We start from the raw sequence: 115,343 nt of genomic DNA on the forward strand, positions 1-115,343 counted from the left end.
AAAGGAGTTTGCATGTATGTGTTATGTTATTGAACAGATGAAGCCGGCAGATTGGGAACAGGTTTTGGAAATCTATTATCACGGCATGGAAACACAAAACGCGACCTTTGAAATAAATGAACCGGATTGGAAGACTTGGGAGGATTGGAATCGCGCTCATTTATCGGAATGCAGGTTAGTTGTCCGGGAGGATGAGCATATGCTCGGCTGGGCAGCGTTATTGCCTATCTCTGCCAGAGAAGCTTATCAGGGAGTGGCTGAGATAAGTATTTATCTGCATAAAGACAGCATGGGAAAAGGTATTGGTACAAAGTTGATGCAGGCACTGATGGAAGCAAGTGAAGAAGCAGGGGTATGGACACTGCAATCCGAAATCTTTCCAGAAAATATAGGGAGCCTGAAATTGCACGAAAAGATGGGTTTTCGACGGGTTGGTATTCGTGAAAAGATTGGACAGATGGAAGACGGCAGGTGGCGAGACGTTGTACTTGTGGAGCGCCGCAGTCCGCATGTAGGATTAGACTAAGGAGGAATGTATACATGGAAATTCAAATCAACGAAGAAGTATTGGATGGAAGAAATGTGGAAGTATCAGAAGTGAATCATAAGAAACAGGTTGCCTTTTCATTTGATGTAACCAGTGAAACATATCATGATGTGACATCACTTCTGTATAAAAATGATTTTGACGTATCTATTCCTGAAAAATCTTTGTCTTTTTCTGCAACCATCTTGGAGTACGCTACATCCACAACAAATTTATATGAAAAAGGCAATACAAGCGAATTTTACTTAAAGTTGCGTGAAAAATAAATAGGCAGGCACGGAGAGGATGTGCACAATAGTGGAGGAACCATTGCTTTTAACGTTTCCGGATCAATTTGAAACAGAACGATTAACCATTCGTTCTCCAAAGCCAGAAGATTGGAAGCAGATTTATACGGCAATGCAGGCATCTATCAATGAGTTGAGACCATGGCTGCCGTTTGCGCGAAAAGAACAGACAGAGATAGATGTACAAAAGACAACAAAAGAAGCTTATCTGAACTTTCTTTCTCGGGAAGATTTACGATTTCACGCCTTTGACAAAGAAACGGGAGAATTTGTGATTTCTACAGGGCTTCACCGTATCAATTGGGATGTACGGAAATTTGAGATTGGTTATTGGGTTGATACAAAACATCGTGGAAATGGCTACGTCACAGAAGTAGTAACAGGATTGACTACTTTTGCATTCCGGGAGTTGCAAGCAAATCGTGTGGAAATCCGGTGTGACCCCCGAAATATGAAAAGCAAAGCAGTGGCTGAACGAGCCGGATTTGAGTTGGAAGGAATCTTAAGAAATGACGTTATAGAAGAAAATGGGGAACTGAGAGATACCTGTATTTTTGCAGTGATTGAAGATCCTATAATAGATGAGAAATAAGGGTGAAGGAATGAAGCGAGTAAAAGTAAAACAAGCCTATGTAAAAAATATGAAGCAGCAAAACCCATTGATTTTAGAAGAAGCGATTGAAGGGGCTCAGAAACTACAGGAAGGAGAAATCATTGCGCTGTACACACAGCAAGGAGAATTTCTCGCGCAGGCGTATACAGGACGCCAAAATAAAGGGATGGGCTGGGTGCTGACATGGAAGCAGACAGACACGATTAATCAGGCTTTCTTTAAACAGAAACTTCTCACTGCAATGAATAAACGCCGTTCCTATTATCAAGATGAAGAAACAACCGCCTTTCGCATGTTCAATGGGGAAGGAGACGGAATTGGCGGCTTAATCATTGACTATTTTGATGGGTACTATGTGATGCAATGGTACAGTGAAGGGATTTATGCGTTTAAAAACTGGGTCATCCAGGTTTTTGACGAACTGGGTGATTATCAGGGAATTTATGAAAAAAAACGTTTTGATACAAAAGGGCAATATGTCGAAGATGATGACTTTGTTAAAGGTGTAAGAGGAGCGTTCCCGCTGATTGTGAAGGAAAATGGCATGAACTATGCTGTTTATCTGAATGATGGAGCGATGGTCGGTATTTTCTTAGATCAGCGTGATGTCCGAAAAGCGTTGCGGGACAAATATGCGAAGGAAAAACATGTATTAAATACCTTTTCCTATACTGGTGCTTTTTCCGTTGCAGCTGCATTAGGCGGTGCAGACAAAACGACCAGTGTTGATTTAGCCAAACGCAGCAAACACAAAACCATTGAACAATTCAGTATCAATGACATTGATTTTGAACAGCAGGATATTATCGTGATGGATGTATTTGATTATTTTAAATATGCAAAACGGAAGCAATTACGATTTGATGTGGTGGTTCTTGATCCACCGAGCTTTGCGCGTTCTAAGAAAAGAACGTTCCGGACGGCGAAAGATTATCCAGAACTGATTGAAAATGCGATTGACTTGCTGGAAAAAAACGGTGTCATTATTGCTTCCACGAACACGGCTTCGTTCGGCATGAAGAAGTTCAAAGATATGATTCTGCGCGGTTTCCAGGCAAAACAAAAGCAATATACTATCTTGGAAGAGTTCTCGCTTCCCGGCGATTTTGCAGTGGATAAACATTTTAAGCAAGGAGATTATTTGAAAGTGGCAGTGCTTCAGGTGAAGGATTAAGTTGCTCGATCTACAATCCACCCTATTCGCAAAACGAAATCAAAACAGTCAATTCGCATGAGCATTCGCGTTTTGGCTGTTTTTTAATATGTTGGTAGCAAAAAAGAAATAGAACGTATGCCTGCTCTTTTTCTACATTAGTGAAATTTAAATGTAGAAAAAATCTAAAAAAATACTTGTATAATTATTCTTTTTATTGCATAATAATACGTAACTACTTTTTGGAAAGGGTGTTCGTGTATGACAGTAAATCAAATCCAATTTCAGCAGGAGTTAAAGAACCGCGACTTTTTAACACTTGCAGACTATACAAAAGACGAAATTGAATATTTAATCGACTTGGCAGATTATCAAAAAAAGCAAAGTAAAGAAGGTATCATTTTTGAACCGTTAAAAGGGAAAACATTAGGCATGATTTTTGAAAAATCATCCACTAGAACGCGTGTATCTTTTGAAGCGGGAATATATCAGCTTGGAGGATTAGGGATTTTCTTAAATTCGAGTGATATTCAAATCGGCAGAGGAGAAACCATTGCAGATACGGCACAGGTGTTATCCGGGTATTTAGATGGCATTATGATTCGTACTTATAACCAGGATGATGTAGAGGAGCTGGCGAAACATGCAAGTATCCCTGTCATCAATGGCTTGACGGATCTTTATCATCCATGCCAGGTATTAGCTGATTTACAGACGATAAAAGAAGTAAAAGGGTCGCTGAAAGGGCAAAAAATCGTTTATATCGGTGACGGGAATAACATGGCGCATTCGTTAATGATTGGCGCTGCAAAAATGGGGATGCATATTGTCATCGCAACACCGGATAAATATAAGACGGAAGAACAGATTACCGAAACAGCGAAACAATTTGCATCGGAACATGGTGCAACGATTGAATGGAATAATGACCCGGTTGATGCTGTGAAGGATGCGGATGTGGTTTATACAGATGTATGGGCAAGTATGGGACAAGAATCAGAACAAAACCAACGTGAACAAGAATTTCAGAAATTTCAAGTGAATGAAGCGCTGCTCGCTCATGCAAAATCGGATGTTACCTTTATGCATTGTCTGCCAGCGCATCGCGAAGAAGAGGTGACAGCGGAAGTTATTGACGGAGAACATTCGGTTGTGTTCCAGCAGGCTGAAAACCGTCTGCATGCACAAAAAGCTTTGATGACAGCATTGATGGGATAATGTCATGTCCATAAAAGAAGCAGGGAAATCCATTATTTGGCTTTTCCTGCTTTTTTTATTGTTTTATATGTATGAGTATGAAAAGCTCTGGTTCCAGGATAATGACAATACAGACCTGTTTTCTTAAAAGAAGCGGTTAAACAATATATCATCTTGATACGTTTTAATCCGGTTAAAAAAGGAAATGAATCAGAGGAGGAGGCGATTAACATGAAAAAATCACTGCAGCTCATCGGATTATTACTTCTATTAACTATCATCAGCGCTTGTCAATCTGATACAGAGCAAGAAGTAAATAATCAAAATGACGAGAGCGGAGAAACAACGCAAGAAAATGAATCAGACATAGCCGGCGACGTTTCTGAGGAACCGGATAATGAAACTGCTGCGAACGAAAATGCAGACTCCGCTTATGAATATGAAGAGCAGGAAGTAATTGAAGGACAGATTGAAGAGGGCACGTATGACGTTATAGTCGAAACAGATAACCCAGGATCCCGCGTTATGTTTTATGAAATAAATGGAGAAAAATATTATAAAACTGTCTTTGTTAAAGAGGATAATCGTTTGAAAATCATTGATATTCAAAATGATGAAGAGCAGGGGCTCATTTACAATGACATCATATAAAAATGTGCAAGCGTCTCCCATCTCCGCTTGCACATTTTTTGCTCCGTATATCATATAACTTTACAACTTTATGAAATAGAAACCCCTTTTGTATCAATCTTCAAAAGCTTTACTTGATAACCTTCAAGTTGTTTTGCCATTTCCTGTTTCACTGCTTCTCCGTTTCCTTTTGGCACAAAGGAAAGCATGGTTGGCCCGGCTCCGCTTAAGGCTGTACCATAGGCCCCAAGCATTTTTGCATTTTCCCGAATCAAATCAAAATGCGAAATCAGCACCTTGCGAAAAGGTTCATGAAATAAATCATTTTCCAGCATTTTTCCAAATAATGCATAATCCTTGGAGTAAAGTGCTGCTACAACGATATTACTCATTGCACTGGCTCTGGCTGCATAATTGCGTTCATATGTATCTGGCAGGCAATCCCTGGCAACTTCCGTTTTCAGTTCTACTTCCGGAATGTATGCAATGATATCTAAATCAATATCATGTAAACGCACAGAAGGAATGTCATCTTCCAGCATCGTAGAAATCGTTAAACCGCCAAATATAGCCGGAGCAATATTATCAGGATGCCCTTCCAGCTCTGTTCCGAATGCAAGTTTCTGCTCATCGGTTAACTGTAGATTTCCAAGCTGATTAGCCAGCTCAATTCCCGCAACAATAGCTGAAGCACTGCTTCCTAAGCCTCTGGCCAGCGGAATTTCACTTGTTTCCTGCACGCTGCAAGAAGGTAGCGTTACCCCGTATCTTTCTGCCACCTGTTTGGAGATATTCCAAATAAAATGATTTTCCTCAGATTCCGAAGAACCATGAGCGAAAAAAGCTTGTTTATCCGAATCCGCTACATCTAAATGAATATACAGACCTAATGCCAGACCCATGGAGTCAAATCCAGGGCCTAGATTAGCGCTGCTTGCTGGTACAGAAATGCGAAAAGGGATCATGATGTAATCATCTTTCCTAAATAGTCAAGGATAGCTGTTTCATCATTTGGCAGTGTAACAGGATCAATAGTTAATTGGTCAATAGCTGTTTGCGGGTCTTTTAATCCATTCCCAGTCAATACAGCTACAACTTTACTGCCTTGTGGAATGGTACCAGCTTTCACCTGCTGGATGATACCGGCAATGGAAGCTGCAGAACCTGGCTCTGCAAAAACACCTTCCTTACTTGGAAGCAGCTTAAATGCAGAAACAATTTCATCATCGGTGACAGAACCAATCATGCCATCAGACTCCTGTCTGGCCTGGACAGCGAGTTCCCAGCTAGCCGGATTTCCAATACGGATTGCTGTAGCTACTGTTTCTGGCTCTTTCACCACTTCATTACTGACAATGGCAGCTGCACCTTCTGCTTCAAATCCGAACATTTTTGGAAGCGCAGTTCCTTTTGAGGTGCTGTATTCTTTAAAACCTTTCCAGTAGGCGCTGATATTGCCTGCGTTACCAACCGGAATTGCCAGAATATCCGGTGCTTCTCTCAGCTGCTCACAAACTTCAAACGCCGCTGTCTTTTGACCTTCTAAACGGTACGGATTGACGGAGTTTACCAACGTAATCGCTGATTCTTCACTAATCTTGCGGACAAGCTGCAATGCCTGGTCAAAATTGCCTTCTATTTCCACAATCTCAGCGCCGTACATCACAGCCTGAGCGAGTTTGCCAAGCGCAATTTTTCCTTTCGGGATTACGATAATCGCACGCAAGCCTGCACGCGCTGCATAAGCAGCTGCAGAAGCAGAGGTATTTCCGGTAGATGCACAAATAACAGCGTTTGAGCCTTCTTCTATTGCTTTGGCAACAGCCATAACCATTCCCCGATCTTTAAAGGATCCGGTCGGATTTAACCCTTCAAATTTTCCATATAGTTCAATTCCCAATTCCTCTGACAGATTTGGAAAATGAAAAAGAGGAGTATTCCCTTCAAATAATGTTAAAGCAGGTGTTTTATCTGTGACGGGAAGTAAATCACGATATCCTTCAATCAGACCTTTCCAAACCATCTTATGCATCTCCTTCTACTCTATAGTAGCTTTTTATCTCGTTAACTGCATCAAACGATTCCAATTGTTGCAGTACTTGTTCAAATTGGTAGTATGGTGTATCATGTGTCACTAAAACAATTTCAGCAGATTCTTTTTCATCTACAGGTGTCTGCAATATGCGTTGAAAGCTGATATCTTGAGCGTGAAAAATTGATGAAATTTCTGAGAAAACGCCAGTCTTATCTGCTACACATAAGCGGACATAATACTGACCATGCTGTTTCTCTTTTGGACGGAGTGTTTTTGGAAATTGCATATCGTTGGACTGATTTCCGGATACACCCAAGCGCATTGCTTTGATTGCGGCAACAACGTCGGATAAAATCGCTGTCGCTGTCGGCAGGCTTCCTGCTCCCGGTCCATAAAACATCGTTTCTCCGACTGCTTCTCCATAAACATACACCGCATTATATTCATTTTTAACACTTGCCAGCGGGTGATTTTTGGCCAACAGGGTAGGCTCTACACTCACTTCTAATTCATGGTCGAAAAAGTTGGCAAAACCGATAAGTTTCATTGTATATCCCAGCTGGGAAGCATAGCGGAGATCTGTTAAATCAATACCATGAATACCTTCGATAACAACGTCTTGTAAATCGACAGGTGTAGAGAACGCTAGACGGCCAAGGATAGCCATTTTCCGGGCGGCATCTAATCCTTCCACATCTGATGTTGGATCTGCTTCAGCAAAACCCAGGCGCTGCGCCTCGGCAAGGGCATCTTCATAGCTAACGCCTTCTTCGTCCATTTTCGTTAAAATAAAGTTGGTTGTCCCATTAACAATCCCCATAATTTTTTGAATATGATCGGAGGACAGCCCCTCGTTAATTCCGCGGAGAATAGGTATACCGCCGGCAACACTTGCTTCATAATAAAAATCACAATTATTTTTTACTGCTGTCTTCTGCAGTTCAGGACCATGAACAGCGACTAAGTCTTTGTTAGCAGAAACAACGTGTTTTTTATTGGAGAAAGCTTTTAAAATATATTCTTTCGTATGATCAATTCCGCCCATAACCTCAATGACGAGATCAATATCTGGATTTTCCAGTACCTCGTCGGAATTTGTTGTTAAAATGCTTTCATCTACATCAATATCCCGTGCCTTTTCCATATTACGCACGAGCGCTTTAACCACTTCGACTTTACAGCCAAGTTGGTGGGCTAGTTTTTCCTGATGATCTTCAATCAGGTGGATAACGCCCGAACCAACAACGCCAAGACCTAATAATCCTACTGAAACCTTATCTTCCATCTTATCACCTCTATGCTTCTATTGTATATTTAATTTATTTAAACATGAAACAGGAAGTAAGGCAATAGCGAATTTTTAGAATAGACAAGCGCCGATATGCGAAATCGCTTTCTTTTGCATTAGAATAAGCAAGCGAAAAATCATCCTATTTAAAAAATGTCGTAAACTCGGCTCAACAATTTCGGACGTTTCCCTGTCTTTTTCATATAATAGAAAAAAAGGGGATGAAACGATGCGAATCTATCATCTCGGAGCATTATTTATGGTTTGTTTAAGCTTAGGTGCCGGGATAGGGTACAGTTTTGCCAGAATAGAAACAGGAGCGCTTGCCGGTCTTATTTTGGGGCTGATTCCCATTGTGATGTACAGAAGAGCTGTTATCAAAAGAGAGAAAAATGTACGTAGTGAGAAAGAAAACATATCCTGACCAGGGGTACTTTTTTGTTCCAAACAACAGCATAAAAAAACCGCCGGAAGGTTAGCAGGAGAAACCTTCCGGCGGTGATCACAAAATGTATAAGGAAGTCGCCCGGTTCTGCTCAGGGGACCTATTTAATCTGCAGTAACCGGCGGCCGCTTATATCCTTTAAGCGCGATGCATGCTGTAATCAATCCTAAAAAGACAATTGCTCCGCCGACGTACGCATTCTTATCCACACTTGCCATTTCAATAACAACACTGCCTGCGAATGATCCGACGGCAATTCCTAAATGCAGGGCAGAATTATTTAAGCTGACCAGAATGCTTGAATTTTGCGGAGACGTTTCAATCAAATAACTTTGGACAGGCGGGGAAACAGCCCAGCTGAGCATTCCCCATAAAATCAGCACAACGAGGAATAAGACAACGTGGAATGACGAAACAGGTATGATTAAAATCGTAGCCACAAATAAAATAACCGCGCTGAGAATCGTTCGTTTCGGTCCGAATAAATCGGATAATGTTCCCCCGGCACCGCCGCCGCTGACAGCTGATATACCGAAAATCAGATAAACAGCACTTAACCAAATGCCATCCAGCTCCATAAAGTCTTTTACGAATGGATTCAAATAGCCGTATAACGTGGTATGTCCGGCTAAAACAAAAAATGTCGTCAACAAAATGAAAAGAATCTTTGGATTTCGGATCAATTTCAACTGTGTTGTTATCGGTAAAGGTTTTTCTACAGAAGGAATGCGCTGCATAAAGAAATGCACACATATAATAGAAGCAACCGTTAAGAAAGCAATGAGTACAAATGGTGCACGCCAGCCGAACGACTCGCCGAGGATTAAACCAAATGGGATTCCAAAAACCAGTGATCCGCTCACTCCCATGCTTACGATGCCAATAGCACGTCCGCGGTAGGCAGGTTTAACAATGGAGGAAGCCATCATTGTGCAGAGTACGATTAATAAAGAAGCACTCGCTGCAGAAATAATTCTGCTAATAAAAATCATTGTATAGTTCAAACTAAATATAGCAATTATATTTCCCAGTAAAAAGATGAATAAAGAAATAATCGTCAGCTTTTTACGTTCTACTGAGGCGGTTAAATAAAGCAGAATAGGGGAGGCAATCGCAAAAACGAGCGAGAAAATCGTAATTAATAAACCTGCTTTTCCTAAAGATACATTTAAATCAGCTGCTACTAAATCAAGAATACCGCCAATAATTAATTCAACCATTCCAACAACAAAGGAAATGGTCATCAGTAAATACACACCTTTATTCATAACACACACGCCTTATCTATAATTATCTTGTCATCTATCATTTTCAAACACTAAGTATTATCATAGCTCAAAGTAAAGAGCTTGCACAAGTAGTTTTAGTGAATTTTTAATGTGAATTCAGCATTTTTAAAGGAAAAAAAGACACTTATTTGTTATACTTATATGTATCGCATGAAAAATAAGGAGGCGTTTTGGGTGAGTAATAAAGCAACACTGGAAAAAGATGCAATGAAGGTTTTGAAACAGACGAGCAGAACATTTTATATCCCCATCAAACTGTTGAACAAAACGTTGCGGAAAACGGTTGGTTCGGCTTACCTCTGCATGCGTGCTGTTGATGAAATAGAAGATCATGAGGAAATGGATGCGGAAATAAAGCAGCATTTATTAATGGAGACAAGCCAATTATTAAAGGAATCAGTATTTAATCGAAACGCTTATGATCAATTGGTGGCTCCTTATGAAAAAGAATTGCCGGAAGTCACATTACGCTTAGCAGATTGGGTTGCATTCTGCCCGGATGATATTGAACGAAGAGTCAAAGATTCCACAAGTGAAATGGCAGAAGGAATGGCGAAATGGGTGGAAAAGGACTGGCATGTGCAAACAAAAGAAGACTTAGACGAGTATACATATTATGTAGCAGGCCTTGTAGGCGTGATGTTATCTGATATTTGGAATTGGTATGACGGCACGGAGACAGACCGTGATTTAGCTATTGGTTATGGCCGGGGATTGCAGGCTGTGAATATATTACGCAATGTGGACGAAGATGCAGAACGTGGAGTAGGGTTCTTCCCAGATGACTGGTCTAAAAAAGAGATGTTTGCTTATGCCGAAGCAAACTTGCAAAAAGCAGATCAGTATATGACACAAATCTCCACGAAGAATATCCTGCTGTTCTGTCAGATTCCGCTGGCACTTGCCCATAAAACATTAAATGCCTTAAAAAGCGGTAAAGAAAAAATGTCCAGGGATGAAGTGGAAGAGACGGTGGATAGAATCATTAATTCCTAAAAGGATAGCAAAAACGTAATGTGATTTAAATATTCCCCGTGATGGAAGAAAAGGTTCCTTTTTTCTGGTGATAAAAAAGGAACCTGATATCCCCGATGTATTACGGTTTATAATCGCCGGGAGATTTTTCTCCAAGCTTGATATAGGAAAACATCTGCGCCGGCTGCATTAAAACGTTTCGCCATGGTTTTTTCTTTTTATTTGTGTGCGCATACATGCAGTGTAGTTTATGGTATACTAATAACCGAACCATGAGTTTAGAAAGGGTTATCATCATGAATAATAATGAGTTGTTTTATGCATGGATTCATTTGTCCAAATACTACGATCGTATACTGAAGGCTATGGATTTCACACTTCAAGACCAATACCAATTAGGAATAAAAGAATTTTATCTTATGTATTATTTAGCACAATCAGAACAAAAGAAGATGCGCTTATCCGAATTAGTCCCCAAAGTAGGTTTAAGTCACAGCGCTTTATCGCGTTTAGTTACAAGATTGGAACAATACCGGGGAGAGCCGTTGGTGGAGCGTCAAAAAGATGGCAAAGATAAACGATCTGTGGATATTCTTCTTCTTCCAAAAGGAGAACAATATACGGAAGAGATGCAGTCGCTGATTAGTGCCAGTTTGCAGAAACAAATGAGCGAGAAAGACATGCAAAATATAAAAAGGCTTGTTGAATAAGAAGGAGATAATTGATTACAAATACGTCAGACGAACTGTTTGCATTTGAAATCTTTTATCGTTTGACTTTGAAATCACATGGATTTAATATGTATGCGCGTCAATAATGTAAGCTGATATACATGTTTGGATGCATGGAATGAAAGGAGCAATCATATCATGGTAAAGTTGACACGTGGTATTGACCATGTAGGAATTACAGTACCGGATATTGAAGAAGCTACAACATTTTTCAAAAAAGTGTTTCATGCAAAAATTGCTTATGATAATAAGAAATTAGGCGATGAACCGCAGCAGGGAGAAGCTGTCGAAAAAACATTAGGTCTAAAAAAAGGTGCGAAGGTGATTCACATACGTATTCTATTTTTTGATAATGGTTCTAATTTAGAACTTTTTCATTATAAAGATACGGAACAAAGAGAACCTGTTATTGCCTCTGATTTGGGCGTGCAGCACTTTGCATTCTATGTGGATGATATTTGGCAAACAGCTGCACATTTTGTTGAAGCTGGCGGAGAATTATTAACAGAGCCTGGCGAGCTATTAGGTGATGTGGAGAAAGGAACGGGGCATTTTGTTTATGGTCGTGCACCGTGGGGTATGCTAATTGAGTTGATAAGCTACGATCCGAATCAATTAGATTATCCTGAAGATAGTGAAACCAAAAGATTTACACCATAAAAATAAAGGTGCGACTTCATTTCTGTAATCTTTTGTGGATGCCTTTATATATGTAATAACTGCTACGAAAGCTAATTAATGAAGATGGGATATAACTAACTTCAATTCACTGGAAAATGGTTCTAATCATCCAAAAGAATGGTTGGAACCATTTTTTACTGTAAACACCTTATAGTGTGAAATTTTCTTATTTTTGGGGGTGAGAAGGGTTTGAGAAAATTTAATTAGGGTATACTTCTATATTCGCGATTATTCGTTGAATAGATGCTTCAATTGATAGTTGTGTTGTTCCATGCACGAAACTATAATATGAAAATATGTGTTAAAAAACAAGTAAGAGGATGAAAGTTTGTCAAGTATGTATAGTACTGACTTTTATTCTGGTCTATAATGCCATTTTAAGGTGTTGTAGACGCTTATACAAAACAGGAGGTAAAATGTGAAGTCAGAGAAGGGGAAAGGTTTAGATTGGCCGGTCTTTTATATCAGTGGAGGGTTTTTAGTTCTATTTATCATATTATCACTAATTAACAGTGATATGGTGGATAATGCAGTGAATACATTATTTACCTATTCTGCTGATTGGTTCGGCGCTTATTGGCAAATACTTTTATTCCTTAACTTCGCTATCGGCTTAGGATTAGCCGTATCAAAGTACGGAAAAGTAAAATTAGGAAAACAGGATAAACCGAAATACAGTTATTTTGGCTGGGTGGCTATGATATTAGTTACACTGCTGGCTGCCGGAGGGGTTTTCTGGGCTGCCGCAGAGCCGATGTATCATTATATGGACACACCGCCTTTATTCGGCGGAGGACAATTCAACTTTATAGAAGGCGGATTTGCGCAATCCTTTATGCATTGGGGCTTTCTCGCATGGGCGATTCTTGGCACCTTAGCTGTGATTGTCATGATGTATGTCCATTATCAGAAAGGGTACCCTTTAAAACCACGGGGATTGTTATACCCTATTTTTGGAAAAAAGATTTATGAAAAAAGTGTTATTGGAACAGCTGCAGATGTATTTTCAGTTATTGCAACCGCAGCAGGAACCTTGGGGCCATTAGGCTTTTTAGGATTGCAGATTTCGTATGGGCTAAATCATTTATTTGATGTTCCCAATACATTGACCGTCAGTATTATTGTCGTGATTGTTTTAGTTGCTATCGCGGCGATTTCAGCTGCGACTGGAGTCGACAGAGGCATCTATCATCTTAGTAACTGGAATGTAAAATTTACGATTTTTCTTGGCGTTATCGTACTGATTATAGGACCCACTCTATTTATAATCGACGGGTTTGTCGGCGGTACGGGAGTTCATATTCAAAATGTATTTGAGATGATGTTTTACCGAGGTGACGGCGAGTGGCTGGCAGGATGGACGCTTTTCTTCTGGGCATGGTTTATTGGTTATGCACCGATGCTTATCGTATTTATCAGCCGTATTTCCAGAGGAAGAACAATTCGTGAACTGGTTATAGCCGTATCTATTGTAGCGCCATTGGTGACAAATTTTTGGTTTTCCATTGTCGGCGGAACCGGAATCTTTTTTGAAATGCAAGATGGAGGATCTGTTTCTGGACCATTAGCAGAAGGCGGTATGCCGGCAGCAGTTATGGCAATTACAGATCAACTGCCAATGGGAGTTGTGATGGGTGTTGCATTCCTGTTGGTATCTATCGTATTTGTTGCCACAACAGCGGATACCATGTCTTATACAGTATCTGCAACATTATCCGGACATGATAATCCAAGTCGTTGGTTACGTGTTGTCTGGGCTGTTCTTTTTGGGGCTTTTACGGCTGCAATTATTTCTATTGGGGAAGATAGTATTACATCGATTCAGAACTCGATTGTTATTTCCGCAGTGCCGGTATCATTATTGATTTTGCCGCCACTTTGGAATGCACCGAAAATTGCCAAGAAAATGGCACTTGAACAGGGACTTGTCTGGCAGCGGGAAATGCGCAAAAAAGTAGATAAAACATATAAGTAAAACGTATAAAAATGGACAGCGAAGGCAAATGCCTTTTCAGCTGTCCATTTTTTAATGTGTGCAAGAAACATGTTACATGCATTGAAAGGATTCAATGCTATTTAAGTCCATTCCGAAGTAAACCCAACGGAACCCGTTCCAACGAAAACCGGCAATCGAGTTTCTTCCTAAAAACGTCGGGAAGGCCCAGAATCCACGGCCGTGATTTGGCCAGATATAAGTGAAACGGAACATACAATGCCTGATACCTCCTGGATCCACTGCGAATGTTTGCACCTGTTGTTTTTGCGGTACAAAGTTCGGTGGGGGACTCATAGGAGCCTGGCTGTTCATTCCGCCCATTGCTGCCGGGTCGGGTTGCTGTTCATAAGGTGATCCATTATTTCCATTGCCCTGCGCATTGGGGAAAGAAGGGGCAGGCGGCCAATTTTGGGGAGGCCCTCCATTTCCATTCCCGTTCCCATTATTGTTTGCAGGTTCGGGAAACAAATTATCTTGAAGTTGTTCTGTAATAAAATCCTGGAAAGGAAACCCGTTCCCGTTTCCTCCCCCATTTGGCGCTCCAGGGAAAAAGCTGTCAATTCGCTCTGGTGCAGGATGATATTGCTGGCCGTGTTGAGGGGGCAGGTTATGAGCGGGCTGCTGTTCCGGATAATAGCTGCCAGGTCCGCCTGTCTCCCCCTCTGGTCTTTCTGGAAAAAAGCCATTGGCAGCATTATATTGCGGCGCTGGCTGGAAATAGTTATTTAACATCTGTCCGGGCAGATTATTCTGTTTGTCTTCCGCTCCGTGTGGATGCTGTGGTCGAAAATGATTCATTATTCTCCTCCTCTGCCTTCATTCATGCTCTTGAGCATTATATGAGACATCTGCCTGGTTTGCGCCTCTTAATTAGCAGAATGGGCTGAATAACCAGAAGGAAAAAATGTTTTTTATAAAGTATCTACAGCATCTTGAATATCTTGCGCCTCTGTAATTGCCGTAATAAAGGAAACGCCGTCAGCGCCTGCTTCGATAGCAGAGCGGGCATTTTCTGTCTGAATGCCGCCAATCGCCACAATGGCGATATCCGAAAATTGCCTTCGGATAGTATGAATCCATTCCAGCCCGGCAACTTTCTTGGCATCTTCCTTGGTAGAGGTGGCAAAAATAGGACCGACTCCGATATAATCCACCAAATCAAGCGGACTTTGTTCCAATTCTTCTTGTGTAGATATGGATAAACCAATGATTTTATCAGGAAACTTGGCGCGGATTTCTTCTACAGGCATATCGTCCTGTCCGACATGTATGCCATCTGCTTCCAACTCTTCGGCAATCTCTATATCATCATTGACGAAAAAAGGGACTTCATATTCACGGCATTGTTCTCTTAAACGCTTGCCAAGCTGCAGTTTTTCTTCGCCTTGTAATGACCCGCTACCTTTTTCCCGAAATTGAAATGCGGTAATACCGGCGGCGAGTGCTTCTTGTAACACAGCTTCTGGATCTCTGTTACAATTTTGGCTGCCCATAATAAAATATTTTCTTAAGATATTACGGTTAAATGTCATCATTCGGGCCTCCATTTAGTTGTTTTGGTGCACAAGATAAAGCGTCGATAAAGTTTGGCAAAAACGTTCCTGAACCTTTTACATCCGGCTGTTCCGCTGCACGTTCTGCAGCAAGCCCGTAAAAACAGAGTGCTGCATGAAGCTGTTCGGAAACAGGATAAGAAGTAGTAAGGCACGCCGCAATAACGGATCCTAATAAACATCCAGAACCGGTAATATTTGCGAGAAGCGGATGTCCTGTCTGGTTGTAAATGAGTTGTTGATCTGTATAGATCACATCTGTTTTTCCGGTTATCACGATAGCGGTATTCCATTTCTTACCGGCTTGTTCTGCAATGTCATCAACGTTTCCCGCGCCGACAGAATCGACACCGCGCATTTGGATGTCTGTATCAACCAAGGATGCGATTTCTCCTGTATTTCCTTTAATAACAGTTGGGCGTACGTCTTTTAAAATTCTTTCGATTACTTCTTGTCGAAATGGGGTCGCAGCAACGCCAACAGGATCAAGGACAACCGGAATCCCTTTTTGGTTAGCTACTTTTCCCGCTGCAATCATTGCAGGAACTTCACTTTCTAAAACTGTACCTATATTTAAAACAACTGCATCCGAAGCTTTTGCCATATCTGCGACTTCTGTCATTTCTTTGGCCATCACCGGGCTGCCGCCAAAAGCAAGCAGACCATTTGCACTAAAGTTGACGACAACCTGATTGGTTAAATGATGAACAAGCGGGGTGTTGTTTCTGGCTTGCTGGATAATATCAGGATTCATGAATAATCTCCTTCCCTTCATTTTCCCGGATAGCCCAGTGGTTTGTCGGACCATTTCCTTCTCCGAGTTCAAATGATTTTGAAATGGCAGCAGTTACAAACGTTTTTGCCTGCTTCACTGCTTCTGGGAGCGGATAACCTTTTCCTAAATAAGCAGCAATAGCAGCAGAATAGGTACAGCCTGTTCCATGCGTGTTTTGCGTATCAATACGCTCAGAAGCATAACTGTGCATGTTATTTCCATCATAAAGAAAATCAATTGCTTGTCCTTTTAGATGGCCTCCTTTGATTAAAGCAGCATCCACTCCATATTCTTGAACAAGATATTTTGCTGCTCCTTTCATATCTTCTTCTGTTGTAATCGATAATCCGGTCAAGAATTCGGCTTCCGGAATATTTGGTGTTACAACGGTTGTTAACGGGAGGAGATATTGTCGTAAATAGTTTCGGCCCGCTTCATCTATCAGAGAATCTCCGCTGGTAGCGACCATTACTGGATCCATAACATATGGAGCATCGACTTGTTCTAACTTTTTAACGATTAATTCCATCATTGGCTTGCTTGCAATCATACCTGTTTTTATCGCATGAATCGGCATATCTTCTATAATGACGTCTAGCTGGTCTTCAATCATGGAAAGCGGCATATGCTCAACGGAGCGGACTCCTGTTGTATTTTGTGCTACAACGGAAGTAATCACAGACATTCCATAAGTTTTTAATTCTTGAAATGTTTTTAAATCGGCTTGTATACCAGCACCGCCGCTAGGATCAGTACCAGCAATGGTTAATGCACAACGAATCGGTTTCATGATAAAAACCTCCTTCATAGAATAAAAGATTTATTTTGTTAAAGAAAATTGGCGTGACGGGAGACGGCTGACTAACAACCACCCGATTAATGCACCGGAAACACTGCTTACAATAAATGGCGGAATAAAGGCAAAAGCTCCTGCAGAACTTCCCATAAGTAAGTTAGCGATAGGAACAGCGAAGAAAGAACCGATAATGCCAGTACCAATTATTTCTCCTAAGGCCGCCATCGGATATTTATACGTTTTCCTATACAATACCCCGGCAACAAAAGCGCCAATCATCGCTCCGGGAAATGCAACCAATGTTCCCAGTCCTAAAAGGTTTCTGAGCAAGCTGATCATGAATGCAACAATTACTCCGGGACCCGGCCCGAGCAAAATGGCGGCAATGACATTAACGGCATGCTGGACCGGGTAGGCTCTGGCGACACCTGCAGGAAACCAGAGCAATTGAGAGCCAATCGTTCCAATAGCTACGAGAACAGCCATCATCGTTAATAAACGTGTGCGATTTTTCAATTTCATCATCTCCTTTTATTTGGACAAATAAAAAAGGAACTACTTTATAAAATAAAAAAATCAGGCTTTGTCGGGAAGCCTGATTTGGTATACTGAGAGTAATCATACGTTGATTGACTACTTCCCTACGCTGGTATTAACCAGATCAGGTTTATAAGAGTCGGAAAGTGAGCATGCTTTCCTCTCAGCCCGCCATGTTGGGCTCCCCTAGTAGTTGCTTTTCATAATTTTCTTTGATTCTACTTTATCAAAGATGAAGCAGTTTGTCATGAATGAATAATTAAACTGCAAGTTCATAATGATATATTGACAGGAAGAGGTATGAAGGATGCTAAAAATAAATGGTATGGAATATCGTCAGGGAGACCAGACATTGTTCCCTAAGATAGATATAGAAGTAAAAGCTGGAGAAATAAAAGCAATTCAATCAACTGTTAATATTCGTTCCGTGTTGCTGCAGATGATTACCGGAAAAGAAAATGTACGAAATGGAACGATTCAGGTTCAGCATCAAACATTACAGGAGGATAAACAGAAATACTTTTCCTGTTTAGGTGTTTGCTGGTATGAAGAAGGGATTTACGAACGAATGCAAGTGCAGGAATATTTGAAATTTATTGGCTCTTTATATCAAAGAAAGGTTTCTGTAAAAGAAGTACTTTTGCAAATTCAATTAGAGGAAAAAGCGAGATGGAAGATGCATCAGCTTCATCGCTCTGAGAAGCGGCGTGTTCAGTTTGGAAGAATATTAATGCAGGAAGCGGAAGTGGTGATTTTTGAAGAGCCTGAAGTAAATATGGATTTAGAAACAAAGCGCGTCCTGCATCAATTTGTCGAATTTCTGCAGAATCAACAGAAGGCGGTGCTGATTTTAACAACAAGTACAGAGAGCGCCATCACGATTGCGGACACAGTCTATCGTTTAGATGAACAGGGGATAAAGCAAATGGAAGTCGAATCAGAGAAGAATGAACGTTTAACATCCTTAGAAATAGATACAGAGGAAACAGCGGAAGACACGGTCCAAATAAAGCAGGCTTTCCAGATAAATAAAATCTCCGCAAAAGTAGAAGATAAAATCATTTTATTTGATCCACAGGAAATTGATTATATCGAAAGCCAGGATGGACAATCCTATCTCTATACCCGCGGAGAAGGATTTCCGACAGGGCTTACCCTAAAAGAATTGGAACAGCGTCTGTCCCATCAAGGCTTCTTTCGTTGTCACCGCTCCTATATTGTGAATCTTCAAAAAATAAGAGAAGTGATTACCTGGACGAGAAACAGCTACAGTTTATCTCTTGTTGATAAAAAAAGCTCTGAAGTCCCGCTATCGAAATCAAAGTTGAACGAGCTGAAAGAATTATTGGGGGTAGAATAAACACAATTCAACGTCATATATACTCCATTCATCGGAAATATAGTGCGCTGTTGCTGAAAAGAGCTTATTCTGTAGTCACAGGCAACTTAACTGACACAGGAGGTTTTGGGAGTGGAGAATATGATTGAAGTAGCATCCTTAGAGAAGGTTTTTGGGGACAAACAAGCGTTACATGATGTGTCCTTCCAGGTTAAAAAAGGAGAAACATTTGGTTTTCTTGGCCCAAGCGGTTCAGGCAAAACAACAACGATTAAAATTTTAACTGGACAAATGAGACAGAGCGGAGGTACAGCGAGTATCTTTGGAGTACCTGTTTCAAAGTTAAATACACCTGAATATCGGAAACGTTTTGGCGTTGTAACAGATAATAGCGGTTTATATGCGAGGCTGACCATTTATGATAATTTAAAGCTTTATGCAGATTTATATGATACGTCTTATAAGCGGATTGATGAAGCGCTGGAATCAGTGAATTTAGGTGCGGAGAAAAAAACACAGGTTTCGAAACTTTCCAAAGGGATGACACAGCGTGTGTTGCTGGCAAGAACACTTTTGCATAAGCCTGAGTTATTATTTTTAGATGAGCCGACATCGGCATTGGACCCTGCGAATTCAAAACATATTCATAATGGTTTAAAAGAACTGAATCGACAGGGAACGACTATTTTTCTGACAACACATGACATGGAGGAAGCGGATCATCTCTGTAATCAGGTAGCCTTTTTAAATAAAGGGATTGTCCAGCTTTTAGATGAACCAAAACAACTAAAAAAACAGTATCGGGAAGAGATTATCGGCATCGAATTAAAGGATGGAACAGAATTAGAGTTTCCCTTGAAAGCATCAAGTGCTGAGGAAATTCAACAATATATTTCCCGGGAAATGGTGGAGCGTATTTATACAAAAGAGCCAACCTTAGGAGATATCTTTGTTGAAGTAACTGGGAGGGAATTAGTATGACATTTTCTGTAAAACGATTCATGGCTATTTTTCAGAAGGATTTAAAAGATTTATATCGAAATATGTATGTTTCATCCACAGCATTGATGCCGCTAGTCTTTGCTGTTATATATGGAAGAATGGATAATATAACGATAGAGATGTATGTATTTGTAATCAGCATATCGCTTGCACTGGTCGGCACTTTCCTGCAATGTGCGATGATCGCAGAAGAAAAAGAGAAAAATACGTTGCGTGGTCTGATGCTTTCCCCAGCCACATTGACAGAAATACTATCTGGAAAAAGTGCTGTGACAATTGTTATTACCGTGGTTGTAACCGGCGTTTGTATGCTTCTTATGAATTTTTCCTTTGCAGGCAGAGGTGTTTTGATTGCAGGGGTTATACTCTCTCTTATTTTCTTTATTGCATTAGGTACATGGATGGGCTTGATAACAAGAAGTGTTTTAGAAGCATCTGTCTATATTCTCCCGGTCATGTTTATATTTGGGATGGGGAATATGTTTATGGCATTTGCAGATCAGTATACCTTCTTGCAAGTATTAGAATATACACCTGGGATCCAATTGGAGGAAATTGTGAAATTAGAAGATACAGGAGCAGGTTTTAGTCAGCTATGGAAGCCATTTGCTATTATCGGAGCATGGGTTGTGGCATCATTGGTGTTGGCTGCTGTGACATTTAAGAAGCGGATGATGGACTAAGAGGATAATTGGTTTCTGTTTAGATAGATATTATGAAATTTGCAGCCATTTAAAGAGTGGAAGCGGCTCTTTAAATGGCTTTACGGATATTTAAACAATATTGAATTTATTAACGATCTTATTTAATATATAGGTTCCCTGTTAAAGAGTATACACTGACATTGCAATGGAAAAGGCGTATAAAAGAGCATAAAAAGCCTGATTATCTAGCTCAGGCTCATTTGCGGTGCTATTTTTGGTTTATACAATCATATAAGAAAAATAAAATGGTTGTGAAGGTTTTTTCAATGATATGTAGAATTACTATATAATAAGCTAATTCTTTGAAAAGCATTTTAAAGAAAGAAAAGAATCTGTGTATATTTTAAAAGTTATTGGGAGTGTGGAAATAATAATGATTCAAATCTTTGGCAGAAAATGTAGTTTAGAAAATATAGTATTTCCTGTCCTATTTCTTTTCGGAATTGTCATTATGGGTTTAAATGTTTTTTATTACTTAAACTTTGATGCGAATATATGGAACTGGAATATGGGGGTTGGCGTTACGCTGTTTGCTTATGCCTGGTATCAGATGTTTGATAAAAAGTAATTACGCCAATTCGCGATATGAAAAGCTATTTTTGGGCTCGTCTTGATAAGCTCATCAATAGCTTTTCATTTGGGGATTGAAATCCTATAGGGAGATTTATTGCTTTGCAGTTTTTAAAGTAACTCCAAGGGAATAACTGAAGAAATATAGAATCGGATAGTGCGTCTTGAATATTGTATTCTATATGCACGCATTTTGATAAGCAAAGCATCAATGAACTATCCGATACTTGTACAGATTTAGAAAATGGAATTTTCATATTAACTTTATCGCTTATTATTCTTATTTCTTAATTTCTTATATATTGTTTTAAGATAATGGGTGAATTTTAATTTTAGCGGTTAGCAATAATTAGATAGACAAAAAAAGCAGGTGACAACCATGAACATTGAAATAAGAACTGGAAATCACGATGATTTCCAAGAGATTATGCACATTATTAACCACGCCAGAAATAAACTGGCTGCATCTGGATCGCCGCAATGGTCCAATGAAGATGCTCCCAAAGAAGCAGATATCAAAAATAAGATAGAGAGTGGAAATAATTATGTTTTTACGATGAATCAAACAATCATTGGTACAGCAATTATAACGGATGAAGAAGAATCAGCTTATTCATCCATATGTTATGGTGATTGGGATACATCACAAGGAGATTATGCGACCATTCATAAATTTGCTATCAATCCAGAGATAAATGGAAAAGGTTATGGAAAAACGTTTCTAAAACTGCTGCTACTTGTATGTAAAGAAAAAGGGTTAGCTGAAATACGGATTGATACCCATCCTCAAAACCGAGCCATGCAGCAAGTTATCTTATCAGCAGGGTTTGCGTTTAAAGGAATTATTCATTTGCCGTTTGTGAATGGAGAGAGATATGCGTATCAATTATTTTTATCATAAGAGAGTTTTAATAAGCGGCATCATATGCATATTCTTCTAGTTAGAATATAGATATGATGCAGGCAAAAGGGAGATAAAATATGACCTTACAACAATTAAAATACGTCATTGAAGTAGCGAGAAGCCGCTCCATTTCCAAAGCAGCTCAAACCCTGTTTATCAGTCAGCCAAGCCTGTCCAACGCGTTAAAAGAATTGGAAAAAGAAATTGGTGTAAAAATCTTTTCCCGTACAAATAAAGGGATTCATGTAACGAAAGAGGGTTCTGAATTTTTAGGCTACGCCAGACAAGTTTTGGAGCAGGCTGAATTACTGGAAAATCGTTACTCCAACAATGCAGCACCTCAGCATCATTTTGCGGTGTCTGCTCAGCACTATGCGTTTGCAGTCAGCGCTTTTGTCCGTCTGCTAAAAGATTATGACAGGGATGAATATGATTTCACACTACGGGAAACAAGGACATATGAAATCATAGAAGATGTCAAAAATTTAAATAGCGAAATCGGTATTATGTATATGAATGATTTTAACGAGCAAATCATCTGCAAATTTTTAAAAGAAGGGAATTTAGTCTTCCACCGCCTATTTGAAGCAACACCGCATGTATTTATCAGCGGGGAGAATCCACTTGCAGAAAAAGATTATGTCACTTTGGAAGATTTAGAGCCATACCCTTATCTGCTGTATGAACAAGGAGATTACAATTCCTTTTATTTTTCGGAAGAGATATTAAGCACGCTGACCCGCCCCAAAAATATTCATGTCCGGGACCGGGCGACGATGTTTAACCTGCTGATTGGACTGAACGGCTATACGATATCTACTGGGGTTATCAGTCAAAAATTGAATGGCGATAATATTATTGCGGTGCCGTTGAAAGTTGATGAAATCATTCACGTAGGCTATATCGTTCATAAAGATATGGAGCTTAGCCCGATGGCGGAAACCTATATTGCGTACTTGCAGTCCAGTATTGAAGAAGAGAGACAACGTTTACCGTAATACTGGATATAGATAAAAGCTATACTGAACGATAGATTTTAGGTGTTATCTGATAATAGGATTTCTATGATAGACTAATCTCAACCAATGAAACGAAGGAGAGATTAGCAATGGCAGTGGCAAGTAAAGAAGGTATACGTACCGAAACACCCTTCCGTTTTGATAATGTGGGAAGCTTCCTGCGTCCGGAAAAATTAAAGGAAGCTCGTAAAGCATTTGCAAAAGGAAGTATTTCTGAGCAGGAGTTAAAAGCGGTTGAAGATGAAACGATTAAAGACTTAATCCAGAAACAGAAGGATGTCGGGTTAAAAGCAATTACAGATGGAGAGTTTCGACGTTCCTGGTGGCATCTCGATTTTATGTGGGGCCTGCAAGGGGTGAAAAAACAGGAGATCGACCAAGGCTACCAATTTAAAGGCGAAGAAACACGTGCAGAAACAGCTCGTTTAACTGGAAAAATCAGCGGCGAAAATCATCCTTTTGTCGAGCATTTTCAATTCGTTCAGCAATTTGCAGATGAGAAAGTAGTGGCGAGGCAGACGATTCCTGCTCCGGCACAGTTCTTAGCAGAGCTGCAACGCCCGGAAAACGTAGAAATAACCAATCAGCTTTATCCGAATCAGAAAGAATTGGCAGAAGATATTGCGGCGGCATATCGTACCGTTATTCAAGATTTGTATGAAGCAGGTTGCAGAAACTTGCAAATAGATGATTGCACATGGGGAATGCTTGTCGATGAAAACTATTGGGCAAACCGCCATGATGGAGCGAACGTAGAAGATATCGGAACGCTTTATGTGAATTTAAATAATAAAGCGATTGAAAACCATCCAAAGGATTTAATAATTACAACACATGTGTGCCGAGGAAACTATCATTCTACATGGGCTTCGTCAGGTGCTTATGACACCATTGCTAAAATATTATTTACGCAAGAAAAAGTGAAAGCATATTACTTAGAATTTGATACGGAGCGCGCAGGCGGATTTGAGTCACTCGTTAATGTTAATGACGATAAGCTTGTAGTATTGGGGTTATTCTCTTCCAAGCTCCCGGAACTGGAGGATAAAGGCCAAATCAAAAAACGTATCAAAGAAGCGTCGAAATATGTTCCGATTGAACGCTTATGTATCAGCCCGCAATGCGGCTTTGCATCTACAGAGGAAGGAAATATTCTGACGGAAGAGCAACAATGGGATAAGTTGCGTTTAGTTAGAGAAGTTGCTGAAGAAGTTTGGGGGAAATAAGCGTTTTGATTTCTTTTGAACAAGTAAAGGAAATAGAGAAGAGCGCTTGTTTAAGCTATTTTCAATAATGACATTTTTCTTAAAGATATACAGACAAGGAAGTGCTGGAGAAGCACTTCCTTGTCTGTATTATTTATTCAACTGGAATGTAACATTCTAGAATCGTTTTTCATCTTGGATGTTGTCATCCATATCTCTGATTTCCACCTTGCTTGGTGTGTTCTCTTTCGCCATTTGCTCTGCAGCAGCAAGCGCATCATCTTTTGAGGCATACGTTTCTTCCGGTGCGACATTTTCCAGTTTTACAAACCAGCTTGTTTCATCTGCATTCGGTGCGACACTAAATGTTTTCATTTTACTCAACTCCTTTATAACGCGGTTAGGGAAAGTTTTCCCTTAGTTGGAGTGAGTGAAACATGAATGAAAGTTAAAAGAAAAATTCCTCCGTACTGGTCAGTTTTAACACAGCAGGGAAAAGGCTAAAAATAGCAATACTTCCCAAAATCAGCCAACTGAAAATAAACCAGGGTGATATATTAAAAAAATTTAGAAGCATTCCTGCTAACGGGATAAGCATTAAAAGTGAAAATTGTATATTTGATTTTTTAGTTGCATATTGTTTTTCCCCGCAATATGGGCAGATATATGCGGTGTCTATGGTAGCGGTTCTTTTCATCGTTTGTTTCCAAGTCCATTTCTGATGGCAATGCTGACACGTCGGCATGCTTGTCACTCCTTACCGTAAATCATACTATGAAAAGAGTAACACAAGAAAAATACATTTTCATTTCACAGCTTGCGTGCATTTTTTCAAAAAAGCTGGCTTCTTTTCCGTTTTTCCCTTAATCTATAATAAGCTGTTTATTGTTTCGAGAACCGGATTACAAATTTAACTGTAAGAAGGGATATGGATAGATGAATCAAATACATCGACCGACCGTTGTGGCCTTGCTGCTGGCAGGGTCTTTTATTGCTATTTTAAATCAAACATTAATGATTACGGCGATACCGCCAATTATCAATGAAATGGGTGTAACACCGAACAGTGCCCAGTGGCTGACAACGGTATTTATGCTGGTAAATGGGATTATGATTCCTGTCAGCGCATTTTTAATCGACCGTTTTACCACCAGGCAGTTGTTTCTGACTGCGATGAGTGTATTTGCTGTTGGAACATTGATTGGCGGAATAGCTCCGAATTTTGAATTTCTCATTGCGTCCAGAGTGATTCAATCGCTGGGAGCCGGTGTGATGCTGCCGTTAATGACAACTGTATTCTTATTGATTTTTCCAATTAATAGAAGAGGTTCGGTAATGGGATTGATTGGACTGGTAATTTCCTTTGCCCCTGCCATTGGACCTGTTATTTCAGGCTGGGTGACAGAACATTACTCTTGGCGTGTGTTGTTCTATATTATTTTACCGATTGCTATTATTGATATGATTATTGCCTTCTTTGCGCTGCGTAATGTAACGGAAGTAAAAAAAACTAAGTTTGATATCCTTTCTGTTATTTTATCCTCATTTGGTTTTGGAGGCGTACTTTATGGCGTGACCAATGCAGGGAATTTTGGCTGGGGAGCGCCGATCACGCTGGTAACGCTCGCTATTGGTATTCTGGCGATGACGTTATTTATTTTGCGGCAGCTTCGGTTAAAGCACCCGATGTTGGAATTTAGGGTATTTAAGTATGCTATTTTCCCATTTAGTGTATTTATCGGTTCCATTACGTTTATGGGATTGATAGGCATAGAAACATTGATTCCGCTGTATATGCAGAATATGCGGGACTTTACAGCATTTGAAGCTGGACTGTCAATGCTTCCCGGCGCTTTAATTACAGGCATTATGGGGCCGGTTATTGGCAGGTTTTTTGACCGGGTTGGCGGGAAATGGATTGTGCTGCCGGGGCTTGTTATTATAACGTTAGCTACCGTTCCATTTATCTTTCTTCAAGTCCATACGACCTTTACTTTCGTGACAGTGATATATGCTGTACGTATGTTTGGGTTTGCGATGATTATGATGCCGATTCAGACAGCGGCATTGAACCAGCTGCCGAGAGAACTCATTCCACACGGAGCAGCATTAGACGGAACGATGCGTATGGTAGCAGCTTCTGTCGGGACAGCTATTCTTGTAACGGTTATGACTTCGGTGGCTGCGATTGCAGAAGGCGGTGAATCAATTGCTCGTCCGGATATTTTCGGAGTGAATGCAGCTTTTGGTGTTATTGCTGTATTAGCTTTATGTACATTGATCGCTTATTTCTTTATTAAATTCGACCCTTCACCTGCTGAACAGGCAAAGCTTGCGGAGGAAAATCGTGTATCATAAAAATGAAACGCCAGTCAGTTATACTGCGATAAAGGTTAAAAACCCGTTAGCTAGTGAAACGGGTTTTTTGATATTTATCATCCTGCAGCAAGAAGGAGCTTGACGATTATCTAATGGGAGGATACCATAACTTTAGATACTGCGTATGTGAGCTTGGCCGGGCTGATTGCCTTCCATGGCAACAACGGTGAAACGGCATTTTCACTCATGCGAACATAATCGTAAAGCGCATGAATCAACCGGACATATCAACATGTTTTAGTGAAAGATAAGTTCTTTTCTAAACAAGTCAAAAAAAGGAAATAATAATATAAAAAAATCTCGTGTAAATATGCACAATCTCATGTATCATGTTCTTATATCAATGTAAATGTAGAGGAGTGTTTTGAATGAGTGGAGAAATTATTGTTTTTTCTGGCTATGCAGGTGCAGGAAAAAACTCTATCATAAATGAGATATTAAAGAAATTTAAGGAATTAGAATATATCCCTTCCGTTACAACTAGAAAAATGCGGGAAGGAGAAAGTTCCGGAAATCCGTATTACTTTTTTAATTTGGACCAGTTTAATGAAGCAAGAATCAATGGGAAATTTATTGAAGCAGAAAATATCCACGGAAACTGGTATGGGACCATCAAAGACAAGTATGAAGAAAGCATGAACAAGGGACATAAGATTATTAAGGATATTGATGTGAATGGGGCAATCCGATTTAAAGAATTGTTTGGAGATAATGTGTACTTAGTATTTGTCAAACCTTCTAATGATAAGGATGTAATCGATCGAATGGTGAAAAGAGGGGATTCTAAAGACGATATCGAAAAAAGAATGGAAAGAATTGAATATGAAAAATCCCTCGAAAAGTTTTTCGATACGACGATTATAAACGATAATTTAGAAGAAGCAGTGAAACAAGCAGAAAAAGTGGTTGGCGACAGGGTTAACAAATAATTACAATGAATGCACTACAAAGCACCATTGATTTTAGTATGATCCCATCCTAAGTGTGATTCATTTTAGTGATTAAAATGAACGCTCTACATAATATAAGATAGCAATTTAAAATGGGCCATTCTTTAAAGTGTCTTACAAAGATGAAGAAGGAAAATAGTATAACAACATGAACGATCTCCGTTTTGTTTTGAAGAAACGGGGATTTTTCATAGCATAAAGGAGAAAAGATATGGTTTGTATTCCAGAAAAGCTGGAGCAATGGATTGTTTCTCATTTTCCTAAAGAGACAATTATTCATGAGGTTTATCCATTGAAAGGAAGCACCACAGCCACGATGCTTGCTATCGTTTTACAAATTACTGATTCGGAAACACTAGAGCTGGTATTACGCCGATATGAAAGGAAGTGTTTTACAGCGCAAGATATCAAACAAGAGGCGGATAGCTTAAAAGAAGCAGCATTCTTATCTGTTGAAACTCCGCAATGTATAGCTGCTGACCCGGATGGAGAAGTTATCGGCGATCCGCTCCTTCTCATGAGCAAAATAGCTGGAAAAGTAGATATATTACCTGTTGATCAAGATGCGTGGCTGTATGGGCTTGCGGAAACATTAGCGCAAATCCATGACCATTCGGCAGAGCCCTTTCCATGGAAGCATGAACGTTATCAAAAAGCGGAACAGATTGACATTCCGGCATGGTCAGGCAAACCAAAAGTATGGCAGGCATTAAAAGAGATAGCGTTGCTCCCGCAGCCAGCTTATATGCCGAAATTTATTCACCGGGATTTTCATCCGACGAATGTATTATGGCAGGATAATAAGGTTAGCGGTGTGGTGGATTGGGCTAACGGTTGTCTCGGCCCTGCTGGGATTGACGTGGGGCACTGTCGTTGGAATCTCGCTATGCTTTATGGCGTGGCAGCTGCAGATACTTTTTTATCTGCTTATCAAAGGAAGGCAAGGTGTCCTTTTTTCTATGATGTGTATTGGGATATTGTTTCCTTAATGGATGTTTTGGAAGGGCAGCCGGAAGTGTATCCTGGATGGGAAGTCTTTGGGAAAACGGATATAACGGTTGAATGGATGGTGGAGCGGATGGATGGTTATGCGGTATCGTTAAGGGATAAAATAAATATGTGCTGATGTGCTTTATCGAATATAGAAATAGATGCAGGATAGTGATATGAACATCGCTATCCTGTATGTTTGTATTTGCGAACCTTTTGACAACCTCTTCCATCAATCAAAACAAAATATAAGATAAATAAATCACAACAGTTACGGTGATGATACTGAAAAGGGTTGAAAATAAAACGATTTGTGCATGTAATTCCGGCTTGATTTGATACTCCATCGCAATCGTTGATGTGTTTCTGGAAGTCGGAAAAGAACTAGCGATAAATAGGGATTGTGCAACAACTCCATCAATGTTCAGCAGGTATATAACACCCAACGCTAATAACGGCCCCATCATCAGCCTGCCAATCAAAGACCATGTAATTACCCGGTGGAAAAAATGCAGATTAATATTAGCTAATTGTGCTCCGAGTAATAGGAGTGCGATGGCAACGAAACCATCCGCGAGCTGGTCAAGCGGTATCATAATAGCTTGTGGAATCGTTATGGAAAACAATTGAAATAGCAAACCTAATAGAAGTGCATGGAATACAGGCAATCTTAAAAATGATTGGATAATACCTCTGATTGTTTTGGTTGCTGATAATAAGTTATATATGCCGTAAGAATACGTTAAAAGATTTTGGAAAATCAAAATAAAAACTTGAACAGAGAAACCGATGGGATTTTGACTGAAAACCAATTGGCTTACTGGCAACCCATAATTGCCAGAGTTCATTAATGAAATACTGTTTTTTAGAGCTGCACTTTCTCCCCGATCTAACTTCAATAGTTTTGAAATAATATGACTCACAACAATCAGAATCAAACTATACAGCACGACGTAGTTTATGATTTGGACAACAATTTCTATTTCAATATTAATCTGATAAATATTCACAAATACAGCTGCGGGCATGAGGCAATATGTAATCAGCGTAGATAATTGTTTCAGATGAAATTGAAATTTCCGTTGCAAAACAGCACCGACCAGCGTCAATATCAATATGGGTACGATGACATCTAATAAAATAAAAATAAACATTGCCAACCTCAATCTGACTATTTCATCATAGGATAAATGCTCTTTGGTAAATATGAATTTATCCTATCATAGAAAGAAAAATAAGGAAAATACCAAAAAATTATCTTTTTGGATAAGTAATAGTTATATGAAAAGAAAATGATCGTATTCATTGGTTATCGTAAGGAATCAAAAGTTGAAGTGGAATGCATTTCAAAGAAAATGTGATTCAAAACGTTTATCTTTTTATTCATATCAACAGAAAGAATCTTTACCCTTTTCAAGATACGGAAAAGCTTTAATGTGTTATGATAAAGAAAATACGAAGTGGTGGTGATTTTGTGGGATACATTGAATCTTTAGAAGAGCTTATGAAGCGCATAGAAAATATGGATCGAGATAATTCCGTTTTTCAGTTTTCTATCGCCGGTAAGGGAAAATTCACCCTCGTATTACAGGAGGAAGATGAAGATTCCATTAAACTGGATACAGAAAAAAATCCTCAACTTAAACAGATGATTGAAGAAAGTAAAAATGAATATAAAGAGGGCAAAGGAATGTCAACTTCTGAGTTATTACATTCATTTTCTGTAAAGGATTTCGAATAGTGGGTGTCCCCAATATAATTTGGCTGCCAACTGTAAGGAAGAAACTGCTAGAATATAGAAGTACACATTTCACAGCAGAAGAGACACAGGAATTTATTGTGAAATTGATTATAGATATTGAGGAATTTCTAAAATATGAAATTGTTGGTCAAACATACGTTGAAGAATTTGGTGTTTATAAAGGTTTATCACGGTTCGTTATTAGGAAATTCCGAGTGTATTATGAAAAAGATAAAAATGATATCATCGTGCTTGCTGTGTTATTTCCTGGAGAAAAATAAATAGAATCATTTCCTTGTGAATATACTGTTGAAATTTACAAGGAGTGATTCTATTTTTTTAGAAGTAATCCAAAAACGAGATACGAATAGTCATTATAAATTAAAACGTAGCTTTTAAATTTACACTTATTCTTATGATATAAAACAGTCGTTCAAGAGTTTTAGTAACTTACTAAAGAAAAAAATATGAACACCGGGGTGCAAGACATTATATGATGAAATTACAGGTTACAACATTCGTTTTACTTGGAGGTATTATCGGCTTTTTTACAGATGGTATCATGACAGGTGCCGGGGCAGGGACGCTTATCTTTATTGCTTATCGAATGGAAAAGTTTTTAGGTGCTGTTCGTCAAGAATAGCTGGTAAAGTGTTAAATGATAAAGTAAGAAAGGTTATGCATAAAAACAGGGTTGCAGAAATTTTTCTTTTCGGAAGTTTTGCATAAAGGGGGGAGCAGTCATGAAACGAAAGCGGATTCTTTTGGTCACAATTGGTATGATTTTTGTGTTATTAGTGGGAACGATACTCTATTCTGCTTTGAGAGATGATGATCCGTATCGCTATTATACCGGACTGGGAGAAGAAATAAGTGTAGCTCCGGATGATTCGCAAATTGCTTTTTCTTATTATGTAGATGGTGAGGAAGCTATTTATACAGCCAATCCTGATGGTTCGGATGTGGAGCAAATAGCCGGTGCAGCTGATCGGCAGGATAGCGCCCCGAAGTATTCGTCAGATGGACAGAATATTGCTTATTTAAGTGAAGATTCAGAAGGTATGAACATACTCCAGGTGATGAACCAGGATGGAAGCGAAGAAAAACAGTTGACGGACAATTCCATTCACGTGATGGATAGTGTTTTTTCCAATGACGGGGAACCCCTTTTTTTCGTTGCAATCGACGCAGAGGGATTTAACCAGCGAGAAGGATCGGAATCAAGTGCAGGATTTGATTTATTTTCCGTAAAAACAGATGGGAGTGATATGGAAAACCTGACAGATGCCGATTATTCTTCTATGGATCATCCCTCCCTTTCTCCTGATGGGCAAATGATTTATTTTAGCGCATTTGATGGAGAGAAGGAACAAGTCTTTTCCTACTCTTTGGAAGACGGTGCGGTAAATGAAAATCCATCTATTGTTTCGGAAGAGATAGCAAACTCTCAATCATTTAATAAACCGCAATTTTCACCAAACGGGGAGCAGCTGGCATTCACAGATGTATCGGAAGAAACGCAAGACAGTTCTCTTTTTGAATATGAATTGTTCTTGTTAGACATAGATTCACAGGATGTAGAGCGATTAACAAATCTGGGCACAGCGGTAAACTCACCGGTATTTTTTCATGAGGAAAATACAATCGCGTTCTTGGAAAATACAAACTGGCCATCGGAACCAGCTGAACAGCAGTTGAGGGCCATTGATATGGCAACACATGATATAGAACCAATCGAATTGGACGCACCTCAACCAACAGATAATCACCTGTTCATGCAATTGCTTGATCGTGCGGTGAACAGTTTAACGCTTGCAATTCTGTATACCTTCATGATGAGTTTGTTGAGTGTGTACCTTCTTCATTATGCTGGCAGAGCGTATCTGGCCTCCATCATCAGTTTTTCGGTTGCCATTATCGTATTAGCAGTTAGTTTTGCAGTAGCTGCAATTGGAGATCCTTGGTTTGGTATCGGACTCGGAATGTTGGCTGTGGGAATCTTTGGCTGTTCGATAATCGTTTTATTATTTATACTGATTTATAAACGATTTGTTAAATAAATATTTTGGTAAGTTTATAGAACGGCTATTGGTAAGCGTATACCTTGATCTTGGAGGGAAACGAATGGATAATAGAATAAAAGAATTAACGGATATGACAAAAAAGAAATTTGGTTTGGGTGATTACTATTTAGAACGGTATACATTTAACCGGCATGTGACGCTTTCCGGTGAAACGGTATACACCTTAACAATGGAATGGTTTCCTAATCATGCAGAAAAGCCAGAGGATGATACCAATCCGGAGGGTACAGCGGTGATTGAAGTTAATGTCCATTCCCGGAAATTTGTCAGTGCTGTTTTTGTGATGGGTAAGACTTTTGCGGAAAATGGAATTTGTTTTGCGGGTCTTGGAAAAGACGCGATGATAAATTGGATGGAAAAAGAAACTGGATTAATGTATGGAAACCAGTTGGCGCTTCATAAAGAAGAGGAAGGCAGGCTACTGTTTAAAACCGTAATGGATGATGGAATGGAGCTTTCACCATCTGGCTCTGTGGAGATAAAATATAACGATGCAGGGGAGCTGACTTTTTTTGCTGTTCATGGGCAATTTCCTTCGAACGCATTGATCAGAAAAGAATCTTATACACTCTCTTTTGATAAGGTAGAAGATATAGCAAAGGAACAATTAAAGCTGATTGAATTTCCTTCATATGAGCAAGAAAAAAGAGTTCCTGTATATGCCGTAGAGGAAGTGTTTATTACCAATTCCCAAATGGCGACGCTGGCATTTGAAGTTGGTGATGGAAGCCGTTATCTGAACATGGATCAGACGGTGTATTTCGATAAAACAGTTAAAAATCCAATTGAAATACAAGAAATAGACTGGACGGAAGAGGTAACGGCAGAACAAGCATTTTCGCGAGAGCCAAGTCCGGATGCCTATCCAATTACCAAAAATGAGCAAGAGCAGTGTATACAGGCGGTGAAAGACTTGTTACTGCAGGAATATCCCGATGATTCAGGAAGTTGGATACTTAAAACATTGCATCGTGATAAAGGATATATTTATGCGACATTACGGACAAATCAACAGGACAATCACGTATTTCAAAGAAAACTCACTGTTATCATTGATGCAGCCAGCTGCCGAGCTGTCAATTATGTAGATAATAAATCCATGCTTGATATGTTCGACCAATTTCAAGCGGCGGATAGGGCTGTGATTGGCAAGGAAGAAGCATATGAAAAATTGAAAGAATTATATGAGTTAAAGCCTTATTATGTCTATGATTTCGAACAAAAACAATATATATTATGCGGCAAATTAGATTGCCAGTATGGCGTGCATGCAAGTGACGGGGAAATCATTGCGTTAAATGATTTATAATCTGAGAGATTCCATGTAATATGAGGGGGAATAAGGTGCAGATTAGAAAAGCAAAGGAAGAAGATATAAAATCCATAGCCAAAGTCTACGTGGATGGGTGGAAAACGACTTATGATGGTTTAGTACCAAATCATTATTTGGAAAGCTTAACATATGAAGAAGCTGAACAAAACTGGCTCTTATTTTTAAGTGATACAAATCAACCCTTTATTTACATTGCAGTTAATGATAAAGGGGAGAAGATAGGTTTTGCAGCAGGAAGTAGTACGGACGACGACAAATTTGGCGGGGAGTTATACGCACTCTACCTATTGCCGGAATCGAGAGGATTAGGTACTGGAAAACAATTGATTTCAGCGGTTGCGAATCATTTCCAGGAAAAAGGCATTTATTCCATGATGGTATGGGTGATGGAACAAAATAAATCCGGCCTCGGTTTTTATGAGTGGCTGGGCGGGAAAGAATACCTCCGCAGAAAAAGTGAATTTGGTGGAATGACAGTAGAGGATGTAGCTTTTTGCTGGGAAGATGTCTCGATATTATGCCAGGAAGATTGATACTATACCTTACTGGTGAAAAATATTGGAAAGCATATTTACATAAAAGGCTCTTTAGCGTAAAACGCAGCATACAAAATGATGAAAAGGGTGTGTCAGGATGAAAGCAGTTATTTTTGATTTTGACGGGACACTTGCTGATACGTTACCTGTTTGTTTTTATGCGTTTCAAGCTGTATTTAAGGAATTTGACAACAAGATACTTACATCCGATGAAATAAAAGCAATGTTCGGTCCATCTGAAACGGGAATTATCAGAGAAAACCTGGCAGACGCTAATCATGAAAAAGCAATTGAATTATATTATGGAAAATACAATGAAAAGCATCGGGAGCTCGTTGGGCAGAACGAGGAGATGAACGATTTGCTTCGATTTTTAAAAAGTGAAGGATATACATTAGGGATTGTAACTGGAAAAGCACGCAGAAGTCTGCATATATCGTTAGATTGTCTGAATATGCATGCTGTATTTGATGTGATGATAACCGGAGATGATGTGACAATACCCAAACCGCATCCAGAAGGTTTGAATGAGGCTTTGGCACAGCTGAACGTAACAAACACGGATGCTGTATTTTTAGGCGACAGTGATGCGGATATTCAGGCTGGGAAAGAAGCTGGCGTATATACGATCGGCGTACATTGGCTGCCGAATTATCAGGCATTGGAGTTTAGTGTTCAGCCAGACCACATGTTATATAGTGTAAATGAATTCGTGCAATCATTAAAAAAAGGAAGTTTCTAAATGAAAAATAATAAGATATTTCTAATGGGCATGTTAGCATTCGTATTCGTTATATTGACTGCTTGTGGAAATGTAACGGAAGATTCGGATGTTGAGTCCAATCACATGTCATCAGATAATGATGGGATGCAAAACGAAAATGACAATGTACCTGGACAAGAAAGTACACAAGATTCATCACTTACCAGCCCAGAAACAGAAACGAATTTCTTTGAAGATTGGGAAGGAAAAAAACAAGGTGAATCAGCGGAGGAACAGAACCAAGAAGAGCCTTTGGAAGAATATGTTCCCAATGAAGATGATGTTGTATATAAGAATAATGAATTGAAAAATAAAGATATGCTTGAAGCGTTTATGGAGACTGCAGGAGAAAATGGACAAGATAATGAAAGTGAAATTAGAGTGGTGAAGGACGAAGGGGATCAAGGTGTACTTATATATGATTTGAAATCAGGGTATGAAAAAAGTGTTGATCAGGCATGGATTATGGTTAATACAGATTTGAGCTACTATAGAGCTGCAGAAGATGAAGTGCAAGATGTTTTTAATACGAACCAGCAATGCGGATATATGTCAAAAGATGAAATAGAAGGAAATTATAAATTACATGAATGTAAAACCCATTGGGAATACAGGTTAATTCCTACTGTGGATGATAATGAAGTAGAGTGATCTGTGCAGATGAAGCGTGTTTTGCTAAATTATCTCATCTCAACAAAAAGACCGAAGCATGATAACTTCGGTCTTTTTGTTGAGAAAATGAGTCTTACACTCGACTCGCACATTTCGAATTAATTTTTGTATGTTAAAATATAAAAAAAGATGATGCAGTAATTCACGAAAAAGGAAGGGGATTAAAATGGATGTAAGATTTCCAATTGGAAAATTAGAAGTTCCAAATAACGTAACTTTAGAAAATGTTCAAGAGTGGTTAAAGGAAATCGAAAGTTACACGAGCCGTTTAAGAGAAACGGTTGACACATTAAATGAGGAGGAATTAAGCAGAACGTATCGTGATGGCAGCTGGACAGTGCGTCAACTTGTTCATCACATTGCAGATTCTCAATTGAATATGTATCAACGTTTGAAAATGGCTTTAACAGATGAAAATCCAAACGTACCGGCTTTTGATCAAGACAAGTGGGCGCATGAACCGGATACAAGTCTGCCTGTAGAAAGTTCTATTAAAATGCTGGAAGGGATAAATGAGCGCATTGTAGCTTTAGGAGATAGCTTAACGAAAGAGCAATTAGATCGTGTTTTTACTCTCCAACAAAGTGATGAGATAACAGTTGCAACAAAAGTAGCGAAATTAGCCTGGCATGAAGAGCATCACTTAGCCCATATAAAAGTGGCGTTATCTGAATAATACAATTATCCTGGCACTAAAATAATAAGGGTTTGCACTTAAAAAACACGCTTCTCATTCTAATTTTAGAATAAGCAAGCGTGTTTTTTAAAGTGGAGCTGACGGGATTCGAACCCGTGACCCCTTGTCTGCCAGACAAGTATTCTCCCGCTGAACTACAGCCCCATTATGAAATGAATCATGGGTGAAAATCAATCCAACAATGAACATTATATACTGTTCGCAGGTTTGTATCAAGATTTATATTAAAATAAGTTTGTTTGGAAATAATAAAAGAAAAGTGTTCGTTACGTATCAAAATGATATAATAATAAAAAAGTAATCAAAGGGAGCGATGGTTATGCGGCAGGAAATAGCTAAAACAGTAGAATATTTTCTTGTTGCGAAATTTCATCCAGCATTTATTTTGATTTTTGGTTCTTATGCAAAGGGCACCAATCATGAAAAAAGTGATTTGGATATTGCATTCCAGTGTAAAGACGATTTCCCGAAAGCTTATGATGTATTCATGGCAGCCCAGGAACTGGCTGATATATTAAAAATAGATGTTGATTTAATCCATTTAAAAGATGCTTCAACGGTATTTCAAGCACAAATATATAGTACAGCGCTGCTCATCTATACAAATGACAGGAATGATTTTAATCAGCAAAGAATGACGGCTTTAAGCTCTTATGTAAAGCTGAATGAAGCACGCAAACCAATTTTAGACAGGATTAAAGAAGAGAGGTCTGTGTATGGCGAATGATGTTATTTTTAATAAAATAGCAGTGATTGAAAGATGCCTCATTCGTGTGAAAAAGGTTTATGACAAGAATGCGGATAATTTACAAGATGATACGAAGCAGGATTCTATTATTTTAAATATTCAAAGGGCTTGTGAGGCGGCTATTGACTTAGCGATGCCATATTATTTCAAAAGAAAAATTGGGCTTGCCTCAAACTAGCAGAGATGCATTTGTTATATTGTAAGAGCATCATATTATTAGTCAACCGATTGCAAGCCAATTAAAAGCGATGGTGGGTTTTAGAAATATTGCTGTACATGATTATCAAGCGCTTAACCTTGATATAATGGAAGCTATTATAGTGCACCATGTAGATGATTTTATCACTTTTACAAAAGATGTTTTGGCCTATCAGCGTAAAAAGTAATCATAAAAAATACAAATGAATAACGAAACTTGTAAAATAAGCTTTCTATCTATGAAGAAGGCTTATTTTTCTACTGAAATTCTCGAATGAATAAAAGAACACCTCTATAGATTTATGATAAAATAGATAAGACGCTGTTGAAAATGAGACAGCAAAACGATAACCCGATTTAACAATCAGAGGAGAATCCAATTTGAATAAACAAGATATTGCAGATATTAAAAAACAATTCAAAGTAAATAATGATTTATTAAAGATACAGGATATTTTCAATGTATATATTATGAAAGAATCGAGTGAAATCTATCATTATGAAAGTACGCCGTTTGAAATGCTGGAGGATGAACAGAAGGATCTGTTCATGGCAAATTTTAAAAAGGTGCTTACCGGACAACTCGATCAGAAATTATTTGAATTAAAATTTCAGCGAGATGTGGAAGACAGCAGCCAGCTTATCCTGCATAAAGGGATGCTTTCAAACGATACAGAGGAATGGAAGTCGCAAATGCTGGAAATTGTAGCGAAAATGCTCAAGGATAAGCAGTATGAAATGGATATTGTGATTACATTTATTCATGGGGAGTACTCGAAGCCAACGAAACGGTCGAATGAAGAGGCGGAAGAAAGCGGCAGAAACAGGGTGTATTCGAGTCCGTTTATTTTATGCAGTATCAATAAAACGATGGATCCGAAAAAAGAACTGCTGTTTGATTATGTAGAGAAGGAATTTAAATATCATTTTGTAGTGGATCCGGTGATTAATTTAAAACAACCGATCGGCGGTTTCTTATTCCCTGCTTTCACAGGCGGTGCTGCAGATGTGAACCATGTGCTCTATACGGCGGCGAAACCATTTGAGCTGGATTATCATTTTATTGAAGAAGTGCTGAATGCGGAGGAAGCAACCACAGCTGAGGATGATAAGGTCGTATTCGAGGAAATTGTCAAAGATGTTGCCGGCGAGCAGATCAATACGAACACACTCGCCAATGTATATGATGAAATTCAACGTGTGGTGGAAGAAAACGAAGAACCGGATGCACCAAGGCTGGATTACAAAGATGTAGAGCAAGTGTTAACCAGCAGCGGTGTGAAGGATATTGATTCTGAAAAAGTCGAGTCCGCTTTTAAAAAGGTGATTGACGATGAAAAATATGAGTTAAAGGCTACCAGTGTAGTACCGAAATATACATCAAAGTCGATTAAAATTAAAACAAAGGCAGCGGATATCAAAGTATGCCCGCAAGATTTGCGTTATGTCCGCCAGACAACGCTGAACGGAAAGCTCTGTTTGATGATTGAAGTGGAAGAGAACACGGTGATTGAAGGATTTGAAATGATTCCGGAAGCGATATTCCATAAAGTAGAAGAGGAAGAATAATTGGGGAAGTCTCTTAGCCGAAATGACGGCTGAGAGGCTTTTTCAGAGATATAAAAAAGGGAACTGGATGATTATATTTGTTGCATTTACAGCAATAGGTAGATACTTTACAATAAGAGCAATTATCATTTTTATTAAGCGCAAATAGATTCAGAGAGGGGAGCAGCAATGAACTGTAAAAAAGTAACCGAGGAACAGGATTTACAGAAAGTTTTTGAGATTCGAAAAGAAATTTTTGTAAAAGAGCAGGAAGTGGCGGAAGAAGAGGAATTTGATGCATTTGATTCGCTGGATGCGGATTGCGATCATATTTTAGTATATTACGATAACCAGCCTGTGGGAACAGGCAGAGTGAGAACAGTGGAAGGTGTCGGGAAATTAGAGCGCATCTGTATTTTGAAGCCTTATCGTCAATACGGACTTGGCAAGGTTATCGTACAGTGTTTAGAAGACATCGTGCAGGAACATGGTTTGCCGCGCGCGAAACTGCATGGACAAACGCATGCAGAAGGTTTTTATCATAAATTGGGCTATGAAACAGCTTCGGAGGCATTTATGGAAGATGGGATTCCGCATTATTTGATGGTGAAGCAGTTTCGTTAACACTTTACATATAACGTCACACCCGATAAGGAGGAAGCATGCAACAAAAGGTAGAAAACAAAGGGGTTATTATCGTTACACTGGCAACAGCGTTTTTATTAACGTTTTGCCAGTTTCTGTTGATTACATCTTATCCGGCGATTATGAACGAATTTCAGATTAATGCCACGGAAGTACAATGGCTGACGACGATTTATTTATTAACAACAATTGTATTTATTCCGTTGACCGGTTATTTATCGAATCGATTTTCAACCAAAACGCTGCTCATTTTTGCACTGCTTTGCATGGCTGCCGGCCTTATTGTCGGTGCATTTTCACAAAGTTTTATACAACTGATTTTTTCCAGGGCTATTCAAGCAGTTGGAACTGGTGTGATATTGCCTGTGATTCAAACGATTTTAATTACGGTATTTCCCAGATCGAGAAGAGGGTTTGCTCTCGGGCTGCTCGGGGGTGTTATTAATGTCGCGCCGGCAAGCGCACCATCTTTAACCGGGATGATTATTGATGTTTTTCATTGGCGTATGCTTCATTGGTTTATGCTGCCGTTGGTGCTGATTCTTTTGGGATGTGCGGTTTTCTATATGAAGGATGTGCTGCAAAAACAGGCCGCGCGGTTGGATATTCTTTCTGTAATCCTTTCGGCAGGGGCTTTTTCTTTGTTTATTTTTAGTATCAGTAATATCAGTACTGCCGGAATGGATTTCTATGTCGTGATTTTACCATTCTTCATCAGTGTTATTTTATTGTATCTATTTGTACGGCGGCAATTGGCGGATGATGTTCCGGTGCTCAATGTCCGTCTCTTTCAAAACCGGACATTCCTATTAGCTGTCATTCTTATTTTTATGAATATGATGTTATTATTATCTGCAGAAACAATCTTGCCGATGTTTGCACAGAATGTATTGGAAACAAGTGCTTTTCTATCCGGCTTTTTATTAGTTCCTGGTACGATTCTGCTGTGTATTGTTTCTGTCGTCTCTGGTAATTTATATGATCAGTATGGAGGCCGAATATTAGCTATTACCGGTTTTGCTTTTACACTGCTGTCTTTAGTACTGATGACAACGGTGCAAATGAACAGTTCTCCATTCTTTATCATGATTTATTATTGTTTCTTTATGATAGGTTTTGGTTTGTCGCTGCAGCCGCTGGTTTCTGTCAGCGTCAATGTCTTGGACGAAAAGGAAATGGCCCATAATTCAGCGATTGTGAATACGGTCCGTCAATTAGGGATGGCTTTTGGTGTGGTGATTCTGACAACGGTTATCAGTGTAACAACTGCAGTTATGGATGCGCCGGAACAGGTAGGAACCTATTGGGGGACGACGTATGCATTGATTATTATGGCTGTCACAGCATTGCTTGGTATGCTGCTGTCCATTCGAATCCGGGAGAAAAAAGAATAGCAGGATTTCAATGAAAAAGCATAAATGTTGAATGGATGGTATTTATGCTTTTAAATAGTTGTTAGAATCTGTTTAAGCTGGAAAGGGAACGTGTTTATCATGAAATTAAGTGTATTAGATCAATCCCCGATTTCTATGGGGGAGACACCGGAAATGGCATTACAGCATACATTGGAACTGGCAAAATGGACAGAAGAACTCGGTTATCACCGCTACTGGGTAGCAGAACATCATAATACAAATGGACTGGCTATTTCAGCACCGGAAATTGTGATGGCGCGAATTGCTTCTGTCACAAACCATATTCGTGTAGGTTCCGGCGGGATTTTGCTGCCGCAGTACAGTGCTTATAAAGTCGCTGAGATTGGGAAAACATTAGCGGCATTTTTCCCCAATCGAATCGATATTGGTGTGGGAAATTCTCCTGGAGGTTCACAGCAGACAAGAGCAGCGCTGATAGATAATCCAAGCGGAAGTTTAACTGAATTTCCTCAGCAGGTTGCTGATTTGCAAGGTTTTTTGCATAATTCCTTGCCGCGGGACCATGATTTTCGTTTAGTAAAAGCAAGTCCGCGAGTGGAACAGGCGCCGCCACTTTGGATGTTAGGATTATCAGAGCGCAGTGCCAAACACGCAGCTGAATTAGGAGCGGGTTTTATATTTGGGCATTTTATCTATCCGGGAAGCGGTGTGAAAGCACTTCAAGCATATCGGGATCACTTTTCTCCTTCTGTGGATAGAGAAGCCCCTGAGTCGATGGCATGTATTTTCATTGTCTGCGCAGAGACAGAAGAAGAAGCGGAGGAGCATGCGCTGACGCAGGATAAATGGTTATTGAATGTGAGTAAAGGGTTAGGAACCAAGGTAGTGTCTGCTGAGGCTGTCCGCAGGGATGAAGGAAAACTAAGTACAGAAGATAAAGAGATGATCAAAAAGAACAGGGAAAGGTGTATTGTTGGCACACCGGAAACAGTGAAGCAGCAGCTACTTGCTTTACAAGAGAAATACCAGACGGATGAGTTTATGGTTATCAATAATACGTTTGATTTTGAAGCCAAGAAAAAATCGTATCGTTTGTTGGCTGAAGCAATGCTTTAACCGGATATGTGTATAACATTATCTTCTTAAGAAAGTCAGGGGTCTTGATATGGAAAAAAACGTATGGACAGATCAGCGTTATAAGGCGGCCAATCGGGAAGCGTGGATTGGTCTTGGTCTTGTTATTTTTAATTTTATCTGGTGGTATGGTTTTGCTTACGGGCTAGGAAGTAAGTCTCCAGAAGATTATCATTACATTTTTGGATTTCCAGCGTGGTTTTTCTTCAGTTGTATTCTAGGCTTTATTGTCATGATGATCTTAACGGTATTCGTGGTGAAATTCTTTTTTAAAGATATGTCTTTGGAAACAGAAGAGGAAGAATAGCAGGGTGACATCCCAGCTTTTGAGCAAAGGAGAAAAATATGAATTGGGAAGCGGTTGTACCACTATTTATATTAATTGTGATTATTTTTATCATCGGGATTGGAGCAGGGAAATTTGTCAGCCGCTCAGATGCGTTTTTACAGGAATATTTTCTGGGCGGAAGAAGCCTGGGCGGTTTTATTTTGGCGATGACGCTTGTCACGACGTATGGCAGTGCGAGCAGTTTTTTGAGCGGTCCGGGAACAGCGTATAATGAAGGACTTGGCTGGGTGTTGTTATCGATGACACAGCTCGCTTCCGGTTATTTTGTATTAATGATATTAGGAAAACGTTTTGCAATTGTAACAAGAAAGTATAAGGCCGTTACGATTGTTGATTTCTTAAAGGAAAGATATCAATCCAAATGGGTGGTTATTCTTTCGGCAGTCAGTATTCTAATCTTCCTGTTCTCGGCGATGTCAGCACAGTGGATCGGCGGGGCAAGACTGGTGCAATCGTTGACGGGGATATCTTATTTTACGGCGTTATGTATTTTTTCGCTGGCTGTTATTATATATGTTGTCATCGGCGGTTTTCGGGCAGTAGCAGTCACGGACGGCATTCAAGGTATTATTATGTTTTTAGGAACGCTTATTTTACTTGTCGCCGTCATTATTGCTGGCGGCGGTGTTTCGCAAATTATGCGCGACTTAACGGCGGAGAATCCCAATCTGATTACGCCATTTGGTGCAGATGGAAGCTTGACACCTGCTTATGTTTCCTCCTTCTGGATACTGGTTGGTGTCGGTGTGGTCGCCTTGCCGCAAATTGCAGTTCGTGCGATGTCTTATAAAAATACAAAGGCGCTGCATCGCGGTATTATTATCAGTACATTTGTGGTCGGTTTTATTATGTTAAATATGCATTTAATCGGTGTGTTTGGAAGAACCGTTCTTCCTGGCATTGAAGTCGGGGATACAGTGATGCCGGAACTGGCACAGGCTGTCCTGCCAGGGTGGGTAGCGGGAATTGTCTTGGCTGCACCGATGGCAGCGATCATGACCACGGTGAATTCCCTGTTGTTAATGGTAAGTTCGACGATTGTAAAGGATGTTTATTTAAATTACGTACGTCCAAATGCAAGTGATAAAACAATCCGTACATGGAGTATGGGTACGACTGCATGTATAGGAATAATCGTTGTTTTGATGTCTCTACAGCCGCCGGATTTAATTATCTGGCTGAATTTATTTTCCATGGGTGGTTTAGAAGCTGCTTTTATCTGGCCGATTATTCTTGGTCTTTACTGGAAGAGAGGGACCAGGCATGGAGCAATTGCTTCGATGCTTACCGGTGTCATCAGTTATATTATCTTTGAAACAAGCTACCCGCAGCCGTTTGGCATGCATTCTGTTGTCACTTCGATGGTGCTGGCTCTCGTTGCATATGTTGCAGGGAGTTTATTCATTAAAAAAGATGCGATAGCAAGGTGAAATGATATAAAATTGGACCGGGTTTGGTTTATACTTAAAATAAAGGGAAAGCTTAAGCAGACAGTGTCGGAGGTGGATGATTATGAAGAAGCAACGCCATGATGCATTGAAGCCATTATCTCATCACCATCATCATGCATTGGTACAAGCGATGGCATTAAAGCAGGCTGGTACAGAAAAGACGGAGCAATCTTTAGGGGAATCTTTCAGGAGTCTGGTTGACTATTGGGAAAAGGACGCAGTATCCCATTTTCGGGATGAAGAAGAAATTTTGCTGCCGCTTTATGATGCGTATGCGGAAGAACCGGAAACGGAGTTAATGAAAGAGATGCTTTTTCAGCATATGCAAATTCGCAGCCTTGTTTATGCTATTCGTGAAAACAGAGAAGATCCATATGATAAGATGCACCGCCTTGGCGAGCTCTTAGAGAAAAATGTCCGGTTGGAAGAGAGAGAAATCTTTCCGGTTATAGAGGAAGCTGTGCCGGATAAGTATCTGCAGCAGGCTTATGGAGCATTTCATCGGGATTCCTACAGTGGTTTTTAAATGGAATGAAAAATACGGATTGCCGGCAAATACAGCCGAAATCCGTATTTTTATGTTTCCTGGCATCTAGCAGAGATGTAATCATTACGTGGAACTTCATTCACGATGTACAGCTCTTTACGAAGAGGGAAAGAGCATTCCCAAATGTTTTACGGAACGGTTGAAGGTGAATAGAACACTAAAAAGAGTTGGATAAAGGAGGAGCTTTGATGGAACATTTAGCAATGGATACGATGAAAAGGATTGCCACCTGGGGGAAAATTGTAGGAGCAACATCGATCATATTCGGTGTGATATCGGCTATTTTCAGTGCGGCTGCTAATCCTGCTGGTATATTTTCCGGTGTTGTTTCGATTATTACCGGTTATCTTTTCTATCAAACCGGTGTAGAAGCTTCTAATATAATGTCTGCCAGTGATGTAACGGTGGATCATGTGAATAAATTATTGAGCAGGTACGGTACATTATTATTAATTATGGGTATTTTAACTATTATTTCGCTGGTTTTATTTATTCCTGCAATTATTCTTTTAATGATGTAATGTTGGATGAAGGGGTCCCAATGATCTGGACATTCGCAAGCATGACGGCGAAGGGACTATTTGAAAGATATGTCTTTCAAATAATCAAAGAACAAAATATAGAGCGAAAAAGCGTTTTGCTAACTTGGTTTACAGAAAAAATGCTGATGGAAGAATTAACTCCTCCATCAGCATTTTTTAGATTTCCTTAGCCAATTCAATAAAATAATCCAAGCTATCCGGATTAATTAGTGAGCCTTTGTTAATAACCTCAGCGGCGTCCTGCCCCATCAGAATCTTTTTAACAGGAATTTCAACTTTCTTTCCATTCAGGGTTTGCGGAAGTTCTTTCAGCTCATAAATATGCGTCGGCACATGCCTTGGTGAACAATGGGTCCGCAGCTGTTGTTTGATATCCTGCTTGATCGCCTCTGTTAATTCTCCGCCGTCTTTGACAACAACAAATAACGGCGTAATCGAATCGCCATTTCCTTTTGGCAAATCAATAATCAGACTGTCCTCAACTGCAGCAACATAATCTGTTACACGGTAAATTTCACTCGTCCCAATCCGGATGCCTCCCCGATTAATTGTCGCATCTGACCTTCCATAAATGACCGCCGTATTTCTATCGGTTAATTTGATATAGTCTCCATGACACCAAATGCCTGGAAACGTATCAAAATAACTATGATACATCCGTAACCCGGATTCATCATTCCAGAAATAAATCGGCATACTTGGAAATGGAGCGGTTAAGACAAGTTCACCAATTTCATTGGTTAATGCATTGCCGTCTGCATCAAAGCTTTCTATTTTTGCTCCCAGTCCGGGACATTGAATTTCTCCTGCATAGACCGGGAGAGTGGGAGACCCCAGCAAGAAAGCAGTACATACGTCAGTTCCTCCGCTTGCAGAAGAAACAAAAATATCATCTTTTACATCGGTATAGCACCACGCAAATCCTTCTGGAGAAAGAGGGGAACCGGTTGAGCTGATATTTTGTAAATGGGATAAATCAAAATCCCTTTTCGGCGACAGGTTTTCATTCATAGAAGAAGTGATATAGCTGGCGCTGGTGCCGAAAACATTCATTTTTGTCTGCTCGGCAAGGCGCCACAATGCTTGTTTGTCCGGATAAACCGGACTGCCATCATAGAGAATGATCGTAGACCCTGTCAGCAAGCCTCCGATAAGGAAATTCCACATCATCCAGCCGGTGGTAGTAAACCAAAAGAACCGTGAGCCCGATGTTAAGTCCATATGCAGATGGAGGGCTTTCAAGTGTTCTAATAAAATCCCGCCCTGGCTGTGTACGATAGGTTTAGGCTTTCCTGTTGTTCCGGAAGAGTATAATATCCAGATTGGGTCATTAAAAGCAACTGGAGTATAGGTTAACTCCAACTTTTCATGACTGGTCGTTGCTTCCATCCAGGAAATGGGGTTAACACAGTCATTAAAATTCGCTTGCTGGTCTAAGTAAGGAATGGTAATGGTTGTTTGTAAAGAAGGAAGTGCAGATTGCAGCTCTTTCACAACCTCCAATCTATTAAACTTTTTCCCGTTATACGTATACCCATCCACTGTAATCATTGCTTTTGGTTCAATTTGTTGGAAGCGATCCATCACACTTTGTGTCCCGAAGTCAGGAGAAGCGCTGGACCAGATAGCTCCTAAACTGGCTGTTGCCAGAAAAGCAACTACCGTTTCATAAATATTTGGCGCATAACAGGCTACTCTATCCCCTTTTTGAATCCCTTGTTTTTCCAATGTTTGTTGAAGGGCAGCCGTATCCTGATACAGCTTTTCCCAAGAAATCTCTTGCAGCTCCCGGTTTTCGGATGTATGCATAATAGCCGGGCTGTTTAGGGACTTATTTCGAAAAACATGTTCTGTATAATTAATTCTTGCTTCCGGAAACCATGTTGTTCCCATGATTTGGTTTCCGGAACGTACCGTTTGATAAGGCTGGTACGATTGGACATTAAAATATTCCCAAATAGATTCCCAAAATGTATCGATATCCTCTACAGACCATTTCCATAAGTTATAGTAATCATTTGTCTGGATGTGTTTGTATTCTTGTAACCAAGTGCGGTAAGAAGTGATATTCGACTGTTCCACTTGTGTTTTACTAGGTTCATATAGCAATGTACCTTCTTGTATCTCCATTTGTAAACTCCCCCTTCCATTACTCCGATATTACTATTATAGGAAAACGCTTACCATACGTAAAGAATTTAAAATGGAAAATATAAGTTCTGAACACTTTTTAAATGCGTATATAAAGAAGCTGATTCAGAAGCGGTGACTACGCTGAATCAGCTTTTACCTTTTTATTTTGATTTTGCTGCTTGTGTCATTTGATGCCAGACGGAACCCTTCGCCTGTTCACCGCCTTGAATACGTTCTAATGCGATATTCATTTGCATGCGGACTTCGAACTCTGTTTCGTCAGCAGCAGCTTCTTGCAGTGCGGAAACAGCAGATTCGTCGCCGGCTTCATATAAATACATAGCACCGCGCCAGCGGACAATGCGGCTTTTATCCTTTAATGTTTCGATCATATTGGGAATCGCTTCTGTATAGCCTAAGTCAGAAATACAATCGCCGGCTGTGCGGCGGACATTGACGGCTTTATCGGCTAATGCTTCATATAGTAATGGCAATGCTGCTTTATCTTCCAGCATGCCTAAATAAGCAGTTGCCAATCTGCGGATAGAAGTTTTTTCATCATGGATTGCTTTCTCCAAAAGGGTGAGATCGTCCAAGGTCGGATCCAGCCGGTCCAATGCCGCATAGCGTTCGCGCCAATCTGGATGATCCAGTTTTTCCAACGGCACATGCTGATAGTAGTTTGTTGTGTTGTCTACACTTTCATCTATCTGCAAAGCGATATTGACTAAGATATCCAATTGCTTTTGCCCGTAGCTTGCCTTTAATTCTTCTACCACATCATTGCCGATTTCATCGATATCCCCGTAACGCGGGTGCTGTTCTTCCCATTTCCGGTCCATCAGGACATTTTCAGAAGCGGGAGAGGCTTCCATTACAGCATTGGAAAACCGTTCCGGCAGGCCAAAACGTTTCTCTTGGTCTTCTTCTTCCAGCTTCACCTGCATGGGAATGCCGAAAAACTTTTGAATGAATACCCGAACCTCCCCGAATGCTTCCGCCGGTTCTTGATTTACATTGGCAGTTTCAGGTGAGTCAACTAATGATTCATCTGAACCCAATACACTTTTAACTTGCGGCAGGAGTTCTTCCCAAGGCGTCTTAGGGTTTCTTCCCAATGCAATAAAATCGACAACACGGTAAATATTTTTAACACCACCTAAAGCAAAAAGCTCCTGAACATATACCGGTGCGTCGGATAAATCATCTTTGATATTATAATTATACGTTTCATCAGGAGGTAAACTCTCATTTACATTGATTTTCATCGAATGCGGGCTTGGTGTCGGTTCTATAGAAACAATTTTCATGAATATAATACTCCCTTACCGTTGATATGCTTCCATTACGTTGATTAATTCACGTAAATAATCCGGTAAATCCGGCGGTCTTCTGCTGGAAACAAGATGCCCGTCAGAAATCGCAGGCTCGTCCACCCATGTTGCACCGGCGTTCGTCATATCATCTTTGATTCCCGGTGTACTGGTGACCGTTTTGCCTTCTAAAATATTGGCAGAAATTAAGACCCAGCCAGCATGGCAAATTTGACCAATCGGCTTTTGTTGCGCATTCATATGCTGCACGAAGCGGATAACTTCGGGAAAACGACGCAATTTATCCGGAGCCCATCCGCCGGGAACCAAGATAGCATCATAATCTTCTGGATTTACTTCAGAAAAAGCATAATCCGATTCGGCAGGAACGCCATATTTTCCAATATATTTCTCCTTGGCAGCCTGTCCGACTAAATCTACTTGAGCACCTTCTTCACGCAGACGATGAACAGGGTACCACAGTTCCAAATCTTCAAAATCATGATCCACAAGGGCAATCACTTTTTGATTTTGTAAACGCAACATAATCCCTCCATTCTGTATAGGATAAGTGTAACAGACTGGTATAAAAATGACGATTATAAAGTGAAACTTCCTTCAGTGGGGGAGACGCACATGGACGTGCTAGTGCAGATGTTAGGGCACGAAGTAGCGAACTTAGACTGCTTCCTCCCCACTGAATGATAAGGAACAAAGGCTGAGTTCGCGACGTCCTGGGGTTGCGGTTACTCGCCCCATCAAAAACCGTTGTACGTCGGAAAGCGGAGGGCTTGGCCGGAGCGGAAGCTATACACCATATCTTGTTCAAAAAATAGAAGGAGGCTCTAACCAAAAGCAAGCATAATAATAGAGAGTATGTTTATCCTGGAAGAGCAAGGATTATATGCTTATTCTTAAGCGCATAATTTGAGTAAATTTCACAAAATTCATTAACCTGACAACATTGAGACCTGCGATTACTCGGTCTATTAAAACCGTTGCTGCGCTTACTCGTCCCATCGAAGAGCTTTTGCGATTACTCACCCCATCGAAAAGCGTTGTCGCAACGCCTTTGTGACCTACATCCTGTAGGCCGGAACGAATTGGGCCGTTACTGGCTGTTGGATTTTCCGCTTAGAAATAACACGTTTCCTTCATTTATTGAAGTGGGAATCTTATAGCCAGTTACACTGCGAGAAAGCTTTTTCAGAGTAATCAATCAGTATGAAAAAACTGTTACGCTTTTTCCAGCGTAACAGTTTTTGAACATCCACTATTGAGTTAGTTTAAAACATCTTTAACAGCAACATATTCATAGTTTAAATCATTGGCAACTGCTTCATTTGTTACATGTCCGTGCATCACATTCACACCGCTGGCGATGGGTGCATTGTTTCGAATTGCTTTTTCTACACCCTGCTTTGCAATGTTTACTGCATAAGGCACCGTGACATTGGTTAGACCGACTGTTGCGGTACGCGGAACAGCGCCGGGGATATTGGCAACAGCATAATGAAGGACATCATGCTTGACATAAATCGGATCTTCATGGGTTGTCGAGTGATCGACTGTTTCAAAGTTGCCTCCCTGATCAATCGCAACATCCACAATCACGCTGCCCGGCTGCATTGCTTGCACCATTTCTTCTGTGACAAGTTTTGGAGCTTTTCTGCCGGGAATTAATACGGAACCAATAACCACATCAGAGTCTCTGACAGCTTCTTCAATATTTAATGGATTAGACATTAATGTTTGTATATTGGAACCGAAGATTTCTTCTAATTCTCGGAGACGCTGCGGATTTAAATCGATAATGGTTACATCCGCTCCAAGACCAATCGCTACGTGTGCAGCGTTTGTGCCGACCACACCGCCACCGATAATTGTTATTTTTCCCCGTTTGACACCCGGAATCCCGCCGAGCAGAATCCCTTTTCCGCCTTTGGATTTCTCTAAATACTGTGTACCAAGCTGTGTAGCCATGCGTCCGGCTACTTCACTCATTGGTGTTAACAACGGAAGAGAATTTCCCACTGCAATGGTTTCATAAGCAATGGCTGTGACTCCTTTTGCAACCAGTTCTTCTGTCAATCTCGCGTCGGCAGCCAAATGAAGGTAAGTGAATAATACCAGTCCTTCCCGGAAGTAGGTATATTCTGACTCAAGCGGTTCTTTTACCTTCATAATCATATCAGAGCGGTCCCAAACACTCTTCGTCTCTGTGATTATTTCCGCACCTGCCTGTTTATATTCTTCGTCTGTAAAGCCGCTTCCCAGTCCTGCTTCTTGTTCAATCAGAACGGTCTGGCCGGATTGTACAAGATGGACGACCCCGGATGGAGCCATGGCGACACGGTTTTCGTTATTCTTTATTTCTTTGGGAACTCCAATAATCATGTTTATACGCCCCTTTGTTTATCATGTATATCTATAATGATAACGCTTCCTTTGTGATATTTCATTATGGAAATGAATGAATTCAGTCTCTTTCGTTTGTGTATTTACACAAATTCTTTCTAATTACTGGAACCAAGGAAGTTAAAGTATACCCGCTTAAAGTGTCAATTTATCAGCTAATAATTCTAAATAGACTGCTATTTTTTGGTGCGGATTTTTTAAATCAAGGTGGCTGATCTCCTGGATACGTTTTAGCCGATAATTCATGGTGTTTGGGTGGATGAATAAATCCTTGGCTGTACGATGGACATTGGAATCATTCTCTAAATATTTTTCCAGCGTGTGCAATAAATGACTTTGCTGGCGTTTATCATATTGCTGCAGCAGTTGAATGTATTTATTTGTATGATGGCGTTTTTGACGATGTTCCTTGAGTATATCCACCCATTGGAATATCCCTAAATCTTCATATAGAAAACAGGAATCCAGTTCTTCTGGAAATTGCTTTTGTAAAGAAAGGCTTTGAAGGGCTTCTTCATAGGCCTGTGTCATATCTTTTGCGGAATCGTAAATTTGACTTGCCGCTCCGTGCAGGGAAGTCAGCTGCAGTTGTGTACTGATTTTTTCCTGAAAATGTTCAATGAATTGATATATTTTATCCGACGTATCGTTCTCCTTCCATAAACGAATTAATAGAATTAAATCCTGATCGTCAAATAAACGGAAGATCGTATTTACCTGCGTCATTGTTTCCGAAAGGTAGGAAGCATGTTTTTCTATTTGTGGCGTTATATGATCTTCAAAATGAAAAATGACAATAGCCAGACCATCTCGCAGTTTGATATTAAATTGTTTTTCGTAAGCTTGAATGGTATGATTACTGACAAAATCTGCTGTCAACAATTGCCAGAAAAAGTCTTTGTAAGCTTTTTCGGTATTTCGCCGGTCAGGCAGTTTTTGCAGAATATACTTTTTCACTTGATGTGCTGCTTCCTTTAGTATTTCTAAATCTTCTGCAGTATATTCTTTCATCCCTGTATGTGCCCAAATGAAACCTAATATGTCGTTCTTTTTCCATATGGAAATAGCAATCCGGTTTCCAAGTCCGATATCATGAATTTCAGGGATAATGACAGGTTGATCACTGTCAATCAGTTTCGGCATGGCACCGTTTTTCCAAAGTCCATTGATGACTTTATCAGGGACTTTTCGGTTCATAATGGTACCGATTCTTGCTTCATCAATATTTTCTGTATGTTTACTGTAGGCAAGAACATAATGATTGGCATCTTCAATGGTGACAGGGCATGCCAATACATCACTGATCGTGTCGGCAAGATCGTCTAAATTAGAAAAAGGCTGCTGCAGTGTTGCTATTTTATTTTTTTGGGTATCCATAAAAAGCACTCCTTTTGAAGAAGCATAGTCATCCACATGAAGAAAACGCTTGTATTATTTGGAATTAACGAAATAATTGGCATACTTGCTTTTTTTTGTGAAAAAAATTATTATTTTCCATAGGTTGTATTTTTATGTACTATTACGAATCATAGTTTTTGGCACAAAGCCAAAATAAATACGCTATATTTATTTTAGTATATACATAGAAAGATTGCATCTAATACTTTTGAAGACAAGGAGAAAAGGAGGAGAAAGTGTATGAGAAAATTGATGAGAATCTTCGTCATTGGAAGCGCATTCATCGGGGTGATCGTCGGCGCCGGATTCGCTTCTGGACAAGAAGTCTTGCAGTATTTTACCAGTTTTGGAATGTGGGGGATTTTAGCTGCATTTGTTTCAACAGTGCTGTTTGCTTATGTAGGAATGATGCTGGTCTGGCTGGGGAGCAGGGCGCAATCAACATCCTATAATAAAGTGATTTATAAGATAAGTGATTTTAAAATCATTGAAAAGATATTCCGTTTTAATCTTATTGGGGTTATCATAGATGCTGTTTTGGTTTTTACACTATTCGGTGTAGGGGTCGTGATGCTTGCTGGAGCAGGAGCGAATCTAGAGCAACAGTTTGGTTTGCCCGGGGTAGCGGGTGCTGTTATCATGACCGTACTGGTTCTCTTAACAGGCATGTTAAGAGTAAATAAAGTGGTCGGAATAATTAGCAGTATCACACCTTTCTTACTTATTTTTGTAGTGATTATTTCTATATACAGCTTTATGACGATGGACGGTTCTTTTTCCAATTTGGATAGCACGGCGAAAAGTCATGGACCTTTCTTTCCAAACTGGTTTATAGCTGGACTGAATTATGCGACGTTTAATACATCTGTGGGTGCGGCGATGTCTCTTGTAATGGGCAGTGCAGAAAAGGATAGAAAAACAGCTGCAATCGGCGGTCTGGCCGGCGGATTAGGACTTGGTGCAATCATTATACTCAGTTATTATGCCATCTTTGCAAAAATTGAAGAAGCAGGTCATTACGAAATGCCGATGCTGGCTATCGTCAATAATATTTCTCCCATCTTAGGTACGATTATGGCCATTGTCTTGTTTGGTATGATTTTTAATACGGCAATCAGTATGTTTTTTGCATTTGTTACCAGATTTGCTAAACAGGGAACCAAGAAATTTAATATTATTTTAGCGGTTACCTTGGTCGCCGGTTTTATATTAAGCTTTGTCGGCTTTACGGATTTGGTTTCGCAATTTTATTCACTAATCGGTTACATGGGGCTGGTATTGATTGTTGTTTTGATTATTACACCATTTAGAATGAAAAATATTCGTTTTGACGATAAGTGATTCATGAAATCATGTGAAAAACCCCGGACTATAATGCCCGGGGTTTTTCATCATATTATTATTGAAATAGGTTCTTCAGTTTAGCGACAAGTCCTTTTGAGTCATCTTCCGGATTTGTTTCTTCTTCTTCTTGTTGTTTTGTTGGTTGGTCTATATCATCGAGGTAGATATGCTCTATATCTACAGCATAAGAATAGGCGAGTACCAAGCCGATTTCCGTATCATTTTCCTGGTTGCTTACCGTTGTATGCGGTATGGAAAAGCGGTCGGCAAGTGCTTTTTCTTCTTTGAAAAAACGGTGAGATACATTTCCATTTAATAGAAGTTTTGCTTTTTTATGCTGCTTTAACTGACGCTCTAATTCGTCAATCCCTTTATCAGCCATTACTTCTCCAACGGTTAAAGCAAAGGCGACACGTTCACGTAATGCACCGAGGTACATTTTCCGTTCGCTATCTTTCGGTAATCGTGTTCCATACATGCCCTCTTGCAGGTAATCATCTACATTCTTTTTGTCCATCATATGTCATCCTTTTTGTTCATGCTTTTTAACGTCTTCATAAAGAGAACTTCATTCAATGCAAGTTGTACGGACGTTTGTTTTTCACAATAAAAGCTATTCCCCTCTAATGTACCCTATTGTGAGATATCAAGCAAAGAAAACCATTCTTTCTTCCTATTTTTCTTTAAGGTGTAAAGGAATACTTTGTTCAAAAAGGGGATGCCGTACCTTGAAGGAATCATTTTACGGGCATTTGCATTGCGATACATAGTGTATAAGAGATTATTCAAAATCTTACAGAAATGATCTGAAAAAATGTTAAGATAGGAATAGGTTATGTTATATATATTGCTGAAATGAGGGATGATTATGCAATTACATGCTAGAAAAACAATGAAGCTTCATCATGGCATTTCATTGATTGATGGTTTTGACTTTGGCGTGAGCGGCAGGACGGGAGCTTATGTGATAGAAGCAGATGAACTTACCATTGTGGAAACAGGACCGAGCCCTTCTGTACCTTATATCAAAAAAGGTTTGGAAACAATGGGGTATGCATTAACAGATGTGCAACATATCATCGTAACACATGTTCATTTAGACCACGCCGGTGGAGCTGGTCGCTTACTGGAATTTTGTCCAAACGCTCTTTTATATGTTCATCCAAGAGGAAAAAGGCATCTTATTGATCCTAAAAAATTAGCAGCAGGAGCACGCGCAATTTATGGGGAGCGTTTTTCAGAATTATATGATCCCATTGTACCAGCGGATGAGGATAGAATTGTAGAGAAAACAGAAGGAGATACATTGCAAATTTCGGAAGGACGCGTGTTAGAATTTTGGGATACGCCAGGTCATGCCAAACATCATCTGGCAATCTATGATCCGTTAAGTAACGGCATGTTTACCGGGGATACTGCCGGGATTCAATATGAGCAGTTATTTCCGCATGGATTGGATTTCTTTTTACCGACAACTTCTCCGAACCATTTTGACCCGGAGGCGATGATAGCTTCGATACAGAGATTCCGTGATAAACAATTGGATTATATTTATTTTGGACACTTTGGAGAAACGGATTTAGTAGAAGAAGCCCTGAGCCAGGTGGAGTCCTGGTTACATCTCTTTGTAAAAGAAGGAGAAGCTGCTTTTGCAGAAGGGCAAGGCTATGATGAGATTGCAAACCGTTTATTGAAACATGTCCAATCAGAACTTCGTGAACAGGGGATTGATGACGCGCATGAAGTTTATCAGATGATTCATATCGATTTGCAGTTAGACGCCCTTGGCATGGTGGATTATTTGCAGAAGAAATAAGAACGAAAGAAGCATTTTGTAAATAACTTTAAGGATGTATGCTGTTGATAAGTGAAAAGGAGTGCATCTGCAGCACTCCCTTTTCAACTTTCTGCATGAAAGAGAGGTATAGAGTATATGCGAAAAACGTTACGTATTATGGCTGTGTTTTTAATAGGTTTAATCATTGGGCTGCTATTCATGCCGCAATTATTTGGGGCATTCGATGCGAGCCTTTTGCCGTTTTTGGATTAAATATTTATTTCCTGTTTGCTTAGATCTAATTCCAGACTTACCGGGCAATGGTCGCTTCCCAATATATCCCCGTGAACTTCCATACTTTCCAGGCATTTTTCCAAAGCGCTGGACACAATAATATAATCAATACGCCAGCCGATATTTCTTTCACGGATGGTTTTCATGTAGGACCACCATGTAAAAATATCGTCGCGATCCGGATAGAAAAAGCGCAGGGTGTCTATGAAGCCATTGTTCAAAATGCGTGTCATCTTATCGCGCTCTTCTCGGGTAAAACCGGAATTGCCATGATTTGTTTTGTCATTTCTTACATCTATTTCCTGATGAGCAACGTTTAAATCTCCGCAATAAATAACCGGTTTTTTCGTATCCAACTCCTGTAAGTAATGAAACATCTTATTTTCCCACTCCAGCCGTTCCTCCAACCGGGTTAAATCGCGCTTAGAATTAGGTGTATAGACATTGACGAGATAAAATGCCGGATACTCCAATGTAATGATTCTTCCTTCTGGTTCTATTTCTCCATCTTGAAAACCATATGAAACATGAAGTGGTTCGTGTTTTGTGAAAATGGCTGTTCCGGAATATCCTTTTCGTTCAGCATAATTCCAATATTGATAATATCCTTCCAAATCCAATTCAATTTGTCCGGCCTGCAGCTTGGTTTCCTGTACAGCGAAAAAATCTGCATCTATTTCATGAAAGAAATCCAAGAACCCTTTTCGAACGCAGGCTCTGATTCCATTAACGTTCCATGTAGCTAACTTCATCTGAAATTCGTCCTTCCTGTTAATATCGTACAGTTAGTTATTCTATCATATTTGACTGAGAAACGGATTTCTTTTGCATGGAATCATCAGATGAACATGAACTCTATTATCATGCTTGATTTTCGTTAAAGCGTTCTTATATGTTTTGAACAGGAAATGGTGTATAGCACCCGCTCCGGCCAACTACTCCGCTTTCCATGGGGACGGTTTCAGCTAACTTGAAAAGAAGACCGCTTTTCAAGTGGATCTTCAGCTCGCCCTGCGATGCACAAATGTTTTCGATGGGGCGAGTAAGCGCAGCAACGGTTTTAATAGACCGAGTAATCGCAGGTCTCAATGTTGTCAGGTTAATGAATTTTGTGAAATTTACTCAAATTATGCGCTAAAGAATAAGCATATAATCCTTGCTGTTCCAGGATAAACATGCTCTCTATTATTATGCATGCTTTTGGTTAGAGTCCCCTTCTATTTTTTGAACAAGATATGGTGTATAGCACCCGCTCCGGCCAACCACTTCGCTTTCCATGGGGACGGCTTCAGCTAACTTGAAAAGAAAACCGCTTTTCAAGTGGATCTTCAGCTCGCCCTGTTCCCATAGGAGTCTCCGTGGTTGGCCTGCGCTCTGATGGGATGCTACAGCTTTTGGAAGAAATAACATCCTAATGGAGTTAAATGATTTTATTTGTTCAACTATTTCATGTATAGAACATCCCACTAGCGGAGGCGGACCGTTTTGACTCCTGAGGGATCAGCACCATCTGAAGATCCACTTTTGCCAAGCGCACTTCTTGGCAAAAGTTAGCTGAAGAGCGTGCCCCTAGGAAAGCAAAACGGTCCGCCGCAGCGGTTATACTAACCTGACAACATTGGTAAGCGCAGTCCCAGGACGTGCAAGTGCAGGCGTTGTGACAACTCTTTTCGATGGGGTGAGTAATCTAAGGCCCTAGGAGTCACGGTTTTAGCCTGCAAACCACTTAGGAGTCTCCGTGGTTGGCCTGCGCTCTAATAAGACGCTACAACGTTTGGAAGCAATAACATCCTGATGAAGTTAGATGAATAATGGCTTTTCAGCCTCAATAAACAATTATCCTGGTGTTTTAAATGATTGCATGACAGCATGAATTGTTCATATCGAGAATAGCTTTCATGCCAAGAAAGAAATGTATACTCAACATTTATATCATGCACCACCAAAAATGTGTTCTGCCTGATCTGGCTTTTATTTTTTCAACTATTTCATGCATAGAACATCCCACTAGCGGAGGCGGACCATTTTGACTCCTGAGGGATCTTCAGAGGGTGCCCCTAGGAAAGCAAAACGATCCGCCGCAGCGGTCATTGTACACTTTACCACCTAGTCCTTGTCAATAGATGTATGGAAGAAACGATCACACTCTGCCCCTATGGAATGGAAATTACTTTTAAAAGTACGAAAGTTGAGTAAAAAAAAGCAAACATTTTTTAGAATAAAAAAACGGGAGCTGTATGTGGCGTACAGCTCCCTCAAGGCATGGGTTGTTGTGATGGTTTGAATCAAGGACAACGTTGTCTAGATTCTAATATATTATATGCTGTCTGAAACGGGTTGTCTCGACATTTATATCAATGCAAACATACATTTATTGAACCGTTTCCCCGATTAATTCCTTAATTTCCGCTTGTTTTCCTTCTGCAAATAAGTGGACAATCTTACTGCCGACAATTACGCCATCACAATAAGCGGCTAAATGCTTCGCCTGTTTCGGGTTAGAAATACCGAAGCCGGCCAGTACAGGCACAAAGCTGAGCTTAGTCAACTTCTCGAGATAATGAAGTGTCGTTTCTTCATGTTGCGCCCGCTCGCCAGTAGTACCGCTGACAGAAACAGCGTATAGAAAACCTTCTGATTCCTGCGCTATTTTCTCCAGGCGTTCATCGGGGCTTGTCATTGCAGCTAAACGGATAAAGGCGATGGACTGCCCAGCAAGTGCAGCTGCAATATCTTCTTCCTCTTCCATGGGGATATCAGGAATAATAATGCCGTCGACTCCTGCCGTATCACAGTCTTTTGCGAATTGTTCGTAACCGTAATTCCAAATTGGATTGATATAGGTCATCAAAATAATCGGGATGTTTCGGGTTTCTTTTTGTTTCCTTACCTCCTCAAGAACCAGCTTTAGCGTCGTTCCTTCTCGTAACGCGCGAACTCCGGCATCTTGAATAACAGGACCGTCTGCTACTGGATCGGAAAAGGGGATTCCCAATTCTATCGCCGATGCACCACATTCATCCAAAAACTGAATGCGTTCGTTGATTTGATCTATTCCGCCGTCACCAGCCATCATATAAGGGACGAACAGTGGTTTTCCTGTTGCTTTGATATTATTTAATGTGTTTTCTAATTTATGCTTCCCCATCAGAATCCTCCTCGAGCTTTGCTTTGACCTGTTCGACGTCCTTATCCCCGCGTCCGGACAGGCAGATAACCAGTGACTGTTCAGGAGACATGCCTTTTGCAAGTTTGCATGCATAAGCAACGGCATGTGCACTTTCCAGAGCAGGAATAATCCCTTCTAATTTCGTAAGTAATTGGAAAGATTCCAATGCTTCCTGGTCTGTAATGGAAGGATAGGTAACACGCTCACTGTCACGCAGGTGGCTGTGTTCCGGTCCAATTCCCGGATAATCTAACCCGGCAGAAATCGAAGCTGCTTCCTGAATTTGTCCTGCTTCATTCTGCAGTAAATACGTGAACGTTCCATGAAGCATCCCGGGAGATCCGCCAGTTAATGTAGCTGCATGCTCATCGGTATCAACCCCTTTTCCGGCAGCTTCGACACCATATAATGCAACCTCTTTATCTTCTACAAATGGGTAGAACATACCCATAGCATTACTGCCGCCGCCAACACAAGCAACGACTGCATCTGGAAGTTTTCCTTGTTTTTCTAGACTTTGCTGTTTGGTTTCGGCACCGATTACGGATTGAAAGTCCCGGACAATACGCGGGAAGGGGTGCGGGCCAACAACAGAACCAATAATATAATGGGTATCGTGAACATGGTTTACCCAATAGCGCAAAGCTTCGTTTACGGCATCTTTTAATGTTGCACTGCCTTGAGAAACGCCGACAACTTTCGCTCCTAAAAGCTCCATTCGAAAGACATTAAGTTTCTGTCTTTTAATATCTTCTTCGCCCATAAAAACAATACACTCTAAACCAAGCAGAGAACAGACGGTGGCTGTAGCTACACCGTGCTGGCCGGCTCCTGTTTCAGCAACAACTTTCTTTTTGCCCATCCGCAAAGTTAAAAGTGCCTGACCGATCGTATTATTAATTTTATGTGCGCCGGTGTGATTAAGATCCTCCCGTTTCAGATAGATTTTTGGTCCGCCTAAGTGTTGGCTGAGTTGTTCTGCTTCATACAATGGTGTTGTTCTGCCTACGTATTCTGTTAGATAATTATGAAGTTCTTCCTGAAAAGAAGGGTCGTTTTTGGCTGATTCGTAAGCTTCTTCCAATTCTAAGATAGCAGGCATCAGTAATTCTGGGACATATCTGCCGCCAAATTTTCCATATTTACCTGTGCTGTCTGGAAATGTATATGTTTGCATCTTATCAATTCCTTTCTATTGTTGTTTAGCGGCCTGAATAAAAGCTTTTATTTTATCCGGGTCTTTCTTTCCGTCTGTTTCCACCCCGCTGGAGACATCTACGCCCATCGGGTTCACTTCCTGAATGGCCTCAGAAACATTTTCTGCTGTCAGTCCTCCTGCCAAAATTAATCGTTCTGAGAAATGGTTTCCTTTTAAAATGGACCAATTAAAGGCAACTCCATTTCCGCCGTGTGCATGGGGCAGGGGAGGACTGTCCATCAGCAGGTAAGATGCCGCATCATATTGTGCGGCAATGTGTAAACCATCTACTGTGCCGGGCAGTGATTTGATAACAGGGACAGAAAAATGTTCGACTGTTTCAGCAGTTTCTTCTCCGTGCAATTGTACAAAATCAAGTCCGGTTTCCCGCACAGTATGTTCTATTTCCTGAGTACTTTTATTGACGAAGACTCCGACACTTTTCACATATTCAGGCAGGGCAGCGATGATTTCCCGAGCCTGTTCTGTGGAAATTTCCCGTTTACTTTTAGCAAAAATAAAGCCTAAAAAATCAGCTCCTGCACGAACGGCAACCTCTGCTATTTCAGGGGTAGTGATGCCGCAGATTTTGACAAGCATTTCAGGAAACTCCTTTAGATGGGGAGGAAAGCGGCACTTGCAATGCTTGCATATCTTTTTCTACATTATCGGAACGCATCAAGGTTTCGCCGACCAGAATTGTATTTGCACCGGCATCTTGGGCTAATTCAGCGTCTGCTTTTGTACGCATTCCACTCTCGCTGATAATCGTCATGCTATTTTCATTGATTTGTTGAATCAATTCCGGTGTTGTTTGTAAATCAACTTCAAAGGTTTTTAAATTACGATTATTAATCCCGACAATTTTCGGGCTGACGGTCAACGCATCCTTTAATTCCTCTGCATTATGCACTTCACAGAGCACTTCCAACCCTTGCTCTGTTGCATAATGGTACAGACGCTGAAACCGTTCGAGCGGCAATGCAGCAAGAATTAATAATATAATGGAGGCTCCTGCATTTTTGGCATCATCAATTTGAATCTCATCAATCATAAAATCCTTACAGAGAACCGGAATGGAAACAGCTTCACTGACTGCTTTCAAATCATCCATGGATCCGTGGAAAAAGCTCTCATCTGTTAAAACAGAAATCGCAGATGCACCGGCCTGTTCATATTGTTGCGCCTGTTTTAGAATATCCACGTCCATTTGAATTTCTCCTTTAGAAGGGGAAGACCGTTTGATTTCCGCAATGATGGACATTTGGTCGTTAGCCTGCACGCTGTCATGGAAGGAATAAATCGGATGATTCCGGGTATATTTGCCGTCTGATTGTAATTTACGTTCGGCCACTTCCTGCTTTTTCTTATCGATAATTTTCTCTAAAAAGGTCATTTATACTACCTCCTGTTTGGCTTCTTTGCTGTATTGCACCAAAGTATCCAATTTTGCTTTCGCTTTTCCAGAGAACACGCTATTTCTGGCAACATCTACACCATTTTCAATCGTATCAACATGTCCGGTAGCAAATAAAGCAATGGCTGCATTAAAAAGCACCGTATCCAGATAAGCTCCAGGTTCGCCGTTTAATACAGAATGTAAAATAGCTGCATTCTGTTTGGCGTCGCCGCCTTCAATTTCTTGATTGGTATATGTGGATAATCCGACATCTTCCGGATGAATCGTTCCTTCTTTTAATTCGTTATTCGCCAGTAAAATATATTTATTTTCGCCCTGCATGGAGGCTTCATCCATGCCACCTGCGCCGTGAATAACCAGGGCACGCTTTCGGCCGAGTGTCTGCAGTGATTTTGCCACAATGGGCAGTGCTTCTTCCGAATACACACCAATCAGTTGCGATTGCAATGCAACCGGATTGGTTAAAGGCCCGACTAAATTGAAAATGGTCGGTGTCCGAAGTTTTTGACGTACACCGGCAATCTGCTTCAGCGTTGGATGAACATGCTGGGCAAAAAGAAAAGCAATATTGTTTTCCTGCAGAATATATTTTATTTGCGGCTTGGTTAAATCCAGCGGAATACCTAGCTCTTCTAACACATCTGCACTTCCGGTCTGGCTGGAAACACGGCGATTTCCGTGCTTAGCGACTGTCACACCGGCTCCAGCTAAAACAAATGCCGCACAAGTGCTGATATTAAAACTGTTCGATCGATCTCCACCCGTTCCGCAATTATCCATTGCCGGAATATCCAGTTCAAACTGGAAAGGGGAGTTGGTATGAATAACATCTGCTAAGCCGGCCAGTTCCTGTGCAGTCGGCTGTTTCATTTTTAAAGCGACTAAAATAGCAGATAGTTCGGCATCGGAAACATCTTCTTGGAAGCAGGCGTTAAATAATGCTTTTGTTTCTTCAAAGGATAAATCATTACCTTCCAGTAATTGATTAAAATTTGGTTTCATGATGTTACTTCCTCCTTCTGTATTGCAAGTGTATCAACAAAATGAGAGATGATTCGTTTTCCATCCAGTGTTCCAATGGACTCAGGGTGAAATTGCAGTCCGTAGACAGGATAGGTTTGATGGGTTATCCCCATTATTTCGTCATCATCGACAGCAGTTGCTGTAATACGTAACTCCGTTGGCACTGAAATGTGTTCTGCAGCTAGAGAGTGATAGCGCATGACTTCAACCGGGTTGTTCAGTCCTTGAAATAAGCCGCTGTCATCATGCTGAATCAGCGATGTTTTTCCGTGCTTAACAGCAGATGCTTGGATCACTCTTCCACCCAGCGCTTCCACAATCACTTGGTGCCCTAAACAAATTCCCAGTATAGGGAGTTGTTTATAGTACGTTTGCACAATATCGATGCAATTCCCGGCATTCTTTGGAAAACCTGGTCCAGGTGAAATAATCACCGCTTCCGGTTTTAAGGTTTCGATTGTTTCTGGTGTCACGTTGTCATTGCGGATGACTTCAACGTGTACGCCGCATTCAGAAATATATTGATATAGGTTATATGTGAAAGAATCATAATTATCAATTAATAGAATCAAGTTCAGGCACCTCCATAAAAGATCTTCCTTTATTTATTGTTTCCGTATATTCTTCAGATGGAACGGAATCGTGTACAATACCGGCTCCGGCTTGAAAATAAGCTTTGCTATTCTGGATAATAATGGAACGGATAGCAAGTGCGATATGGATATCGTGTTCAAAGTTGATAAAACCAATTCCGCCAGCATAAGGCCCGCGTTTGACCATTTCCAGTTCATTAATGATTTGCATTGCCCGGATTTTCGGTGCTCCTGATACCGTCCCAGCTGGTAAGCAGGAGATAAGCGCATCAATTCCCGAATAATCTTCTTGTAATGTCCCGGTTACTTCAGAAACGATATGCATCACATGCTGGTAACGCTCAATTGTCATATAAACCGGTATTTCAATACTGCCTACCTCACAGACACGGCCTAAATCGTTTCTGCTTAAATCAACAAGCATCCGGTGTTCTGCCAGTTCTTTTTCATCTGCGAGCAGCTCTTCTGCCAGCGCCTGATCTTGCTGTTCTGTTTCTCCACGTTTTCTAGTTCCTGCTATTGGGTTGGTAACGACGCGTTTTCCGTTTGTTTCTATCAAGCTTTCTGGAGAGGCTCCCAGTACGGTGTAATCTTGAAAATCAATGTAGAACATGTAAGGGGAAGCGTTGTTTCTCCTTAATTGTTCATAAAAAGAAAGACCAAATTGCTGTTCATTTTCAACCCCTCTTGAGAATCGCTGCGATAAAACCACTTGAAAAATATCCCCCTTTTGCAAATGTTCTTTCGCTATCTCTACATTCCTTTCAAAATTTTCTTGTTCCATTTCCGGCAAAAACGCATAAGTTTGCGGGATAGGAAGTTCTGTGTGTCTTGCTTGCTCGATATATTGTTTCAATTTTTGAATCCGCTGCGCCCGGTCTTCTTCTGACCCGCCTTCTCGGTCAATAGCAACCAGATGTAATTCGTTTTCTTCATGATCAAAAACAATTGTATCTTCAAAAAGCATCAAATGAATATCCGGCATGTTCCGATCATCCAATGGCGCCGGCCCGGTATCTTCAAAAGCCTGGATAGTATCATAACCGATATAACCAACTGCTCCGCCGTAAAAAGGGAGGGATAGAGATAACGCAAGCTTGGGCATTGTTTCCTGCAAGAAATGTAAAGCATGCTGATGTACGACAAGCGGATCTACATGCGTAGTACTGATAAGCATTGTTTCATTTCCACGGCCGATAATTTCCTGGTAAGGGTGCATTCCAATAAAAGAATAACGCCCTTTTTCTTCATGGGGAAAACTGCTTTCCAACAGATATTTTTTTGCCTGTGGAAGATTTTGATAAACTTGAATAGGAATTAATCCGTTAATAGGGTAAGTTTCTTGCGTTACATGTGCCGTCATGATTCTCTCTCCTTTGTATTTGAACAAGTTATAAAAAAAGCCCTCTATAAACACATCTATGTGCTTATAGAGGACGATAGGGCCGCGGTGCCACCTCTGTTTAGAAAGAATAACCTTTCTATCTTTATCAGGTACAGGTCAAAGCCGATACCCTATCCGTGTAACGTCGGAAATACGTTTTTTCCTACTCATCACTGGCAGACGCGCCTGTTTTCGGAAAAACACTCAGAAGTCCATTCCATAATCCCTGCATACTGATATTCCACCCAATTATCAGCTCTCTGTGATGCATGAAAGATTATGTACTCCTCTTCATCATCGTTTATCAGTCATTATTTATAAAAATCAAAAAGGTCCCTCATCCATATATAAAAGGACGAGGGACCGTGGTACCACCTTTATTAGCTGACGTGCAGCTCACTCTAAAAGAAGATGATTATCTTCTAAGTTTCCGTAACGGGAAACCATTCCGCCAAAGCCTACTCCGTATTTGTTTCGGTTTGGAGCTCCGAAGTCCATTCACCACAAGGATACCCACTGATTTACAGCAACCATCAGCTCTCTGTAGAGTTCGCTTGTAATTACTCCTCTTCATCAACGCCACATCATTTAATTAATTGAAAACTATATTAAACGAAATGACAGGCAGTTGTCAACAGGTTTATAGAAAAAATAAAATAATTTGATTTTTTATTTGCTGTACGTCATTTTTTTCGATTGCGTCTTTTTTCCAAAAAGGAAGAGACGGGGTCGACAAATAGGAGGAGAAGAAGCAAATACATGATTGCTAATTCAGGAATTTCCATAACATAGATGGGGTTAAGTGACCTCACTGCAGGTACTTCATATCCTTTTATGAGGTCAATGCCTGTGGATACGCCTGCTAGCAGGATGAACATACACAGCGAAATACCGAGGATTTTCATTTTTTACGCTCCAATCAGGTTATTTTAGGATTATTTTCTTTATACTATGCTCTTTACAGCTTATGTTTTTCTGTTTCTGAAAAAGGCGATGATCAGCAGAAGAACAGGAAAAATAATTTGAAAAGGAAGTTGTACATACAGCGGGAATATCTTTAATCCTTCTTCAAGATGTTCAGAGTAATTGCTTGCTATAATCATGGATACAAATAAAACCGTCAACCCCAATGGATAGGCCAATTTGGATGGTTCCTTAATGTTAAATAAACTTGCCGTTCCGATGATGGCACAGTAGGTATACACTGATACTTTAAAGAAACCTCCAATCACAAGAACAAGTATGAAAATAACATCCAGTCGTTCCAAAAAACCGCCAACTTGAATGGACTGAATCGTTGTTAATAAAGGAAAAAGGGAACGTTCGATGAGCGGTACACCAAGCACACTAATATTCAAAATCGTGGTTAGAGCAAGTACCATACCGGTGATACTTATTGCCGACACTCCTGTTTTTTTCAATTTCTTTCTATTATTTAAGTAGGGAAAAATCATCGTGAATACAATGATTTCACCGAAAGGGACATAGAGTGTCTCGGTAAACACTGTTTTTAAAACCTGTGGCGGATTTTCCAAGACAGGTTTTACATTCGAAGTATCAATTAATCCGGAGATGGCAATCAATAGGAACAGAAAGACGGCAAGCAGGCACATAATGACAAAAAACAGTTCTCCTGTTCTGGCAATGACCTCAATACCTTTATAAACAGTGTAAATAACGACAAGGATCATCAAGGTGCTAGCAACGAATAAAGGAGTTTCTGCAAAAGCAAAGGACAGCAGCATAACACCGAACTCCCGCAATACTCTGGCGGCAGAATATAGAAAAAAGAGAATATAAAGGAAGGCCAGTGTTCGTCCTAAAATCTTGCCAATAACCTTCTCTGTATAGTCCGTCAGCAAGCGATCAGGATAATAGAGATAAAGGGCTCGATAAATAAAAAATAAGGAGATGCTTACGGCTGCCGCTACAAGAATGGCTATCCAACTGTCGCGGCCTGCATGCGATGCGAGCGGAATCAGCAAAGAATTGCTAAGCTGGAATAAAATCATCAGGATAAACAATTGGCTTGCACTGATTTTTGCTTTTTCCATCAATGAATCCACTCCTTCTTATTCGCCTTTTGTCTCTATATCAAAAAGATAGGGGCTATTTCGCATTCCTGTACGACGAATAAAAGCTTCCACTGTTATATTTGCTTCTAATGCAGGAAAAAATTCTTCCTGCCACTCCGGTTCAAGCTTTTTCCATTCATCGGGATCAGATTGCTGCAGCTTTTCCCCAAAACCAAAGATATCGGTTTGGGATTTCTGTGCTTCTTGAATGGCTGCTTTAACCTCTTCTTCAATTTTTTGTTCCAATACTTTTTCGATTTCAAACAATACATGCGGATCCGTCACATCAACCGGCACTTCGATTGCACGAAGATCTCCTTCCGCACGAATATGAATAGAGATTTCCGGTTTGCCGTCTGTTATTTGTGCCGATGTGTTCGTTTTTTGTCGCATTACTTTATAGGAAATGGCGTCTTTTTGATCTTCCCAATCGATATTGACAGGGGCTTGCCGAATCTGGTCTAAGATCCAAAGCGTTCCTTCAGCCTTTTCTCCGTCAATCCAGTTCACTAACTTTCCATTTTTAAAGGTACCCATACCATCTACTTCAATCGTTGCAAAACCATCCGTTGATTGAAGCTGCTCCATTGTTTTTCCCTTTTCCGCATCCCCGCGTACGGTGAAACCGCTGACCAGAGGTTCTTTTCCAGTCGAAACCGTAGCCTTAATAAATTTTTGCAGATTGGTGGCTATATTTTCTCCGTACAGTTTTTCTGTAAATTCTAAGGTTTTAATCGCTTTTTCAGCGGGGACTTGATCAATAGCTGTTAATATTTTAATGAAGTCGCTCGCCGGGCTGCCTCGGGAAATGGCCACTTTTGTTGTGGTTCGAAATTCCAGACCGCGCTCCATGGCATCTAAAAGAGAGGAAAGTCCTTCTTCTCTGGCAAGTTCCTCACTGACAACTAATAGACTGGTGTGTGCAAAATAAAGGTCTCTGGAAACTTTCTTAGACGCACGGTCAGCTATCTCCAAGGGATTGCCTCCCGTCGTCGTATAAGTTGTTATACTCGGATTTTGACCGGAAGCACCTCCTTGTAACGCACTGGGAACGTTCATGGGATTAATGAGCTGAAAGGTACCGACGTATGTGCCGTCTTCTTTTTTATCGATAGCATAAGCCGAAACAATCGCCAATTCTTTTAACTCTATACTGCTCCAGCATCCTGAGAGCAAAGTCAGACAGGCAGTCATAAAAAAGGAAATGATCCATTTAAATCTCATTTTTTATCCCCTTCTTTCATCTCTGCCCTGACCATCCCCCGTTTTATTGGAGGCAAAGGTCGCTGGTCTTTGCCTTGACGGACTGTATTTTCAGGATGGAGGGAAGGTGGTCTTTTATTAAACGTCCACAGCGGCCCGCGATAAATCGTATCCTTTATGCTGTTCGGTTTGAACGGTGCGAGCGGTGATACATAAGGAACACCAAAAGAACGCAGACTGACAAGATGAACAACCAGCAAAATTAATCCAAGGATAATACCATAAAAGCCGGCGATAGCTGCACCCAGCATAAAAGCAAAGCGAATCAGCCGGGCAGAAATGGCAATATCATACGTAGGAGTTGCTAAACTCGCAATTGCTGTAATCGCAACGACAATGACCATTGCTGGAGAGACAATTCCAGCTTGAATGGCGCCCTGTCCGATAACAAGCGCTCCGACGATAGATATGGTCGAACTGATTTTGCTGGGCATCCGCAGACCAGCCTCCCGTAAAATTTCAAAGGTGACTTCCATAATCAGCGCTTCAACAATTGCTGGGAAAGGCACTGCTTCTGTCTGTGAGGCAATAATAACCAGCAGATCTGTTGGAATCATTTCCTGATGAAAAGTCGTCACGGCCACATAAAAAGCAGGACCAATAAGCGAAATCAAATACATGAAAACGCGCAACACCCGAATCAATGTACTTATTGGAAACCGTACATAGTAATCTTCTGGTGTCTGGAAAAACTGAATCATCACAGCAGGGACAATTAGTATATGAGGTGTTCCATTAACAAAAATCGCAATTCTTCCTTCCAGAAGATTAGCGGCAACAGCGTCCGGCCTTTCTGTATGAATCACAGTAGGAAACAGACCGGAACTTTCATCTTCAATCACTTGTTCAATATAACCAGAGTCCAGAATGCTATCGAGGTCTACATGTCTCAAGCGCTGCCGGACTTCTTCCACTGTGTCGGTATTGACGATACCGTTGATATACATTATGGAAATATCCGTATTTGTCTGTGTACCTAAATTCATAGGTTCTACCCATACATTCGGATTTTTAATGATGCGGCGCACAAGTGTGATATTGGTGGTGATTGTTTCCGTAAAGCCTTCTTTTGATCCGCGTAAAGATATTTCTGAATCGGTTTGTTCTACCTGGCGACGTTCCCCGCCTCTGGTGCTGGCGATCAGAACCTCATTTTTTCCTTCTAAAAAAATAACCGTGTCACCGGAAAGCAACGATTGAAATAAGAAATCCCAATCTTGGGTTGTTTCCAGATTGCTGACTGCAACCACTTTTTCAGAAAAAAACGTGAACAAATCCTTTTCCTGTGGTTTTTCTTGCACACTGTTTTCTAAGGTTTGGACCAGAAATTCATTAATGGTTGGGTTATCCACCAGTCCATCTACGTAAACGATAGCGGTAGACACTTCAGAGGCGTTGCCAAAAGGAAGATGCCGAATAATAATATCAGGACTGTTTCCTGTTTTTTGCTTGATAATGTTCAGATTTTCAGTAAGAGAAGTACCAATGCTTTTTTGCATATCGTTTTCGGAATCTGGATGTTGTTCTTTGTGATGCATCTTTTTTCGTAATTTACGATAGGACATAGCATGGAACTCCTCATTGTTTTGATTAATCCTAATTTGTTCAAGATAGCTATTTTTATACATCAATTACAGATTGGTATTCAATTGTAGAGGGAGGTGTAAATATGACTGTTTTAGAAAATATAGAGAGGGAAGAAATAACGTATATAAAAAGTGAAACCTTATAGAGGAAATATTAGTAATATATAATAACTGCTTGTTCAATTTATATTGAGATAAAAATGTACCTGTTTGCAGGTGCATAACAGGGAGGCAAATCATGAAACAACTCTATATTAAGCAAAAGGTTTTTAGCTTAAATGAAAAGTTCACCGTAAAAGATCAACAGGAAAAGGATGTTTATTTTGTAGAAGGCAGTTTTATGCGGATTCCCAAAACTTTCTTTATAAAGAATAGAGAAGGAGGAGAAGTTGCACTTATAACGAAAAAAACATTCAGCTTTTTACCGAAATTTTTTGTGGAGGTGAATGGTCAAGAAATATTGACAATTAAGAAAGGGATTTCTTTTTTAAAGGCACGTTATACCATTGATGCGGCTGGTATTGAAGTACATGGGAATTGGTGGGATATGAACTTTCAGGTGTACCGGCATGGCGATATTGTAGGAGAAGTAACTAAAGAATGGTTTACTTGGGGAGATAGTTACAAAGTGCAAGTAGTAAATGAAGAGATGGAAACCAGTATGATTGCCCTTGTTGTTGCTATCGATTGTGTGAAAGCTGACGAAGATGGAGCTGCTTCAACAGCTTCGTTCACAAATTAATGTTACACGTTCTGTAGAATACATGAAATAAGCTCGACTTCGATTGATAAATCAAAGTCGAGCTTGTAAAATTTCTGCCTATAGTTTGATATTCACATTTTCTTCCTGTCTAATTAAGCTGATGATTGCGTTTAAAGCTTCGTCCAGATTATCAGCATAAATATGCCTTTGTTTGTCTTCTGGATAGTGATGGAGCGTATGCTCATATCTTGGATCGTAATAATATTCCAGTAACAGTGCTATGGCAGACTGAAAATTTTTCTGCTCCAAGTCATCAGCGATTTGTTTTGCTACAGGGGTATGAATATGCTTGCGAATTCGCCCGAAAGCTTCGATTACTTGTGTTTGGTGTTCTTCTGGATTATATTCACGCAATATATTTTCGATTCGTTTCTCCAAAGGCAAATGGATAAATAGCTGCGTGCTTGCTTCTTTTGCTTCATGTAAAAAAAGAGGCAGCGTTGCCTTGCCAATCCGTTTACTTTCTCCTTCCAACAGAAGAAAAGGTGACTGCTCATAGCGTCCCATCTCCTGAACCAATAATGATTCAAATGTTTTTTGATTATTTGGTTCCAGACCGATTTGACCAAATATCGATCCGCGGTGATTTGCCATTCCTTCCAAATCAAGTACAGGGTAGCCCAGCTGTTTTAACCGGTGTAATAAATTCGTTTTACCAGAGCCTGTATAGCCGTTTAGCACATACATTCTGGGAGTGGCCGGTTGTTGCTCTAATTTATTTACGACCCATTGTCTGTAAGAACGAATACCTCCATCTAATTTGGAAACCTGCTGTCCCATTAAATCGACAACGGTTGCAGCGGTTTTACTGCGCATACCACCGCGCCAGCAATAAACAATCTTTTCTTTTTCCAGTGATTGAAACTCGGCAATAAAATCGGGCAGCTTAATAGAGAAAATTTCCAGTCCTTTTTCCTTTGCTGCTTCTGGTCCGATTTGTTTATAAATCGTGCCTACTTCTGCACGTTCTTCATCATCAAATACAGGAATATTGATACTTCCGGGAATACGAAATTCAGCAAATTCCTGTGGAGAACGTACATCCACTAACGAAATAGAATCTTCTTTTTGTTTCTTTAATAAATCAAGTAACTCTATATTCTGAAACATACTTTCACTTCCTACATAAACGAATTATTCTTCAACAGTGATATGTCCCTTATTCTCATTTGTAACGCGACCAATGACGGCTGCTTCGATATTTTTATTTCGGAGGTCCGAAAGCAATTTTTCTGCGTCTGCTTCTTTCACAGATGCTAATAAACCTCCAGAGGTTACGGCATCGCTCAGAATCCACTGATCAATCTGATCCAGTGATTCCGTAAAAGTAACATCTTTTTTTAAATAGTTAAAGTTATTCTTCGTACCACCTGGCACAGCGCCATTTTCAGCCAGCTCTTTTACTCTGGGCAACACAGGTACTTGCTGATTGGAAATCCGGATGTCAACATTGCTTCCTTTAGCGATTTCTGAAGCATGTCCAAGTAAGCCAAATCCGGTAACGTCAGTGCATGCATGGATGTCATAATTGTCCATCGTTTCTGCAGCGGTTTTATTTAGTGCTGCCATGACGTTTGTTACACGTTCTATTTCTGCTTTCTGCAACAATCCTCTTTTAATTGAAGTGGTTAAAATTCCTACACCAATCGGTTTAGTTAAAATAAGTACATCACCGGCTTTTGCACCGCTGTTTGTACGGATTTTATCAGGATGGATGGTTCCGGTAACGGCCAAACCGAATTTTGGTTCTTTATCATCGATGGAATGTCCACCGACTAAAGCTGCGTTAGCTTCTTTCAGTTTACTGTCTGCACCCTCCAAAATATAGGAAAGAATCTGTTTATCCAAATCAGCAATTGGAAAAGCAACAATATTTAATGCTGTAATCGGCTTTCCCCCCATTGCATAGACATCGCTGAGAGCATTTGCAGCAGCGATTTGTCCAAAGGAATAAGGGTCATCTACAATAGGAGTGAAGAAGTCGAGTGTCTGAACAATGGCTGTGTTGTCATTTAATTTATAAACACCTGCGTCATCATTGGTATCTAACCCCACTAATAGATTAGGATTATCTGTCGCTGGAGAGAAGGACTGTAAAACCTGTCGTAAATCTGCTGGTCCGATTTTGCAGCCACATCCACCTTTGGAAGATAAAGCGGTTAGTTTAATAGACCCATTATTATTCATATAATCAACCCTTCTACATGTGATTTTCCTATCCATTTTAGCATATTGCAGGGGAAAGGATGTCTTGAAGCGTTTAGACAGCAGTTATTTGTATTCTGATTCGACATAGAACCCCGCCGGAAAACTGCTATCCAGCGGGGTTTTTCATCGTTTTAATTCATTTGTTCTTCATAATATTCTTCTAAAGTAATATCTTGTTCCGTAATATACTTAGCAGTTTCTTCCCCGACATAACGAAGGTGCCAAGGTTCATATTGGTATCCGGTAATATCTTCATCTCCTTCTGGGAAGCGGATAATAAAACCGTATTCCGGAGCATTTTCAGCAATCCATTGTCCTTCTTCTGTATCACCAAATGCTTCAACCAGTTCCAAATTTACTTCAGCACTGGTCACATCCATAGCAAGCCCGGTCTGGTGTTCACTTTCTCCGGGACGGGCACTGTAGGTATTGGCATGTTCTTCTCCATTCTCTGCTGCATTTGCTGCAAAAACATCTTCTTGCCGATCAAAGGAACGATAACCGGATTGGGCAAACATCTCCAGCCCCTCTTCTTCTGCGGCCGCAAATAAATCTTCTAATGCATGCGCTGCATTTTCACGCATGTATTTTTTAGGTAAATCCTCTGTGAAAGGGAAAGGTACGTCTGGAACCATCAAATCTTCCGGAGTATAGTCACCTGGAAGAGCAAAATCTTTATTCACCAGCGCCAATTCGTCATATGGATTGCCAACAATGTCAGTTCCAGCTTCCGTTTTTTCTGCTTCTTCCGGCGGCATTGCTAAACCTTCTCCGGGCTCCAAAGTGTCTTCATTTTCAAAATAAGCTTGAACTTCTTCGCTGGTAGCTTCGTCATAAATTCCTGAAGCTAATAGATCATCTGATTGTAATTGGAAATCCGTCAAAGCCCAAGTTAATGCTTCATCAAAATTTTCGCTGTCTTCTAGATCATAGCCAATTGTATGGAGTACATGTTTTAATTGGGAAACCTCTTCGCCTGTATCAAATTTTTGTAACACAGCCTCAGGCGGCTCAAGTTCTGATGCTTCTTCATTATCATTCGTACTTTCTTCTTCTGATGTGGTTTGTCCTGATGCTGGGGCATCTTCCTCCTGCTGCGATGTACAGCCAATAAGCAGGAAGAAAGCTGTAAAAAGCATCATCCAATGAAATCCTCGCATATTATAATTGCTCCTTATATGAAAAAGTGTTGGAAAATGTATCATTTCGACCAGTCAATGACTAGATTTTAATTCTATCATGCTGTGAGCATAATAATATAAATAAACATCGGCAGGGGTCATTGTGGTCACACGCTGCTGCAAATGTTTTCTGTTATGTATCTATTATATGATGCATAGAAGTGAAAATGAAAGCAAAGTGAAGCATGAATTAAATAACACGCAGAAAGACTGAGAATAGGCTTCCTGCGTGTTATCGCACTTATCATTACGTATCTTACTTTTCTGCGGCAAACAACCTCGTGATTTCTACAATCACTTTCGTTGCTTTTTCCATATTATCAATCGAAATATACTCATATTTACCATGGAAGTTTTCTCCTCCGGTAAATAGATTTGGCGTTGGTAATCCCATAAACGAAATTTGCGAACCGTCTGTACCGCCGCGGACAGGGTGAATGATTGGTTTGATATTCAGATTTTTGATAGCATGTTCTGCAATATCCACAATATGTTTTACCGGCTCAATTTTTTCACGCATATTATAATATTGATCGTTCATTTCTAATTGAACTGCTTTATCCCCATATTTGTTTTTCATTTCCTCCACATGCTGAGTCGCCGTATCTTTACGAGCTGCAAATTTGTCCTGGTCATGGTCCCGGATAATATAGTAAACAACTGTTTTTTCGACATCGCCTTCAACAGAGATAAGATGATAGAACCCTTCATATCCTTCTGTATGTTCTGGAGATTCTTCCTCAGGGAATTTGCTAATAAATTGTGCTGCCATCTTTCCGGCGTTGACCATTTTATTTTTCGCAGTTCCCGGATGAACACTGTTTCCATAAAACGTTACTCTGGCAGCTGCGGCATTAAAACTTTCAAATTGCAGTTCGCCCAAAGGACCTCCGTCTACGGTATAAGCATAGTCGCAGTTAAATCGCTCTACATCAAATTTATGTGGACCACGTCCGATTTCTTCATCAGGTGTAAAAGCAACCTGAATCTTTCCATGTTTGATTTCCGGATGATGCAGCAAGTATTCCATTGCTGTCACAATCTCCGCAATTCCAGCCTTATCATCGGCTCCGAGTAATGTTGTTCCATCCGTCACCATTAATTGATGTCCCTTATATTTTGAAAGCTCGGGAAAATCGTTTGGAGACAGAATAACCTGTAAGGTTTCATTCAATACAATATCGCCGCCTTCATAATCAATAACCTTTGGCGATACCCCTTTTCCGGTAAAATCGGTTGCTGTGTCTACATGCGCCAGAAAACCAATTGTTGAGATATCCTTATCTGTATTAGATGGCAAAGTAGCCATCAGATACCCGTTGTCATCATACGAAACATCTTCCAGACCAACTTCTTTCAGTTCATTTTCCAAGCGTTTAATCAAATCCCATTGCCCTGGAGTGGAAGGGGTAGAAGACGAATCCATATCCGATTGCGTATCTATTTTTGCATATGTTTCTAAACGTTGTATTAATTGTTCCCTCATCAGAAAAAGCCTCCTTCTAGATATGTTTTAACTAATAACTCGTTATTATTCACAGCCACCAAATAAAAATAATATATTTTCAGAGCTCTTCACCAAAATTTATGGTAGACAAATTAAGTTTTAAGGGTAGCCACCGCTACGTCGGAAAGCGGAATGTTTTTCCGTAGCGGTCATTATCCTCTAAATTTAGTTGATTTTGATGAGGAGCTCTGATGAAGCCAAATAAGTTGGCTGTGAATAGTAACAATAACTCAATTTTCGTACCTAAGAATAAGCATATAAACCTTGCTCTTCCCGGATGAACATGATCTTTATTATCGTGCTTGCTTTTCGTTTAATCATTTTTTGAACAAGATATGGTGTATAGCTTCCGCTCCGGCCAAGCCCTCCGCCGCAGCGGTCATCTTACACTTCACCCTCTCCTCTTTCGGAAGAAACGGTCAACCCCTTATTCCTATGGAAAGAAAGTTACTTTTAAAGTGCGCAAGCTGAGTTAGTAAAAATAACTGCAATTTTTATTGAAAGCTGCTTTGTATATTTTACCATATCCATCATATAAATCCGTATTAGAATTCTTTTAAAGATTGCTTCAAATACATTTTTTTCTGTTAAAATAAACAAGGAGTGATATGATTAGAAAAAATAAGAAACGGGAGGGGCAGATTTTGAGAAACATCATTAGCGTGGAAAGATTAAAGAAACGTTTCACACAAAATAACCTTGTTATTGTAGATGTACGATTTCAATTGATGGATGCTGATGCTGGACGGAAGGCTTATCTGCAAGGTCATATACCTGGTGCTGTTTATATGGATTTAAATAGAGATTTATCCGGAAAAGCCGGGAAACATGGCGGAAACCACCCTTTACCAGATTGGGATTTATTTGCAAATAAACTTGGAAAATTAGGTATCTCCAACGATACGACAGTTGTGGTATATGATCAGGGAAATGATATGTTTGCCCCGCGTTTTTGGTGGCTGCTTGACTATTTAGGACACGAAAAAGTTTATATTTTAGATGGCGGATTAGATCGCTGGGTAGCAGAAGGCGGTGAACTGACAACAGAAGTTCCTAACCTGCAGCCGACAATCTTCCGAAAAAATAAGAAAGAAGACCGCTACGTTGATGTGGAAGAAGTCAAAGAAAAAATTGGATCTCCGGAAACAACAATAATAGATGCCAGAGCACGGGCAAGATATTTAGGTGATGAAGAACCAATGTATGCACGAGCTGGTCATATACCAGGTGCAGTAAATTATTTCTGGGAAGGTGTTTTACGAGAAGATGGGAGCTGGAAAAATGAAGAGCAGTTGCAGGAGCATTTTTCTGGGTTAGATAAAGACGCGGAAATTATTGTTTCCTGTGGTTCCGGTGTTTCCGCATGCCCTAATATTCTCGCATTAGATAATGCCGGTTTTAAAAATGTGAAGTTATACCCTGGCAGTTTCAGTGATTGGATTTCTTATGAAAAGAACGAAGTAGCAATCGGTGAAGAGGATGAATAAAAAACGATGCGCCTGGGTAACTGAAGAGCCCATCTATATTAATTATCATGATGAAGAATGGGGACGTCCTGTCTTCGGTGATGACCGCTATTTGTTTGAAATGTTGTCTTTAGAAGGAGCTCAGGCGGGATTAAGCTGGATTACTATTTTAAAACGTCGTGAAAATTATCGGCAGGCATTTGATCATTTTAAAGTCGAAATAATTGCTTCTTACTCAGACGAAAAAGTGGAGGAGTTAATCCAGGATAGGGGAATCATCCGAAACAGGCGTAAAATTGAATCAGTTGTAACAAATGCCAAGGCTTTCCAACAGATTCAAGCAGAATTTGGAACGTTTGATAACTATATATGGGGATTCGTGGACAGAAAGCCAATTGTGAATCATTGGGAGAAACAAGAGGATGTTCCTGCCGAGACAAACTTGTCCAAACAAATCAGCAAGGATTTAAAAAAGAGAGGATTTTCTTTTGTCGGTCCGGTAATTTGTTATTCTTTTATGCAGGCAATCGGGATGGTGAATGACCATACGGCCAACTGCTTCTTAAGCGGGGCAAGCAAATAAACAGCGACATTCTGTAACGTTTTTGCTAATGTACACACATGAAAAAAGTAAGCACTTTGCTTTGCTTTGTACCCTTGTTATTGTAAACTAAATGCACTACGGATTTGACTTTAGCAACGTTAATAACAAATCCAATGTAAAATAATTTGCAGGAGGTAATCTAAAAATATGAAGTATGTGACACTTAATAACGGTCTAGAGATGCCGCAACTTGGTTTTGGCGTCTGGAAAGTAGAAAATCAAGAAGCTATTCCTGCTGTAGAACACGCATTAAAGGCTGGTTATCGTTCGCTTGATACCGCAAAAGTTTATGGGAATGAAGAAGGCGTTGGACAAGCTATTGAAAACAGCGGCGTCCCTCGTGAAGACATCTTCCTTACTACAAAAGTCTGGAATGCAGACCAAGGTTATGAAGAGACTTTAAAGGCTTTTGATGCAAGCTTGGAAAGACTTGGTACAGATTATGTGGACCTTTATTTAATCCACTGGCCAGCACCGGATTTTGATCAATATATTGATACGTATAAAGCGATGGAAAAAATTTATAAAGACGGTAAGGCAAAAGCAATTGGCGTATGTAATTTTGAAGTAGAACACTTGGATCGTCTGCTGAATGAATGTGAAGTTGTTCCGGCAGTCAACCAGGTGGAATGCCATCCATACTTGCAGCAAAAAGAATTGCGTGCATTTTGTAGAGAAAATGGCATTTATGTTGAAGCATACAGCCCGCTTATGAACGGAAAAGACGTATTAGAAGACGAAGCATTAACTCAGCTTGCTGAGAAAAAAGAGAAAACCATTGCGCAAGTGATTCTTCGCTGGCATTTACAGTCAGACTTAATCGTTATTCCAAAATCAGTGACACCTTCCCGGATTGAAGCAAACCTGGAGGTATTTGATTTTGAACTGGATGAAGAAGATATCAAAATCATTGATGCGCTGGATCGCAATCTCCGCAGCGGAACGCATCCAAATGAAATGCATGCTCGATAAGAAAATAGATTAAAACGAAACACCTTCTTTCTACATTTCTAGAAAGAAGGTGTTTTCTTCATCATTCGGCAGTGCAATGACTTATTTTCTTACTGCTTAAGCACAAGCCAAGTGCTCTAAAAAAAACGCTTCACAATCCGATCGAATTCCTTAAAGTAAGCCGGAATTTCCTCAGGCGATAAATACGTGTACATATTTTCGGCGATTTTTTGATTGTACCATTTTTGCTGGTTGAAGCCTGCGTTGAATTTTTCCCAAATCGTATCGCCAAGTTCTTGGTATTCTTTCTCCAGTTCAATGAGATTATCCAGCTTATCAGCAATAATCAAATATTTGACTTCTTTTGGAGCATTTTTCAAATGATTGATGGTTGCTTGTTTTCTGTCCAGCCATGACTGGGACTTGTCCTCTGTATGGGAAGCAACAAGGCTGGCAATTCGTTCTCCAAATTGCTTTCGGATATCCTCGATGCTAATGTCTGTATCTTCTACAACGTCATGCAAATAAGCAGCACTGATTAAATCGTCTGAGAAGCCTTCTTTCTCCAAACGTTCTGCTACTCGGATAGGATGAGTTATGTAAGGTTCACTGGAGTTTTTTCGGGTTTGTCCTTGGTGCGCTTTTATAGCCAAAGCCTTTGCATTTTCTTTATTCATTTTTTCCTCCCAAACAATAGATAAGTACTTCTATTATAACAGAAAAAAACAGATATAATCTGATTTTTTTATAAATAAAGGAGAGAAAGATGGTATATTCATTTATCTTTCTTTTATTGCTGGAAACAAGTACACTAGATGTAATGAGAACAAAAGGAAGGAGAGTATGTATACCAGCATCCGGTGAAGATGAAAGGGAAAATACTCTCCACTCAAAAGTATGTAAGGATAAATTAAAATAAGCGAGGGACATTCATGGAAAAAGGAATAAACCAACGTAAAACAGAACATATCCGTCTTTGTCTGGAAGGAAATGTAGAAGGTGTGAATAAATCCACGGGGCTTGAAGGAATCCATTTTCTTCATAACGCTTTGCCGGAGATTGATTTTGATGCCATTTCTTTGGAGACATCCTTTTTAGGTAAAAATCTTCAAGCACCATTTCTTGTCAGTTCCATGACTGGCGGTTCTGAATTGGCGACAACAATTAACCAGAATTTAGCTTTAGCAGCAGAGAAAAAAGGCTGGGCACTTGCAATTGGTTCGACAAGAGCATTTTTAGAAAGTGACCAGCACAAAGATTCTTTCCTGATTCGCAGACAGGCTCCAAACGTACCCTTGATTGTGAATATAGGTGCAGTACAACTGAATTATGGCTATGGAGCAGAAGAATGCCAGCGTATTATTGATAAAACAGAGGCTGATTCCATCGTTCTTCATTTAAATTCATTGCAAGAAGCTGTTCAGGATGGGGGAGACTTAAATTTTAAAGATCTGCTGCCAAAAATTGAACAGGTTTGTAAACAGGTGGATGCTCCGGTCGGGGTAAAAGAAGTCGGTTTTGGTATTGATGGAGAAGCTGCTAAAAGGCTTTATGATGCTGGAATCTCCTATATCGATGTTGCCGGAGCCGGCGGAACATCCTGGAGTCAGGTGGAAAAGCTGCGTTCGCAGGATCCGTTAAAAAAAGCTGCAGCGGAAGCATTTAATAATTGGGGGAATCCAACAAAAGATTGCCTTGTATCAGTACGAAGCCGGCTGCCTGAATCTCCTTTAGTTGCCAGCGGCGGTATGAAAACAGGAGTAGATGCTGCCAAAGCAATTACGATAGGTGCAGATGTAATCGGTTATGCGAGACATCTGCTGCAAGCGGCGACAGAATCGGAAGAAGCCGTGATACAAACCATGGAACAGTTAGAATTAGAGCTGAAGATGACGATGTTTGGTATTGGTGCAGTCAATTTGAATGAATTAAAAAATACAAAGCGCGTGTCCATCAACGGAACGTCACTGTTAGATACGTAATGATAAAAAGGTGCGGAATTCTCCGCGCCTTTTTATACTATAAGTGGAGACAGCAAAGCCTTCCAGAAGAAATATGGACAAAAAATCGTTTTGATCAAGATGTTTGACGTATGCAGAAAGGGGAAAACTCCTTACAAAAAGGAGGAGTTCCTGTGGTTTGGACGATGCATGATTATCCAAGTTCTATGAAAAATTTAGAGCATCCTGTACGCAAAAAAGCTATTGATATAGCCAATTCTATGCTTGATGACGGGTATACAGAAGACAGGGCTATTCCGATAGCTATTGAACAGGCCAAGGAATGGCATGAAAATGCGGACAGCGAAGAGATTCAGAACTATGAAAAAGGCGGAAAACCGACACAGCGTTCGAAGGAAGGGAAAGAAAAAACAAATCGTCCGGAGCGTCTGGAAGAAGAACAAGAGGTGTATAAACAAGATGACGGATGGGCGGTAGCATCTTCCGGTTCCAGCCAGGCAAGTGAAGTATATAATACAAAAGACGAAGCCGTAAAACGAGCGATAACTATCGCCAAAAATAAAGGAACGTCTTTGAGCCTGTATCGGACAGATGGAACGTTAGAAGAGACAAGAAAATATGATAGGTGAAAATCAGTGCAGATTTCTTTGTTCGCGGGTTTCCTTATGCTAAAATAAGTGAGGAAATAGAGGTGAACAAACATGAAAGTTGAAATTTGGTCTGATTATATATGTCCGTTTTGTTATATTGGAAAACGTCGCTTTGAGCATGCTTTAGAAAAATTTTCTCATCGTGATAACGTAGCAGTTCAATTTAGAAGTTATCAGCTTGACCCGACTGCAAGACATATCCCGGAAAAGAACTTTGCAGAGACATTTTCAGAGTTGAAAGGGATGCCTTTAGAACAAGTATATACAATGAATGAACAAATGGCAGATCAGGCAAAAGAAGTTGGTTTGACTTACCATTTTGATACGATGAAATACAGCAACACTTTCGATGCCCATCGGATTACTAAATTAGCTGCTGCAAATGGAAAAGAAGCGGCACTTGCCGAACGTTTTTTCCATGCTTACTTTACCGACTCTGAACTTTTGAGTGATAAAGAAACACTGATTCGATTGGCAGCAGAAATCGGACTTGACCAGGAAGAAGCAAAAGATGTTTTGGATGGCGGGAAGTTTCGCAGCAAAGTCAATGAAGATATCGAATTGGCAAAGCAGCTTGGTGTAGAGGGCGTTCCTTTCTTTGTTTTTAATGAAAAATATGCCGTATCTGGTGCGCAGCCGGAAGCAACATTTACCCAAGTACTTGAAAAAGTTTGGCAGGAAGAGCAGGAACAGCCTATTTTGCAATCATTGACGCCAAATGAGAAAAAAACATCTTATTGTACCGGAGATGGATGTGAGAATGAATAAAGCAGAAGATCCTTTCTGCCGTTGTTGCAAATAGAAGCTAATCCTTTATTATACCTGTTATATCAATAGATTTTGACGAAAAAATGAACAAAATAAATAAAAAACTGCCGCTCGAGGCAGTTTTTTTGTTTACCGTCATATTTATGTTGATATTGCATTGACGACGGCTGAAATTTTGGTATACTAGGTATTGTCATCTAATTGATAATGAATATCATTCTTATTTAGAACAATTAGAAAATGATAATAATTATTATCTGGATTCAGTTTGGATGAAATATGGGATAAGGAAGTTTGATGAACTCCTGTCGGGAAAGGCTTTGCATGTTATGAAGATTTGGCATTTGGTTACATTATTAATTCTTTTTTCGTTTGCTTCCGTTTTTCTGGGAGTAACTGATTTGTCACCAACACATATTTTTAACCTTTCTGAGGCACAGCAGCAGGTTTTGCTGACAAGCCGCCTTCCTCGACTCGCCAGTATTGTAATAGCTGGAGCGAGTATGAGTATTGTCGGTTTGATTATGCAGCAGCTGAGCCGTAACCGCTTTGTTTCGCCTACAACAGCTGGAACAATGGACGCAGCAAGACTCGGTATTTTAGTATCTTTAATGGTGTTTACGGCTGCCAGTCCGCTTCAGCAAATGCTCATTTCTTTTGTGTTTGCGTTACTTGGTACTTTCGTATTCATGAAGATATTGGAAAAGGTTAAATTTAAAGACGCTATCTTCATTCCGCTGATCGGCTTAATGTTTGGAAATATCATCAGCTCTGTCTCTACTTTTATCGCGTATCAGAATGACTTGGTTCAAAATATGTCATCCTGGATGCAGGGAGACTTTTCCATGATTATGAGCGGGAATTATGAGTTGATGCTGGTCAGTATTCCTATCCTGATTGTCGCTTATGTTTTTGCGAATAAGTTTACCATTGCAGGAATGGGTGAAGATTTTGCAAAAAATCTTGGACTGAATTACCGGCAAGTGGTAAATATCGGCTTGACTATCAGTGCGCTCGTTACTGCTTCTGTCGTATTAACGGTAGGCGTGATTCCATTTTTAGGACTGATTATTCCAAACGTTGTTGCTATTTATCAAGGTGACCATCTAAAAAGAACATTAATGCATACCGCTTTACTTGGAGCCGTATTTGTTCTGTTCTGTGACATCATTGGAAGGATTGTTATTTACCCATATGAAATTCCAATCAGCCTGACAGTTGGAGTTATTGGAAGTGCTGTATTTATCTTCCTTCTGTTAAGGAGGAGAAAATATGGGCTATAAAAAAAAGACATGGATACTCGCCGCTGTTGCAGTTATTTTTATGGCATTGTATATATGTTATGATCTGACTGGAAATATCAGTTATATCCTGCCAAGACGTTTACTGAACTTACTTGCTATTTGTTTAACGGGCGGAGCAATTGCATTTGCAACAACCATTTTTATGACAATTACAAACAACCGCATTTTGACACCGAGTGTTCTGGGTTTAGATTCGTTATATATGCTGATACAGACGATTATTATCTTTTTCTTTGGATCGAATATGATGGTGCTTTTAGGTGGTTCTGTCAATTTCCTGATTTCAGTTAGCTGTATGATGCTCTTTTCACTTATGCTTTATCAGTTTCTGTTTCGAGGCGAAAAGAACAACATTTATTTTCTGCTGTTAATCGGGATGATCTTAGGTACTTTCTTTGGAAGTTTTACAGACTTTATGCAAGTATTAATCGATCCGAATGAATTTATGATGGTCCAGGATCGGATGTTTGCGAGCGTCAACAATGTGAATACGGATTTATTGTATATCTCTTTGGGGATTATTGCTATAACACTTATCTATTTTATGCGTTTTTACAAATACTTAGATGTTTTAGCCCTTGGCAGAGATGATGCAATTAATTTAGGTGTACCGTATCATTACGTAGTAAAAAGACTGCTCATTATCGTTGTTATTTTTATTTCAGTAGCAACTGCTTTAATTGGCCCAATTACATTTTTAGGACTACTTGTGGTGAATGTTTCGTATGAATTAATGAAGACCTATCGTCATTTTTATATTATATGGGGAGCAGTACTGGTCAGTATTATTGCTCTTGTCGGCGGGCAATTTATTGTAGAGCGTCTGTTCACTTTCAGTACAACGATTAGTGTCATCATTAATTTTATCGGCGGAATTTACTTTATATACCTATTGTTAAAGGAGAATCGGAAATGGTAAAACTGAAGAATGTTTTCAAAGCCTATAATCAAAAAAAGGTTATAGAAGACGTGTCCTTAGATATCGAAAGAGGAACAATAACTTCTTTTATTGGTCCGAATGGTGCGGGAAAAAGTACGCTTGTATCCATGATTAGCCGTCTGATTGCCAAAGATGATGGAGCAATCACAATTGACGGTAAAGATATCATGCAGACAAAGAATAATGAAATGGCTAAGAAAATATCGATTCTGAAGCAAACGAATGCAGTAAATCTTAAATTGACGATTCGTGAGCTTGTGTCATTTGGAAGATTCCCTTATTCACAAGGAAAATTAACAAAGGTGGATGAAGAGAAAATTGATGAAGCCATTGACTATATGGAACTTCGCGACATGCAGGATAAGTATTTGGATGAATTAAGCGGTGGACAACGTCAGCGTGCGCATATTGCAATGGTTATTGCACAGGATACCGAATATATCCTTTTGGATGAACCGCTGAACAATCTGGATATGCGTCACTCCGTGCAAATTATGAAAACGTTGCGCAATCTCGTCAACGAACTGGGCAAGACTATTTTGCTAGTTATCCATGATATCAACTTTGCTTCCTGCTATTCGGATCATATTGTAGCATTAAAGGACGGCAAAATTATCAAACAAGGCAGAACTTGCGATGTGATTGATGAATGTGTATTGAAAGATATCTATGAGATGGATATTGACATTAAGGAAATTGATCAGAGAAGAATTTGCGTTTATTTCTAGAAAAAAAAAGATAAAAAAAAGTCCATTAATATCAAAAGATATTAATGGAACCAAGTCCACTTTCTATTGTAACGTAAACGGGTAAGCAGGTAAATCATTTTGCCTGGCAGTTTTAAAAAAGTTTATACTTTTGTTGCATAAAAGTCATCGATATTGTCATCAGAAAGCTGAGTGACAATTAAATTTTCTAAAAAATGATATAATGAGGAGATAAATAATATGAAAAAATCACTATTATTTTTAATATTGGCATCTTTTTTACTTGTTTTGGCAGCTTGTGGTTCATCGGATGATTCCGGCAATGCAGAAGAGGGAAACAGTGAATCAGAGGGTGAAGATCAAACGGTAACGATTGAACATGAATTAGGAGAAACCGAAGTTCCCGTGAATCCTGAAAAGGTTGTTGTTTTTGATTTTGGTATCTTAGATACACTAGATCAATTGAATATTCCTGTAGAAGGTGTCGCAAAATCAGGAACTATCCCTTCTTATCTAGAGGAATATGAAAGTGATGAGTATGAAAATATTGGCGGTTTAAAAGAACCTGACTTTGAAAAAATTGCGGAAATTGATCCGGACTTAATTATTATCTCCGGCCGTCAAGCGGATAGTTACGAAGAATTGCAAAAATTAGGTCCGACTGTACACTTAGGTGTTGATACAACAAGATATATGGATTCATTTGAAGAAAACATGCATAAAGTTGGTCAAATATTTGATATCGATGATCAGGTAAGTGAAGAGCTGCAAACCATTGAAGATAATATAACAGCATTGCAAGACAAAGCTGAAAATGCCGGAGATGCTTTAATCATCTTGGCAAATGATGATAAAATAAGCGCGTATGGGCCGAATTCCCGCTTTGGCATTATCCATGATGTATTTGATGTGTCTCCAGCAGATGAAGGAATTGATGCTTCTACACATGGAATGAATGTATCTTTTGAATATGTGATGGAAGAAAATCCGGATACCCTTTATGTTATTGACCGTGGAGCAGCGATTGGCTCAGAAGGAGAAACAAATACAACAGACCTGGTAGAAAATGACTTAACAGCAAATACGGAAGCATCTGAAAATGACCGTATCTTCTACTTGAATCCAGATGTATGGTATCTATCCGGCGGCGGATTACAGTCTGTTCAGGAAATGATAAATGAAATTGACGAAAGCTTAGAATAACGAAATAGAAAAAAGTTCAGCTGAAATAATAGCTGAGCTTTTTTCGTTATAAAGTATAAGTGGAAACAAGATTCACATTATTTTCAATCTCTGTAGAAAGCTGACGTGATCACCTTGATTGCCATAAAGAAAAATTTATAACTCGAAAACTTGAAATTATAGAAGCATGTATGATTGAATGATACATACAAACTTTAAAGTGAGGGATGTTTACATGAAGAAACTGTCATTGAGCATATTAATGATAATAACCATGCTTTTAGCGGCATGTGGAAATGACGATAGCGGAAATGAACAAGAAGAAGGAAATCAAGAACAAGAAGAAGCTGGACAGCAGCAAGAAGGAGGAGGAGAAGGTGAACAACAGCAGCCTCAACAGCCGGAACCAGTTGAATTCTCCGATGAAGAATTTGTAGAAGAGGACACACCTGTTGTTGTTGTAAATGGCGAAGAACTGCAGGGAAACGACTATAATACTGCTTATTCATTAGTGAAAACCATGATGAATCAAAATGGTCAGGATGTATCGGATCAAGAGGCACTGCAAGATGAAACAATCAACTTCCTTGTGGAACAAGAGCTTATCATGCAGGAAGCTAATGATGAAGGTGTCGAAGTAACAGATGATGAAGTACAGGAACAAATGGATGCAATGAAAGCAAATGGTGAAGAGCAATTTCAAGCTTCTCTTGATGAATTAAATCTAAGTGAAGACCAATTTGAGCAACAGCTTAGATATAATTTAGCAACCACGAAATATATGGATGAAGCATTTGATGTCGACGTAACAGACGAAGAAGTAGAAGAAATGTATGAACAGTTGCAAACACAGATGGGCGACCAGGATATGCAGGATTTGGATGAAATCAGAGATCAAATTGAAGACATGGTAGCACAGAACAAACAGCAGGAAGAATATGCAAATAAAGTGGACGAACTGACTGAATCTGCAGATGTGGAAGAACAACTGTAAATCTTTTTGAAACCAAAAATAAGGAAGTGCTCCTCTCAGCAGGAGGCACTTCCTTATTTTTTATAAAAATGTATTAATCGCATCTACTAAACTGTAAGTACCAAGAAAAGCAACTACAGCAGTAACGAGCCAACCTAAAATATTTAACCACAGCTGGTTCACATATTTGCCCATTGCGTTTTTCTTATTTACAACAATCATAATGAAAATGGCGATGACAGGTAAAATGATGCCATTTAACGCTTGGGCGACAAGCAATACTTCCAGCGGTTCAAATTCAATTGCCGAAGTAATAATACCTAAAATAATAACAGCACTGAAAACGGCTTTATATTTTTTATTGGCGAATCCACCTTCCCATCTCATAAAGCTGCTTACAGTTACAGCAGCCCCCATAGGTGAAGCGATAGCGGATGAGAACCCGGCAGCAAATAGGCCGATACTAACAAAGAGTGGAGCTAAGTTCCCCATTAAAGGTTCCAACGGAGAAGCAAGCTGAACGACACTGGTAACTTCTGTGCCTTGAATTAATGCACCAGCTGTAATTAAAATCGCAGCGGTAATAAGCCCGCCTACTGTTATAGAGAGAATAGTGTCTGTCCTTACTGCTTTTAAATCATTCACATGCCCCCATTTTTCGCTTACAGTGGATGCATGAATAAAGAAATTATATGGAACAACGGTGGTACCGATTAAAGCAATAATCATCAGAATAGATCCTTCTGGTATAGACGGAAGGAAAGCCCCTTCAAGAACACGGAGAACATCTGAAGCAGAGACAAACATGGTTGTGATGAATGTAATACTCATGATGATAATTAAAACAATCATCACTTTTTCGATAAACTTATATCCGCCAAGTAAGTTCAGGAGTAAAATGATAATTCCGATAATTGGCGCTACATAATTTTCAGGTATCCCGGTTAAATAAGAAACACCCAGAGAGGTTCCTAATAAATCTCCGCTTATGTATGCAGCACATCCCACACATACGGCAATCAGTACAATCCATACAGATGCAAATTTCAGAACTTGGTTTTGGAATAATTCTCGAATATTTTCTCCCAGCCCTTGCTTGGTTACAATACCAATCCTGGCTACCATTTCCTGCAGGATAATTGTAGCTAAGATAGAAAAAATAACAGCCCATAATAACGCAAAACCAAACCCTGCACCTGCGCGTGTTGCGGTAGTTACCGTACCCGGACCGATAAAGGATGCGGTAATAATCGCACCAGGACCAATGATTTTAAGTTTCTCAACAAACTTTGATTGCGCCAAGTAAAACTCCTCCTTTGTTTAGTAAATAGTAAAGAGGGAATCCCCCCCCCCTTTACTATTTACTAGGCATTTAGCGAAGCATTTCGCAAGCTGATTTTTCTAGGCATGCCCGCCGTGAATGTGACCTGCCAGTACATACAACACGGCTGTGGATACAAAGTGTGCTGAATTTTGATTGAAATCTTGCTGCGGATAAACTTCCACAAAGTCCATTCCGCATAGACCGCGTTTAGCAAATTCATAAATCATTGTAAGCAGCTCGTAAGAAGTCAATCCATTACCATCCACTGGTCCGCCCGGATTGAAAGCAAAATCAAGGACATCACTGCAAATTGTTAAATAGACAACATCGACATCTTTAGAAGCCATTTCATAAATTTCGTTCGCATATTTCTTTAAATCGCTTTGTTCACGAATATCATTAATGGTCAATGTCACAGCGCCGGCGTCTTTTGCGTATTTGCCCGTTTCCGGTTTGTTGCGGGGGCCTTTGATTCCTGTATGAATCAAACTTTCATTACGTACACCCTCTGTTTCATATAAACGCATAAAAGGGGTGCTTCTCGCAAATTTATCGCCTTCATGATGCGGCATATTATCATAATGGGAATCGAGATGGATGATGCCAACTTTCTTACCAGTATTGGTTAATCCTTTGACAACGGGATAGGTAATACCGTGATCGCCACCCATTCCTACCAGAAACTTGCCGCTTTTCCAGAGATCCTCTGCAAATGCTTCAATCCGATTCATGGTTTCCGGTACATCATGCGGAATGATACCAACATCACCGACATCTCCTAAGCTTAAATGATCTTCTACATTAATATGGTCTAATTCCGGCAGATAAGTACTATATCTGGCGGAGGATAAACGGATTTGTTTTGGACCGAGTTCGCAGCCGGTATAATCTCCCCATGTGCAGGCACCTTCCCAGGGAACACCATAAATTAATACATCTGTATCATACTCCTTTGTACTTGTCAGGTTTTTAGCGCCTAATAAAGGAGGCGTATTTCCATAAATATTTTCAGTCATTGTCATTTCTCCTTTTTGAATAGTAGTAGGTTGGTATATTATTCCTTAAATCATTATAGAAAGATAGATTCGATAATAACTCAACACTCGCACCTAAGAATAAGCCTTGCTGTTCGAAAATGAACATGTACTTTATTATCAGCGGTCATCGTACACTTATCTTCTCATCTTTCTCAACAGCTGTACGGAATAGAAGTTATTTTCTAAAGTGCGAAAGCCGAGATAATAAGAAATAAGGGGTTGAAATAGAGACAACTTTAAACAATCTCCTATTTATATATTCACTTTTGAAAAAAATTAAAACCTTTTATTTCAGCTTATAAAAAGCCGTTAGAGAATGTCCCTAACGGTTTTAAAAAATGTATGCTGTTTAATTAATAATAATGCCTTATTCTTTCGTAATTCTATCGATAGCATGTAATAGCTTCGTCATCTGTTCTTTTGTTCCGATGGAAATGCGCACATAGTTTTCCAGTTTGGGTTTATTAAAATAGCGTATTAAGAAACCTGCTTGTTTCAATTCAATGAAGAGTTTCTCTGCTTCTATATCTGCTGGAGAGGCGAGCACAAAATTCGCTTGAGAAGGAAGTACATAAAAACGTCTTTTCTCTAATTCCTGCCGAAAATCCTCTCGCGTTGCTATAATTTTCTGCCGTGTTTTCTCAAAATAAGCTGCATCCCGAAATGCTTCCACTGCGCCGGCAATAGCTAACCGGTCAATGGTATAGGAATTAAAAGAGTCTTTCACCCGCATCAATCCCTCTATCAAGTCGGGATGCCCCATCGCCATACCTACACGCAGACCGGCAAGCGACCGGGATTTAGATAGTGTTTGTACAACTAGTAAATTTGAATAATTATCTATTAATGAAACAGCGGACTTTTTAGCAAAGTCAATATAAGCTTCATCTATAATCACTACTTGATCCGGATTGTTTTTCAAAATCTCTTCAACTGCTTCCAATTCCAAATACAGGCTGGTCGGCGCATTCGGATTTGGAAAAATAACGCCGCCTTCAGAATGGAAGAAAGATTCATAAGGGATAGTAAAACCATCCTCTAAAGTTACTTCTTCCACGTCCAGTTGATAAAGTTGCGCATATACCGGATAAAAACTATACGTAATATCCGGGTATTTAATGGTTTTTCCAGGTTCAAAGAATGTCATAAAACTAAGTGCAAGCACTTCATCTGATCCGTTGCCAACAAAAATCTGTTCTTTTTTCAGCCCATAGAAGCTGCCAATCTCTTCTCTGAGTTCATCGACAGTAGGGGAAGGGTAAAGACGTAAGTTTTTCTCAGCCTCTTCCTCAATCGCTGCCAGTACTTTTGGAGAAGGAGGAAAGGGATTTTCATTCGTATTTAATTTAATGATGGAAGGATCATCCAACTGCTCTCCAGGAATATAAGGTTCCAGCTGTTTAATGAATGGATTCCAGAATTTACTCACGATGCTGACCTTCTTTTTCAATATGACGTTCCTTTAGTATTTTTTTAATGTCTTGAGGATGAACACCTTGTTCTTCCATTAATACAAGCGAGTGGTACAATAGATCAGCCAGCTCATTCGTTAATTCTTCCTTATCATGATTTTTTGCCCCGATAACTACTTCTGTCGATTCTTCACCGATTTTTTTAAGGATTTTATCAAGTCCTTTGTTAAACAGATAAGTCGTATAGGTGCCTTCTTGCGGGTTTTCTTTACGGTCTTTAATTTTATCGGTCAACTCGTTAACCATGGCGAATAGCGGTTTTTCCGTTTCCAGTATGGTTGTTTCAAAACAAGTTGTTGTTCCTTTGTGGCATGCAGGTCCAAGCGGCTGTACTTGAACAATTAATGCATCCTGATCACAATCTACGGAAACTTTTTTCACCAGCTGTTTATTTCCAGAAGTCTCTCCTTTATTCCAGAGCTCGTTGCGGCTGCGGGAATAGAACCATGTTTCACCGGTTTCTAATGTTTTGTAGAAGGCTTCCTCATTCATGTATGCTAAGGTTAATACTTTCCCTGTTGCGTAATCTTGGATGATGGCCGGAACCAGGCCGTTTTCATCATATTTTATTGTAATCTCCATTATGCTTTCCTCCTCATTGGTATGCCTTGTGAGGATAAATAATCTTTTAATTCCGGAATAGGAATCTCCTCGTAATGAAAGACAGATGCAGCAAGTGCGGCATCAATGCCTCCTGCAAAAGCTTCTGCAAAATGCTCCGGTTTGCCTGCTCCGCCGCTGGCAATAACAGGGATATTCACAGCTTCTGCTATATTTTTAGTCAACTCCATTTGATAGCCATTTTTTTCTCCATCTGCGTCCATCGCATTGACAACAAGTTCGCCAGCGCCAAGTGCTTCTCCGCGTTTTGCCCATTCAACAGCGTCCATTTCAGTGTCTTTTCTTCCACCATTAATAAATACATGAAACGAACCGTCCGCTGTTTTTTTAGCGTCTATGGAAAGCACGATACATTGACTGCCGAACTTATCAGAGGACTCTTTAACTAACTCCGGACGCTGCACAGCTGCACTGTTTACCGATACCTTATCTGCGCCGGCATGGAGCACACTATGAATATCTTGTACGGTACGGATGCCGCCGCCGACCATAAAAGGAATGGCAATTTCGCGTGCTACATTTTCAACGACATCCAAGAAAATGTTCCGCTCTTCATTGGAAGCGGTAATGTCATAAAAGACGAGCTCATCTGCACCTTCGCGATTATAACGGGAAGCTAATTCCACCGGGTTAGCGACATCTTTAATATCTTGAAACTTTTTTCCTTTAACGACCCGGCCTTTGTCTACATCTAAGCAGGGAATAATTCGTTTAGCGAGCATGATTGTCCTCCTTTATGACATCTTCCAGCTGAATCGTACCGTCATACAGTGCTTTTCCGATAATCGCACCATAAAGGTTAAGTTCTTGGAGGTTGGTGACATCTTCTTTTCGGGAAACGCCTCCGGAAGCTATAATATTCATATTAGTCGCTTCCTGCATGGCTTTCAGTTCCTCCAGATTCGGTCCGCGCAGCATGCCATCCTTTAAAATGTCGGTATAGACAATCGTTGTTAAACCGGCTGCTTCTAATTCTTTCGCCAGGTCAGCAGCTTTTTTATCGCTGTTTTTTGTCCAGCCATCTGTAGCAATATAGCCATTTCGTGCATCAAGAGAAACGGCGATTTTATCTCTATACAATCGAATTGCTTCGGTAAGCATATCCCAATCAGTTATAGCTGAAGTTCCAACAATAACACGGGCAGCCCCGCCTTCCACATATTCTCTTATTGTTTCTAAGGAGCGAATACCGCCGCCGACTTCGACAGGGATGGATAATGCCTGGATGGTCTGAAGGATGACTTCTTTATTTTGAGCTTCTCCGGTTTTTGCGCCATCTAAGTCAACCATATGCAGAAAGGTTCCGCCAGCCTCCTGCCATTTTTTTGCTGTTTCTACAGGAGAGTCATTATAGATTGTCTGCTGGTTATAATCTCCCTGTTTTAAGCGTACACAGTTGCCATCTTTCACATCAATTGCTGGAAAAATGATCATGAAATCATCTCCTCGTAATTTTTCAATAATGCAATACCGATATCCCCGCTTTTTTCCGGGTGAAATTGCATACCTGTCACATTTTTATCCTGTACAATCGCAGGTACGCGACCGCCATAATCTGCACTGGCAACCAGAGTATGTTCTTCCAGTCTATCGATTGCATAGGAGTGGACGAAATACACATACGGATTTTCGCCGAGCTGATGGAACAAGCTCTGCGGCTGATTGGATTGGAGGATGTTCCAGCCCATATGCGGAACTTTCACGTTATCTGAAATACGTTTCACAGAACCGGACAGCAGGCCAAGTCCGGCACACCCGTCATTTTCTTCACTAAATTCATAGAAAAGCTGCATTCCGAGACAAATACCTAAAATCGGTTTACCTCTTGCTGCTTCCTCTTTTAAAATCGTATCTAACTGGTAACGCTCCAGTGCTTCCATTGCATCTTTGAATGCGCCGACGCCGGGAAGGATAATAGAATCTGCCTGATCAATTTCTTCCGGGTCCATGGTCAGCTTTGAGGTTTTCCCTAATTTATCTAATGCAAATTGCAGGCTTTTAATATTCCCTGCACCGTAATCAATGATGGCAATCATATTTCAGACTCCTTTTCACATTTTATAGACTTCCTTTGGTAGAAGGAACACCTTTAATGGTTGGATCGATGGATACAGCTTCGCGGATGACGCGCCCGAGCCCTTTGAAAATTGATTCAATCATATGATGTGTATTCGTTCCATAGAGTACTTCTACATGCAGGGTCACTTTGGCATGGCTAGTAAAACCGATAAGAAATTCTTCCACTAATTCTGTATCAAAATTTCCGACTTTATCTTTTAATCCATCTACCCGGTAAACCAAAAAAGAGCGGCCGCTGATATCGATAGAGGCAGTGGAGAGCGATTCATCCATTGGTGTTGTCGCGGTAGCATAGCGTTTAATGCCTTCCTTCGTCCCTAAAGCTTCCTGAAATGCCTGGCCAAGGACAATACCGATGTCTTCTACCGTATGATGCTGGTCCACCTCTAAATCTCCATCACAGGCTACTTGTAAATTCAATCCGCCATGTTTTGTGAAGAGCGTCAGCATGTGGTCTAAAAAGCCGACGCCTGTGTTTAGTTCGGATTTTCCTTCTCCATCCAGGTTAAGTGCAAGAGATATATTGGTTTCTTTTGTTTGCCGTTCTTTTTCAGCTTGACGCATTGTCGTTCTCCTTTCGAATTCGAATGGCATTAGCATGACCGGACAGGCCTTCTGCTTCTGCAATTGTAATAATGGAATCTGCATAATCGAGCAGCCGTTCTTTGGAATAATAAATGGTGCTTGACTTTTTCATAAAATCATACACGCCGAGCGGAGAAGAAAAACGTGCGGTCCCATTTGTCGGCAGAGTATGGTTTGGACCTGCAAAATAATCTCCTAATGGTTCACTGGAATAGGCTCCAATAAAAATTGCACCAGCATGCTTGATTTTTTCAACTTGTTCTTCCGCACGTTCTCCCATTAATTGCAGATGCTCTGGTGCAATGGCGTTAATAAGCGCTATAGCTTGATCTTCGTCATCACAGATAATGATTTTTCCGTTTGCCTGGAGGGATTCTCGAATAATATCCGCACGCTCTAGTAAGGAAGTTTGCCGGTCTACTTCTTTTTGTACTGCTTCTGCATAATTCGCATCCGTCGTCACGCAAATGGATGTGGCATCTTCGGCATGTTCCGCTTGGGATAATAAGTCAGCAGCAACGTAAGAAGCAGGAACAGTGTGGTCAGCAAAAGCACAGATTTCACTCGGCCCTGCGATCATATCAATGGCAACATCCCCAAACACCCATTTTTTCGCACGGGCAACATAGGCATTGCCGGGACCGACAATTTTATCTGTTTTCGGAATGGATTCCGTACCATAAGCTAAAGCTGCGACGGCTTGAGCACCGCCGATTTTGTAAACATCCTGTGCGCCGGCAATTTTCGCTGCAGCCAGCACAACCGGGTCAATGCTGCCATCAGAACGGGGAGGAGTAGTGATAACCACCTGTTCAACACCAGCAACAACAGCTGGAATAACATCCATTAAGACAGTAGATGGATAGCTTGCTTTTCCTCCTGGAACATAAACCCCGACACGATCCAGCGGTGTAACCTTTTGTCCAAGTCGAATGCCGGGCTCTGGACTGAATTGAAAACCTTCTTCTTTCGTTCTTTGCTGATACTGGCGAATGTTTTCTGCCGCTTCTGTTAATGCCTTAAAAAGCACCGGCTGTTCCGCTTTTACTTTTTCATAAGCAGTACGCCATTCTTCTTCCGAAACAGATAAGGAGGATAAATCAGCCTTATCAAAATTTCTCGTATAAGCAAATGCTGCTTCATCTCCGCTGCGCTGTACAGCACGGATAATTTCTAACACTTGCTCGTCTAAGTTTTGCTGCATCAGCTGTGTTTCTTTTTCTGTGTTTGCTGCATTTTGTTTATATGTTTCATAACGGAGAATTTGCATTTTCTTCACCCACAACCTCTTCCAATTTTTTTAATACGTTCTGAATTTCTTTGGAACGTGTCACAAAGCTTGCTTTATTAACAATAAATTTCGTACTGATGGTTTCAATATCTGCTAATACTTCAAGTCCATTTTCACGCAATGTACTTCCTGTTTCGACAATGTCAACGATGTAATCGGCAAGACCGATTAACGGCGCCAGCTCCACAGAACCGTTGAGATGAACCGTTTCAATGGTCTGATTCCGTTTTTCAAAGAAATTTTTAGCGATATTTGGATATTTGGTGCCGATGGTTAAGGATTGGTTATCGGGAAGCGTTCCGCCTTTTTTTCCGGCAACAGAGAATTTACATTTTCCAATCCCTAAATCAAGGATTTCATACACATCAGCCTCTGTTTCGATAATATTATCTCTTCCGACAATCCCAATATCAGCTGCGCCTTTTTCTACATAAATCGGAACATCCATTCCTTTTAAAAAGATTAATCGTAACGTTTTATCTTTATTGAAGAAAACAAGTTTACGTGTTTTTTCATGAAACCCTTCAAAATGGATTCCAGCTGCTTCTAATAAATCAATGGATTGCTTCGCAGGGCGTCCTTTTGCTAAAGCGATAGTTACTGGCTGCATCATTCAACGTCCTTTCTTATATACCAATCCAGAAATTCTTGATCTGTTTTAAATTCCTTGGATTCTTGTTGTTTACTATATACCAATCTGTCAGCGTTTACGAGTAATTCCGGCGATTCTGTGTATGCTTTTTCTTTTTTAGGAGTATGGATAATCACAGCAAGATTGGCTGCTCTTAATGATTCGGCAAGTTGAATCGCACGTTTACGTTCAGAACTTGCGTAATCTAATCGGAGAATTTCTTGTTCTGTCAAAGTGCAGGTAAGCAGTTGAACAAGTAAATCGACTTCAAATGCAAATCCGATAGCTGGTGTTTCCCGGTGAAAAGAACGGCTTAAATAATCATAGCGTCCACCCATCATAATTGGCTGGCCGAGACCTTCTGCAAAGCCTTGAAATATAATTCCGGAATAATAATTCATATGATTGATCAGCCCAAGGTTAATCGAAATATAGGAATCAACTTGGTAATCTTGGAGAAGTTGATAAACTTTAGATAAATAGTTCAGCTCTTCCCGCATACGGTCTGTAGAAATGATGTTCTCCGCTTCATGAATAACGAAGTCGGCATCACCGTATAACATCGGAATTTTACGAAGTTTCTCAATCAACGTGGCATCCAGTCCCAAGTCTTTTAAAAACGGAACGATTTCTGAGACATTTTTGGATTGGATATATTGATCCAGCTGTTTTTGCTGCATCGCAGTGAGATTCGCTTCACGCAGCAGTTCTTTATAAAATGTTGCATGGCCGATTTCCAGTTTGAAAGAAGGAATCTCTAATTCTTTTAAACTGGTAACTGCCAAAGCAATCAACTCTGCATCTGCTTCCGGAGCGCGTTCTCCAAATAGTTCAACACCAGCCTGTGTGCGGGAACGTTCCTCGGTTGTAGAGCGGAAAATATCCAATACATAAGCCAAACGGCTGGATATCGCTTCCTCTTGCAAGTTTGTATAATACCGGGAAATCGGAATCGTTGCATCCGGGCGCAGAACGAGTACCTTGCCTGAGGAATCAACCAGTTTTAACATATCAGCTGTATCGACAGTTCCTTGCACATCATTATATAAATCATAATCTTCAAATACAGGTGTCTCTACCTGTTGATAGCCAAATGTGGTGAATCGATCGGTTAATTTATGAATGACATAACGTTTTTTAGAAAATTGTTTCGGGTAGAACATATCATGAAGTATTTGTTTGTTTTTCATAAAATTTCTCCTTCTAATGAGTCACTTTACTAATTTAATGCTTTATCTAATTAAAGTTATTTAGTATTATAGTAATGTTCAGAAAAAAAGTCAATGAAAGGGGCATAACTTTTATGTATGATTTTCATATGCACTCGAATTTCTCTGCGGATTGTGAGGCAGGGATGGAGGACATGATTCAGGAAGCGATTAGAAAAGGACTCAGTGAGATTGCATTTACAGAGCACTTGGATGTGGATTATCCGGATAAGGAATGGGATTTTACCTTTGATCCGGAAGCGTACCAAAAACAATTAGAAGGATTACGGGAGAAATATCAGGATGACATTCAAATACGAAAAGGGGTTGAAGTAGGTGTCCAGCCGCATGTTCTTGGACAAACCTCTGATTTTATTAAACAATTAAATCCGGAATTTGTCATTTGTTCCATGCATTCAACAGATAGAAATGACTTGCACTCCGGTGAATTTTTTGAAGACAGAACAGTGGATGAAGCGTATCAGCTTTATTTCGAAGAGTATTACGAATGTATCAGGAAATTTAAAGATTATCATATTATAGGCCACCTTGATTTAGTAAGCAGATATGCATCTGGAGGATGGGAGCATGTTCCAGTGGATATTCTGGAAGAAATTTTAAAGCTGGTTATTTCAGAGGGCAAAGGAATTGAGTTAAATACTTCGGGCTATAAATATGGTATGGAAGCGCCGCTGCCAAGTAAAAATATATTACGTTTATACCGCAATCTTGGCGGAGAAATCATTACGCTGGGATCGGATGCGCATCGCCCGGAAGAGATAGGTTCTTATTTTAAAGATGCGAAAGAGATACTCACAGATTGCGGTTTTTCTTATATATGCAGTATAAATGGAGAAGAAGTGCGTTATCACTCGATAAAGTAAACGTTCATCTTCTCTGCTGATTCGGACAATCCCCCTTCTTTTTCATACAAAGGAAGGGGAGATTGTTTGTCCGGAAACAACATCGGATGAACAGGCTAGGTTGCAAGTGTGTTTATCTCCTTCGATAGAAAAAAGTTGCGCTAAATAAAAGCACTTTTTCAACATATTTGTGAATTTGTAAACGTTTTAATAGAAATGTGTTACGATAGAAGCAGAAGTAGAATATGAAATCGGAGGGATAGGAATGCGTACAGATATTTTAGTAGCTTATGACGGATCCGACCTTAGTAAAAAAGCGGTAGAAGAGGCGAAAAAACAAACCAAACTGGCAGAGGAGGCAGTATTACATGTGGTAACGATTATTTCAAACAGCGGACCCACTGTAAATGCTGCTCTGGCCCGCAGTTTTATGAATGATCTGGCGGAGGAAGTCCGCCCAGCTGTTGACAGTGTTCAAGAAGAACTCGAACAAGAAGGAATTGCGTGTAAAACAGATATTTTGATGGACTATTCTTTCCGTAATCCTGGCGCACAATTAATTGATTATGCGAAAGAAAAGGATATCGATCTAATGGTATTAGGAAGCAGAGGTCTTGGAGGTGTAGGCCGACTAATATTAGGAAGCGTCAGCAGCCAAGTGGTTCATCAGGCGCCATGTAAAGTAATGATTGTGAAATAAAAAAAAAGAAATCTAAAGCTTTGGGGCATATATCTACCTTAGCTTTAGATTTTTTATTATCGTATGATAGCAGTATTTGTAAGATGATGCTGCCAAGCTTAAGGTTTCCTCTTGTTTGGATGCAGCAGTTCCTCAACCTGATAAAACGATTCCCAATAATATTGTATGTAAAAGTAAAAAAATGCTTGACCAATCATAAGGGTCTATGTATAATTTAAATCGTAATAATTACGAAAAGTAATCATTACGCATTAAGGAAGGAGCATCTGTTATGAAAAAATTTTGGCAAATAGGACTTATTTTGGGCTTTATCAGTTTTCTGTTTATAGCCGGATGCCAATCCGGAGAAGGAGAAGCAGACAGTCAGGAGGAAGATACTGACAACCAAGAGGAAGTAAGTGAAGAAGAGGAGCATCATCATGATCATGGTGAGGAACAAGCTTCTTTTGATGATGTACCAGAAAATATAGAAATAGAAGGGTTATCCGACCATTATCATACAGGTGATGTTTTTAAATTAGAAGCAGTAACAGAGGAAGAAGGATTGGATCATTGGCATTGGTACATACGTGATTCTTCTGACGAGGAATGGACAGTAGCAGAAGATCAATATGAAGACTCTTATATGGGAGATGCAGAAGTAGACGGGCAAGAGGTGCTTGCTGTTCTTTATGATGATGATCATGAGCCGGTTGCTAAGTCACCTGTTACCGAAATCACGATTGATGACCACTAGGATGGACATCACCATCATCATAGAGACGATGAAGAGAGCTGGCAGATCTATGAAGGATATTTTGAAGACGAGCAAGGAGAAGATCGTCCGCTTAGTGATTGGGAAGGAGACTGGCAATCTATCTACCCATATTTAGAGGATGATTCTTTAGATGAAGTATTTGAACATAGGGCGGAAGAAAGTGACGATATGACAGCCGATGATTACAAAGATTGCTATACGGCTGGTTACGAAACCGATGTCGAGCGTATCGTTATTGATGGAGATGAAATCACTTTTTACCAAAACGGTGAAGAGCACACAGGTACGTACGCTTATGACAGCTATGAAATTCTTGAATATGAAGCAGAAAACGCGGCGTTCGTTATATTTTCGAACTAGAGGGAGAAGCAGATGAACATCTGCCGGCATATATTCAATTTAGTGATCACGGAATCGCACCTGGTGAATCATGGCATTTCCACTTGTGCGTAGGAGATGAAAATGAAGACTTATTAGAAGAAATGGATAATTGGACGACTTACCATCCATCTGATTTAGGTGAAGAAGAGATTATGCATGAATTAATTGTCCACTAAGGCTTAAAGCAAATGGAATGCTGCTAAAAAGGCAGGTTCTATTTGCTTTTTTTCTGCAAATAACTCAACTTACGCCCTTTAAAAAGTAATTTCTATTCCGTACAGCTGTTGAGAAAGGTGAGAAGGTGAAGTGTAAGGCTACCGCTGCGGCGGACCGTTTTGCTTTCCGACGTACAAATATTTTCGATGGGACGAGTAAGCAAAGGAAGTTCGACCAAGGTCGATCCTTCCTTAATCTTTCCTTTCTGTGCATGAAAGTTATTCTTGATATGAGACTCATACTGTCATGTAACTGAAACACCAGAATGATTGGTTATTTAGGCTTAAAAGCGATTACTTCATCAGGTTGTTATTTTTCTAAACGCTGTAGTATCCCATCAGAGCGCAGGGCTTGGCCGGAGTGGGAGCTACACATCATATCTTATTCACCCTGGAACAGCAGGTTTTCTATTTTATTTTAGCTTCTGCTGTTTCCGCTGTTTATATTTTAGACAAAAAGATATGTCGGTACTGTAAAAAAATGAATACATAAAGCATTAGAAGGGTGTCCCGAAAAGGGAACGATGTTATAATAGCTACGTGCTTTTGATTATGTTACACACACAGATTTACAATAGAAATTGAGGGAAATAAATACATGAAAAAGCAGATTATCATTATTACTTTAAGTGTACTCATTGTCAGCGGTGCTGCTTTGAGTGTTTACTTTTATCAAAAGGACGAAACACAAGCTGGAGAATATACAGGGGCACCCACTGTTTTTATACATGGATATAAAGGAACGGAAAATTCATTTGGTTATATGCTGGATCGCTTTGAAAATATACATCGATGGGGAAATAAAGGTTTTATTTACTATGTGAAGGAAAATGGTGACATTGTCGATTATAACTTAAATAATGGAAGATATGCGCCGACATTTGTGCAGATTGTGTTAGAAGATAACCGTGCCAGTTTTAAAGATAGTACAGAATGGGTTGCGAAAGTGCTGCGCCATCTAAAGAATAATTATCGTGTGGAAGATGTGAATTTAATTGGACATTCAATGGGCGGTATCTTAGCAGTGAAATATACAATGGAATATACAAGAAACGAATACCCGACAGTAAATAAACTTGTGGCAATAGGCAGTCCATTTGATGGTATTTATAATGAAGGCTATTTTGAACTTCATCAGGATGCTGCAGCGGAGGATTTGAAGCCGGATTCGCATGCTTTAAATATGCTGCGGGAGAATATGTTTCCGGCAGATGTAAATGTGTACAGTATTGCCAGTACGGGAGATTCTGTTGCCGTGCCAGAAAGTGTCAAAACACTGAGATATTTGATACCGGAGAAAAATTTTCAAGAGACCATTATTGATGATCCGCACCTTACACACAGTGCTTTGCATGAAAGCCTGCAAATTGATGAATTGATTCATAGCTTTTTGTGGCAAGATTAATCAGATTCAACTACAATAGTATAGGATTGAATTATCAGCATAAGATTCATTTTATAACGGAGAACCGCCCATAAAATGCCCGCCTCCAAATACAGAGAGAGAATAAATGTATTTAGGCGGAAGATAACAGGCGCTAACTCCCTGAATCACGCAGGCTAATCATTCTGTGGAAGAAAAGCAAAAACTCCTTCAGAATGAAGTTTCGTTTTATATAGCTTTGAAAGTACGAATAACAAAGTCAAAAAAGCTTCATCGCTTTTGACAAATTAAAGGATTGATAGCATGAATAATTACCGACATCTCTATGAACGATTAAGTCAACATACGGATAAAAATAACGTCCTGGTGGATGAGCCGATTAGAAAACATACGTATACGAGATTAGGCGGCACGGCGGATTTTTATATAACGCCGTCTGCTTATGAAGAAGTGCAGGCGATCATCCGTTTTGCCAACCAGGAAAATGTACCATTTACAATGCTCGGAAATGGCTCCAATTTGATTGTGAAAGATGGAGGCATCCGCGGAATTGTGATGAATTTGCAACAGCTGTCATCGATTTGGAGAGAAGAGGAGAAGGTTATCTCCCAAAGCGGCGCAAGGATTATTGACGCATCGCGTTTCGCTTTAGAAGAAGAGCTTGCCGGATTAGAGTTTGCTTGTGGTATTCCAGGTTCAGTCGGCGGAGCATTGTATATGAACGCCGGGGCATACGGAGGAGAAATTAAAGATGCATTGGAAAGTGCAGTGGTTGTAACAAGAGATGGTGATCTGCTAAAGTTAACTGCCGATCAATTAGACCTCAGCTATCGCACAAGTAATATTCCGGATAATGGATATATTGTTTTAGAGGCAACATTCGCCTTAAAACTTGGAAATAAGGAAGAAATTAAAGAAGCAATGGATGATCTTACATATAAAAGAGAGTCCAAACAGCCGCTTGAATACCCGTCTTGCGGCAGTGTATTCAAACGTCCGCCTGGATTTTTTGCCGGAAAACTGATTCAAGACAGTAATCTTCAAGGAAAGAAAATCGGTGGAGCAGAAGTATCTACTAAACATGCTGGCTTTATTGTTAATAAAAATAATGCAACAGCATCGGAATATATTTCATTAATTGAATTTGTTCAGGAGACGGTCAAAGAAAAGTTTGCTGTGCAATTAGAACGTGAAGTACGGATTATTGGTGAAGACAGAGAAGAAAACAGGTGATAGAAAAATTCCGGGTTTAAAAGCTGATACCCGGAATTTTTTTACGAGGGCAATAATTAGTGATGTTTCACGAAGAATTGTCGCACAAAACAAGATTGACAGCCCAAAGGTTCCTTTTTATAATAGGTAGTGTTAATTTCAATCAACAGGTAGAGGTTCTTAGCATTAACCCTCTATAAAAAACTAAGGACAACTTGTGATTATCCAGTCATGTTCCTTAGGGGCATGGCTTTTTTGTGTTTAAAGCATGAAAAGACCAACAGATGTATACCAAAGGAGGTGAAGCAGCATGGCAGGAAGAAGTGAGAAAGAACTAAAAGAAATGGATTTATTGGGAAATCAGGAGACTGCCTATGCTTTTAATTATACACCGGAAGTGTTAGAAACATTTGATAACCAGCATCCTGACCGGAATTATTTTGTCAAATTAAACTGTCCGGAATTTACAACGCTTTGTCCCAAAACAAATCAACCTGATTTTGGAACCATTTATATCAGCTATATTCCGGATATTAAAATGGTAGAAAGCAAATCATTAAAATTATATTTATTCAGTTTCCGGAATCACGGTGATTTCCATGAAGATTGTGTCAATATTATTATGAATGATTTAATCGATTTGATGGATCCGCGTTATATTGAAGTGAGAGGGAAATTCACGCCGCGCGGAGGCATTTCCATTGATCCTTATTGCAATTATGGAAAGCCGGGAACAAAATTTGAAACGATGGCGGAAAATCGGTTAATGCAGCATGATATGTATCCGGAAAAGGTAGATAATCGATAGAGGGAAACGTTAGATCCTTGCACCTGTGAAGAGAAGGGAACAGGATAATGTATATTTATTTTAATGCTATTTTTGTCGGCTTGTTATTATTGTCGAACATTTTATCAGTGAAATTATTTCAAATGGGAAGCATCGTGTTGCCTGCAGCAGCGATTGTTTATGTGGTTACCTATCTGATGACGGATGTTATTGGGGAAGTGTATGGAAAGGATGCAGCCAGAAAAACGGTACAAGCCGGATTTTTCACACAAATCATTGCAATGCTATTTATCTATATTTCCATTCAACTTCCGCCGGCAGCCGATTTTCAATCACAGGCGGCTTTTGAAGAGATTTTTAGCGGTAGCTTCCGGATTATTATTGCAAGCCTTGTTTCTTATTTTGTCAGCCAGCACTTGGATGTCTCCATTTTTCATACTTTAAAAGAGCGGCATGGAAGAAAAAAGCTGTGGCTGCGTAATAATTTATCAACGATGATCAGCCAGCTTTTTGATACCGTCCTGTTTATTATTATTGCTTTTTGGGGAGTTGTTCCGACATCCGTTCTGCTGGGAATGATTGTCTCGCAATATATATGGAAATTTACCGTTGCGGCGGTTGATACACCATTTGCGTATTTACTTGTCCGCTGGGCGCGTAAATATGAGGCAAAACATCAAACAGCGTTATTGGAAGCATCCTGATATCTCATAAAAGACCAGCTAGTGAAAAAACTAGCTGGTCTTTTATGAGAAGAAAGAGAATATAGGATAGTAATTCTCCATTTTTAATAGCGTTTAATCATCACTTTTCTTAAGAATTTTTCATTCATGCTTTTATTGATGTAATATAAAATAATAAAGATAATTAGTTGAAAGGAAGTGGGGAAGTGGACCAAAAGGATTGGGAAATCTTATGGATGATAAAAAAAGAAGGCAATATTTCAAAAGCAGCGAAGAAGTTATTTATGACACAGCCCGCAGTAACTGTAAGAATTAAAAAAATGGAAAAAGAATTAAACGTAAATATCGTATACCAGATGAATCGCGGTGCTCAACTAACACCACAGGGAGAATATTTAGCAGAACAGGCTTTAGATTATTTGAAACAAATAGAAGAGCTTAAGGGTTTCTTATCTAGTATGAGGGAACCGCTTGTTGGAACATTGAAAATTGGAGTTTCCAATTTTATGACGAGATATAAGATTCCTGATATTTTACAGCAATTTAAAGAAAAACATCCGTTAGTTCAATTTAATGTTACCAGCGGTTTTAGCAGTGAAATATTCAAAATGATGCAGGATCAGGATATTCACATTAGTTTTGTGAGGGGAGATTATGCCTGGCGAGACCACAAACATTTATTATTTGAAGAACCAATATGTGTAGCCTCAATGAATAAAATTAATTTGGAAACTCTACCTGATACGCCTCGAATTGAATATAAAACTGATTATAAATTAAAGGAACTAATTGATACATGGTGGTTAGAAAATTATATACAAGCACCAAATATCCATATGGTTGTCGGGCAAACGGACATATGTAAAGCAATGTTGAATCAAGGTCTTGGTTATGCTATTTTACCTAAATTGGTAGTTAATGATATTCCTAATGTTTATAAGATAAATCTAAAAGATAAAAATAATAATCCAGTAGCACGTTCTTCCTGGATGCTTTATAAAGAGCAATCATTTCAGCTCAATATCGTTAGGACATTTGTAGATTTTATCAAAACCATTGATTTTCAAGAGCCCATATAATAGTGATCTAATTAGTTGGATGTATTTACGTATCAATGTTATTCTTTTTATTTATGTTTATTTATAAAAAATCGATACTTCAATTATGACTGCGCTTACATTAAACTGATGATAATCAAATTTGAAATAAATCATAGGGGAGTATTTTTATGAATGAAGAACTGCTCTTGGAAAATAAAGACAGATTTACACTTAAGGGGAAGAGTTATCATTATTATTCATTAAAAAAGCTAGCTGCAGAAATGGGAAAAGATTTTTCTCGATTGCCATATAGTATAAAAGTTATTTTAGAAGCAGCACTTAGAAATATAGACGGCAAGAAAATAACAAAAAATCATGTATATCAATTAGCCAGTTGGGCTGATGAAAAAGAAGGAAAAAAGGAGGTGCCATTTAAACCATATCGGGTCTTATTACATGATACGACTGGCATTCCTGCAATTGTTGACCTTGCATTACTCAGGGATGCAGTAAATGAGTTAGGTGAAGATGTAGGTATAGTTAATCCGAAAATTCCAGTAGATTTAGTTGTAGATCATTCTGTAATGGTAGATTTTGCAGGGGCAGAAAATGCAAGAAGACTAAATGAAAAACGTGAATTTGAAAGAAATAGAGAAAGATTTCAATTCCTAAAATGGGCACAATCTAATTTTGATAATTTACGTGTTTTTCCACCTTCTTCAGGGATTATGCACCAAATCAATTTAGAGTATTTATCTAAAGTGGCTGTTATAGAAGAACAAGATGATGAGACGATTATCTTTCCAGATTCGTTGGTTGGTGCTGACTCCCATACGACAATGATTAATGGTTTAGGAATTGTAGGATATGGCGTAGGCGGTATTGAAGCAGAAGCAGCTATGCTTGGCGATCCACTTTATCTTCTAAGTCCAGAAGTAATTGGATTTAAATTAACAGGTTATTTACCTGAAGGTGCCACTGCAACGGATCTCGCGTTAACTATTACAAACATGCTTAGGGAAAAAAATGTTGTTGGAAAATTTGTTGAATTTTATGGACCAGGAGTGAAGTCACTAACTGTATTCGATCGTTCAACTATATCCAATATGGCACCGGAATCAGGTTCAACAATATCCTATTTTCCTGTTGATGATGAGACGTTGAATTATCTTCGTATGATTGGTCACAGTGAAGAAAAAATTGATTTAATCAAGACCTATTATCAAGAGCAGAATATGTTTTATGAAATAGGAACAAGTTACCCTGCATATTCGGATACGATTGAACTCGACCTCTCATCAGTGGTAACTACGCTAGCTGGTCCGAAAAGACCACAGGATCGCGTCGATTTAACAGATATGAAGCAAAGTTTTAAAAATCAATTGCGCAAATCTGTTTCAGACGGAGGATATGAATTAACAGATGAAGCTATTGAGAAGGAAGTTATTGTCGAAGGAGAAGTTTTAAAAACGGGTAGTGTCGCTATTGCGGCAATTACAAGCTGTACGAATACTTCTAATCCGAATGTAATGATTGGTGCAGGACTCATCGCAAAAAAAGCCTTTGAAAAAAAATTAATGAAACCTAACTATGTTAAGGCCTCTTTAACACCAGGATCCAAAGTAGTTACCGATTATTTACAAAAATCAGGATTACTCACTTATTTGGAACAGTTAGGGTTCAACATAGCAGGTTATGGATGTGCGACATGTATTGGTAACTCAGGTGAGTTATTTGATTCTGTAGACGAAGCAGTTACTCAAAATGACTTAACAGTAACATCGGTATTATCGGGAAACCGTAATTTTGAAGGTAGAATTCATCCAAAGGTAAAAGCAAACTATCTTGCATCGCCTCCTCTCGTTGTTGCATATGCACTTTCAGGAACAGTAAATATTGATTTTCATAACGAACCTGTTGGCTATGATGACAAAAATCAGCCAGTTTACTTAAGGGATATTTGGCCGACTTCAAAGGAAATTGACAAAGTACGCATGCAATCGCTTGAGTCAGGGATGTTTAAAAAGAGGTATCATAACATTTTTTCCATTAATGATGACTGGAATAATTTAGAGATATCGGAGAATCAATTATATCAATGGGAGCCATCGTCAACCTATATTAGAAAGCCTCCATTTATTGAACACGAAGTTATTCAGCAATCAAATTTAGAAGGAACGAGAATGCTTTTAATGTTGGGTGATTCGATTACAACGGACCATATTTCTCCAGCTGGAAGGATAAAAATGCATGGACCAGCAGGAGAATATCTGAAAGAAAACGGCGTAAGCCCAAGACACTTTAATTCTTATCCTTCTAGACGTGGAAATTTCGAAGTAATGCATCGGGCAGCTTTTGCCAATGTACGTTTGCGAAATCAAATTGTACCAGAAATGGAGGGAGGGTATACAACATATTTTCCTGCAAATGAGACTATGACAGTTTTCGAAGCTTCTGAACGTTATAAACAGGATGGTACTCCGCTTACCATTGTTGCAGGAAAAGAATATGGTACTGGAAGCTCAAGAGACTGGGCAGCTAAAGGGACATTACTTTTAGGGGTGAAGACAGTAATTGCTGAAAGCTTTGAAAGAATCCACCGTAGTAATTTAGTAGGGATGGGGGTACTGCCATTGCAATTTATGGAAGGAATCAGTAAGGAAACATTACATTTATCCGGAAGTGAAACTTTCTATTTCACCAATCAATTGAAATCATTGTATCCAGGTAAAACAGTCAAAGTAAAAGCTGTTCGGGAGAACGGCGAGTCCTTTTACTTTGAGACGATTGCTCGTTTAGATAATGAAGTAGACGTTGAATACTACGATAATGGTGGAATTCTGCCAACTATTGTACAGACATATGCAGGTAAAGGAAATAAGATTTTTGAACATTAATTTTAGCTAAGGAGGAGTAAATTTTTGGACGACATTGACTGGAATATCATCAAAAGTCTGTATATAAATAAAAATGTTACGCAAACAGCCAAGGAATTCTATATATCCCAGCCTTCCCTTACGAAAAAGGTTAAAAAAATAGAAAATGAGTTTCATATAAAGATATATGATAGAAAAAGTCAAGGTATTGTGTTTACAAGAGAGGGGGAATTTTTAGCATTAAAAGCAAGTGATATTGATCAGAAACTAAAAAGAATTAAAGAAGAGACTGCAGCCATGAATGAAAATATGAAAGGTAAATTAAACATTGGTGTCAGCAATCATTTTGCCAAATATCATCTGCCGTCTATTTTACGGGATTTCCAATCGGTATACCCAGAAGTGGAATTTAATATCCGGAGTGGCTGGGGGACAGAAATATCGCATCTAATAAATACAGAAAATATTCATATTGGCTTTATCAGGGGAGATTATGATTGGGCAGGAAGTAAATATTTACTATTTAAAGATCCGATGAGTTTATTTTCAAAGAATGAGATTGATTTATCAACACTTCCAACAGAGCCGAGAATTGATTATCAGTCTGGATTTGCTCTTAGATCACTAATTGAAACTTGGTGGAGTGATCATTACGAGACACCGCCAACAGTCGGTATGATGGTGGATAGTGTAGAAGCTTGTAAAGAGATGGTAATCAAGGGGCTGGGATATGCAATCCTTCCTGCTTCCATTATGGAAGGTCAAAAGGAAATATATCGGGTTGATTTGTTTGATAAGAATAAAAAGGCAATGGATACGAACACATGGATGTATTATTCAGAAGCATTATTAGATACAAAAATTGTATCTGAATTTGTTGACTTCGTAAAAAAACATGAAAACAAAACGAAAGGGGTAGAATGATGTCTATTAATTATGTAGATGAATTTTCAAAAATACCAACTACCTGTGCATCAGATGCGCTAAAGGGCAACTATACGATGGATTTTTCCATTAAAGCCTTAGAGAATAAAACAGTTGTTGGAAGAGCGTATACGGTTAAAATCCCAAAAGGACAAAACAGGGAAGTCTTAAAAGCGATTAAAGAAGCAAATGTTGGTGATGTACTTGTTATTGATGCAGAAGATGATACTTCAAAAGCGATTGCAGGAGATTTTATTTTAGGTATGGCTAAAACATTGGGGATTAAAGGCGTAGTGACTAATGGGGTAATTCGAGATATAGAAGACATCAAAGAATTGGATTTTCCGTTATTTTGTAAAGGAACAACTGCCAATGCTGGAAGCAAGTCGGACGAGGGTGATTCTAATGTTCCAATAAGTTGTGGCGGCGTTACAGTGAACCCGGGAGATATGATTGTTGGGGATAGTGATGGTGTCGTTGTCGTTCCGAAAGAATTAGAAGCAGAAGTATTGGAAAAGGCGAAGAAGAAGCTTCAAAAAGATGCAGAGCGAGAAGCAAAAGTTTCCAACAATGTTCAAGCAATTCATGAATATATAGATAATATTTTGTGTGAATAAAGCAAAGGTTTGAAAGTGCTTTATGCAGAAATAATGCAGTAATTACATGTTCACAAGGGATTTTGATTGTAAATATTAAAAAGGAGAGGGATTTGTAATGAAGAAGCCTTTATTATTGCTATTGTTATTGCTTTTAATGGTGTTTGTGACTGCATGCGGAAACGTTGGAGACGGGCAAGCTAGTGGAGAAGAAGAGGCAGGCGCAAGCTGGGAGCCGGAAGAACCAATTGAGTTTGTTGCTCCAGCTGGAGCAGGGGGAGGATATGATACAACAGCTAGAATGTCAGCGCAGGCGTTTGCTGACGCAGGAATTATTGATCAGAGTATCGGAGTAGTGAATAAAGAAGGCGGAGGCGGAGCTGTGGGATGGTCATATGTAGCTGGATTAGAAAGCAACCCACACCATTTATTTGTTACCTCTCCACCATTTTTACTCGTACCATTAAATGGCCAATCAGAGTACGGTTATGAGGACTTTACGCCGATTGCGAATTTGATTGCAGATTATCCAGCTTTTGCTGTGGCAGCTGATGCAGAGTGGGATGATCTAAATGAACTTTTTGATGATATGAAAGAAGATCCTTCAAGTATCACAGTAGTTGGTACTTCGTCACCTGGAAGTATGGACCACGTTGCGTTTGCAATGCTAGCAAAAGAAGCAGGTGTTGATATTACACAATTGAAATATGTATCTGCTCAAGACAACGCTGGATTAACTCAGTTGTTAAATGGAAGCGCTGACGTATTCTCTACAGGTGTTGCTGAAACAGCAGAACAAGCAAGGGCGGGAAATATTAAAGTATTGGCTGTTACTTCTGAAGAGAGATTAGAAGGAGAAACATTAGAAGATTTTCCAACGGTAACCGAGCAAGGATTTGAAACTTCTGTTATTAACTGGCGTGGATTCTTTGGTCCGCCAAACATGCCTGAAGAAGCAATTGCTTATTATGAAGAGAAATTTAAAGAATTAAGCGATTCGGAAGAGTTTGCTGAAATTCGTCAGCAGTTTGGATGGGATGAAATGTATATGGACAGTGAAGAAACGAAAGCATATTTAGACGAACAAAATGCAGAGTTTGAAGTAATTCTAAATGAATTAGGAATTGAAGATTAAAAAATGTAAGTACAGCACAATAGAGGCTATCGTCAATATGGCTTGACGGTAGCCGAATTATCTTAATTATCCAAAATATATTTTTAGAATGGTGGTGTTACTATGTTGAACACGATGAATAAGCGTTTAAGTGTTATTTTACTTATTATAGCTATAGGCTATCTTATACTGACATATCAACTGCCATCTTATGGTTATACAGAGGTAGATGCAGATGCCATTCCAAACGTGTTGGGGTGGGTGTTAGTTGTATTAGCAATAGGATTGTACTTCACCAAGGATTCTGAGACAGAAGAACAAAAAAAGCGAAGAGATATTCCTAAGAAAGAAGTTTTTGTTTTACTAGCAGTTGCTGTCTTTTTATTAATATATATCATGTTTCTAGAATTCTTGGGTTTTGTACTAATGACATCATTGTTTATTTTCTTTTGTTCATGGTTCCTAGGCTATAAAAAATATATAACTAATGTCATCGTATCTGTCCTATTTCCAGTATTTATGTATCTCATGTTTACCGAATTTTTAAAAGTTAGTTTACCACAAGGGATATTGCCGTTTTGAGGAGGGAATTTAAATAATGGGATCTTTAGATGGAATTTTAACTGGTTTTCAGACAGCATTTAGTTTAGAAGGAATTATGTTCGTAATGATTGGTGTAGTTGTGGGTACATTTATTGGGATGTTACCAGGTTTAGGGCCGATAACTGCCATAGCAGTCATGATTCCGATTACATTTGGTATGGGATCAACTGCTGCATTAATTATGATGGCTGGTGTATATTATGGAGCAGTTTTTGGCGGGTCAACGTCTTCTATATTATTAAACGCTCCTGGAGTGGCAGGTACTGTAGCTACTTCCTTTGATGGATACCCGATGGCACAACGGGGGGAGGCTGGAAAGGCACTTGCGATAGCAGCAATAGCATCGTTCGTCGGCGGAACAGTCAGTGTCGTTTTATTAATGCTCTTAGCTCCTGCATTATCTAGTGTAGCAGTGGCATTTGGCCCTCCTGCATATTTTGCACTGATGTTAATGGGTCTAACTGCAATAACGAGTTTATCTGAGGGTTCGACCATTAAAGCTTTAATTTCTGCAGTTATTGGATTTATGATTGTGACTATTGGGATTGATCCGCAAACTGGTACACAACGTTTTACATTTGGAAATGTCAATTTACTAGATGGTATTGATTTTTTGATTATCGCGTTAGGTTTATTTGCTCTGGCTGAGGTGTGTACATTGATTATAAATAGAAAAGATCAAACAATAAAAAATGCACATCAACTGGGCAGTTTGCGCCTTACGAAAGAAGATTTCAGTGAAATGAAAGGCCCAATGACAAGACAATCATTTTTAGGGTTTATTCTTGGAGTATTACCTGGAGCAGGAGCAACAATCGCTTCATTTATCGCTTATATTTCTGAGAAGAAAATATCTAAAAAACCAGAAGAATTTGGAAAAGGATCCGTAAAAGGTGTTGCGGCCCCTGAAACAGCTAATAACGCTGCAACCAGTGGTGCATTTGTACCGTTGTTAAGTCTTGGTATACCTGGTTCTGGTACAACTGCTGTCATGCTTGGAGCTTTTATTGTATTAGGCGTTCAGCCAGGACCATTATTAATGACAGATAGTCCAGAAATATTCTGGGGTGTTATTGCAAGTATGTATATAGGGAATATATTTCTTTTAATTTTAAATCTACCATTAATTCCGTACTTAGCTAAAATATTAAAAATACCACGTCCGTTATTGATTTCTTTGGTAATGATGTTTAGTGTAATCGGTGTTTATGCAATCAGCTTTAACACATTCGACTTATATATGTTATTACTATTTGGGATAATGGGATTCCTGATGAGATTATTTTCTTTTCCTGCTCCGCCATTAATTTTAGCGTTTATCCTAGGTGGAATGATGGAGAACTCATTGAGACAGTCATTAGTAAGTTCGAATGGTAGTTTGATGGTTTTTGTGAATGATCCGATTGCTTTTACATTGCTAGTAATAGCGGCTCTTACGTTTGTTTTTCCTCTTATAAGTCAAATAAGAAAAAGAAAAGGGTCATACTAATAAAATTGATATAGTAGAAAACGATTTTTTAAAAGTTTATATTTCATTTATTTCAAATTATTTTCATATTTCTTGTTATTTTGGCAGCCCTTTTTGAGTAATGAAACTAATAATTAAAGGAGAAATGTAAAAATGAACCAGTACAAAATTGGAGTTCTATATGGAGATGGGATAGGCCCGGAAATTGTAAAGTCAACTGTTAAGGTGGTTACAGCTGCTTGTAGGCACTTAAGGCATGATATTGTAAGTTGGAAGTATCTTCCTATTGGATGGGAAGCTATAGATAAAGTTAATACACCAGTGCCATTAAATACCAAAGAAGCTTTAATTAAACTTGATGGTTGGATTATGGGTCCTCATGATTCGGCTTCCTATCCGGATAAATATAAAGAGTTGAGAAACCCTAGCGGAGAGTTGCGTTATGTTTTTGATTTGTTTGCAAATATTAGACCCGCCAAATCAATTGCAGGGGTCGAGGGTCTGGTTAATGATGCTGATCTTGTTATCTATAGGGAAAATACGGAAGGTTTTTATCCGGATCGAAATATGCATGCAGGAGTAGGAGAGTGGAAAGTTACCCCAGATGTTGCAATATCTGCAGGAGTTTTCACAAGGAAAGCAATTACGAGAATAGCAGTGGCAGCTTTTGAGGCAGCAATGAGTAGAAAGAAGAAAGTTACGATTGTACACAAGGCGAATGTAATTAAACTTGGAACAGGTATGTTTAAAGAAGTCTGTTTAGAAGTTGCCCGCGATTATCCAGAAGTTAAGGTGGATGATTACCATATTGATGCAATGACTGCTCATCTTGTAAGAAACATTTCCGAATTCGATGTAATTGTCACAGAGAATATGTTTGGTGATATCTTATCGGATTTATCAGGAGAGTTGGCAGGCAGCTTAGGACTGGCACCTTCGATTAACACGAATAACCATCAGGTAATGGCACAGGCAACTCATGGATCAGCTCCAGAGATAGCTGGTCAAAATAAAGCAAACCCTGTCGGAATGCTATTATCAACAGTAATGATGCTAGAATGGCTTGCTGTACATCATAAAGATAAAGAGTTAAGGAAGCTTGCTAATTTGATTGAACAAAGTATATTTTACGTTATCGAAAAAGGAATAAAAACTTCTGACCTAAATGGAACGGAAACAACAGCTTCTTTTACAAAAGCTGTTATCGATAAAATGAAAGAATAATGAAATTATATTTTTCTTTGTATTTCAAGGTATATATAATATTTGTACAAACATTCATTATAAATGAACAAAACCAGTCAGATACTTTTACTGACTGGTCTTCTATTAGGTGCGAAAGTTGAGTAATAATAAAATGTACATATAAAAAAGCAGCCAGATTTTATTGTCTGGCTGGGGAGTATGAAAAACTTTCTCTTATCCTCTAAAACGCTGCAGGAATGATTGGACACGAGGATTCTCTGAATGCTCGATAACTTCACTTGCTGTTCCTTGCTCTGCAATAACTCCTTCATCTAAAAAGAGGACTTTATCCGCTATATCTAGAGCAAAGTCCATCTCGTGTGTAACAAGGATCATTGCCATATCATCATTTTCTGCAATATCACGAATAACATTTAGTACTTCACCAACAAGTTCAGGGTCAAGTGCAGAGGTAACCTCATCAAATAACATGATTTTTGGACGCATCACAAGCGCACGAGCCATAGCTACACGCTGTTTTTGCCCCCCGGAGAGCTGATTTGGATAGTTATCCAGCTTATCTCCGAGTCCTACGCGATCTAACATTTCCATGGAACGTCTTTTTACATCATTTTTTTCTTCTTTTTTGACATGAACGGGAGCAGTCATACAATTTTCTAAAATGGTCATATGTGGAAATAGATTGAAATGCTGAAATACCATTCCAATATCGCTGCGGACGGATCGCAGGTGACTTTCATTAGCATGAATGAACTTGTTGTTCTTCTCCATTTTCCACAGATTACGACCATCCACGATAATGTCGCCGGCTGTTGGTTGCTCCAGTGTCATCAGCAGACGGATAATGGTTGTTTTTCCGGATCCGCTTGGACCAATGACAGCTACTTTTTCAGCTGGATGTATATCTAAATCAATTCCTTTCAGCACTTCTACATCACCAAAGGATTTATGGACATCTTGATAGGTAACGATTGGATCAGCCATTATTGCATTGCTCCTTTATCTCTTATGATTTGATTTTTATCGAGCCTTTTATTAAATCGATTCTCTAATTTTTTAATCAATACTGCAGAAGGATAGCTTAGTACTAAGAAGATAATCCCGACAATAGTTAATGGTTCAAGGTAAGACCAGTTTTCCGCACCATATGATCTGGCAAGCAGCATAATACCAGCTACGCCGATGGTAGATGCTAACGGAACTTCTTTAAACATAATGATAAAGTAATTTCCGAGCATTGGAATCGTCGGTGGAATTGCTTGCGGTAAAATAATCTTTCGCCATTTATCCCATGTGGAAATATTTAATGCAGTAGAAGCCTCCCATTGTCCTTTATCTACATTTTCAATTCCAGAACGGTAAATTTCACCAATATAGGTACTGAAGTGTATGCCAAGTCCTATTACGGCACAAGCGAATGGATGAAGAGATATACCAATATAAGGTATCACCGGTAATGCGTAATAAATGAAAAATAATTGGACGAGTGGAGGGGTAGAGCGTATGAATTCCATTATCCAAGTAACGATAAAATGAATAAAACGATTGGGAAGACGCCGTAAGAATGTCCACAAGAAACCAAAAACTAAAGCAAAGAAATAGCTGGCCAATGTCAGGCCAATGGTAATACCAAGTCCTTGTAATACTACTGGTAATGCATCGAAAAATGTATCCCAGTTCCAATAATTGAGATTCATTAGCTAGCTACCCCCTTCTTCGCAATTTTTTCAGCCTTCCTGGTAAGGAAAATCAAGGGAAGTGCTAAAATGAAATAGAATA

General features: G+C 39.7%; 116 protein-coding genes, 1 tRNA gene, 2 pseudogenes, 2 riboswitches and 2 other annotated features (1 of these 123 running past the window's edge). Of the genes and pseudogenes, 70 read left to right on the top strand and 49 right to left on the bottom strand.

Annotated features, from left to right (window positions below):
- The first annotated feature begins 16 nt into the window (after positions 1–16).
- The 6 genes from ACFQ19_RS03525 to ACFQ19_RS03550 all read left to right on the top strand — a co-directional run bounded on the left by ACFQ19_RS03525 (position 17) and on the right by ACFQ19_RS03550 (position 4,448).
- Positions 17–526: a GNAT family N-acetyltransferase gene (locus ACFQ19_RS03525; protein WP_379590633.1), complete on the top strand. Its 510-nt coding sequence runs from the start codon at positions 17–19 to the stop codon at positions 524–526.
- A 14-nt stretch (positions 527–540) separates the two neighbouring features.
- Positions 541–813, top strand: a complete 273-nt coding sequence (locus ACFQ19_RS03530) for a DUF3219 family protein (protein WP_379590635.1) — start codon at positions 541–543, stop codon at positions 811–813.
- Between the two features lie 19 nt (positions 814–832).
- Positions 833–1,426 (top strand): GNAT family N-acetyltransferase, encoded by a 594-nt coding sequence (locus tag ACFQ19_RS03535; RefSeq protein ID WP_379590636.1) that lies wholly within the window; start codon positions 833–835, stop codon positions 1,424–1,426.
- 10 nt (positions 1,427–1,436) lie between these two features.
- On the top strand, positions 1,437–2,621 hold the full coding sequence (locus tag ACFQ19_RS03540) for a class I SAM-dependent rRNA methyltransferase (protein ID WP_379590638.1): 1,185 nt from the start codon (positions 1,437–1,439) through the stop codon (positions 2,619–2,621).
- 240 nt (positions 2,622–2,861) lie between these two features.
- Complete coding sequence (gene argF, locus ACFQ19_RS03545; RefSeq protein WP_379590640.1) at positions 2,862–3,818, top strand: ornithine carbamoyltransferase; 957 nt, start codon at positions 2,862–2,864, stop codon at positions 3,816–3,818.
- A 210-nt stretch (positions 3,819–4,028) separates the two neighbouring features.
- On the top strand, positions 4,029–4,448 hold the full coding sequence (locus ACFQ19_RS03550) for a hypothetical protein (protein WP_379590641.1): 420 nt from the start codon (positions 4,029–4,031) through the stop codon (positions 4,446–4,448).
- Between the two features lie 68 nt (positions 4,449–4,516).
- Here the strand turns inward: ACFQ19_RS03550 and thrB are convergent, their stop codons facing one another.
- The 3 genes from thrB to ACFQ19_RS03565 are packed head-to-tail and all read right to left on the bottom strand — an operon-like array spanning position 4,517 to position 7,747.
- On the bottom strand, positions 4,517–5,392 hold the full coding sequence (gene thrB, locus ACFQ19_RS03555) for a homoserine kinase (RefSeq protein ID WP_379590642.1): 876 nt from the start codon (positions 5,390–5,392) through the stop codon (positions 4,517–4,519).
- Complete coding sequence (gene thrC, locus ACFQ19_RS03560) at positions 5,389–6,450, bottom strand: threonine synthase (protein ID WP_379590643.1); 1,062 nt, start codon at positions 6,448–6,450, stop codon at positions 5,389–5,391. Before thrC ends, thrB begins: the two co-directional genes overlap by 4 nt.
- Before the next feature lies 1 nt (position 6,451).
- Positions 6,452–7,747: a homoserine dehydrogenase gene (locus ACFQ19_RS03565; RefSeq protein ID WP_379590645.1), complete on the bottom strand. Its 1,296-nt coding sequence runs from the start codon at positions 7,745–7,747 to the stop codon at positions 6,452–6,454.
- A 232-nt stretch (positions 7,748–7,979) separates the two neighbouring features.
- Between ACFQ19_RS03565 and ACFQ19_RS03570 the strand changes: the two genes are divergently transcribed.
- Positions 7,980–8,174 carry a hypothetical protein gene (locus tag ACFQ19_RS03570; RefSeq protein WP_379590647.1) on the top strand — a complete coding sequence of 65 codons (195 nt, stop codon included), beginning with the start codon at positions 7,980–7,982 and terminating at the stop codon, positions 8,172–8,174.
- 125 nt (positions 8,175–8,299) lie between these two features.
- On the opposite strand, the gene ACFQ19_RS03575 is transcribed toward ACFQ19_RS03570, so the two are convergent.
- Positions 8,300–9,463, bottom strand: a complete 1,164-nt coding sequence (locus tag ACFQ19_RS03575; RefSeq protein WP_379590649.1) for an MFS transporter — start codon at positions 9,461–9,463, stop codon at positions 8,300–8,302.
- Positions 9,464–9,658: 195 nt separating this feature from the next.
- Here ACFQ19_RS03575 and ACFQ19_RS03580 point away from each other — a divergent pair, with 195 nt between their 5' ends.
- From ACFQ19_RS03580 to ACFQ19_RS03595, 4 genes are all read left to right on the top strand, one after another.
- On the top strand, positions 9,659–10,480 hold the full coding sequence (locus tag ACFQ19_RS03580) for a squalene/phytoene synthase family protein (protein ID WP_379590650.1): 822 nt from the start codon (positions 9,659–9,661) through the stop codon (positions 10,478–10,480).
- 275 nt (positions 10,481–10,755) lie between these two features.
- A complete protein-coding gene (locus ACFQ19_RS03585; RefSeq protein ID WP_379590652.1) occupies positions 10,756–11,169 on the top strand; it encodes a MarR family winged helix-turn-helix transcriptional regulator in 414 nt (137 codons plus the stop codon).
- Positions 11,170–11,328: 159 nt separating this feature from the next.
- The gene (locus tag ACFQ19_RS03590; protein ID WP_379590654.1) at positions 11,329–11,850 is read left to right on the top strand and encodes a VOC family protein; all 522 of its coding nucleotides are present in this window, start codon (positions 11,329–11,331) and stop codon (positions 11,848–11,850) included.
- Between the two features lie 439 nt (positions 11,851–12,289).
- Positions 12,290–13,846 (top strand): BCCT family transporter, encoded by a 1,557-nt coding sequence (locus tag ACFQ19_RS03595; protein WP_379590655.1) that lies wholly within the window; start codon positions 12,290–12,292, stop codon positions 13,844–13,846.
- A 72-nt stretch (positions 13,847–13,918) separates the two neighbouring features.
- Here the strand turns inward: ACFQ19_RS03595 and ACFQ19_RS03600 are convergent, their stop codons facing one another.
- The 5 genes from ACFQ19_RS03600 to thiW form a co-directional block, all read right to left on the bottom strand.
- Positions 13,919–14,665 carry a hypothetical protein gene (locus tag ACFQ19_RS03600; protein ID WP_379590657.1) on the bottom strand — a complete coding sequence of 249 codons (747 nt, stop codon included), beginning with the start codon at positions 14,663–14,665 and terminating at the stop codon, positions 13,919–13,921.
- A gap of 113 nt (positions 14,666–14,778) precedes the next feature.
- A complete protein-coding gene (thiE, locus tag ACFQ19_RS03605) occupies positions 14,779–15,399 on the bottom strand; it encodes a thiamine phosphate synthase (RefSeq protein ID WP_379590658.1) in 621 nt (206 codons plus the stop codon).
- Positions 15,389–16,174 carry a hydroxyethylthiazole kinase gene (thiM, locus tag ACFQ19_RS03610; protein WP_379590660.1) on the bottom strand — a complete coding sequence of 262 codons (786 nt, stop codon included), beginning with the start codon at positions 16,172–16,174 and terminating at the stop codon, positions 15,389–15,391. Before thiM ends, thiE begins: the two co-directional genes overlap by 11 nt.
- Positions 16,164–16,985 (bottom strand): bifunctional hydroxymethylpyrimidine kinase/phosphomethylpyrimidine kinase, encoded by an 822-nt coding sequence (thiD, locus tag ACFQ19_RS03615; protein WP_379590661.1) that lies wholly within the window; start codon positions 16,983–16,985, stop codon positions 16,164–16,166. The genes thiM and thiD overlap by 11 nt, the downstream gene beginning before the upstream one ends.
- Before the next feature lie 30 nt (positions 16,986–17,015).
- Positions 17,016–17,513, bottom strand: coding sequence for an energy coupling factor transporter S component ThiW (thiW, locus tag ACFQ19_RS03620; RefSeq protein WP_379590662.1), 498 nt, complete (start codon positions 17,511–17,513; stop codon positions 17,016–17,018).
- 99 nt (positions 17,514–17,612) lie between these two features.
- Positions 17,613–17,726, bottom strand: a riboswitch (TPP riboswitch).
- A gap of 109 nt (positions 17,727–17,835) precedes the next feature.
- Between thiW and ACFQ19_RS03625 the strand changes: the two genes are divergently transcribed.
- From ACFQ19_RS03625 to ACFQ19_RS03655, 7 genes are all read left to right on the top strand, one after another.
- Positions 17,836–18,888, top strand: a complete 1,053-nt coding sequence (locus ACFQ19_RS03625) for a LytTR family transcriptional regulator DNA-binding domain-containing protein (RefSeq protein WP_379590663.1) — start codon at positions 17,836–17,838, stop codon at positions 18,886–18,888.
- Positions 18,889–18,999: 111 nt separating this feature from the next.
- Complete coding sequence (locus ACFQ19_RS03630) at positions 19,000–19,848, top strand: ABC transporter ATP-binding protein (RefSeq protein ID WP_379590664.1); 849 nt, start codon at positions 19,000–19,002, stop codon at positions 19,846–19,848.
- Positions 19,845–20,552 (top strand): ABC transporter permease, encoded by a 708-nt coding sequence (locus ACFQ19_RS03635; protein ID WP_379590665.1) that lies wholly within the window; start codon positions 19,845–19,847, stop codon positions 20,550–20,552. The genes ACFQ19_RS03630 and ACFQ19_RS03635 overlap by 4 nt, the downstream gene beginning before the upstream one ends.
- A gap of 394 nt (positions 20,553–20,946) precedes the next feature.
- On the top strand, positions 20,947–21,141 hold the full coding sequence (locus tag ACFQ19_RS03640) for a hypothetical protein (RefSeq protein ID WP_379590666.1): 195 nt from the start codon (positions 20,947–20,949) through the stop codon (positions 21,139–21,141).
- 381 nt (positions 21,142–21,522) lie between these two features.
- A complete protein-coding gene (locus ACFQ19_RS03645) occupies positions 21,523–22,044 on the top strand; it encodes a GNAT family N-acetyltransferase (protein ID WP_379590668.1) in 522 nt (173 codons plus the stop codon).
- An 80-nt stretch (positions 22,045–22,124) separates the two neighbouring features.
- On the top strand, positions 22,125–23,045 hold the full coding sequence (locus ACFQ19_RS03650) for a LysR family transcriptional regulator (RefSeq protein WP_379590670.1): 921 nt from the start codon (positions 22,125–22,127) through the stop codon (positions 23,043–23,045).
- Between the two features lie 110 nt (positions 23,046–23,155).
- Positions 23,156–24,292: a 5-methyltetrahydropteroyltriglutamate--homocysteine S-methyltransferase gene (locus ACFQ19_RS03655; RefSeq protein WP_379590671.1), complete on the top strand. Its 1,137-nt coding sequence runs from the start codon at positions 23,156–23,158 to the stop codon at positions 24,290–24,292.
- A 156-nt stretch (positions 24,293–24,448) separates the two neighbouring features.
- Here the strand turns inward: ACFQ19_RS03655 and ACFQ19_RS03660 are convergent, their stop codons facing one another.
- Both ACFQ19_RS03660 and ACFQ19_RS03665 read right to left on the bottom strand, forming a co-directional pair.
- Complete coding sequence (locus ACFQ19_RS03660) at positions 24,449–24,646, bottom strand: DUF2188 domain-containing protein (protein WP_379590672.1); 198 nt, start codon at positions 24,644–24,646, stop codon at positions 24,449–24,451.
- Between the two features lie 73 nt (positions 24,647–24,719).
- A complete protein-coding gene (locus tag ACFQ19_RS03665; protein WP_379590673.1) occupies positions 24,720–25,016 on the bottom strand; it encodes a TIGR04104 family putative zinc finger protein in 297 nt (98 codons plus the stop codon).
- A gap of 191 nt (positions 25,017–25,207) precedes the next feature.
- Between ACFQ19_RS03665 and ACFQ19_RS03670 the strand changes: the two genes are divergently transcribed.
- The 3 genes from ACFQ19_RS03670 (at position 25,208) to ACFQ19_RS03680 (ending at position 28,726) form a co-directional block, all read left to right on the top strand.
- Entirely contained in the window at positions 25,208–26,629 is a 1,422-nt protein-coding gene (locus tag ACFQ19_RS03670) for a DHA2 family efflux MFS transporter permease subunit (RefSeq protein WP_379590674.1), read from the top strand.
- 389 nt (positions 26,630–27,018) lie between these two features.
- Entirely contained in the window at positions 27,019–27,579 is a 561-nt protein-coding gene (locus ACFQ19_RS03675) for a guanylate kinase (protein WP_379590675.1), read from the top strand.
- A 232-nt stretch (positions 27,580–27,811) separates the two neighbouring features.
- Entirely contained in the window at positions 27,812–28,726 is a 915-nt protein-coding gene (locus ACFQ19_RS03680) for a phosphotransferase family protein (protein WP_379590676.1), read from the top strand.
- 100 nt (positions 28,727–28,826) lie between these two features.
- Here the strand turns inward: ACFQ19_RS03680 and ACFQ19_RS03685 are convergent, their stop codons facing one another.
- On the bottom strand, positions 28,827–29,744 hold the full coding sequence (locus tag ACFQ19_RS03685; protein WP_379590677.1) for an AEC family transporter: 918 nt from the start codon (positions 29,742–29,744) through the stop codon (positions 28,827–28,829).
- Between the two features lie 287 nt (positions 29,745–30,031).
- Here ACFQ19_RS03685 and ACFQ19_RS03690 point away from each other — a divergent pair, with 287 nt between their 5' ends.
- From ACFQ19_RS03690 to ACFQ19_RS03730, 9 genes are all read left to right on the top strand, one after another.
- Entirely contained in the window at positions 30,032–30,331 is a 300-nt protein-coding gene (locus tag ACFQ19_RS03690; RefSeq protein ID WP_379590678.1) for a hypothetical protein, read from the top strand.
- Positions 30,331–30,612 carry a type II toxin-antitoxin system RelE/ParE family toxin gene (locus tag ACFQ19_RS03695; protein WP_379590679.1) on the top strand — a complete coding sequence of 94 codons (282 nt, stop codon included), beginning with the start codon at positions 30,331–30,333 and terminating at the stop codon, positions 30,610–30,612. Before ACFQ19_RS03690 ends, ACFQ19_RS03695 begins: the two co-directional genes overlap by 1 nt.
- Positions 30,613–30,824: 212 nt before the next feature.
- Positions 30,825–30,974, top strand: coding sequence for a hypothetical protein (locus ACFQ19_RS03700; RefSeq protein ID WP_379590680.1), 150 nt, complete (start codon positions 30,825–30,827; stop codon positions 30,972–30,974).
- Positions 30,975–31,074: 100 nt separating this feature from the next.
- Positions 31,075–32,391 (top strand): TolB family protein, encoded by a 1,317-nt coding sequence (locus tag ACFQ19_RS03705; RefSeq protein WP_379590681.1) that lies wholly within the window; start codon positions 31,075–31,077, stop codon positions 32,389–32,391.
- Positions 32,392–32,455: 64 nt separating this feature from the next.
- Positions 32,456–33,724: a hypothetical protein gene (locus ACFQ19_RS03710; RefSeq protein WP_379590683.1), complete on the top strand. Its 1,269-nt coding sequence runs from the start codon at positions 32,456–32,458 to the stop codon at positions 33,722–33,724.
- 35 nt (positions 33,725–33,759) lie between these two features.
- Entirely contained in the window at positions 33,760–34,281 is a 522-nt protein-coding gene (locus tag ACFQ19_RS03715) for a GNAT family N-acetyltransferase (protein ID WP_379590684.1), read from the top strand.
- Between the two features lie 100 nt (positions 34,282–34,381).
- A complete protein-coding gene (locus tag ACFQ19_RS03720) occupies positions 34,382–35,026 on the top strand; it encodes an HAD family hydrolase (RefSeq protein ID WP_379590685.1) in 645 nt (214 codons plus the stop codon).
- Complete coding sequence (locus ACFQ19_RS03725; protein ID WP_379590686.1) at positions 35,027–35,698, top strand: hypothetical protein; 672 nt, start codon at positions 35,027–35,029, stop codon at positions 35,696–35,698.
- A 187-nt stretch (positions 35,699–35,885) separates the two neighbouring features.
- The gene (locus ACFQ19_RS03730) at positions 35,886–36,395 is read left to right on the top strand and encodes a YfiT family bacillithiol transferase (protein WP_379590687.1); all 510 of its coding nucleotides are present in this window, start codon (positions 35,886–35,888) and stop codon (positions 36,393–36,395) included.
- Between the two features lie 93 nt (positions 36,396–36,488).
- On the opposite strand, the gene ACFQ19_RS03735 is transcribed toward ACFQ19_RS03730, so the two are convergent.
- Positions 36,489–36,560: transfer RNA gene (locus ACFQ19_RS03735), tRNA-Ala, on the bottom strand.
- Positions 36,561–36,735: 175 nt separating this feature from the next.
- Here ACFQ19_RS03735 and mntA point away from each other — a divergent pair.
- The 10 genes and pseudogenes from mntA (at position 36,736) to ACFQ19_RS03785 (ending at position 44,933) form a co-directional block, all read left to right on the top strand.
- Positions 36,736–37,143 (top strand): type VII toxin-antitoxin system MntA family adenylyltransferase antitoxin, encoded by a 408-nt coding sequence (gene mntA / locus ACFQ19_RS03740; protein ID WP_379590689.1) that lies wholly within the window; start codon positions 36,736–36,738, stop codon positions 37,141–37,143.
- Positions 37,133–37,550: pseudogene (gene hepT, locus ACFQ19_RS03745) on the top strand (type VII toxin-antitoxin system HepT family RNase toxin). The gene mntA and the pseudogene hepT overlap by 11 nt, the downstream one beginning before the upstream one ends.
- Positions 37,551–37,743: 193 nt before the next feature.
- On the top strand, positions 37,744–38,931 hold the full coding sequence (locus ACFQ19_RS03750; RefSeq protein WP_379590690.1) for a DUF4317 domain-containing protein: 1,188 nt from the start codon (positions 37,744–37,746) through the stop codon (positions 38,929–38,931).
- Between the two features lie 168 nt (positions 38,932–39,099).
- Positions 39,100–39,534: a GNAT family N-acetyltransferase gene (locus ACFQ19_RS03755; protein ID WP_379590691.1), complete on the top strand. Its 435-nt coding sequence runs from the start codon at positions 39,100–39,102 to the stop codon at positions 39,532–39,534.
- Positions 39,535–39,572: 38 nt separating this feature from the next.
- Entirely contained in the window at positions 39,573–40,949 is a 1,377-nt protein-coding gene (locus ACFQ19_RS03760; protein WP_379590692.1) for an MFS transporter, read from the top strand.
- Positions 40,950–41,045: 96 nt separating this feature from the next.
- Positions 41,046–42,047, top strand: a complete 1,002-nt coding sequence (locus tag ACFQ19_RS03765; RefSeq protein ID WP_379590800.1) for an LLM class flavin-dependent oxidoreductase — start codon at positions 41,046–41,048, stop codon at positions 42,045–42,047.
- 49 nt (positions 42,048–42,096) lie between these two features.
- Positions 42,097–42,372, top strand: a complete 276-nt coding sequence (locus ACFQ19_RS03770) for a YhdT family protein (protein ID WP_379590693.1) — start codon at positions 42,097–42,099, stop codon at positions 42,370–42,372.
- Between the two features lie 38 nt (positions 42,373–42,410).
- Positions 42,411–43,844, top strand: a complete 1,434-nt coding sequence (panF, locus tag ACFQ19_RS03775; protein ID WP_379590694.1) for a sodium/pantothenate symporter — start codon at positions 42,411–42,413, stop codon at positions 43,842–43,844.
- A gap of 82 nt (positions 43,845–43,926) precedes the next feature.
- Complete coding sequence (locus tag ACFQ19_RS03780) at positions 43,927–44,391, top strand: hemerythrin domain-containing protein (protein WP_379590695.1); 465 nt, start codon at positions 43,927–43,929, stop codon at positions 44,389–44,391.
- Positions 44,392–44,600: 209 nt separating this feature from the next.
- Positions 44,601–44,933: a hypothetical protein gene (locus ACFQ19_RS03785; RefSeq protein WP_379590696.1), complete on the top strand. Its 333-nt coding sequence runs from the start codon at positions 44,601–44,603 to the stop codon at positions 44,931–44,933.
- A 177-nt stretch (positions 44,934–45,110) separates the two neighbouring features.
- Here ACFQ19_RS03785 and ACFQ19_RS03790 read toward each other — a convergent pair whose 3' ends face one another.
- The 5 genes from ACFQ19_RS03790 to ACFQ19_RS03810 all read right to left on the bottom strand — a co-directional run bounded on the left by ACFQ19_RS03790 (position 45,111) and on the right by ACFQ19_RS03810 (position 52,195).
- Entirely contained in the window at positions 45,111–47,084 is a 1,974-nt protein-coding gene (locus tag ACFQ19_RS03790) for an acetoacetate--CoA ligase (protein ID WP_379590698.1), read from the bottom strand.
- Between the two features lie 164 nt (positions 47,085–47,248).
- Positions 47,249–48,397 carry a conserved virulence factor C family protein gene (locus tag ACFQ19_RS03795; protein ID WP_379590699.1) on the bottom strand — a complete coding sequence of 383 codons (1,149 nt, stop codon included), beginning with the start codon at positions 48,395–48,397 and terminating at the stop codon, positions 47,249–47,251.
- A 15-nt stretch (positions 48,398–48,412) separates the two neighbouring features.
- A complete protein-coding gene (locus ACFQ19_RS03800) occupies positions 48,413–48,943 on the bottom strand; it encodes a type 1 glutamine amidotransferase domain-containing protein (protein ID WP_379590700.1) in 531 nt (176 codons plus the stop codon).
- Between the two features lie 738 nt (positions 48,944–49,681).
- The gene (gene ald / locus ACFQ19_RS03805) at positions 49,682–50,797 is read right to left on the bottom strand and encodes an alanine dehydrogenase (protein WP_379590701.1); all 1,116 of its coding nucleotides are present in this window, start codon (positions 50,795–50,797) and stop codon (positions 49,682–49,684) included.
- Positions 50,798–50,953: 156 nt separating this feature from the next.
- Positions 50,954–52,195, bottom strand: coding sequence for a PucR family transcriptional regulator (locus ACFQ19_RS03810; RefSeq protein ID WP_379590702.1), 1,242 nt, complete (start codon positions 52,193–52,195; stop codon positions 50,954–50,956).
- Positions 52,196–52,465: 270 nt separating this feature from the next.
- On the opposite strand from ACFQ19_RS03810, the gene ACFQ19_RS03815 reads away from it, so the two are divergent.
- Positions 52,466–53,557 (top strand): YkvI family membrane protein, encoded by a 1,092-nt coding sequence (locus ACFQ19_RS03815; protein ID WP_379590801.1) that lies wholly within the window; start codon positions 52,466–52,468, stop codon positions 53,555–53,557.
- 58 nt (positions 53,558–53,615) lie between these two features.
- Here ACFQ19_RS03815 and ACFQ19_RS03820 read toward each other — a convergent pair whose 3' ends face one another.
- Positions 53,616–54,077 (bottom strand): YueI family protein, encoded by a 462-nt coding sequence (locus ACFQ19_RS03820; protein WP_379590703.1) that lies wholly within the window; start codon positions 54,075–54,077, stop codon positions 53,616–53,618.
- A gap of 351 nt (positions 54,078–54,428) precedes the next feature.
- Between ACFQ19_RS03820 and ACFQ19_RS03825 the strand changes: the two genes are divergently transcribed.
- A complete protein-coding gene (locus ACFQ19_RS03825) occupies positions 54,429–55,376 on the top strand; it encodes an MBL fold metallo-hydrolase (RefSeq protein ID WP_379590704.1) in 948 nt (315 codons plus the stop codon).
- 230 nt (positions 55,377–55,606) lie between these two features.
- Here ACFQ19_RS03825 and ACFQ19_RS03830 read toward each other — a convergent pair whose 3' ends face one another.
- The 11 genes from ACFQ19_RS03830 to ACFQ19_RS03880 form a co-directional block, all read right to left on the bottom strand.
- Positions 55,607–56,383 carry an exodeoxyribonuclease III gene (locus ACFQ19_RS03830; protein WP_379590705.1) on the bottom strand — a complete coding sequence of 259 codons (777 nt, stop codon included), beginning with the start codon at positions 56,381–56,383 and terminating at the stop codon, positions 55,607–55,609.
- A gap of 1,619 nt (positions 56,384–58,002) precedes the next feature.
- Positions 58,003–58,779: a tryptophan synthase subunit alpha gene (gene trpA, locus ACFQ19_RS03835; protein ID WP_379590706.1), complete on the bottom strand. Its 777-nt coding sequence runs from the start codon at positions 58,777–58,779 to the stop codon at positions 58,003–58,005.
- Positions 58,766–59,977: a tryptophan synthase subunit beta gene (trpB, locus tag ACFQ19_RS03840; RefSeq protein WP_379590707.1), complete on the bottom strand. Its 1,212-nt coding sequence runs from the start codon at positions 59,975–59,977 to the stop codon at positions 58,766–58,768. The genes trpA and trpB overlap by 14 nt, the downstream gene beginning before the upstream one ends.
- A 15-nt stretch (positions 59,978–59,992) precedes the next feature.
- Positions 59,993–60,598: a phosphoribosylanthranilate isomerase gene (locus ACFQ19_RS03845; RefSeq protein WP_379590708.1), complete on the bottom strand. Its 606-nt coding sequence runs from the start codon at positions 60,596–60,598 to the stop codon at positions 59,993–59,995.
- A gap of 1 nt (position 60,599) precedes the next feature.
- Positions 60,600–61,394, bottom strand: a complete 795-nt coding sequence (gene trpC, locus ACFQ19_RS03850) for an indole-3-glycerol phosphate synthase TrpC (protein ID WP_379590709.1) — start codon at positions 61,392–61,394, stop codon at positions 60,600–60,602.
- Positions 61,395–62,420 carry an anthranilate phosphoribosyltransferase gene (gene trpD, locus ACFQ19_RS03855; RefSeq protein WP_379590711.1) on the bottom strand — a complete coding sequence of 342 codons (1,026 nt, stop codon included), beginning with the start codon at positions 62,418–62,420 and terminating at the stop codon, positions 61,395–61,397.
- Positions 62,417–63,013 (bottom strand): anthranilate synthase component II, encoded by a 597-nt coding sequence (locus tag ACFQ19_RS03860; RefSeq protein WP_379590712.1) that lies wholly within the window; start codon positions 63,011–63,013, stop codon positions 62,417–62,419. Before ACFQ19_RS03860 ends, trpD begins: the two co-directional genes overlap by 4 nt.
- Positions 62,997–64,397 carry an anthranilate synthase component I gene (gene trpE / locus ACFQ19_RS03865; RefSeq protein WP_379590713.1) on the bottom strand — a complete coding sequence of 467 codons (1,401 nt, stop codon included), beginning with the start codon at positions 64,395–64,397 and terminating at the stop codon, positions 62,997–62,999. The genes ACFQ19_RS03860 and trpE overlap by 17 nt, the downstream gene beginning before the upstream one ends.
- Before the next feature lie 66 nt (positions 64,398–64,463).
- Positions 64,464–64,725 (bottom strand) — a binding site (T-box leader).
- Between the two features lie 41 nt (positions 64,726–64,766).
- Positions 64,767–65,004 (bottom strand) — a binding site (T-box leader).
- 379 nt (positions 65,005–65,383) lie between these two features.
- Positions 65,384–66,472: a GerAB/ArcD/ProY family transporter gene (locus ACFQ19_RS03870; protein ID WP_379590714.1), complete on the bottom strand. Its 1,089-nt coding sequence runs from the start codon at positions 66,470–66,472 to the stop codon at positions 65,384–65,386.
- A gap of 18 nt (positions 66,473–66,490) precedes the next feature.
- Positions 66,491–67,717: a Ger(x)C family spore germination protein gene (locus tag ACFQ19_RS03875; protein WP_379590715.1), complete on the bottom strand. Its 1,227-nt coding sequence runs from the start codon at positions 67,715–67,717 to the stop codon at positions 66,491–66,493.
- On the bottom strand, positions 67,714–69,321 hold the full coding sequence (locus tag ACFQ19_RS03880; protein ID WP_379590716.1) for a spore germination protein: 1,608 nt from the start codon (positions 69,319–69,321) through the stop codon (positions 67,714–67,716). The genes ACFQ19_RS03875 and ACFQ19_RS03880 overlap by 4 nt, the downstream gene beginning before the upstream one ends.
- Before the next feature lie 259 nt (positions 69,322–69,580).
- On the opposite strand from ACFQ19_RS03880, the gene ACFQ19_RS03885 reads away from it, so the two are divergent.
- The gene (locus tag ACFQ19_RS03885; RefSeq protein WP_379590717.1) at positions 69,581–70,084 is read left to right on the top strand and encodes an LURP-one-related/scramblase family protein; all 504 of its coding nucleotides are present in this window, start codon (positions 69,581–69,583) and stop codon (positions 70,082–70,084) included.
- 78 nt (positions 70,085–70,162) lie between these two features.
- On the opposite strand, the gene mnmH is transcribed toward ACFQ19_RS03885, so the two are convergent.
- The 4 genes from mnmH to pepT all read right to left on the bottom strand — a co-directional run bounded on the left by mnmH (position 70,163) and on the right by pepT (position 74,980).
- A complete protein-coding gene (gene mnmH / locus ACFQ19_RS03890) occupies positions 70,163–71,215 on the bottom strand; it encodes a tRNA 2-selenouridine(34) synthase MnmH (protein WP_379590719.1) in 1,053 nt (350 codons plus the stop codon).
- Between the two features lie 24 nt (positions 71,216–71,239).
- Positions 71,240–72,292, bottom strand: coding sequence for a selenide, water dikinase SelD (gene selD / locus ACFQ19_RS03895; RefSeq protein WP_379590720.1), 1,053 nt, complete (start codon positions 72,290–72,292; stop codon positions 71,240–71,242).
- A 152-nt stretch (positions 72,293–72,444) separates the two neighbouring features.
- Positions 72,445–73,473, bottom strand: a complete 1,029-nt coding sequence (locus ACFQ19_RS03900) for a D-alanyl-D-alanine carboxypeptidase family protein (protein ID WP_379590722.1) — start codon at positions 73,471–73,473, stop codon at positions 72,445–72,447.
- A gap of 277 nt (positions 73,474–73,750) precedes the next feature.
- A complete protein-coding gene (pepT, locus tag ACFQ19_RS03905) occupies positions 73,751–74,980 on the bottom strand; it encodes a peptidase T (protein ID WP_379590723.1) in 1,230 nt (409 codons plus the stop codon).
- 665 nt (positions 74,981–75,645) lie between these two features.
- On the opposite strand from pepT, the gene ACFQ19_RS03910 reads away from it, so the two are divergent.
- The 3 genes from ACFQ19_RS03910 to ACFQ19_RS03920 all read left to right on the top strand — a co-directional run bounded on the left by ACFQ19_RS03910 (position 75,646) and on the right by ACFQ19_RS03920 (position 78,043).
- A complete protein-coding gene (locus ACFQ19_RS03910) occupies positions 75,646–76,488 on the top strand; it encodes a sulfurtransferase (protein ID WP_379590725.1) in 843 nt (280 codons plus the stop codon).
- On the top strand, positions 76,481–77,050 hold the full coding sequence (locus ACFQ19_RS03915; RefSeq protein WP_379590726.1) for a DNA-3-methyladenine glycosylase I: 570 nt from the start codon (positions 76,481–76,483) through the stop codon (positions 77,048–77,050). Before ACFQ19_RS03910 ends, ACFQ19_RS03915 begins: the two co-directional genes overlap by 8 nt.
- 168 nt (positions 77,051–77,218) lie before the next feature.
- Positions 77,219–78,043, top strand: coding sequence for an aldo/keto reductase (locus ACFQ19_RS03920; protein WP_379590727.1), 825 nt, complete (start codon positions 77,219–77,221; stop codon positions 78,041–78,043).
- 116 nt (positions 78,044–78,159) lie between these two features.
- On the opposite strand, the gene ACFQ19_RS03925 is transcribed toward ACFQ19_RS03920, so the two are convergent.
- The gene (locus ACFQ19_RS03925) at positions 78,160–78,699 is read right to left on the bottom strand and encodes an HD domain-containing protein (RefSeq protein WP_379590729.1); all 540 of its coding nucleotides are present in this window, start codon (positions 78,697–78,699) and stop codon (positions 78,160–78,162) included.
- Positions 78,700–78,954: 255 nt separating this feature from the next.
- Between ACFQ19_RS03925 and fni the strand changes: the two genes are divergently transcribed.
- The 8 genes from fni to ACFQ19_RS03965 all read left to right on the top strand — a co-directional run bounded on the left by fni (position 78,955) and on the right by ACFQ19_RS03965 (position 86,528).
- Entirely contained in the window at positions 78,955–80,004 is a 1,050-nt protein-coding gene (gene fni / locus ACFQ19_RS03930) for a type 2 isopentenyl-diphosphate Delta-isomerase (RefSeq protein WP_379590730.1), read from the top strand.
- Between the two features lie 152 nt (positions 80,005–80,156).
- Positions 80,157–80,612, top strand: coding sequence for a DUF2188 domain-containing protein (locus ACFQ19_RS03935; RefSeq protein WP_379590731.1), 456 nt, complete (start codon positions 80,157–80,159; stop codon positions 80,610–80,612).
- 72 nt (positions 80,613–80,684) lie between these two features.
- On the top strand, positions 80,685–81,401 hold the full coding sequence (locus ACFQ19_RS03940; RefSeq protein ID WP_379590732.1) for a DsbA family oxidoreductase: 717 nt from the start codon (positions 80,685–80,687) through the stop codon (positions 81,399–81,401).
- A gap of 329 nt (positions 81,402–81,730) precedes the next feature.
- Positions 81,731–82,684 (top strand): ABC transporter permease, encoded by a 954-nt coding sequence (locus ACFQ19_RS03945; RefSeq protein WP_379590803.1) that lies wholly within the window; start codon positions 81,731–81,733, stop codon positions 82,682–82,684.
- Positions 82,674–83,624 carry an iron chelate uptake ABC transporter family permease subunit gene (locus ACFQ19_RS03950; protein WP_379590733.1) on the top strand — a complete coding sequence of 317 codons (951 nt, stop codon included), beginning with the start codon at positions 82,674–82,676 and terminating at the stop codon, positions 83,622–83,624. Before ACFQ19_RS03945 ends, ACFQ19_RS03950 begins: the two co-directional genes overlap by 11 nt.
- Complete coding sequence (locus ACFQ19_RS03955; protein WP_379590735.1) at positions 83,618–84,373, top strand: iron ABC transporter ATP-binding protein; 756 nt, start codon at positions 83,618–83,620, stop codon at positions 84,371–84,373. Before ACFQ19_RS03950 ends, ACFQ19_RS03955 begins: the two co-directional genes overlap by 7 nt.
- A gap of 219 nt (positions 84,374–84,592) precedes the next feature.
- Positions 84,593–85,555, top strand: a complete 963-nt coding sequence (locus ACFQ19_RS03960; protein ID WP_379590736.1) for a siderophore ABC transporter substrate-binding protein — start codon at positions 84,593–84,595, stop codon at positions 85,553–85,555.
- A gap of 214 nt (positions 85,556–85,769) precedes the next feature.
- Positions 85,770–86,528, top strand: a complete 759-nt coding sequence (locus ACFQ19_RS03965) for a SurA N-terminal domain-containing protein (protein ID WP_379590737.1) — start codon at positions 85,770–85,772, stop codon at positions 86,526–86,528.
- Between the two features lie 60 nt (positions 86,529–86,588).
- Here the strand turns inward: ACFQ19_RS03965 and ACFQ19_RS03970 are convergent, their stop codons facing one another.
- From ACFQ19_RS03970 to hisZ, 11 genes are all read right to left on the bottom strand, one after another.
- Positions 86,589–87,809: an Nramp family divalent metal transporter gene (locus tag ACFQ19_RS03970; RefSeq protein WP_379590738.1), complete on the bottom strand. Its 1,221-nt coding sequence runs from the start codon at positions 87,807–87,809 to the stop codon at positions 86,589–86,591.
- A gap of 99 nt (positions 87,810–87,908) precedes the next feature.
- Complete coding sequence (locus tag ACFQ19_RS03975) at positions 87,909–88,847, bottom strand: agmatinase family protein (protein ID WP_379590739.1); 939 nt, start codon at positions 88,845–88,847, stop codon at positions 87,909–87,911.
- 388 nt (positions 88,848–89,235) lie between these two features.
- Complete coding sequence (gene hisC / locus ACFQ19_RS03980; protein ID WP_379590740.1) at positions 89,236–90,297, bottom strand: histidinol-phosphate transaminase; 1,062 nt, start codon at positions 90,295–90,297, stop codon at positions 89,236–89,238.
- The gene (hisIE, locus tag ACFQ19_RS03985; protein WP_379590742.1) at positions 90,290–90,922 is read right to left on the bottom strand and encodes a bifunctional phosphoribosyl-AMP cyclohydrolase/phosphoribosyl-ATP diphosphatase HisIE; all 633 of its coding nucleotides are present in this window, start codon (positions 90,920–90,922) and stop codon (positions 90,290–90,292) included. Before hisIE ends, hisC begins: the two co-directional genes overlap by 8 nt.
- Positions 90,922–91,683 (bottom strand): imidazole glycerol phosphate synthase subunit HisF, encoded by a 762-nt coding sequence (gene hisF / locus ACFQ19_RS03990; protein WP_379590744.1) that lies wholly within the window; start codon positions 91,681–91,683, stop codon positions 90,922–90,924. The genes hisIE and hisF overlap by 1 nt, the downstream gene beginning before the upstream one ends.
- Entirely contained in the window at positions 91,673–92,395 is a 723-nt protein-coding gene (hisA, locus tag ACFQ19_RS03995) for a 1-(5-phosphoribosyl)-5-[(5-phosphoribosylamino)methylideneamino]imidazole-4-carboxamide isomerase (RefSeq protein ID WP_379590746.1), read from the bottom strand. The genes hisF and hisA overlap by 11 nt, the downstream gene beginning before the upstream one ends.
- Positions 92,392–92,997 (bottom strand): imidazole glycerol phosphate synthase subunit HisH, encoded by a 606-nt coding sequence (gene hisH / locus ACFQ19_RS04000; RefSeq protein ID WP_379590748.1) that lies wholly within the window; start codon positions 92,995–92,997, stop codon positions 92,392–92,394. Before hisH ends, hisA begins: the two co-directional genes overlap by 4 nt.
- Positions 92,998–93,019: 22 nt before the next feature.
- Positions 93,020–93,604, bottom strand: a complete 585-nt coding sequence (gene hisB, locus ACFQ19_RS04005) for an imidazoleglycerol-phosphate dehydratase HisB (protein WP_379590749.1) — start codon at positions 93,602–93,604, stop codon at positions 93,020–93,022.
- Positions 93,591–94,895 carry a histidinol dehydrogenase gene (gene hisD, locus ACFQ19_RS04010; RefSeq protein ID WP_379590805.1) on the bottom strand — a complete coding sequence of 435 codons (1,305 nt, stop codon included), beginning with the start codon at positions 94,893–94,895 and terminating at the stop codon, positions 93,591–93,593. The genes hisB and hisD overlap by 14 nt, the downstream gene beginning before the upstream one ends.
- On the bottom strand, positions 94,876–95,526 hold the full coding sequence (gene hisG, locus ACFQ19_RS04015) for an ATP phosphoribosyltransferase (RefSeq protein WP_379590750.1): 651 nt from the start codon (positions 95,524–95,526) through the stop codon (positions 94,876–94,878). Before hisG ends, hisD begins: the two co-directional genes overlap by 20 nt.
- On the bottom strand, positions 95,526–96,737 hold the full coding sequence (gene hisZ, locus ACFQ19_RS04020; protein WP_379590751.1) for an ATP phosphoribosyltransferase regulatory subunit: 1,212 nt from the start codon (positions 96,735–96,737) through the stop codon (positions 95,526–95,528). The genes hisG and hisZ overlap by 1 nt, the downstream gene beginning before the upstream one ends.
- A gap of 113 nt (positions 96,738–96,850) precedes the next feature.
- On the opposite strand from hisZ, the gene ACFQ19_RS04025 reads away from it, so the two are divergent.
- The 16 genes and pseudogenes from ACFQ19_RS04025 (at position 96,851) to ACFQ19_RS04100 (ending at position 113,582) form a co-directional block, all read left to right on the top strand.
- Entirely contained in the window at positions 96,851–97,639 is a 789-nt protein-coding gene (locus tag ACFQ19_RS04025; protein WP_379590753.1) for a histidinol-phosphatase HisJ family protein, read from the top strand.
- 244 nt (positions 97,640–97,883) lie between these two features.
- On the top strand, positions 97,884–98,318 hold the full coding sequence (locus ACFQ19_RS04030; RefSeq protein WP_379590755.1) for a universal stress protein: 435 nt from the start codon (positions 97,884–97,886) through the stop codon (positions 98,316–98,318).
- A 271-nt stretch (positions 98,319–98,589) separates the two neighbouring features.
- Complete coding sequence (locus tag ACFQ19_RS04035; protein WP_379590757.1) at positions 98,590–99,054, top strand: hypothetical protein; 465 nt, start codon at positions 98,590–98,592, stop codon at positions 99,052–99,054.
- A gap of 45 nt (positions 99,055–99,099) precedes the next feature.
- A pseudogene (locus ACFQ19_RS04040) lies at positions 99,100–99,632 on the top strand (ZinT/AdcA family metal-binding protein).
- 637 nt (positions 99,633–100,269) lie between these two features.
- Entirely contained in the window at positions 100,270–101,076 is an 807-nt protein-coding gene (locus tag ACFQ19_RS04045) for an alpha/beta fold hydrolase (RefSeq protein ID WP_379590758.1), read from the top strand.
- Positions 101,077–101,358: 282 nt separating this feature from the next.
- The gene (gene murB / locus ACFQ19_RS04050) at positions 101,359–102,288 is read left to right on the top strand and encodes a UDP-N-acetylmuramate dehydrogenase (RefSeq protein WP_379590759.1); all 930 of its coding nucleotides are present in this window, start codon (positions 101,359–101,361) and stop codon (positions 102,286–102,288) included.
- Between the two features lie 146 nt (positions 102,289–102,434).
- Positions 102,435–102,481, top strand: a riboswitch (PreQ1 riboswitch).
- Positions 102,482–102,577: 96 nt separating this feature from the next.
- Positions 102,578–103,075, top strand: coding sequence for a preQ(1) synthase (queF, locus tag ACFQ19_RS04055; protein WP_379590760.1), 498 nt, complete (start codon positions 102,578–102,580; stop codon positions 103,073–103,075).
- A 47-nt stretch (positions 103,076–103,122) separates the two neighbouring features.
- Complete coding sequence (locus tag ACFQ19_RS04060) at positions 103,123–103,758, top strand: queuosine precursor transporter (RefSeq protein ID WP_379590762.1); 636 nt, start codon at positions 103,123–103,125, stop codon at positions 103,756–103,758.
- Between the two features lie 185 nt (positions 103,759–103,943).
- Entirely contained in the window at positions 103,944–104,816 is an 873-nt protein-coding gene (locus ACFQ19_RS04065) for a LysR family transcriptional regulator (protein WP_379590764.1), read from the top strand.
- A 149-nt stretch (positions 104,817–104,965) separates the two neighbouring features.
- Positions 104,966–107,674, top strand: coding sequence for an aconitate hydratase AcnA (acnA, locus tag ACFQ19_RS04070; protein ID WP_379590765.1), 2,709 nt, complete (start codon positions 104,966–104,968; stop codon positions 107,672–107,674).
- Between the two features lie 24 nt (positions 107,675–107,698).
- A complete protein-coding gene (locus ACFQ19_RS04075) occupies positions 107,699–108,577 on the top strand; it encodes a LysR family transcriptional regulator (protein WP_379590766.1) in 879 nt (292 codons plus the stop codon).
- Entirely contained in the window at positions 108,577–109,194 is a 618-nt protein-coding gene (locus ACFQ19_RS04080; protein ID WP_379590768.1) for an RraA family protein, read from the top strand. The genes ACFQ19_RS04075 and ACFQ19_RS04080 overlap by 1 nt, the downstream gene beginning before the upstream one ends.
- 97 nt (positions 109,195–109,291) lie before the next feature.
- Positions 109,292–110,308 carry a tripartite tricarboxylate transporter substrate binding protein gene (locus tag ACFQ19_RS04085; protein WP_379590769.1) on the top strand — a complete coding sequence of 339 codons (1,017 nt, stop codon included), beginning with the start codon at positions 109,292–109,294 and terminating at the stop codon, positions 110,306–110,308.
- A gap of 102 nt (positions 110,309–110,410) precedes the next feature.
- Complete coding sequence (locus tag ACFQ19_RS04090) at positions 110,411–110,869, top strand: tripartite tricarboxylate transporter TctB family protein (protein WP_379590770.1); 459 nt, start codon at positions 110,411–110,413, stop codon at positions 110,867–110,869.
- A gap of 16 nt (positions 110,870–110,885) precedes the next feature.
- Entirely contained in the window at positions 110,886–112,379 is a 1,494-nt protein-coding gene (locus tag ACFQ19_RS04095) for a tripartite tricarboxylate transporter permease (RefSeq protein WP_379590771.1), read from the top strand.
- A 132-nt stretch (positions 112,380–112,511) separates the two neighbouring features.
- Entirely contained in the window at positions 112,512–113,582 is a 1,071-nt protein-coding gene (locus ACFQ19_RS04100) for an isocitrate/isopropylmalate dehydrogenase family protein (protein ID WP_379590772.1), read from the top strand.
- Positions 113,583–113,777: 195 nt separating this feature from the next.
- Here the strand turns inward: ACFQ19_RS04100 and ACFQ19_RS04105 are convergent, their stop codons facing one another.
- The 3 genes in view from ACFQ19_RS04105 to ACFQ19_RS04115 are tightly spaced (each overlapping or abutting the next) and all read right to left on the bottom strand, a layout consistent with a single transcriptional unit that may run on beyond the window.
- Positions 113,778–114,548 (bottom strand): amino acid ABC transporter ATP-binding protein, encoded by a 771-nt coding sequence (locus ACFQ19_RS04105; protein WP_379590774.1) that lies wholly within the window; start codon positions 114,546–114,548, stop codon positions 113,778–113,780.
- On the bottom strand, positions 114,548–115,261 hold the full coding sequence (gene ehuD, locus ACFQ19_RS04110) for an ectoine/hydroxyectoine ABC transporter permease subunit EhuD (protein WP_379590775.1): 714 nt from the start codon (positions 115,259–115,261) through the stop codon (positions 114,548–114,550). Before ehuD ends, ACFQ19_RS04105 begins: the two co-directional genes overlap by 1 nt.
- Positions 115,261–115,343, bottom strand: partial view of an amino acid ABC transporter permease gene (locus ACFQ19_RS04115; protein WP_379590776.1) — the end only. Its footprint extends 595 nt past the window's final position; 83 of the gene's 678 nt are visible here — the last part of the coding sequence; its start codon lies off the right edge, out of view; it ends in the stop codon at positions 115,261–115,263. Before ACFQ19_RS04115 ends, ehuD begins: the two co-directional genes overlap by 1 nt.

The sequence above is a fragment of the Oceanobacillus locisalsi genome, from assembly GCF_042675985.1.
GTDB classification, from domain to species: Bacteria; Bacillota; Bacilli; order Bacillales; family Amphibacillaceae; genus Oceanobacillus; species Oceanobacillus locisalsi.

Excerpts from the sequence above, each read along its gene's own strand:
- ehuD (WP_379590775.1), bottom strand. The coding sequence starts at position 115,261 with ATGAATCTCAATTATTGGAACTGGGATACATTTTTCGATGCATTACCA.
- ald (WP_379590701.1), bottom strand. The coding sequence starts at position 50,797 with ATGATTATTGGAGTTCCCAAAGAAATAAAGAATAACGAAAACCGTGTC.
- ACFQ19_RS03965 (WP_379590737.1), top strand. The coding sequence starts at position 85,770 with ATGAAGAAACTGTCATTGAGCATATTAATGATAATAACCATGCTTTTA.
- ACFQ19_RS03760 (WP_379590692.1), top strand. The coding sequence starts at position 39,573 with ATGCAACAAAAGGTAGAAAACAAAGGGGTTATTATCGTTACACTGGCA.
- ACFQ19_RS03690 (WP_379590678.1), top strand. The coding sequence starts at position 30,032 with ATGATAAAGAAAATACGAAGTGGTGGTGATTTTGTGGGATACATTGAA.
- ACFQ19_RS03790 (WP_379590698.1), bottom strand. The coding sequence starts at position 47,084 with ATGGAGATACAAGAAGGTACATTGCTATATGAACCTAGTAAAACACAA.
- ACFQ19_RS03955 (WP_379590735.1), top strand. The coding sequence starts at position 83,618 with ATGGTAAAACTGAAGAATGTTTTCAAAGCCTATAATCAAAAAAAGGTT.
- ACFQ19_RS03880 (WP_379590716.1), bottom strand. The coding sequence starts at position 69,321 with ATGTCCTATCGTAAATTACGAAAAAAGATGCATCACAAAGAACAACAT.
- ACFQ19_RS03705 (WP_379590681.1), top strand. The coding sequence starts at position 31,075 with ATGAAACGAAAGCGGATTCTTTTGGTCACAATTGGTATGATTTTTGTG.
- ACFQ19_RS04085 (WP_379590769.1), top strand. The coding sequence starts at position 109,292 with ATGAAGAAGCCTTTATTATTGCTATTGTTATTGCTTTTAATGGTGTTT.
- hisF (WP_379590744.1), bottom strand. The coding sequence starts at position 91,683 with ATGCTCGCTAAACGAATTATTCCCTGCTTAGATGTAGACAAAGGCCGG.
- thiW (WP_379590662.1), bottom strand. The coding sequence starts at position 17,513 with ATGAAATTGAAAAATCGCACACGTTTATTAACGATGATGGCTGTTCTC.
- ACFQ19_RS03875 (WP_379590715.1), bottom strand. The coding sequence starts at position 67,717 with ATGAGATTTAAATGGATCATTTCCTTTTTTATGACTGCCTGTCTGACT.
- thiD (WP_379590661.1), bottom strand. The coding sequence starts at position 16,985 with ATGAAACCGATTCGTTGTGCATTAACCATTGCTGGTACTGATCCTAGC.
- ACFQ19_RS03915 (WP_379590726.1), top strand. The coding sequence starts at position 76,481 with ATGAATAAAAAACGATGCGCCTGGGTAACTGAAGAGCCCATCTATATT.
- ACFQ19_RS04100 (WP_379590772.1), top strand. The coding sequence starts at position 112,512 with ATGAACCAGTACAAAATTGGAGTTCTATATGGAGATGGGATAGGCCCG.
- ACFQ19_RS03585 (WP_379590652.1), top strand. The coding sequence starts at position 10,756 with ATGAATAATAATGAGTTGTTTTATGCATGGATTCATTTGTCCAAATAC.
- ACFQ19_RS03600 (WP_379590657.1), bottom strand. The coding sequence starts at position 14,665 with ATGAATCATTTTCGACCACAGCATCCACACGGAGCGGAAGACAAACAG.
- ACFQ19_RS04045 (WP_379590758.1), top strand. The coding sequence starts at position 100,270 with ATGAAAAAGCAGATTATCATTATTACTTTAAGTGTACTCATTGTCAGC.
- ACFQ19_RS04105 (WP_379590774.1), bottom strand. The coding sequence starts at position 114,548 with ATGGCTGATCCAATCGTTACCTATCAAGATGTCCATAAATCCTTTGGT.
- ACFQ19_RS03770 (WP_379590693.1), top strand. The coding sequence starts at position 42,097 with ATGGAAAAAAACGTATGGACAGATCAGCGTTATAAGGCGGCCAATCGG.
- ACFQ19_RS03625 (WP_379590663.1), top strand. The coding sequence starts at position 17,836 with ATGCTAAAAATAAATGGTATGGAATATCGTCAGGGAGACCAGACATTG.
- panF (WP_379590694.1), top strand. The coding sequence starts at position 42,411 with ATGAATTGGGAAGCGGTTGTACCACTATTTATATTAATTGTGATTATT.
- ACFQ19_RS03675 (WP_379590675.1), top strand. The coding sequence starts at position 27,019 with ATGAGTGGAGAAATTATTGTTTTTTCTGGCTATGCAGGTGCAGGAAAA.
- hisZ (WP_379590751.1), bottom strand. The coding sequence starts at position 96,737 with ATGAAAAACAAACAAATACTTCATGATATGTTCTACCCGAAACAATTT.
- ACFQ19_RS04080 (WP_379590768.1), top strand. The coding sequence starts at position 108,577 with ATGTCTATTAATTATGTAGATGAATTTTCAAAAATACCAACTACCTGT.
- mntA (WP_379590689.1), top strand. The coding sequence starts at position 36,736 with ATGCGGCAGGAAATAGCTAAAACAGTAGAATATTTTCTTGTTGCGAAA.
- ACFQ19_RS03820 (WP_379590703.1), bottom strand. The coding sequence starts at position 54,077 with ATGGACAAAAAGAATGTAGATGATTACCTGCAAGAGGGCATGTATGGA.
- ACFQ19_RS03570 (WP_379590647.1), top strand. The coding sequence starts at position 7,980 with ATGCGAATCTATCATCTCGGAGCATTATTTATGGTTTGTTTAAGCTTA.
- ACFQ19_RS03920 (WP_379590727.1), top strand. The coding sequence starts at position 77,219 with ATGAAGTATGTGACACTTAATAACGGTCTAGAGATGCCGCAACTTGGT.
- hisIE (WP_379590742.1), bottom strand. The coding sequence starts at position 90,922 with ATGGAGATTACAATAAAATATGATGAAAACGGCCTGGTTCCGGCCATC.
- ACFQ19_RS03885 (WP_379590717.1), top strand. The coding sequence starts at position 69,581 with ATGAAACAACTCTATATTAAGCAAAAGGTTTTTAGCTTAAATGAAAAG.
- selD (WP_379590720.1), bottom strand. The coding sequence starts at position 72,292 with ATGAATAATAATGGGTCTATTAAACTAACCGCTTTATCTTCCAAAGGT.
- ACFQ19_RS03925 (WP_379590729.1), bottom strand. The coding sequence starts at position 78,699 with ATGAATAAAGAAAATGCAAAGGCTTTGGCTATAAAAGCGCACCAAGGA.
- hisD (WP_379590805.1), bottom strand. The coding sequence starts at position 94,895 with ATGCAAATTCTCCGTTATGAAACATATAAACAAAATGCAGCAAACACA.
- ACFQ19_RS03975 (WP_379590739.1), bottom strand. The coding sequence starts at position 88,847 with ATGACTGAAAATATTTATGGAAATACGCCTCCTTTATTAGGCGCTAAA.
- thrB (WP_379590642.1), bottom strand. The coding sequence starts at position 5,392 with ATGATCCCTTTTCGCATTTCTGTACCAGCAAGCAGCGCTAATCTAGGC.
- ACFQ19_RS03635 (WP_379590665.1), top strand. The coding sequence starts at position 19,845 with ATGACATTTTCTGTAAAACGATTCATGGCTATTTTTCAGAAGGATTTA.
- hisB (WP_379590749.1), bottom strand. The coding sequence starts at position 93,604 with ATGCGTCAAGCTGAAAAAGAACGGCAAACAAAAGAAACCAATATATCT.
- ACFQ19_RS03650 (WP_379590670.1), top strand. The coding sequence starts at position 22,125 with ATGACCTTACAACAATTAAAATACGTCATTGAAGTAGCGAGAAGCCGC.
- trpA (WP_379590706.1), bottom strand. The coding sequence starts at position 58,779 with ATGGGGAAGCATAAATTAGAAAACACATTAAATAATATCAAAGCAACA.
- ACFQ19_RS03960 (WP_379590736.1), top strand. The coding sequence starts at position 84,593 with ATGAAAAAATCACTATTATTTTTAATATTGGCATCTTTTTTACTTGTT.
- ACFQ19_RS03870 (WP_379590714.1), bottom strand. The coding sequence starts at position 66,472 with ATGGAAAAAGCAAAAATCAGTGCAAGCCAATTGTTTATCCTGATGATT.
- ACFQ19_RS03900 (WP_379590722.1), bottom strand. The coding sequence starts at position 73,473 with ATGCGAGGATTTCATTGGATGATGCTTTTTACAGCTTTCTTCCTGCTT.
- ACFQ19_RS03660 (WP_379590672.1), bottom strand. The coding sequence starts at position 24,646 with ATGAAAACATTTAGTGTCGCACCGAATGCAGATGAAACAAGCTGGTTT.
- ACFQ19_RS03785 (WP_379590696.1), top strand. The coding sequence starts at position 44,601 with ATGGAACATTTAGCAATGGATACGATGAAAAGGATTGCCACCTGGGGG.
- ACFQ19_RS04035 (WP_379590757.1), top strand. The coding sequence starts at position 98,590 with ATGAAAAAATTTTGGCAAATAGGACTTATTTTGGGCTTTATCAGTTTT.
- ACFQ19_RS03530 (WP_379590635.1), top strand. The coding sequence starts at position 541 with ATGGAAATTCAAATCAACGAAGAAGTATTGGATGGAAGAAATGTGGAA.
- ACFQ19_RS04030 (WP_379590755.1), top strand. The coding sequence starts at position 97,884 with ATGCGTACAGATATTTTAGTAGCTTATGACGGATCCGACCTTAGTAAA.
- ACFQ19_RS03540 (WP_379590638.1), top strand. The coding sequence starts at position 1,437 with ATGAAGCGAGTAAAAGTAAAACAAGCCTATGTAAAAAATATGAAGCAG.
- hisH (WP_379590748.1), bottom strand. The coding sequence starts at position 92,997 with ATGATTGCCATCATTGATTACGGTGCAGGGAATATTAAAAGCCTGCAA.
- ACFQ19_RS03795 (WP_379590699.1), bottom strand. The coding sequence starts at position 48,397 with ATGAAAATTGTTTCTATAGAACCGACACCAAGCCCGCATTCGATGAAA.
- ACFQ19_RS03845 (WP_379590708.1), bottom strand. The coding sequence starts at position 60,598 with ATGCTTGTCAAAATCTGCGGCATCACTACCCCTGAAATAGCAGAGGTT.
- murB (WP_379590759.1), top strand. The coding sequence starts at position 101,359 with ATGAATAATTACCGACATCTCTATGAACGATTAAGTCAACATACGGAT.
- ACFQ19_RS03710 (WP_379590683.1), top strand. The coding sequence starts at position 32,456 with ATGGATAATAGAATAAAAGAATTAACGGATATGACAAAAAAGAAATTT.
- ACFQ19_RS03720 (WP_379590685.1), top strand. The coding sequence starts at position 34,382 with ATGAAAGCAGTTATTTTTGATTTTGACGGGACACTTGCTGATACGTTA.
- ACFQ19_RS03565 (WP_379590645.1), bottom strand. The coding sequence starts at position 7,747 with ATGGAAGATAAGGTTTCAGTAGGATTATTAGGTCTTGGCGTTGTTGGT.
- ACFQ19_RS03730 (WP_379590687.1), top strand. The coding sequence starts at position 35,886 with ATGGATGTAAGATTTCCAATTGGAAAATTAGAAGTTCCAAATAACGTA.
- ACFQ19_RS03945 (WP_379590803.1), top strand. The coding sequence starts at position 81,731 with ATGAAGATTTGGCATTTGGTTACATTATTAATTCTTTTTTCGTTTGCT.
- ACFQ19_RS03535 (WP_379590636.1), top strand. The coding sequence starts at position 833 with ATGTGCACAATAGTGGAGGAACCATTGCTTTTAACGTTTCCGGATCAA.
- ACFQ19_RS03725 (WP_379590686.1), top strand. The coding sequence starts at position 35,027 with ATGAAAAATAATAAGATATTTCTAATGGGCATGTTAGCATTCGTATTC.
- fni (WP_379590730.1), top strand. The coding sequence starts at position 78,955 with ATGGAAAAAGGAATAAACCAACGTAAAACAGAACATATCCGTCTTTGT.
- ACFQ19_RS03825 (WP_379590704.1), top strand. The coding sequence starts at position 54,429 with ATGCAATTACATGCTAGAAAAACAATGAAGCTTCATCATGGCATTTCA.
- ACFQ19_RS03950 (WP_379590733.1), top strand. The coding sequence starts at position 82,674 with ATGGGCTATAAAAAAAAGACATGGATACTCGCCGCTGTTGCAGTTATT.
- ACFQ19_RS03685 (WP_379590677.1), bottom strand. The coding sequence starts at position 29,744 with ATGTTTATTTTTATTTTATTAGATGTCATCGTACCCATATTGATATTG.
- ACFQ19_RS03525 (WP_379590633.1), top strand. The coding sequence starts at position 17 with ATGTGTTATGTTATTGAACAGATGAAGCCGGCAGATTGGGAACAGGTT.
- thiE (WP_379590658.1), bottom strand. The coding sequence starts at position 15,399 with ATGACATTTAACCGTAATATCTTAAGAAAATATTTTATTATGGGCAGC.
- ACFQ19_RS03700 (WP_379590680.1), top strand. The coding sequence starts at position 30,825 with ATGATGAAATTACAGGTTACAACATTCGTTTTACTTGGAGGTATTATC.
- trpB (WP_379590707.1), bottom strand. The coding sequence starts at position 59,977 with ATGCAAACATATACATTTCCAGACAGCACAGGTAAATATGGAAAATTT.
- ACFQ19_RS03670 (WP_379590674.1), top strand. The coding sequence starts at position 25,208 with ATGAATCAAATACATCGACCGACCGTTGTGGCCTTGCTGCTGGCAGGG.
- ACFQ19_RS03810 (WP_379590702.1), bottom strand. The coding sequence starts at position 52,195 with ATGGATACCCAAAAAAATAAAATAGCAACACTGCAGCAGCCTTTTTCT.
- hisA (WP_379590746.1), bottom strand. The coding sequence starts at position 92,395 with ATGATCATTTTTCCAGCAATTGATGTGAAAGATGGCAACTGTGTACGC.
- ACFQ19_RS03780 (WP_379590695.1), top strand. The coding sequence starts at position 43,927 with ATGAAGAAGCAACGCCATGATGCATTGAAGCCATTATCTCATCACCAT.
- ACFQ19_RS04090 (WP_379590770.1), top strand. The coding sequence starts at position 110,411 with ATGTTGAACACGATGAATAAGCGTTTAAGTGTTATTTTACTTATTATA.
- trpC (WP_379590709.1), bottom strand. The coding sequence starts at position 61,394 with ATGACCTTTTTAGAGAAAATTATCGATAAGAAAAAGCAGGAAGTGGCC.
- ACFQ19_RS03655 (WP_379590671.1), top strand. The coding sequence starts at position 23,156 with ATGGCAGTGGCAAGTAAAGAAGGTATACGTACCGAAACACCCTTCCGT.
- ACFQ19_RS03940 (WP_379590732.1), top strand. The coding sequence starts at position 80,685 with ATGAAAGTTGAAATTTGGTCTGATTATATATGTCCGTTTTGTTATATT.
- ACFQ19_RS03680 (WP_379590676.1), top strand. The coding sequence starts at position 27,812 with ATGGTTTGTATTCCAGAAAAGCTGGAGCAATGGATTGTTTCTCATTTT.
- ACFQ19_RS03640 (WP_379590666.1), top strand. The coding sequence starts at position 20,947 with ATGATTCAAATCTTTGGCAGAAAATGTAGTTTAGAAAATATAGTATTT.
- acnA (WP_379590765.1), top strand. The coding sequence starts at position 104,966 with ATGAATGAAGAACTGCTCTTGGAAAATAAAGACAGATTTACACTTAAG.
- pepT (WP_379590723.1), bottom strand. The coding sequence starts at position 74,980 with ATGAGGGAACAATTAATACAACGTTTAGAAACATATGCAAAAATAGAT.
- ACFQ19_RS03830 (WP_379590705.1), bottom strand. The coding sequence starts at position 56,383 with ATGAAGTTAGCTACATGGAACGTTAATGGAATCAGAGCCTGCGTTCGA.
- ACFQ19_RS03550 (WP_379590641.1), top strand. The coding sequence starts at position 4,029 with ATGAAAAAATCACTGCAGCTCATCGGATTATTACTTCTATTAACTATC.
- ACFQ19_RS03755 (WP_379590691.1), top strand. The coding sequence starts at position 39,100 with ATGAACTGTAAAAAAGTAACCGAGGAACAGGATTTACAGAAAGTTTTT.
- ACFQ19_RS04025 (WP_379590753.1), top strand. The coding sequence starts at position 96,851 with ATGTATGATTTTCATATGCACTCGAATTTCTCTGCGGATTGTGAGGCA.
- mnmH (WP_379590719.1), bottom strand. The coding sequence starts at position 71,215 with ATGTTTCAGAATATAGAGTTACTTGATTTATTAAAGAAACAAAAAGAA.
- ACFQ19_RS03575 (WP_379590649.1), bottom strand. The coding sequence starts at position 9,463 with ATGAATAAAGGTGTGTATTTACTGATGACCATTTCCTTTGTTGTTGGA.
- argF (WP_379590640.1), top strand. The coding sequence starts at position 2,862 with ATGACAGTAAATCAAATCCAATTTCAGCAGGAGTTAAAGAACCGCGAC.
- trpD (WP_379590711.1), bottom strand. The coding sequence starts at position 62,420 with ATGAAACCAAATTTTAATCAATTACTGGAAGGTAATGATTTATCCTTT.
- ACFQ19_RS03645 (WP_379590668.1), top strand. The coding sequence starts at position 21,523 with ATGAACATTGAAATAAGAACTGGAAATCACGATGATTTCCAAGAGATT.
- ACFQ19_RS03590 (WP_379590654.1), top strand. The coding sequence starts at position 11,329 with ATGGTAAAGTTGACACGTGGTATTGACCATGTAGGAATTACAGTACCG.
- ACFQ19_RS04095 (WP_379590771.1), top strand. The coding sequence starts at position 110,886 with ATGGGATCTTTAGATGGAATTTTAACTGGTTTTCAGACAGCATTTAGT.
- thrC (WP_379590643.1), bottom strand. The coding sequence starts at position 6,450 with ATGGTTTGGAAAGGTCTGATTGAAGGATATCGTGATTTACTTCCCGTC.
- thiM (WP_379590660.1), bottom strand. The coding sequence starts at position 16,174 with ATGAATCCTGATATTATCCAGCAAGCCAGAAACAACACCCCGCTTGTT.
- trpE (WP_379590713.1), bottom strand. The coding sequence starts at position 64,397 with ATGACGGCACATGTAACGCAAGAAACTTACCCTATTAACGGATTAATT.
- hisG (WP_379590750.1), bottom strand. The coding sequence starts at position 95,526 with ATGCAGCCAGTAACTATCGCTTTAGCAAAAGGACGCCCTGCGAAGCAA.
- ACFQ19_RS03665 (WP_379590673.1), bottom strand. The coding sequence starts at position 25,016 with ATGCCGACGTGTCAGCATTGCCATCAGAAATGGACTTGGAAACAAACG.
- ACFQ19_RS04060 (WP_379590762.1), top strand. The coding sequence starts at position 103,123 with ATGTATATTTATTTTAATGCTATTTTTGTCGGCTTGTTATTATTGTCG.
- queF (WP_379590760.1), top strand. The coding sequence starts at position 102,578 with ATGGCAGGAAGAAGTGAGAAAGAACTAAAAGAAATGGATTTATTGGGA.